Below are 87915 nucleotides of genomic sequence, written 5' to 3'. Positions count from 1 at the left end.
GGCGGGGCCCCGTGGCTGTGCGGCACGTGACCTTGGGCAGCGGCCTGCTGGGGCACACCGGAATCCGGGGTGCCGGGCACGGGAGTCCCGTGGGCCGAGGCGGGCTGCTGAGCGGCGCCGGGCGTGGGCATGCCCTGGTGCATGGGGCCGGGGGCCGGGGTGCCGTGCGGGGGGACCTCGTGGGTCGGGGTGCCCTGCGCGGGAGTGCCGTGGGCAGGCATGCCGGGAGTTTGCGGGCCGTGCCCCTGGGTGCCGGGGTACGGGACTCCGGGCGGGGGCGTGCCGTGCGTGGGGGCGCCGGAGGGCGGGGCGCCGGGTATGGGGGCGCCGTGGCCCTGGGTTCCGTAGACGGGGGTGCCCTGCGCCGGGGTCGCCACGGGGTGCTGCACGGGCGGGGCGGGGGCCCAGGGCCCGGGCTCGCCGTAGGGCGGCGTGCCGTACGGGTCGGGGTCGTGCAGGGGGCGGGGGCGGTCGGTGGGGGCACGGTCGACGGGGGCGGCGTCGGCGAACGCGGCACCAGCGGGGGCAGCGCTGGCGGGAGCAGCAGATGTTGCGTCGGCGGGCGCGGGGGCGCTGGGGGCGGCGTCGGCGGACGCGGCGGCAGCACGGTCGGCGTCGGCGGGCACGGAGGCAGCACGGTCGGCGTCGGCGGGCACGGAGGCAGCACGGTCGGCCACCGCGTCCCGAGAACCCTCACCCGGGGCCACCGCATCCCGAAGCTCCCCGCCAGGGGCCACCCCGTCGCGCGGCTCCCCACCCGGGGCCACCACCCCCCGAGGCGCCCCGCCAGAGATCGCCCCGCCAGAAACCGCCCCGCCAGAGAGCGTCCCGCCGGACGTCCCGGCCAGGGAGTCACGTCCCTCAGGCCCAGTGCCAACGTTCGGCTCGTCCATGCTCTCCCCACAACTGGCCCGCGGCGGACGCCGGTTACGTGCTTGTCGCCGGGTCCGCCGGATCCTCGGCGGGCACGGCCCACCGAGGATTCAACCAGGTATGGCGCACCGACGTGCAGCTCACGTCGGTGAAGGGGGTGGTGGGCCGTCAGTGGAACTGTCTGCCGTACAACGGGTCGGGCCTGGGGGTGGCCTTGGGGGTGGAGTCCACGGTGGAGTCCACGGTGGCGTTCAGGGTGAGGCCCTGGGGGGTGCCGTCGCGGGACTCGTCGGCGACGGCCCGCACCAGCGGGGACATGACGCCCGCCCCGGCCAGGAGCGGGGCCGTGACCTGCGGGGCGTCGGGCCCGTGCCCGGGGCGCAGACGGGCGCCTGCCAGGAGGGGCGCCGCGGCCGTGGTGGGCGCGAGTGCCGGGGACCGCGGCCCCTGGACGGAGAGCGGATTGGCGCCGCGACGCCGCACGGAGTCGGGCACGGCGGTGTTGGCCGTGCTCGGGGAACGCAGGGGCGAGGCGTTGCTGTTGGCCGCGCCGACGCCGCCCGCGCGCTGCTCGCCCGCGGTCAGGGGCGTGCCCATCGTGACCCCGCCGAGCGCTATCGCGGCCAGCGACACCGCCCCGGCCGCGGCGAACGCGAACCGTCGGCCGAGCCAGACGGACCGCTCGGCCTCGGGCCGGCCGACGTCATGGATACGGAAGCCACGCTGCTCACTGGGCAGCACCGCGGCGTGGGCGCCCGACGGGACGTACCCGACGAAGGGCTCGGGTCTTCCCCCGCGGATGCTGAAGACACCGCCCTGGGGCAGACCGGTGGACTCCGACGACCCGGTGGCGAAGCCGTCGTCGACGGGCGTGCGCGGGCCGCCGGACCGGCCGATGTCGTCGATGTCGGTGGCGGGAAGGCTCTGGAGGCGGGCGAGGAAGCTCTCGCTGGGGGGCGGCGCCGCGGTCTGCGCGAAGACGTTCTTGAGGCGGCGCTGCGCGTCGGCCTCGGCCTTGCACTTCGGACAGGTCGCGATATGCGCGAGCACTCGCTCACGCGCGTCATGACCGAGCTCACCGTCGACCAGCGCGGCGAGCCGGTCCCCCAGGTGCTGCTCGGCGAGATGCCGCTCGGCAGGATTGGACCGTGATCCACTCACGCGGTCGCGCCCCCTCCTCCCAGCGCCACGGCTCCGCTCACGGCCAGCGAGCGGCGCTCGGCGCGGGCCTCGGGCGAACGGTGCTGGAGGGCCTTGCGGAGCTGGGAGCGACCGCGGTGGATACGGCTGCGGACCGTACCGAGCTTGACGCCCAGGGTCGCGGCGATCTCCTCGTACGAAAGGCCTTCGATGTCGCACAGGACGACGGCGGCACGGAACTCGGGCGCGAGGGTGTCGAGCGCCTGCTGGACGTCCGCGTCGAAGTGGGTGTCGTTGAACACCTGCTGGGGGGACGGCTCGCGGCTGGGGAGGCGCTCGGCGGCGTCGTCACCCAGGGCGTCGAACCGGATGCGCTGCTTGCGGCGCACCATGTCCAGGAAGAGGTTCGTGGTGATGCGGTGCAGCCAGCCCTCGAACGTGCCGGGCGTGTACGTCGAGAGCGAGCGGAAGACGCGGACGAAGACTTCCTGCGTGAGGTCCTCGGCGTCGTGCTGGTTGCCCGTCAGACGGTAGGCGAGGCGGTAGACGCGGCCGCTGTGCGTGCTGACGATCTCTTCCCAGGTGGGAGGAGTCCACGCCTGCGATTCCGCGTCAGCGGCAAAGGTCGCGGTCTGAGCGGAGTCGGTGGCGCGGGAACGGTCAGCGGTGTCGGTCACGGATTTCGGCTTGCCCGCCAATCCGAGAAAGCGCCTCAGCGGCCTTCTCTGATCTGCGCGCGCAGCCGCACCTCCCCTGTCGGCTCTGGTGGTGTCCAGTGGAGCCCCTACCATAACCACCTCGCCCGTTAGCTCCGGATAAGCGTTTTTACGTGAATTTGGTACTTGGCACTTGCCGTACCCGGCCCGTCGGGTCTGCGTCACGCAAACTCCGCGAGCCGACTTGAGTTCCAGATCCATGTCTATGCCCCCGCTGTCCTCACACCCCTTCTAAACGCACGGTCCCATCTGCGGGTTCCCGGCCCCAACGGATACAGTCACGGCCAGGCAACCACGGGGACAGGAGAGGGCCATTACCGGCAACCGGCAGACGAGCTGGGCGTTCGCCGACGCCTTTGTCGCCGAGGACGAGGCGCTGCGCTGGGCCCGGGACCGGGCGCGGGAAGCCGGGCTGCGCTCGGTGTCCCCCGGCACCGGTGCCGCTCTTGGCATGCTCGCCGCCACCGTGGACGCCAAGGCGGTCGCCGAGATCGGTACGGGCACGGGAGTGTCGGGCATCCACCTGCTGCACGGAATGCGCCCCGACGGCGTCCTGACCACGGTCGATCCGGAGCCGGAGCGTCAGCAGTTCGCCCGCACGGCCTTCCGCGCCGCCGGTTTCGCGGGCAACCGCGCCCGTTTCATCCCCGGCCGCGCCCTCGACGTACTGCCCCGCCTCGCGGACGGCGGCTACGACCTGGTGTTCTGCGACGGCGACCGCACGGAGTGCCTCGACTACCTCGCTGAATCGTTGCGCCTGCTCCGTCCGGGCGGCCTGGTCTGCTTCGAGGGCGTCTTCGCGGACGGCCGCACCGTGGACTCGGGACCGCAGCCCGTGGAGGTGCTGCGGCTGCGTGAGCTGCTGCGGGCCGTCCGCGAGAGCCAGGACCTGGTGCCGTCGCTGCTCCCGGTGGGCGACGGCCTCCTCTGCGCCGTCAAGCGCTAGCCGCCAAGCGCTGGCCTCAGGCGCTGGCCTCAGGCGCTGGCCGTCAGGCGCTGGCCGCCAGCCACCGCCGACCCGGCGATTCAGGCCTTTCACCCCGGCGGAATCCGGACGTTCACGCAGGCCGCAGGGCCCGCGTGAGCCCCTCCCCCGTCAAGCCCACGTATGCCTTCGGCCCCCGTACACAGCGCTGCCCCGGCTCGTCGTACGATGCCGGGGCAGTGCAAAAACACGGTGAACAGTGTGGGCGCTTTCGCGTCAGCCGACAACCTTCTTCAGGGCGTCGCCGAGGGCGTCGGCCTCGTCGGGGGTCAGTTCGACGACAAGTCGACCGCCGCCTTCGAGCGGAACGCGCATGACGATGCCCCGCCCCTCCTTGGTCACCTCGAGCGGGCCGTCGCCCGTCCGCGGCTTCATGGCCGCCATGCTCGTTCCCCTTCCTGAAACCAGCTTGTCGCAGCCGACAACCCAGGTGTCAGCGGCATCGAACACATTGCTTCCAGGTCATTATCCCGCATCGCGGGACCCGATGACCAACATCAGTCGGCATCGCTTGCGCAACGCGCGTCCGCAAAACCACCCAATTCGGCGATGTGACTGCAATACTTCGCCGCCCCACACGCTTCTCCCGCCCCGCGCACTTTGACGCAGGTCACATCGGCGGCGGCGTACCGAGGGCCGATGATCTAGGTCATGCTGGGCCCGAAGCCCACCGGGCAGCGGACCACACCACAGCGGACCACAGGACAGCGGAGGGGACCCACCATGGCCGACACCGTGCTCTACGAGGTGAGCGACGGACTCGCGACGATCACGCTGAACCGCCCCGACGCGATGAACGCGATGAACGTCGAGGCCAAGGTCGCCCTCCGGGAGGCGGCGCGCTCGGCCGCGGCGGACCCCGCCGTGCGCGCGGTGCTGCTCACCGCCACCGGACGCGCCTTCTGCGTCGGCCAGGACCTCAAGGAGCACGTGGGCCTGCTGCAGGAGGACCGCGAGACCGGCTCCGGGCAGACCATGAGCACGGTGCGTGAGCACTACAACCCGATCGTGCGGGCCCTGACCGGCATGCCCAAGCCGGTCGTCGCCGGGGTCAACGGCGTGGCGGCCGGAGCGGGCTTCGGCTTCGCCCTCGCCGCGGACTACCGGATCGTCGCGGACACGGCGTCGTTCAACACGTCCTTCGCGGGCGTCGCGCTGACCGCCGACTCCGGGGTCTCCTGGACCCTCTCGCGCCTCATCGGCCCTGGCCGCGCCGCCGACCTGCTGCTCTTCCCGCGCGGCATCAAGGCGCAGGAGGCGTACGACCTGGGCATCGCCAACCAGGTCGTGCCCGCCGCCGAGCTCGCGGAGACGGCTCTGAAGACGGCCCGCGCGCTGGCCGAGGGCCCGACCCTGGCGTACGCGGCGATCAAGGAGTCGCTCGCGTACGCCGCCGGGCACACCCTGGAGGAGGCACTCGGCAAGGAGGACGAGCTGCAGACCCGGGCGGGCGCCTCCGAGGACCACACGATCGCCGTGAAGGCCTTCCTCGACAAGGCCAAGCCCAAGTACCTCGGCCGCTGAGCGACCCGGGCTCCGAGCACCCCGGGCCCCGAGCGCCCCGGGCCTCAGACTCCGCCCGCCTCGCGGACCACACAGTCCGCGAGGTGGTCGTTCACCAGGCCGCAGGCCTGCATCAGGGCATACGCCGTGGTGGGCCCGACGAAGCGGAGGCCGCGCTTCTTCAGCGCCTTGGACAGGGCCGTCGACCCGTCCGTGACCGCGGGCACGTCCGCGAGGGTCCGCGGCGCCGGGCGCGACGCCCGGTCCGGGGCGAACGACCAGATCAGCTCGTCCAGTTCACCGGCGGGCCAGTCGGCGAGCACGCGCGCGTTGGAGATCGTCGCGTCCACCTTCGCGCGGTTGCGGATGATGCCCGCGTCGGCGAGCAGCCGCTCCCGGTCCGCGTCCCCGAACTCCGCGACCGCGGCGATCTTGAAGCCGGAGAACGCGGCGCGGAAGCCCTCGCGGCGGCGCAGGATCGTGATCCACGACAGGCCCGACTGGAACGCCTCCAGGGACACGCGCTCGAACAGCGCGTCGTCGCCGTGCACCGGGCGGCCCCACTCCTCGTCGTGGTACGCCACGTAGTCCTCCGTGGACAGGCCCCAGGGGCAGCGCAGGCCGCCGTCCGGGCCCGGGATCGCGCCGCCGCTCATCTGCCGTCCTCCGGTCGCTCGTCCGTCGGCTCCGGGGCGCCGGGCCGGTCCTGCCCGCGCTCCGCCGCGTCGTACTTCTTGAAGAGGCCGGGACCGCCGACCGCCGTCGCCTGCGCGCCCGCGAGCGCCGACTCCAGCTCGGCGATGCGGGCGTCCCGCTCCGCCAGCTCGGCGGCGATCCGGTCCAGGCACTCGTCCACGTCCACCATGCGATAGCCGCGAACCGTCATCGGGAAGCGCACCGCCTCCACGTCGGCGCGGCGCAGCGGGCGGTCCGGCGGCAGCGGGTCGGTCAGCCGCTCCGGCGCCGCCTCGGGCAGCGCGCCGCTCTCCCCGCCGCCGAGGACCGCCAGGGTCACCGCGCCCACCACGACGACGAGGGCGACGACCAGGAACAGGAACATGACCATCTCTGCGGTCCCCACGCTCGGATGCCGGCCGCTTCGCGGCCGACACGGAAACTGTCTGGCTCCGATCGTGCCATGCGGCTGTGACAGTTAAGGTCGCAGGCGGCCGGACCGCGAGGCCGGACCGAGGAACAACAAGGAGGCTCACAGGGGATGCTCAAGCTGGGCAGGCGCGAGTTCGACGCGCACGAGCCGGTGATCATGGCGATCGTGAACCGGACCCCGGACTCCTTCTACGACCAGGGGGCCACGTTCCACGACGAACCCGCCCTCGCGCGCGTGGAGCAGGCCGTCGCCGAAGGTGCCGCGATCATCGACATCGGCGGGGTCAAGGCCGGGCCCGGCGAGGAGGTCACCGCCGAGGAGGAGGCGCGCCGGACCGTCGGCTTCGTCGCCGAGGTGCGGCGGCGTTTCCCCGACGTCGTCATCAGCGTCGACACCTGGCGGCACGAGGTCGGCGAGGCCGTCTGCGACGTCGGGGCCGATCTGCTCAACGACGCGTGGGGCGGGGTCGATCCGAAGCTCGCCGAGGTCGCCGCGCGGTACGGGGTGGGGCTCGTCTGCACCCACGCGGGTGGCGCCGAGCCGCGTACGCGGCCCCATCGCGTCGAGTACGACGACGTCGTCGCCGACATCCTCCGCGTGACCGTCGGGCTCGCCGAGCGGGCCGTCGCGCTCGGGGTGCCCCGGGAGTCCGTGCTCATCGATCCCGGGCACGACTTCGGGAAGAACACGCGGCACTCCCTCGAGGCCACGCGGCGGCTCGGGGAACTCGTCGACACGGGGTGGCCCGTGCTCGTCTCCCTCTCCAACAAGGACTTCGTCGGGGAGACGTTGGACACTCCGCTCAAGGAGCGGGTGGTGGGGACGTTGGCCACGACCGCTGTGTCCGCGTGGCTGGGGGCGCAGGTGTATCGCGTCCACGAGGTCGCCGAGACCCGTCAGGTCGTCGACATGGTCGCCACCATCGCCGGGCACCGGCCTCCGGCGGTGGCCCGGAGGGGGCTGGCGTAGGGCCCTGCGGGGCTTTCCCCAGTCCCGCCCTTTCCCGAAACCGGGGCTCCGCCCCGGACCCCGTATCGGCGCTCCGCGCCTCGTCCTCAAACGCCGGACGGGCTAGAAGGGTGTGCGTGCGGCAAAGTCTTAGCCCCTCCGGCGTTTGAGGAGCGGGGTCTGGGGCGGAGCCCCAGTTTCGGGAAAGGGGCGGGTCTGGGGCGCCCCGCGAGGGCACCGCCTCAGCGGCCCACTTCCTTCGTCACCAGCGCCACCGCCTCCTCCACCTCGTTCGTGACGTGGAACAGGAGGAGGTCCTTCTCGGAGGCCTTGCCCTGGGCGACCACGGTGTCGCGGAGCCAGTCGACGAGGCCGCCCCAGTAGGCGGTGCCGAACAGGACGATGGGGAAGCGGGTGACCTTGCGGGTCTGGACGAGGGTGAGGGCCTCGAAGAGTTCGTCGAGGGTGCCGAGCCCGCCGGGCAGGACGACGAACCCCTGGGCGTACTTCACGAACATGGTCTTGCGGACGAAGAAGTAGCGGAAGTTGACGCCGATGTCGACGTGGGGGTTGAGCCCCTGCTCGAAGGGCAGCTCGATGCCGAGGCCGACGGAGATGCCGTCGGCCTCGCGGGCCCCCTTGTTGGCGGCTTCCATGGCGCCGGGCCCGCCCCCGGTGATGACGGCGAAGCCCGCGTCGACGAGCGCCTTGCCGATCCGCACCCCGGCCTCGTACTCGGCGGAGCCCGGCCTGGTCCTGGCGGAGCCGAAGACGCTGATGGCGCTGGGGAGTTCGGCGAGGGCGCCGAAGCCCTCGACGAACTCGGACTGGATGCGCATGACCCGCCAGGGGTCGGTGTGCACCCACTCGGTGTCGCCCTCGGTGTCGAGGAGCCGCTGGTCAGTGGTACCGGGCGTGATCTGATCGCGCCGCCGCACCACCGGCCCCAGGTGCTGCTCCTCCGGCGGACCCTGCGTTTCCGGATTGCCCATGAACATCCCCTTCCACTGCCGGTCGACCCCGGCCCACCCGCACGGCCGCGCTCAACTCACTCGTTGTGCCACTTCAGCGTAGGTCTACGGGCGTTACGCGGGGCGTAACTCCAGAAGTCGGAAGGCCGCGTCAGGGCGCGGGCCCGGGTCAGGTGGTCAGCCAGGCGCGCAGCCGGGCCTCGGCCTGCGGGATCTGGGACGCCTGGACGCGCTCGTCGACCTTGTGGGCGAGGATCGGGTTGCCCGGGCTGTAGTTGACGGCGGGCACGCCGAAGGCGCTGAAGCGGGCGACGTCCGTCCAGCCGTACTTGGGCCGGGCCTCGCCGCCGACCGACTCCATGAAGGCCGCCGCCACGGGGTGCGTGAGGCCGGGCCGGGCGCCCGGGGAGTGGTCGTCGACGATGAACTCGTCGACGCCGCAGTCGGCGAAGTACTCGCGCACGAAGGCCTCGGCCTCTTCGGGGGTGCGGTCGGGCGCGTAGCGGAAGTTGACGACGACGGTGCACTCGTCGGGGATGACGTTGGTGGCGACGCCGCCCTCGATGCGGACCGCGTTGAGGCCCTCGTGGTACTGGAGGCCGTCGACGACGGGCTTGCGCGGCTCGTACGCGGACAGCCTCTCCAGGATCGGGGTGGCGGCGTGGATCGCGTTGGAGCCCATCCACGCGCGCGCGGAGTGCGCCCGCTCGCCCTTCGTCTTCAGGAAGACCCGCAGGGTGCCCTGGCAACCGCCCTCGACCTGCCCGTCGGTGGGCTCGAGGAGGACCGCGAAGTCGCCCGCCAGCCAGTCGGGGTGGGCCTCGGCGACCTTCCCGAGGCCGTTCAGGTGCGCGGCGACCTCTTCGTTGTCGTAGAAGACGAAGGTGAGGTCGCGGTTCGGCTCGGTGACCGTCTGGGCGATGCGCAGCTGGACCGCGACGCCCGCCTTCATGTCGCAGGTGCCGCAGCCCCACAGCATGCCGTCCTCGTCCAGGCGCGAGGGGACGTTGTCCGCGATCGGCACGGTGTCGATGTGGCCCGCGAGGACGACGCGCTCGGCGTGGCCCAGGTGCGTGCGGGCCACCACGTTGTTGCCGAACCGGTCGACCGTCAGGTGCGGCAGCGCGCGCAGCGCGGTCTCGATGGCGTCGGCGAGCGCCTTCTCCTCACCGCTCGGCGACGGGAAGTCGACGAGCGCGGCGGTCAGCGCGGCGGCGTCGAGCGTGAGGTCGAGCGGGGCCGCGCCCGCCGGGGCGGGCGTGGCGGCGGTGTGAGCTGGCGTCCGGTCCATGACTCCGACCCTAACTCTCCGCTCCAGTACCTTGGGGCGCGTGTCCGGAACCGTCGCCTCCGCACGACGCGGCCGCCTCCCCCGCATCGGGACGGCCGTGGCCGTCCTGCTCGCGGTCGTGGCCTATGGGGTGCTGCAGTACGTGTCCGGAGAGCCGGAGCCCCGGTGCGCGGTGGCGTCGGGCGACGGCGACGGAGCCACGTACGAACTGAGCGCGGAGCAGGCCGTGAACGCCTCGACGGTCGCGGCCGTCGGCACCCGGCGCGGGATGCCGGAGCGCGCCGTGACGATCGCCCTCGCGACCGCGCTGCAGGAGTCCGGGCTGCACAACATCCGCCACGGCGACCGCGATTCGCTGGGCCTGTTCCAGCAGCGGCCCTCGCAGGGCTGGGGCACCCGGCGCCAGGTCATGGACCCGGTGTACGCGGCCGGGCGGTTCTACGCCCGTCTGGACGAGGTCCCGGGCTATTCGCGGCTGCCCCTGACGGTGGCCGCGCAGCGCGTCCAGCGCAGCGGCTTCCCGCAGGCGTACGCCAAGCACGAGCCGGACGCCGCCCTGCTCGCCGCCGCGCTCACGGGCCGGGCGCCCGCGGCCCTCACCTGTGAGGGGCGGCCCGGCACGGACCCCGGCGGCCCGGACCGGGTGCGCCGGGCGCTGGTGCGGGACTTCGGGGCGGACGTCCTGCCGAAGGGCGCCCTGTCGAGGGGCGGCGCGGCGGAGGGCGGCGTGGTCCGCGTACCGGTGCCGGACGTGGCGGCGGGGCCGGACGCGGTCGCGCCGGACGGTGGCGCGCCGCGGCGGGGCTGGGAGCTGGCCCACTGGGCGGTGGCCCACGCCTCCGCGCTGCGCATCGAGCGGGTCTCGTACGCGGGCCGTGAGTGGCGGGCAGGGGGTGACGGTTACGGCACGTACACCCCGTCCACCGGGGATTCTGCGGATTCCTCTTCGAATTCCGGGGATTCAGCGGAATCTGTGGATCCTGTGGATTCTGTGGATACCGGGCATGGATGGCGAAAGAAGGAGGCCGGTCCACAGAAGTCCGAAGTGAGCCAAAATACCGGGTCCGACGGTGCCGCGAATGACTCCGGAGCCGAATCCGGCGGCGTCGGCGCGGGCTCCGGGCCCGCCGGTGAGGTCCGAATCGTCACTGGGCAGTAGTGCGGCCGATCACCCGAAGGGGGCACGGTGATCGCCGTGCGGTGACACCTGTGGCGGATGTTCGCGGGACCCTTCGCGCATGTCGCAAAGCCCTTGGGAACAAAGGGCTTTACGAGGTTCGAGCCCTCACACGCGAATGCTGTTTGCCCGATTTTATCCGGACCCGATTATGCGACGCATTGCCAACTCTTTACGTTGGCGCACCGCAACCTTCGGGACCTTCGAGCGGTAGTCACTGCGTCCGAGCGCCGCGGTCCGCACCGCGCCCCGCAGTACGGATCGGCCGGACACCTCAACGTTCTCTCCGTCTGAAGGAGCATCATGTCCCTCCCCCTGACCCGCCGGATCGCCCGTGCCGCGCTGCTCGTTGCGGCAGCGGCACCCGTGGTCGGTGCGGCCGGCTCCGCCAGCGCCGCCGAGCTCCCGGCCGCCCCCGCACTCGGCGGGGTCACCGCCCTGGACGGCGCGAACCTGGGTGACGCCGTCGACGACGCGGCTCAGAACGTCACCGACCTGGCGGGGCAGGCCGGAAGCAAGGCCGTGAAGAAGGCCGTTCCCACCGCGGGCCAGGCCCTCGGCAAGAGCGTGCGGACCACGGCGCCCGCCGCCCAGCAGGTCGGCGGCGACCTCGCCGGATCCACCGGTGACATCGTCGGCGACACCGCGGGCACGGCCACCCAGGGCGGCCTGCCCACCGACGCGCTCGGCAAGGGCGCCCCGACCGGCCAGCTGCCGCTCCCCCAGGGCCTGCCGCTCGGCTGATCCACCCGGGCCCGCGCGGCTGATCCCCAGGTCCGCGCGGCCGACCCGCCCGCGTACGCAGTCCCCCGCCCGCGTACGCCGAAGGGGTGCGGGAAGCACACAGCTTCCCGCACCCCTTCTTCACGTTCTTCGCGCTCTTCGCGCACCCGCGCCCCGGCGGAGCCGGGGCCGAGGTCACCGCAGGCGCGCCACCGCCGCCGCCACCCGCTCGTCCGTCGCCGTCATGGCGACCCGGACGAAGTCGCGCCCGGCCTCGCCGTAGAAGTCGCCGGGGGCCACCAGGATGCCGAGGGAGGCGAGGTGGGCGACCGTGTCCCAGCACGACTCGTCACGGGTGGCCCACAGGTACAGGCTGGCCTCGCTGTGCTCGATGCGGAAGCCGTGGCCGAGGAGGGCGTCGCGCAGGGCCGTGCGGCGGGCGGCGTACCGCTCGCGCTGCTCGTGGACGTGCGCGTCGTCGCCGAGGGCGGCCACCGCCGCCGCCTGCGTCGGGGCGGACGTCATCATCCCGCCGTGCTTGCGGATCTGCAGGAGGTCGCCGAGCACGTCGGCGTCCCCGGCCAGGAACGCCGCCCGGTACCCGGCGAGGTTCGAGCGCTTGGACAGCGAGTGCACCGCGACGAGACCCTCGAAGGAGCCGCCGCACACGTCCGGGTGCAGGACCGACGTCGGCTCCGCCTCCCAGCCCAGTTCCAGGTAGCACTCGTCGCTCGCCACCAGCACTCCGTGCTCGCGCGCCCACGCCACGACGCGCGTCAGCTCGTCCTTTGACAGGACACGGCCGGTCGGGTTCGAGGGCGAGTTGAGCCAGAGCAGCTTCAGGCCCGTCGGGTCCAGTTCCGTCGGGTCGGTGTACGTGACGTACTCCGCGCGAGCCAGGCGCGCGCCGACCTCGTACGTGGGGTAGGCGAGCCGCGGGTAGGCGACCCTGTCCCCAGGGCCGAGGCCGAGCTGGGTCGGGAGCCAGGCCACCAGTTCCTTGGAGCCGACGATCGGGAGCACGTTCTGGTGCGTGACATCGCGTGCGCCGAGGCGGCGGGCGCACCAGCCGGTGATGGCGTCGCGCAGCTCCGCGGTGCCCCACACCGTGGGATAGCCCGGCGAGTCTGCGGCGTCGACGAGCGCCTTCTGGATCAGGTCGGGCACGGGGTCGACCGGGGTGCCCACGGACAGGTCGACGATGCCGTCGGGGTGGGCGTCCGCCGTCGCCTTGTAGGGCTCGAGCTTGTCCCAGGGGAAGTCGGGGAGGCGGTCGCGCAGCGACGCTCCACGGGCGGTGCCGGACGGACGGTCGGTGGCTCCAGACACGGACGGGCTCCAGGGGTGTGTAGTTCGACAAACGCCCCGGTCCCGTACAGCGGAAAGAGCCGTACGGGACCGGGGCGGCGCTCGGGCGGCCGCTTACTGGTTCTGCGGCGGCAGCGCGGCGATGAAGGCGTGGTCGCGCTCGATCAGGCCGAGCTTGCTGGCACCACCGGGCGAGCCGAGGTCGTCGAAGAACTCGACGTTCGCCTTGTAGTAGTCCTGCCACTCTTCAGGAGTGTCGTCTTCGTAGAAGATCGCCTCGACCGGGCAGACCGGTTCGCAGGCTCCACAGTCGACGCATTCGTCCGGGTGGATGTACAAGGACCGCTTGCCCTCGTAAATGCAGTCGACCGGGCACTCCTCGATGCACGCCTTGTCCTTGACGTCGACACAAGGCTGCGCGATGACGTAGGTCACGCTGTCGTTCCTCCTCGATACGGGCGTTGGCGGGCCGTCCTCAGGCTCCGCTCGCCTGGCGCGCGGGAGCGCGGCGTCGTCGATGCCCGCACCTAGTATCTCCGTTCCCGGGCATGATCCGAACAGGAGGGGCGTACAGAGCTGTGGAATTCACCGCAGGCGGACGACTAGAGGTCCGAATTACCCCATCTGACGTGGGCAAACGTGTCTCTGTCCGACGCCTGGTCGAAGGTGGGGCACCGTCACAGGAGTTCACCGACACGGTGGGTGTTCTCACATCGTGGAATGACGGTGTGCTGGTGATCACACGTCGGGACGGGCAAATTGTCCGGATCGCCCAGGAGACGCTGGTCGCGGGCAAGACCGTGCCCGCCGCACCCGCCCGTCGGCGCGGCCCCGCGGCCACCTACGAGGAGCTGGCGCGGGTCGCCGCGCGGGCCTGGCAGCCGGTGGAGAGCGAGCGGCTCGGCGACTGGGAACTGCGGGCCGCGGTGCAGGAGGCACGGACGGCGGCCGGGCGCCGGGTGGGGTTCACGCGGCGCGCCAACTCGGTGCTGCCGCTGGGGGATCCTGGGCGCCCGCTCGACGAGGCGCTCGCCTTCGTGCGGCGCTGGTACGCCGAGAGGGGGCTGCCCGCGTACGTGCAGACCGCGACCGGGGGCGCGGGCACGCAGGAGCTGTTGTGCGCCGAACTCGTCGAGCGGGGCTGGGAGCGGGAGGTGAGCGCCGACATGCGGGTGGGCGCGCTCGCGCCGGTCGGGGACCTCGACGTGGACACCGGGCACGTGGCGCTCTCGCGGTCCGTGGGCGCGGACTGGCTCGGCCGCTACCAGCGGTCCGGGGAGGTCGGGCCACAGGTCCTTCAGGTGCTCGGCAGCGGCCCTTCGGTGTGGTTCGCGACCGTGCCCGGCGACGGGGGGCCGCCCGCGGCGATCGGGCGGTGCGTGGTCGACGGGCGGTGGGCCGGGTTCATGGCGGTCGAGGTGGATCCGGCGCGGCGGCGCGAGGGCCTGGCGACGGCCGTGATGGCGGCCCTCGCGCGCCGGGCGCTGACCGAGGGCGCGTCGGCCGCGTGGCTCCAGGTGGAGGAGGACAACGGCGGCGCGCGGGCGCTGTACGACGGGATGGGCTTCGCCGCCCATCACCACTACCACCACTACCGGGCACCGGAGGGGGAAGGGCCGGGGGAACCGCCCGCGCCGTGACCGTCGGTGCGCGCGCCAGCCGTCCTGAGTGACGGAAACGACCAAGACGCGGTCGGTCCGGGCGACGGAGAGTGCGGACGGCGGGCGCGGGCATGAGCGGTGCGATATGGCCAGTCACCGGTGGGGCCGACGCTTACGGCTAAGGTCCCCCGGGAATTTGCCTCACCGGCAACACGACGGGGGACACCGCACGACCGTTCGACCACAGGTTCCTGGGGCGCCGCCCGACCTCGGCGCCCCGGCGACCGCACCACCGGCAACCGCACCACGGATGAACCCGACCGGAGAATCCCACCGGTGCCAGACAGAAACGACAGAGGCACGGATGCGCGCACAGCCCGCGAAGTCCAGTGAATGGCGGCGCAGGTTCGCCGACGAGGCCAGGTCCGAGCGGCCCGACCTGTCCCTGCTGTGCCTGCTGCTGAGCGGGGAGGCGGACCCCGAGCTGGACGAGGCGGGCATCGACGCGGCCCAGATCGAGCTGGACAAGCTCGCCGGACAGCTGCCCTTTCGTCCCGGCGGGCCACGCGAATGGGCGACGGCGGCCGCCGAACTCCTCGGCGGGCAGCACGGGTTCCACGGCTCCCCGCCGGACTACCACCGCCTCGAGTCGTCCTTGCTCCACCAGGTCCTGCGGCGCAGACGGGGCCTGCCCATCCTGCTCTCCGTCGTCTGGATCGAGGTGGCCCGGCGCGCCGGGGCGCCGGTGTACGGGGTGGCGCTGCCCGGCCATTTCGTGGTCGGCTTCGGCTCCCCCGACGCCTACGGAAAACCGGAGCAGGTGCTCGCCGACCCGTTCAACGGCGGCAGGCTGCTGTCCACCGAGGACGCCGAGCAGTTGGTGGCGCAGGCGTCGGGCGGCAGGCTGAACCCCTCGCTCCTGTCGGCGGCCGACCCCCTGAACATCATGCTGCGCATCCTCAACAACATCCGCGCCTGGGCGGCGGCCCGCTCCGAGCGCTCCCACGTGGCCCTGTGGGCCCTTGAGCTGTCCCTGCTCCTGCCCTCGCACCCGGCCCGCCTGCGCTACGAACGCGCCCATCTGCTCGTCGAGCGCGGCGACTTCCTCGCGGGCGCGCGGGGCCTGGACGAGTACGCCGACGTGGTGGCGTCGATCGAGCCGACGACGGCGGAGCGGGTGCGCCAGGAGGCGCGGGCGGCGCGGGCGAAGCTGAACTGAGGGGCGGGGTGGCCGGGGAGTTCGTGGGCGGTGTCCGCACTCCGCGTCCGTACGTCGTGTCCGCACTCCGCGTCCGTACGCGTTTTGCTTGGCCCGGGCATCGACCGGTAGCGATCGGTCCGGGCGGGCACCACGGACGTATGCACCCCCGACCCGCCCGGACCACACCGTGGCGCCGGGCCTTCGCAGCCGAGGCCAGGGCCGAGCGGCCCGACCTCGCGCGGCTGTGCCTGCTGATCGGCACGGAGGCGGACCCCGCCCTCGACGACCTGGGCATGGCGGCGGCACGGCGGCGCCTGGACCGGCTCGCGGAGCTGCTGCCCGCCGGACCGGGCTGCCCGCGCGCGTGGGCGACCGCCGTCGCCGAACTCCTCGGCGTGCGCTGCGGGTTCCGCGGCCACCCCGGCGACTACCAGCGCCTTGAGTCGTCGCTGCTCCACCAGGTCCTGCGGCGCGGGCGAGGCCTGCCGATCCTGCTCTCGGTCGTCTGGATCGAGGTCGCCCGGCGCGCCGGGGCGCCCGTCCACGGCGTGGCCCTGCCCGGCCACTTCGTCGTCGGCTTCGGCCCGGACGACGCGTACGAGAGATGCGTACTGGCCAATCCCTTCGACGGCGGACGGGTCCTGAGCCCCCTGGACGCGCAGTTGCTGGTCGCCGGGGCCATCGGGGCGCCGCTCGAACCCGCGATGCTGCGGCCCGCCGGTGCGCTGGACATCGTGCGGCGCGTCCTCAACAACATCCACGCCTGGGCCGCGGCCCGCCCCGAGCGCGCCGACGTCGCCCTCTGGGCCGTCGATCTCGCCCTGCTCCTGCCCGCGCACGAGAACCGGCTGCACTACGACCGGGCCCAACTGCTCGTCCGGCTCGGCGACTTCCACGCCGGCGCCGCCGAACTCGACACCTACGCCGACGCCCTCGCCGCCGACGACGAGGAGGCGGCGGACCGGGTGCGCAGACAGGCGAGCGCGGCACGGGCGCGGCTCAACTGAGCGGCTCGGCCGACGGGCTCGGATGACGGGCTCGGCCGCCGACCGGTCAGAGCCAGCCCTTCTCGCGGGCGATGCCGACCGCCTCCGCGCGGTTGCGGGCCGCGAGCTTCTGGATGGCCGTCGAGAGGTAGTTGCGGACCGTGCCCTGGGAGAGGTGCAGGGCGGCGGCCAGCTCGGCGTTCGTGGCGCCGTCGGCCGCGGCGCGCAGGATCTCGCGCTCGCGGTCCGTCAGCGGGTTGGCGCCCTCGGCCAGGGCGGCGGCGGCCAGCGTGGGGTCGATGACGCGTTCCCCCGCGAGGACCCGGCGCACGGCGTCGGCGAGTTGGGCCGCGGGCGCGTCCTTGACCAGGAAGGCGACGGCCCCGGCCTCCATGGCGCTGCGCAGATAGCCGGGCCGCCCGAAGGTGGTGAGCACGACGACCTTCAGGTCCGGCAGGGCCGCCCGCAGCTCCGCCGCCGCCTCGATGCCGGTGCACCCCGGCATCTCGATGTCCAGGAGCGCCACGTCCACGGCGCCTGCCCGGGCGGCGGCGAGGACCTCGTCGCCGCGGGCCGCCTGCGCGACGACCTCGATGTCCGGCTCCAGGCCGAGGAGCGCGGCGAGCGCCTCGCGGACCATCGACTGGTCCTCGGCGAGGAGCACGCGGATGGGGCGGTCGGGGGCGGGGGTGTCGGGGGCGGTGTCGCCACCGGCGGCGGTGTCGCTGTCAGGGGCGGAGTCCCCGGCAGTGGTGCCGCTGCCCGAGGCGGAGTCCCCGGCAGTGGTGCCGCTGCCCGAGGCGGAGTCCCCGGCGGCGGTGCCGCTGCCCGAGGCGGTGTCCCCACCGGAAGCAGTGCCGCTGTCGGGGGCGCTGTCCGGGCGGGCCGCGCCGCCCGCCCCGAGAACCCCGCCGGTCCCCGTGCCACCGCCTGCCCCGGCCGTGCTCTCTGCCCCAATGGCCCCCACAGGCCCCTGCGTGCCGCTCATGCGGACGATCCTAGGGCGGTGGGCTCCGCGCCCTCCGCCGGGCCCGGCGCCAGCGGCACGCGCGCAGCGAGCCGGAACCCGGGCCGGTCGCCGCCGTGCCGCCGCCGTCCGCCGAACGCCGAACCGACACCGGACCCGGCCCTACCCCCGCCCCCGTCCCCGTCCCCGTCCCCGTCCCCCGACGACACGTCAAGCACCCCGCCGACGGCCTCAAGCCGCTCAGTGAGCCCCGTCAGGCCGTTGCCGAGCTTGCCGGGACCGGCGCCGCCGTCCGCGAACCCCACCCCGTCGTCCTCGACCGCGAGCTCCAGGACGGGCCCCGCGAGGGTCTGGCGCCGGGTCAGCGCGACCGCGCAGCGCCGGGCGCCGCTGTGCCGTACGACGTTGGTGACCGCCTCGCGCAGCGCCCAGGCGAGCGCGGCCTCCCGCTCCTCGTCCGGCGCGGCGTCGCCGCCGGGGGCCTCCAGGGGGACGTCGGCGTCGATGCCCGCGGCGGTGAGGGCCGTGCGGGCCCCGGCGAGCTGTCCGGCCAGGGTGAGCCGCCGGTAGCCGGTGACGGCCTCGCGCACGTCCACCAGGGCCTGGCGGCTGACCTGTTCGATGTCGGCCACCTGCTGGGCGGCCTTGTCGGGGTGGTCGGGGAGCATCCGCCCGGCCAGCTCGCTCTTCAGGGTGATCAGGGACAGGGAGTGGCCGAGCAGGTCGTGCAGGTCGCGGGAGAGGCGCAACCGCTCCTCGTTTGCGGCCAGTTGGGCGACCGTGGCGCGGGCCTGGCGCAGTTCGACGGTGGTGCGGATCAGCTGCCGCACGCCCGTCATCGCGAATCCGACGAGGAGCGTCGTCACACCGAGGCCGGGGAAAAGGTCGGCCGCGTCGGTGTCCCGCGTCCCGACCGCCATCATCAGGAGCGTGACCGCCGGGATGGCCCACACCGCCCGCCGCATCGGAAGCACCGCGCCCGCCGCCACCGCCACGTACACGAACAGACCGAGCCAGGCCGTCCCCAAGGCGACGGCGAGGACCACCGCGAGGACGGTGAGGGCCACGAGCGTCACGTACACCACGAGCCACTCCCGGATCCTCGTCGTGTACCGGAAGACCAGCGTGAGGTAGCAGCCGACGAACGCCGTCAGGCCCAGCGAGCCGAGCGCGGTGGCCGTGGCGGCGTGGCCGCCGCCGATCAGGTCCCTCACGGGCGGGGCCAGGAAGACCAGCCAGATGCCGATCCAGGCCAGCTTCACGCGGGCCTGGCGGCGGTCGAGGACGGGCTGCCCGAACGAGTGCATGGGGTGCCGGTCGGGGTCGAGTGGTTCGTTCACGCCTTCAGTGTGTCCTTCCGGTACAGCCAGGCCGCGCCGCCCGCGAACAGCAGGAAGTACGCGAGGAGCAGCACGACGTCCCCGGCGTGCGGAGCGCCGCCCAGCTCGATGGCCCGGCCGAGCGCCGCGTACGCGTGGGTCGGCGTCCAGTCCGCGAGCGTCTGGAGCCAGTGCGGGAACGTGGTGGTCGGCATCCACAGGCCGCCGAGCAGGGACAGGGCGAAGTACAGGATCATCGTGATGGGCCGCACCGCGTCGCCCGTGGCGCTGTAGCCGACGGCCACGCCGAGCGCGGCGAAGCACAGGCTGCCCGCCCAGATCGCACCGGTCAGGGCGAGCCACTGCCAGGCGTCCAGGCGTACGTCCTTGACCGCGGCGGCGGTCACGAACACCACGACGATCGACGGCAGGCTGACCACGGCCGCGCTCGCCGTCTTCGCGAGGACGTAGCCGCGCCCGGGCAGGCTGGTCAGCCTGAGCTGGCGCACCCAGCCGCTCTGCCGCTCCTTGGCGATGCGCTCGCTGTTGCCCATCAGGACGGCGGTGAGCGCGCCGAACGACGCCATCGACACCATCATGAACGCGGGCAGCGCGAGGCCGGTCCCGTCGACCTCGGTGGTGCTGTCGGCGCCGCCCGCGATGATCACGAAGAGCAGTGCCGGGTAGATCACGGAGAAGAACAGGAACTTCTTGTTCCGCAGGGCTCGCCTGACCTCCAGGGTGACCAGGGCCCCCGAGGTGAAGCGCGGGCCGCCCGAGGTGCGGGTGATCGGTGTGGCGTGCGTGGTCATGTGGCTCTCCTGTTCCGGGCCGCGCATGTGGCTTTCCTTCTCCGGGCCGCGCGTGTGGCTCTGCTTCTCCGGGCCACGAATGTGGCTCCGCTTCTCCGGGCCGCTCGTGCGGGCCGCTTCGTCGATCGCGCCGCTCGCGCCGCTCGTTCCGAGCGTTCCGCTCATGCCGACCTCGCCTCCTCCGCCGCCGTGATCGCGACGAAGGCCTGCTCCAGGCCGAGGCCCGCGACCTCCAGGTTGCGCGGGCGGACGCCCAGTCCGTACAGCGCGTACACGGTGGCGTCGGCGTCGGTCGACTGGAGCCGGACCGTGTGGCCCGAGACGTCGAGCGCCGACAGGAACGGCAGCTCCCGCAGCCGCTGTTCGAGGGCCGCCGCCCCGTCCGCGCGCAGCTCGTCCAGGTCGAAGCTGACCTTGCGGGCGCCCGCCCTGGCCTTGATCTCGGCGGCCGTGCCGTCCGCGAGGAGCCGGCCGCGGTGCAGCACCAGGACGCGGTCGGCGATCGCGTCTGCCTCCTCCAGGTAGTGCGTGGCGAACAGGACGGCGCGGCCCTGGTCGGCCTGCTCGCGCATGGTCGCCCAGAAGGCCTGGCGCGCGGTGACGTCCATGCCGGTCGTCGGCTCGTCGAGGACGATCAGGTCGTTGGCCCCGGCGGTGGCGAGGGCGAACCGGACGCGCTGCTCCTGGCCGCCGGAGAGCTTGTTGACCCTGCGGTCGGCGATCTGGGCGATCCCGGCGGCGGCGAGGACGTCCCGCACGCGGTAGGGCCGTGGGTGCAGGTCGCAGGCGAGCCGCACCAGTTCGCCCACGGTGACCTCGTCCATGAGCCCGCCGCTCTGCAGCATCGCGCCGACCCGCCCCGCGGTGATCGCCTCGCGCGGTCCTGTCCCGAACACGCTCACGGTGCCGCTGTCCGGGCGCCGCAGGCCGAGGAGCAGGTCGAGCGTGGACGACTTGCCCGCGCCGTTCGGCCCGAGCAGCGCGACGGTCTCGCCCGGGTACAGGTCGAGGCTGAGCCCGTCCACCGCCACCACGTCGCCGTACGCCTTGGTCACCCGGTCGAAGCTCACGGCGCTCGCGGTGGCCCCCGCGGCCGCGCCCCGGGCCCTGCCCGCCGTTGTCTCTGTCGTCGTCATGTGCACCATCGTTGCTGGTCACAGCGGTGTCCCGGCAGTGTCGTGTGTGACCGGACCGGGATGACAGTTGTCATGTCGTACGGGTGACAGAGCGGCGTGGCGACCAGCCGGGGGGCCGACCGGGCGGGGCGGCCGACCGGCCGGGGGAACACGAACGGGCGGGGCGCCTTCCGGCACCCCGCCCGTTTCGTTTCGGTCCGGCCTCGGCTAGCTCGGGTTCGTCTCGATCACACCGATCCGCTCCGCGGGCGTCTTGCCCCGGAGCGCCTTGCCCATGGCGACGGCGACGTCCGTCGGCTGGACCGGCGTCTTCTTGCCGTTGCCGCGCTGGATCATGATGCCGTCGAACGTGTTGCCGTAGAGCTGCTTGAGCGCCTTGAGGTCGTACGTCTCCGTGAGCCTGCCGCTGCTCGCGGGCTTCGCGCCGAGGATCTGCGGCAGCGACTTGGCCGGGCCGAGCGGGATCGACGCGCTGGTCCCCTTGACGCTGATGGTGACGTTGGCGGACATGGCGGGCTTCGCGAACCGCTTCATGAACGCGTCGACCTCGGCGTCCGAGACCGTGGGCTTGCGGTTGGTGACCGGCACCGCGACCGTGCCCGCGCTGCCCGTCTCGACCTGCTTCTTGTACGCCGCGGCGACCGCCTCGGACGCCTTGGCGGCGTCGATGCCCTTGCCCGCCTTGCCGTAGACGGCGACGGCCTTGCCGGGCACGAACTTGACCGTGCCCTCCTTGGCCGATCCCGAGCCGCCCGCGGCGCGCTCCAGGGCGGCCGTCAGCTTCTCCTCGTCGACGGGCATCTCGGGCTCGACGACGCGCTCGCCGCCGAAGAGGCCGCCGATCACCGACACCGGGTTGTAGTCGCTGCCCGCGGCGGCGCGGACGGTGGCCTGGCTGTCGAGGGTGAGGCCCGCCTGGTCCGGCTTGAGGGTGACCTGGTCGCCGCCCACCGTCAGCTTCAGGGGCTTGTTGACGCGCTCGCCGAGCGCCGCGTCGAGCTTCTTCACGGCCTCGTCGCGGGTGCCGCCGCCGACGTCGACGCCGAGCACGGTGGTGCCCTTCGGCACGTCGGCGTGGTTCATGAGAAGACCGGCGCCGTACGCCCCGCAGCCGAGGACCACGACCACTCCGCCGAGCAGGACCAGCTTGCTGCGGCCCTTTTTCTTCTTCTTGGCCGCGGGCGCCGCCGGAACGTTCGGCTGCACCGGTTCGGGCAGCTTCGGCGGCGTGTGCGGCACCGGCTCGTCGAGGTGCGCGCCGGGCGCGAACGGCGAGTTCTGCGCGGGCGGGACGACGGGGATGCCGCTGTTCAGGGTGTCGCCGGAGACGTTGCCGCCGGGGCCGCCGGGCACGCCCGCACCGGGCGCGCCGGGGACGGGCGGGCGCTGGCCGCCGGAGGCGGGCTTCTGCGGCGTGAGGATGGCGGTGTCGTCGCTGAGGCGGGGGGTGACGGGGGCACCGGGGCCGTTGGGGACACCGGGGTCGCCGGGGGCGCCGGGACCGCCCTGGCCACCAGGTCCGCCCGGACCACCGGGGCCGCCCGGACCGGCGCCCAGGGGGCCGCCGTCGGGGAAGGCGTCCGAGCCCGAGCCGTAGCCCGCGCTGCCGTAGAGGTCGGTGCCGTTCGGATAGCCGCCGAGTTCGGGTCCGGGCCCGGGCGGCAGCATCGGGCCGTCGCCGGTCACCGGTCCCCCGGTCGGCCCGGCCGGATCGTGGCCGGAGGCGCCGTACTCGCCCTCGCCGCCGGAGCCGTACTCGCCCTCGCCGCCGGAGAAGTACGGCAGGTCCCCGCGCTGCGACTCGCCGCCGCGCGGCCCGCCGGAGCCCAGCGGCCCGTTCGCGACGGCGCCGGTCACGTCGTACCCGCCGGTGCCGGAACCGGACGGACCGGACGGACCAGCGCCCGAACCGGAACCGGAACCGGATGCGCCGGAGGAAGGAGTGCCGGAGGACGCCGCCGGACCCGGGGCACCCTTCGGGGCGGCCTTGCGCGGCGCGAACCAGTCGCTGGCCTTCTCGTCGCCGTCCTCGCCGCCCGCGGCTCCCTGCGGCGCGGCCGGGCCCCCGACAGGGGCGGTACCGGCGGCCGGGGAGGCGGCAGCTGCGGAAGCGGAGGGTGCCCCGATGGCGGAGGGACCCGAGAGGCCCGTCGTGCCCGCGCCGCTGAGGGCGCCCGTGCCCGAACCCGCGCCCCCGGCGCCGTCCGCACGCCGGTCGTCCGCGCCTCTGTCACCGTCGGAGTCACCGACGGGCGTGCGCATGACGACCGGGGGGATCGGCCGCGAACCGGGGATGTTGATCCGGATGCGGGTGGTCAGCGTGGTCTCGGTCTTGGGTTCGTCGTTCCGCTCGTTGCCGGCCCCCTGGCCGACACCGTCCGGACCGCCCTCGGGCGCGGCGCCCTGTGCGGGCGAGCCGTACGGCGGCGTGCCCGACGGGTACGCGGCCCCCGTGCGTCCCTGGGGACCGGAGGACGAACTGTCAGTTTCACGACTCAAGGCAGGTTCTCCTGGTTGGCTCCACCGCCCGTTTCGACCACTCGGGCGGCTCGGCGGCGCGCACCACCATACTGGCCGCCGCCCACGGTCATCCCGTGACCGGCGTCAAACCCGTGCGGGACACGGGCTCAAGTGGTACGTCACTTGCCAAGTCGGGCGTCGGACGCGCCCGGTTGCGGTGACTGCCCGAGGGTGGCACACATCACAGCCACCCCCATACCGCCCAACAGGAAGACGTACGAGCCGAGGCCGGCGCCGAACACGAAGTCGCCCTCCGGCCGGGTCGCGGTGAGCAGCATGACGGCGACGAGCCAGCCCGCGGCGGGCGCGATGGCCCCGCCCCGGGTGCCGGTGGCGCGCGAGCCGCCGTAGAAGGCACCGGCGGAACCGGCGAGCGCGAGCAGCAACCCGCCGGGGAACCAACCCTGTTGGGCGAGCGCGCCCGCCACCCCGACGACCGCGCCGAGCAGGAAGAGCCCGGCGTACGCCACCAGGCGCACGGCGTTCAGCGGCTGCGCGAGGAAGCCTCCGGGCGCAGCGGTGGCGGCCGCGTTGCCGCCGCCGCTCGCCTTGGCCGAGGAGGCCGGGCCCCCCGCCTTGGCGGAGGACGAAGGTGACGAAGACGACGACGAGGACGAGGAAGACGAGGACGCCGATGACGAAGATGAGGACGAAGCCCTCGACCGCGCGCTCACTTCGCTCCTCCCGTCGCGCCGAGCCCCGCGAACAGATCCGTCTCGCGTCCGCCGTCCACCGTGCCCGCCTCGCCTCTCACCAGTTCGTAGTACTCGACGTCGAAGATCGGCTGCGCCAGGCCGTTGGACAGGGCGAACAGCGGCTCGTGGACCTCGATCTGGGTCGCGTGGGCGCGCATCGCCGCCGCCTTGGCCGCCGCGAAGGCCCGCCCGTCGACCTCCGTCGTGACGCGCTCGTCGTCGCTCACGCCCGGCACGTCGGCCACCGTGGCCACGGCGGTGAACGGGGACGCGGGCAGCTCGTCCGGGAGCCGTCGGAAGCGGTCCTCGACGGCGGAGCGGGGCGCGCGGTTCCAGTAGACCTTGGTGACGGTGTGCGCCTCGCCGAGGTCGGCGCGGAAGGCGGGCTCGGCCGCGAGGTCCACGGCGCGCATGGCGACGCGGTGGGCCTGGATGTGGTCGGGGTGGCCGTAGCCGCCGTCCGGGTCGTATGTGACGAGGACCTGCGGGCGCAGTTCGCGGATCACCTCGACGAGGTGGGCCGCCGCCTCGTCGACGTCGGCGGACCAGAAGGCGCCGGGGCGGCGGTTCTGCTCGGTGCCCATCATCCCGGAGTCGCGGTAGCGGCCGGCGCCGCCGAGGAAGCGGTGGTCGGCGACGCCGACCTCCTTCATGGCGGCGGCGACCTCACCGACGCGGTGGGCGCCGAGCGTGTCCTCGCGGTCGGCGGCCAGATGGGCGAGCGCGGGCGGGATGACCTCGCCCTCCTCGCCGAGCGTGCACGTCACCACCGTGACTCGGGCGCCCTCGGCCGCGTACTTGGCCATGGTCGCGCCATTGTTGATCGACTCGTCGTCGGGGTGCGCGTGCACGAGCAGCAGGCGCCGGGCGGGCTGTTCCGTCATGGGAACAGCCTACGAGCCCGGAGCGCGCCCACCGCGAGGCCGCGAGCCTCCCGCGCCCGCCCGCCTCTCCCCGCTCCCGCCCTCGGGCCCGCCCGACCCGGTTCGCCCCCTTTGCCCCCTTCATCCCCCTGGGGTGCCGTCAGAACTTGATGTCCTCGATGACCCCCGCGAGGTTCGTCGACAGCTCATCGATGGTCGGCGCGAGCGACGAACTCGCCAGATAGAAACCGAGCAGCGCGCAGACGATCGCGTGGATCGTCTTGAGCCCCTGTTTCCGCACCAGCATGACCACGATGATCGCCAGCAGCAGCACCACCGATACCGAGAGTGCCACGGCGGTTCACCTCCCATTCCCATCACGCGACAACGTTCCGACCGACTGCCCCGAGCCGCCTCGGGACCGCCCCCTGCGTCCGGCCGACAGGACCCAACTCGCCGTGCCAGCAAGGTCATACCCACCAAGCGGTACGGATCATAACTATGTGTCGAGCCACATGAGTCGGAGCACCGCAGCACAAGGGGCGCATGAGCCATAGGCTCGGGGAATGACCATCGAGACCCCGGAAACCGACGGGCCCCAGGACGGTGCCGCGCAGCGGCTTTCCTTCCCGCGCCAGCACGCCCGCACGCAGCGCTTCTCCCTCGGCGCGCCGCGCGCCTTCACCGTGGCTCCCGACGGCTCCCGCGTCGTCTTCGTCCGCTCCGCCTCCGGTACGGACCGGACGGGCGCGCTCTGGGTCCTCGACCTCGCCGACGGCGGCGGCGAGCGGGTCGCCGCCGATCCGCGGGCGCTGCTCGACGGCTCCGCGGAGCGGCTCTCGGCGGCGGAGCGGGCGCGGCGCGAGCGCAGCCGCGAGGGCGGCTCCGGCATCGTCGGGTACGCCACCGACGCGGCCGTGGAGCTCGCCGCCTTCGCCCTGTCGGGCCGCCTCTTCGTCGCGGAGCTGCGCGCGGGCACCGCTCGCGAACTGTCCGCCCCCGCCCCGGTGATCGACCCGCGGCCGTCGCCGGACGGCCGTCACATCGCGTACGTGTCCGGGGGCGCCCTGCGCGTCACGGGCGCCGACGGCGAGGACGACAGGGCGCTCGCGGCACCGGACGCGGTCGAGGCGGACACGGTGACGTACGGGCTCGCGGAGTTCATCGCGGCCGAGGAGATGGACCGCCACCGCGGCTTCTGGTGGTCGCCCGGGTCCGACCGGCTCCTGGTCGCACGGGTCGACGACGCGCCCGTACAGCGCTGGTGGATCGCCGACCCCGCGCACCCGGACCGGGAGCCGACGTCGGTCGCCTATCCGGCGGCGGGCACCGCCAACGCGGACGTGCGGCTCTTCGTGGTCGGCCTGGACGGGGTGCGCACCGAGGTCGCGTGGGACAGGGCCCGCTACCCGTACCTGGCGCGGGTGCACTGGTCGGCGGACGGGGCGCCGCTGCTCCTGGTGCAGGCCCGGGACCAGCGCAGCGCCCTGTATCTCGCGGTCGACCCCGACAACGGCTCCACGCGGATGGTGCACGCCGACGAGGACGCCGACTGGCTCGAACTCTTCCCCGGTTCGCCCTCCTGGTCGCCCAGCGGGCGGCTTGTGCGCATCGCCGACGAGGGCGGCGCGCGCGTCCTCGCCTGGGGCGAGCGGCCGTTGACGGGCCCTCAGCTGCATGTGCGCGCCGTGCTCGACGTGACCGAGGACTCCGCGTTGATCTCGGCGTCCGCGGGTCCGGGCGCCGCCGATCCGGAGATCGGCGAGGTGCACGTCTACCGCGTCAACGAACTCGGCGTGGAGCGGGTCTCGCAGGAGCCCGGGGTGCACTCGGCGGTCCGCGCGGGCGATGTCACCGTGCTGGTTTCGGCCACTCTTGACCGTCCCGGCTCACGGGTGTCCGTGCTGCGCGACGGCAAGCAGGTGGCGACCGTCGCCTCGCACGCCCAGCGCCCGGGGCTCACCCCGCGCGTGACGCTCGTCGAAGGAGGCGCGCGGCGGATTCCGTGCGCCGTGTTGCTCCCCACCGGGTACGACCCGGCGGACGGGCCGCTTCCCGTACTCATGGATCCGTACGGCGGTCCGCACGGGCAGCGTGTGATGAAGGCCCACAACGTCTACCTCACCTCACAGTGGTTCGCCGACCAAGGCTTCGCCGTCGTCGTCGCCGACGGGCGCGGGACGCCGGGGCGGTCGCCCGCCTGGGAGAAGTCCGTCAAGGGAGACCTCACCCGCACTCTCGACGACCAGGTCGAGGCGCTGCACGCGCTCGCCGAGCGCTTTCCCCTCGACCTGGACCGGGTCGCCATGCGCGGCTGGTCCTTCGGCGGCTACCTCTCCGCCATGGCCGTCCTGCGCCGGCCCGACGTCTTCCACGCCGCCGTCGCGGGGGCGCCCGTCACCGATCTCCGTCTCTACGACACCCACTACCAGGAGCGGTACCTCGACGATCCGCGGACCTCTCCCGAGGCCTACCGCAACAGCTCCCTCGTCTCCGACGACGGGCTCGTCGATCCCGGGGAGCCGCATCGGCCGATGCTCATCGTGCACGGGCTCGCCGATGACAACGTGGTCGTGGCGCATGCGCTGCGGTTGTCCTCGGCGCTGCTCGCCGCCGGGCGGCCGCACGAGGTCCTGCCCCTCTCCGGGGTCACCCATATGACCCCCCAGGAACAAGTGGCCGAAAACCTCCTCCTGCTCCAGGTCGACTTCCTGAAGCGCGCCTTGTCCCTCTCCTGACCCCTCCCCGTACGCACGGCGACCGGTCGGGGCGACATGGCGCGCCCCGACCGGTCCAACGGCACCCGCACGGCCGTACCCCCACACCTTGCCCGCCCGATGTCTCCCCCACGGGTCAACGGGGTTGCCCAAATGTTTCCTGCTCCCCGCCCCCCGATCGGCGCTCCGCGCCTCGTCCTCAAACGCCGGACGGGCTGAAGACTTCGCCGAGGCAGGCTGAAGGCGCACCGGGGCGGGCTGAAGGTGCCGGGCTGTTGGGCTGCTGGTGCAAGTTCGGGCGGGTGGGTGGGAGAGAGCCCGTCCGGCGTTTGAGGATGAGCGCGCAGCGCGATCGGCGGCGCCCCCGTCCCACCCGCACGGGACATCCCGCAAGCGCCGCTCACGGCACCACGTGCTTCTCCTCAGCGAAGTGGCAAGCCGAATCATGCGCCGCAGGCCCCTGAACCCCCCGGAACTCCGCCGGAACGGCGAGGGCCGGTACCTCCAGGGCGCACCGCTCCTGCGCCTTCCAGCACCGGGTCCGGAACCGACACCCGGAAGGGGGATTGGCGGGCGACGGCACGTCCCCGCTCAGAATGATCCGCTCGCGGTGCTCCCGGGCGTCGGGGTCGGGCACGGGCACGGCGGACAACAGGGCCTGGGTGTAGGGATGCGTCGGATGTTCGTAGATCTCGGCGTCGGTCCCGGTCTCGACGATCCGCCCGAGGTACATGACCCCGACCCGGTCGGAGATGTGCCGCACGATGGACAGGTCGTGGGCGATGAACACGTACGAGAGACGGAATTCGCTCTGGAGGCGGTCCAGGAGGTTGACGACCTGCGCCTGGACGGAGACGTCGAGCGCGGAGACGGGCTCGTCGGCGACGATGATCTCGGGCCGCAGGGCGAGCCCGCGGGCGATGCCGATGCGCTGCCGCTGACCGCCGGAGAACTGGTGGGGGTAGCGGTTGATGTATTCGGGGTTGAGCCCGACGACGTCGAGGAGTTCCTGGACCTTGGCGCGGCGCGACCCCTTGGGGGCGACTTCGGGGTGGATCTCGTACGGCTCCCCGATGATGTCGCCGACGGTCATGCGCGGGTTGAGGGAGGTGTAGGGGTCCTGGAACACCATCTGGATGTTGCGCCGGACGGCCTTGAGGGCGCGGCCGGACAGCCGGGTGATGTCCTCGCCCTTGTACTGGATCTCCCCGGCGGTGGGCCGCTCCAGGTTGACGAGCATCCTGGCGACGGTGGACTTCCCGCAGCCGGACTCCCCGACGATGCCGAGGGTCTCGCCGCTGCCGAGTTCGAAGTCGACGCCGTCGACCGCCTTGACGGCGCCGACCTGCCGTTTGATGAGAATGCCCTGGGTGAGCGGGTAGTGCTTGACGAGCCCGCGGACCCGGAGGAGCGGCTCGGTCGTGACCGGCTTCTCGGCCACGCCCGCCGTCTTGGCCATGTCAGCCACGGAGGGTCTCCTTCCAGAAGTGGCAGGCGCTGCGCCGCTCCGCGGTGAGTCCCTCGTACGTGACCTGGGCGAGCGGCGGGACGTCGGTGCGGCACACGTCCTGGGCCATCGGGCAGCGCGGGTTGAAGGCGCAGCCGGGCGGGATGTTCATGAGGTTGGGCGGCAGGCCCTTGATGGCGAAGAGGTCCTGGCCCTTCTGGTCGAGGCGCGGGATGGATTCGAGCAGGCCCTTGGTGTACGGGTGCGCGGGGGCCTTGTAGATCTCGTGGACGGGGGCCTTCTCGACGATGCGGCCCGCGTACATGACGGCGATGGTGTCGGCGACGTCGGCGACCACGCCGAGGTCGTGGGTGATCAGGATGAGGCCCATGTTCAGCTCGCGCTGGAGCTCGGCGAGGAGTTCCATGACCTGGGCCTGGACGGTGACGTCGAGGGCGGTCGTGGGCTCGTCGGCGATGATCAGGGAGGGTTCGAGCGCCATCGCCATGGCGATCATGATGCGCTGGCGCATGCCGCCGCTGAACTGGTGCGGGTACTGGGTGACGCGTTCCTTGGCGGCGGGGATACGGACCCGGTCCATGAGTTCGACGGCCTTGGCGCGGGCGTCCTTGCGGGACATCCCCCGGTGCACGACGAACATCTCGCCGAGCTGGTCGCCGACGCTGAGCACGGGGTTCAGGGAGCTGAGGGCGTCCTGGAAGATCATGGCCATGCCCGCGCCGCGGATCTTGCGCCGCTCCTCCTCCTTGAGCTTGAGGAGGTCCTGGCCCTGGAAGAGGATCTCGCCGGCGGCGATGCGTCCGGGCGGGATGTCGAGGATGCCCATGATGGCCTGGGCGGTGACGGACTTGCCGGAGCCCGACTCGCCGAGCACGGCCAGGGTCTCGCCCGCGTCCACGGCGTAGTCGACGCCGTTGACGGCCTTGGCGACGCCGTCGCGGGTCCTGAACTCCACGTGCAGGTCGCGGACTTCGAGCAGCTTGGATGCCGTGTTCGCCATGGGCGGCTACCTCAGCTTCGGGTCGAGGGCGTCGCGCACCGCGTCGCCGAGCATGATGAACGCGAGCACGGTGACCGCGAGGGCGCCCGCGGGCCAGAGCAGCATGTGCGGGGCGTTGCGGATGTACGGGGACGCGGAGGAGATGTCGATGCCCCAGCTCACCGTGGGCGGCTTCAGGCCGACGCCCAGGTAGGACAGGGTGGCCTCCAGGGCGATGTAGGTGCCGAGGGCGATGGTCGCGACGACGATGACCGGGGCGACGGCGTTGGGCGTGATGTGCCGGAGCAGCATCCGCGAGTTGGAGGCGCCGAGGGCGCGGGCGGCCTGGACGTAGTCGTTCTGTTTGGCAGTGATGACGGAGCCGCGGGCGATGCGGGAGATCTGCGGCCAGCCGAGAAGGACCATGAAGCCGATCACGGGCCAGACGGTGTTGCTGGTGACGACGGAGAGCAGCACCAGGCCGCCGAGGACGACGGGGATCGCGAAGAAGATGTCGGTGATGCGGGAGAGGATCGCGTCCCACACGCCGCCGAAGAACCCGGCGAGCCCGCCGAGCACGCTGCCGAGGACCGCGACGCCGAGCGTGGAGCACACGCCGACGGTGACGGAGGCGCGGGCGCCGTACACGGTGCGCGTGTAGACGTCGCAGCCCTGGCCGTTGAAGCCGAAGGGGTGGCCGGGCGATGAGCCCTTCTGGGCGTTGGCGAGGTCGCAGTCCAGCGGGTCGCCGGAGGCGATCACGGAGGGCCACAGCGAGATGAAGACCAGGAAGAGAATGATCAGGCCCGAGAGCAGGAAGACCGGGTTGCGGCGCAGGTCGCGCCAGGCGTCGGACCAGAGGCTGCGGGCGGGCGCGGCGGCTCCGCTGCCGCCGGGACCGCCTTCGGGGCCGCCCGGGGCCAGCGTCGTCGCCTCACTCGCCGCGAGGTCCATCGCGCCGCCCGCGCCGGTCCCTGCGATGGCGCCCTCGGTGGGCTCATGGGGTTCAGGCATAGCGGATCCTCGGGTCGAGTACGGCGTACAAGAGGTCGACGATCAGGTTCGCCAGCAGGAAGACGAGGACGAGGACCGTCACGAAGCCGACGACGGTCTGGGTGCTCTGCCGCAGGATCCCCTGGTAGAGCTGGAAGCCGACGCCGTGGATGTTGAAGATCCGCTCGGTGACGATGGCGCCGCCCATGAGCGCGCCCACGTCCGTGCCGATGAAGGTGACCACCGGGATGAGTGAGTTGCGCAGCAGGTGTCTGGTGATGACGCGCCGCCGCGGCAGGCCCTTGGCCACGGCCGTGCGGACGTAGTCGGCGCGGCGGTTCTCGGCGATGGAGGTCCGGGTGAGGCGGGTGACGTACGCCAGCGAGACGGACGCGAGCACGAGTCCCGGCACGATCAGCTCGTCGACGGTCGCCTCGGTCGACACGGACGGTTTGATGACGCCCCACTGGACGCCGAGCAGCAGTTGGAGCAGCAGACCGGTGACGAACGTGGGGATGGAGATGACCACGAGCGTCAGGAGCAGCACGATCGTGTCGTCGGGCTTGCCGCGGCGCAGTCCGGTGAGGACGCCCAGCGAGATGCCGATGACGATCTCGAAGACGATGGCGACGAGGGTGAGCCGCAGGGTCACGGGGAACGCCGACGACATCAGCTCGGTGACCTTCTGGCCGTTGAAGGCGGTGCCGAAGTCGCCCGTGAAGACGTTGCCCATGTACGTCGCGTATTGCTGCCACACGGGCTTGTCGAGGCCGAACTCCTTCTTCAGCTGGGCGGCCGTGGCGGGGTCGCACTTGCGGTCGCCGCAGAGGCCCGCGATGGGGTCGCCCATCACGTTGACCATCAGGAAGATCAGCAGTGTGGCGCCGAAGAAGACCGGGATCATCTGCAGCAGACGCCGGATCACATAACGACCCATGGGGGCTCACTCCGGAGGTAGCGGGAGGTAGCTGGAGGTGGCCGAGCGGCCGCCCGGCGGCGGGCGCCCGGCGGGTGCCGGGCGGGCCGGACGGCCGCTCCACCGACGTCAGTTGACCTTGATCTCCTCGTACACCGGCACGCTGAACTGGTTCAGCGCGACGTCCGAGACCTTGTCCGAGTAGCCGGCGCTGCCGTTCTGGTACCAGAGCGGGATGGCGGGCATGTCCTTGGCGAGGATCTTCTCGGCGTCCTGGAACTTGGTGACGGCCTTGGCCGCGTCCGTCTCTCCGTTGGCCTCGTTGATGAGCTTGTCGAAGTCCTTGTTGGAGTACTTGCCGTCGTTGGACGAGGCGTCCGTGAAGTAGTTCGGCTCCAGGAAGTTCTGGATCAGCGGGTAGTCCATCTGCCAGCCCGCGCGCCAGGCCCCGTCGAGCTTCTGCTGGGACGCCTGGCTGCGGAAGTCGGCGAAGGTGCCGATGGGGTTGCCGACGCAGGCCCTGTCGTTGCCGAGGGCGCGGTTGATGGAGTTACAGACGGCGTCCACCCACTCCTTGTGCGAGCCGGTGTCCCCGTTGTACGAGATCTTCAGGGTGCCGCCGGGAATGCCGCCCCCGTCCTCGACGAGCTTCTTCGCCTCGGCGGCGTCGTACTCGCACCACTCACCGCACACGCTGTCGCTGTAGCCGCCGTCCTCGCCGAGCACCGGCGAGGTCCAGTCCTTGGCGGGGGTGCGGGTCTTCTGGAAGATCGTGTCGGTGATCTGCTCACGGTTGATGGCCCGGGAGAGCCCCTGCCGGACCTTCTCCGACCCCTCCTTGTCCCACTTCTTGTCGTAGAAGGGGAAGGCGAGCGTCTGGATGATCCCCGCGGGGGTGTTGATGTACCGGTCCCCCAGGTCGCTCTTCACGTTCTTCAGCTGCGAGGCCGGGACGTCGTCGACGAGGTCGAGGTTCCCCGCCATCAGGTCCGTGTAGGCGGTGTTGTTGTCGGTGTAGACCTTGAGGTCGACTCCCCCGTTCTGCGCCTTGTCGTCCCCCTTGTAGTCGTCCCACTTCCTGAGCTCCATCTTGGAGCCCTTCTGGTACGACTTGATGGTGTACGGGCCGTTGCCGACGGGCTTGGACAGCCAGGCCGCGTGGTCGTCGAAGAACGCCTTGGGCAGCGGCGCGAAGGAGGGGTAGCCGAGGGTCTCGGGCCAGGTGGAGAACTTCTGCGTGAGCTTCACGGTGAAGGTCTTGGGGTCGACGACCTTGAGCCCGGACAGGGTCTCGGCGGTCGCGTCCCCCTTCTCCGGATGCACCTTGTCGTACCCCTCGATGTACCCGAAGAAGTAGGCGTTCTTCTGGTTGTTCTTGAGGTGCGCCCCGTAGTTCCAGGCATCGACGAACGACTTGGCGGTGACCTTCTCCCCGTTGCTGAACTTCCACCCGTCCTTGAGCTTCACGGTGAAGTTCTGCGAGTCCTTCGACTCGATGGACTCGGCGATCATGTCCTTGGCCTCGCCGGTCTTCGGGTCGTACCGCTTCAGCCCCCGGAAGACCATGTCCAGGACCTTGCCCCCCTGGACCTCGTTCGTGTTCGCGGGCTCCAGCGGGTTCTGCGGATCCCCCCAGGACGACCCCACCACCCCGGAGCCGTCGCCACCGCCACCGCTGCTCCCACCCCCACAGGCCGTCGCCGCGAGTGCGACGGCCACCGCACCAGCGGCCCACTTGGCGTGCGTGGCTCCACGCATGGAGTGCCTCCTCGATCGCTCTGCGCGCCGACTGTGCGCGCGTTACCGCAAATATCACGGCAGAGCGGACGAACCGCACATTTAGCCCGGCCGTATGAGGGGGAGGCCATCCGGATGCCCCATCCGGCCCCACCGGCGGACCACTCGAATGCCGCACCCCGGAGGCACCGCGGCACCCCTGCCGAATCCGGCCTCGAACACAGTGGTGCCCCCGGCCGAATCCGGCCGGGGGCACCGCTGTCGACGGACGACAGAGCGGATCACGCCGCGTGCACGACGTCCTTCTCCTCCGCGAAGTGGCACGCCGACTCGTGGGCGGCAGGAGTGTCCTGGCCCGCGAAGCGCTCCGGGATCGCGAGGAGCGGGATCTCCTCCGCGCACTTGTCCTGCGCCTTCCAGCAGCGGGTGCGGAAGCGGCAGCCGGACGGCGGGTTCGCCGGGGACGGGACGTCGCCGGTGAGGATGATGCGCTCGCGGCCCTCGCGGGCCTCCGGGTCGGGGACCGGGACGGCCGAGAGGAGCGCCTGCGTGTACGGGTGCGTCGGGTGGTCGTAGATCTGCTCGTCGGAGCCGATCTCCGCCATCTTGCCGAGGTACATCACGCCCACGCGGTCCGAGATGTGCCGGACGATCGACAGGTCGTGCGCGATGAAGAGGTAGGACAGGTTGAACTCGTCCTGGAGCTTCTCCATCAGGTTGATGACCTGGGCCTGGACGGACACGTCCAGGGCCGAGACCGGCTCGTCGCAGATGATGATCTCGGGGTTGAGCGCCAGGCCGCGCGCGATGCCGATGCGCTGGCGCTGACCGCCCGAGAACTGGTGCGGGTAGCGGTTGATGTACTCGGGGTTGAGGCCCACCACGTCCAGGAGCTCCTGGACCTTGCGGCGGCGGTCGCCCTTCGGCGCCACCTCCGGGTGGATCTCGAACGGCTCCCCGATGATGTCGCCGACCGTCATACGGGGGTTCAGCGAGGTGTACGGGTCCTGGAACACCATCTGGATGTTGCGCCGGACGGCCTTGAGCGCCCGGCCCGACAGCTTGGTGATGTCCTGGCCCTTGTAGAAGACCTCGCCGGCCGTGGCCCGCTCCAGGGTCATCAGGAGCTTGGCGACCGTGGACTTGCCACAGCCCGACTCGCCCACGATGCCCAGCGTCTCGCCCTGGTACAGGTCGAACGAGATGCCGTCGACGGCCTTCACCGCACCGATCTGGCGCTTGATCAGGATGCCCTGGGTCAGCGGGAAGTGCTTCACCAGGTTGCGCACCTGGAGGATGGGCTCGCCGCGCTCGGCGGGGGCCTCGATCGCGGCGACCGCCTCCTCCGCCGTCGCGGCGTCGACCGTTTCCACTTCGGAGACGTTCGGCGTCGCGTCCGTCGGCTCGTCCGCCGCGGCGGATTTGGAGAGCTTGTTGGGCTCAGCCATGGATCGTCTCCTTCCAGAAGTGGCACGCGCTGCCGCGGCCCACGAGCTCCGCGCCGTCCCGTTCCGTCACCGGAACGAGCTTCGGGATCTCGGTACGGCAGATGTCCTGCGCCTTCGGGCAGCGCGGGTTGAACGCGCAACCCGACGGGATCTTCAGCAGGTTGGGCGGCAGGCCCTTGATCGCGTAGAGCTCCTGGCCCTTCTGGTCGAGGCGCGGGATCGAGTCGAGCAGACCCCTGGTGTACGGGTGCGCGGGCCGCTTGTACAGCTCGTGCACCGGGGCCGTCTCCACGATCCGGCCCGCGTACATGACGGCGATCTTGTCCGCCACGTCCGCGACCACGCCGAGGTCGTGGGTGATGAGGATCAGGCCCATGTTGTACTCGCGCTGGAGCTCGGCAAGGAGGTCCATGACCTGCGCCTGGACCGTCACGTCGAGAGCCGTGGTCGGCTCGTCGGCGATGATCAGGTCCGGCTCCAGGGCGAGCGCCATCGCGATCATGATGCGCTGGCGCATACCGCCGGAGAACTGGTGCGGGTAGTCGTTCACCCGCTCCTTGGCGGCCGGGATCTTGACCTTGTCCATCAGCTCGACGGCCTTGGCCTTCGCCTGCTTGCGGCTCAGGCCCTCGTGCACCCGGAACATCTCGCCTAGCTGGTAGCCGACGGAGAGCACCGGGTTCAGGGACGAAAGCGCGTCCTGGAAGATCATCGCGATCTTGCGGCCGCGGATCTTCCGGCGCTCCTCGTTGGACATCTTGAGCATGTCCTGGCCCCGGAAGACGATCTCGCCCTGCGGGATCTTTCCGGGCGGCATGTCGAGGATGCCCATGATGGCCTGCGCGGTCACGGACTTGCCGGAGCCGGACTCACCGAGCACGGCGAGCGTCTCGCCCGCGTCCACGCTGTAGTTGACGCCGTTGACGGCCTTGACCACGCCGTCGCGGGTGTGGAACTCGACGTGCAGGTCTTTCACGTCGAGCAGTCGGCCGCTCTTCTCCTCGCCCGAGCGGGGGGCGGGGACGTCGGCGGTTTTCTCTGTGATCGTCACGTACGCCTCCCTCAGCGCAGCTTCGGGTCGAGGGCTTCGCGTACGGCGTCACCCATCATGATGAACGCCAGCACCGTGATGCTCAGCATTCCTGCGGGGAACAGCAGCACGTGCGGGTTGTTCCGGATGAACTGCGTGCCGTCGGAGATGTCGCCGCCCCAGGAGATCGCGCCCCCGCCGAGCCCGAGGCCCAGGTAGGACAGCGTCGACTCGGCGACGATGTACGTACCGAGCGCGATGGTCGCGATGACGATCACCGGAGCGATGGCGTTCGGCAGGATGTGCCGGAACAGGATCCGCTTCGTGCCCGCGCCCAGCGCCCGCGCCGCCACCACGTAGTCCGCGTGCTTGGTCGTGATGACCGCGCCGCGCATCACGCGGGCGATCTGCGTCCAGCCGAGGAACGCCAGCGCGCCCATCACCACCCAGACGGTGCGGTCGGTGAAGCCGTTGAGCACGACCATGGAGCCGAGCAGGAACGGGATGCCGAAGAACACGTCGGTGATGCGGGAGAGCAGGCTGTCCCAGAAGCCGCCGAAGTAACCGGCGAGCATGCCGACCAGGCCGCCGAAGACGGTGACCAGGATGGTCACACCGATGCCGACCATGATGGAGTTCCGGGCGCCGAACAGCACCCGGGCGTAGATGCTGCGCCCGGTCCCGTCGTAGCCGAACCAGTCGGCCTGGAAGAAGTGGCCCAGCTCGGGCTTGCCCAGGAAGTGCTTGGCCTGGTCGCCGGTCTCCGGGTTCGCGTCGGTGAACATGCCCGGGAAGAGCGACACCAGCACGAGCAGCGCGATCAGGAGCGCCGAGATCACGAACAGCGGGTTGCGGCGCAGATCCCGCCAGGCGTCGCCCCAGAGGCTGCGGGGCTTGCCCGGCGCGGGGGTCGCGGAGACCGCGGCTCCGGCCACCACCTCGTCCTGTGCCGCTGCCGCCCCGTCCGTGGTCGAGGTCTTGGTCAGGTCAGGCATAACGGATCCTCGGGTCCAGGACCGCGTAAAGCAGGTCGACGAGCAGGCTGGCGAGGAGGTACACGAGCACCAGGACGGTCACGATGCCGACGATGACCGCGCCCTCACGGCGGGCCAGCGAGGTGAAGAGCAGGTTGCCGACGCCGGTGACGTTGAAGATGCCCTCGGTGATGACCGCGCCGCCCATGAGGGTGCCGATGTCGGTGCCCAGGTAAGTGACCACCGGGATCAGCGAGTTGCGCAGCAGGTGCCGGGTGACGATGCGCTGCTTGGGCAGGCCCTTGGCCACCGCGGTGCGCATGTAGTCGGCCGAGCGGTTCTCCGCGATGGACGTTCTGGTCAGTCGGGCGACGTACGCGAGACCGACCATGCCGAGCACGAGCGCGGGGACCAGCAACTGCCCCATGTCCTCGGAGTCCTGGACCGTGGGCGTGATCCATTGCCACTCGTTGCCCAAGTAGAGCTGGAAGAGCAGGCCGACCACGAAGATCGGCACGGAGATCACGAGCAGCGTGAACAGCGTCACCGTGTTGTCCACGACGCGGCCGCGCCTGATGCCCGCGAACACACCCAGGGTGATGCCGACGACGAGCTCGAACGTCCACGCCATGGCGGCGAGGCGCAGCGAGACCGGGAACGCCTGCGTGATCTCGTCAAGAATGGGTCTGTTGCCCGCGATGGTGTTGCCGAAGTCCCCTTGGAACAGGCCCTTCATGTAGTGCAGATACTGCTCCCACAGCGGCAGGTCCAGGCCGCGGTCGTGCTTGATCTGCGCCACCTGCGCCGGGTCCGGCGGCTTGTCTCCCCACAGCGCCCGTACGGGGTCACCGGGGAGGACGTTGACCATCAGGAAGATCAGCAGGGTTGTCCCGATGAAGACCGGGATCATCTGGAGCAGTCGCCTCGCGACGTAGCGCCCCATGGTGGTGCCTCCGTCCGTTGCGGAGCCGTTCACAAGCGACGCCCGGGATCGCCGGGCGTCGCTTCACGTGAACGGAACTCCGGCGACTGCTACTTCTCGAAGACCTGGACCTCGGAGAGGACCGGGTCACCGGCCTGGTCGAACTCGACGTTCTTCACGTTGTTGGAGTACGCGGAGTTCGTCGTGTTGTACCAGAGCGGGATGCCCGGGAAGCTGTTCTTCAGCTCGGACTCGGCCTGGTTGTACAGGTCGGCCGACTCGTCGATGGTCTTGGCGGCGTCGGCCTTCTTGACCAGCTTGTCGAACTTCGGGTCCGAGAAGCCACCCTTGTTGCCGTCGACACCGGTGCCGTACAGGTCGCCGAGGAAGTTGCCGTTGAACGGGTAGTCGAGCACCCAGCCGGAGCGGTAGATCGACTTGACCTTCTTCTGGTCGCGGATCTCCGTGTCGGCCTGGAAGTCGGTCACCGGGTCACCGACGCACTTGACGCCGGTGTTCTTCTGGATGTCGTTGCACACCGCGGTGACCCAGCCCTTGTGCGGCTGGTCGGCGTTGTACTGGATCGAGATCTTGTTGCCCGGGACGCCGCCGCCGGCCTTGATGGACTCCTTGGCCTTCTTCGGGTCGAACTTGCAGAACTCGCCGCAGGCGCCGGCCTTGTAGCCCTTCACGCCACGGGCGACCCAGCCGGAGGCCGACTTGCGGGTGCCGTAGAACGTGGTCTTGGCGATGGTCTCGCGGTCGATCGCCATCGACAGGCCCTGGATGACCTTGACGTCGATGTCCTTCCACTGCTTCGTGTAGAAGGCCGGGTTGATCGTGTTGATCGCCGAGAAGTCCGCGGTGATCGCGCGGTCACCGAAGTCGTTCTTGTAGTTGGCGAGCTCGCTGTCCGGGATCAGCGGCATGGTGTCGACGTTGTCCGAGCGCAGGTCCTGGTAGGCCGCGTTCGGCGTCGTGTACGCCTTGAAGTTGATGCCGCCGTTCTTGGGCTTGTCCTTGCCCTGGTAGCCGGACCAGGCCGTGACCTGGATCGACTTCTTGTGCTGCCAGCTCTTGAACTTGTACGGGCCGTTGCCGACGGGGGCCTCGCCGTACTTCTTCGGGTCCTTCAGCGCGGCCGCGGGCAGCGGGAAGAAGGGCTTGTAGACCAGCTTGTACGCGTAGTACGGGATGCCGGAGTTCAGCGTGATGGTGAAGGTGGTCTCGTCGACGACCTTCAGGCCGGACATGGTCTTCGCCTTGGCCTTCCCCTTCTCGGGGTGCACCTTGTCGTAGCCCACGATGTCGCGGTACCAGGAGCTGTTCTGCTGACCGTTGGCCGGGTCGGCGGCCCAGTTCCAGGCGTCCACGTACGACTTCGCCGTGACCGGCGTGTTGTCGTGGAACTTCCAGCCCTTCTTGAGCTTGACGGTCCACACCTTGTTCGCCTTGTCGGGCGTGACCGACTCGGCGTTCTCGTAGGTGATGTTGCCCTGCTTGTCGTAGTGGACAAGCCCCGTGAAGAGCGCGTCGATGACGACGCTGCCGTACGCCTCCATGGTGTTGGAGGGCTGCAGGGGGTTCTGCGGCTCACCATTGGCGTAGCTGACGATCCCCTTCGGGTCGACCTTGCCGCTGCTCTTCTTGTCGTCGCCTCCACCACAGGCAGTAGCGGTAAGCGCCACAACGCCGGCTATGGCGACCCACTTGGCGCTCTTGGCACCACGCATGGGGTTCCTCCTCATGAGTCCACTTGTTCACTACAAGAGGGGGTACGCAGAGCAGCGCCGACACCCCTGACGGCGAAGATCGAGTACCCCAGTGTGCTCGTGAGTCGGCGCTCCCCACAGCGCGTGACCCATTGACCCGAGCTATACGCGGTCAACTATTAGCCATGAGGTACGGCCCGACCACACCCTTTTGGTCTCGGTTCAATCACACCTGGCACGTACAACTTCCAAAATCCGGACAAACCGATCCCAGATAGATGGTTGCGAAACGGACGTGTTACACATCTAACGGTCAAGTGGGTCCGCATACCGGACAGATCGTGGACGAAAACCGGTTGCCAGGCGACCGCCGACGGGCCCTCGGGGTCGACGCGCGTCACGCCGCAACCGTATCGCCCGCCGCAACGCGAGAGGCCGGTTTTCCCGCACACGACGTGCGTGGGAAAACCGGCCTCAGCGACCGAAGGGGCGCGGGGAACTGCGCGACCGGCCACGACGGAGTCGCGGACGAAAGACGGCAGGTGACACAGAGCTCAGAGGCTAGGCCACGCCCGCGTGGCTCAGCCGTGCTTGGCGCGCGAAGCCGTGCGGCCGCGCTCCTTCTGGTCCAGGACGACCTTGCGGATGCGCACGGCCTCCGGGGTCACCTCGACGCACTCGTCGTCGCGGCAGAACTCCAGGGACTGCTCCAGGGAGAGCTTGCGCGGCGGGACGATCGCCTCGAAGGAGTCGGCCGAGGAGGAGCGCATGTTGGTGAGCTTCTTCTCCTTGGTGATGTTCACGTCCATGTCGTCGGAGCGCGAGTTCTCGCCGACGATCATGCCCTCGTACACCTCGGTGCCGGGGTCGGTGAACAGCACGCCGCGCTCCTGGAGGTTCGTCATCGCGAACGCGGTGACGGCGCCGGAGCGGTCGGCGACCAGAGAGCCGTTGTTACGGGTCTTCAGCTCGCCGAACCACGGCTCGTGGCCCTCGTGGATGGAGTGCGCGATGCCCGTGCCTCGGGTCTGGGTCAGGAACTCCGTACGGAAGCCGATGAGGCCGCGGGACGGCACGACGAACTCCAGGCGGACCCAGCCGGAGCCGTGGTTCGACATGTTGTCCATGCGGCCCTTGCGGACGCCCATGAGCTGCGTGACCGCGCCCATGTGCTCCTCGGGCACGTCGATGGTCATGCGCTCGACGGGCTCGTACGTCTTGCCCTCGACCTGCTTGGTGACCACCTGCGGCTTGCCGATGGTCATCTCGAAGCCCTCGCGGCGCATCTGCTCGACCAGGATCGCGAGCGCCAGCTCGCCGCGGCCCTGCACCTCCCAGGCGTCGGGGCGCGCGGTGTCCAGGACCCGCAGCGAGACGTTACCGATCAGCTCGCGGTCCAGACGGTCCTTGACCTGGCGGGCGGTCACCTTGCGGTCCTTGACGGCCGCCTTGGCGTCCGCGCCCTTGCCGGTGCCGCCGCGGCCGACCAGCGGCGAGGTGTTCGTACCGATGGTCATGGAGATCGCGGGCTCGTCGACCGTGATCAGCGGCAGCGCGATCGGGTTCTCGGGGTCGGCGAGGGTCTCGCCGATCATGATGTCCGGGATACCGGCGACGGCGCAGATGTCGCCGGGCCCGGCCACCTCCGCGGGCTTGCGGGTGAGCGCCTCGGTCATCATCAGCTCGGTGATGCGGACGTTGGCGATCGAGCCGTCGCGCTTGATCCAGGCCACGGTCTGGCCCTTGCGCAGCTCGCCCTGCTCGACGCGGAGCAGCGCGATGCGGCCGAGGAAGTTGTCGGCGTCCAGGTTGGTGACGTGGGCCTGGAGCGGCGCGGTCTCGTCGTACTCGGGGGCCGGGACGTGCTGGAGCAGCGTGGTGAAGAACGGCTCCAGGTTGGTGCTGTCGGCCGGGACGGTGCCGTCCTCCGGCTTGGTCAGCGAGGCCACGCCGTCACGGCCGCAGGCGTAGACGATGGGGAACTCGATCTGGTCCTCGTCGGCGTCCAGGTCGAGGAAGAGGTCGTACGTCTCGTTCACGACCTCGTCGATGCGCGAGTCCGGACGGTCCGTCTTGTTGATGCAGAGGATGACGGGCAGGCGCTGCATCAGGGCCTTGCGCAGCACGAAGCGGGTCTGCGGCAGCGGACCCTCGGAGGCGTCGACGAGGAGGACGACCGCGTCCACCATCGACAGACCGCGCTCGACCTCGCCGCCGAAGTCGGCGTGGCCGGGGGTGTCGATGATGTTGATCGTGATCGGGTCGCCACCGTCCTTCGGGTGGTACTTGACGGCCGTGTTCTTGGCCAGGATCGTGATGCCCTTCTCACGCTCCAGGTCGTTGCTGTCCATCATGCGGTCGTCGAGGGACTCGGCGGCGTGCGCGGCGAAGGCGCCCGCCTGCTTGAGCATGGCGTCGACGATGGTCGTCTTGCCGTGGTCGACGTGGGCGACGATGGCGACGTTACGAATGTCGTGGCGCGTGGGCATGCGAGGTGCGCTTCTCCCGGGAGGCTTGGACGGCGGCGCGTACGTCCATTTCGTACGCGTGCCCTGCCGGGCAGACGTGCCACGGCCTTACCCCATCCTACGTGGCCTCGCCGGGGGCGGCTTGTCGGGCTCCTGGGCGGCCCCGGAACAGGGGGTTCCGCCAGGTCTCAGTTCTTCTTCGGCTGCTTGCCCGCCTTCGCTCCCGGCTTCAGGAAGCCCATGTCCTGGTACTTCGGGGTCTCGAAGCCGAAGGCTCCCGCGTTGGCGAGGTTCGTGCGGGCCGCCACCAGCTGGGGGCGCTGGTAGAGGGGGACGGATCCCGCCGCCGCCCAGATGCGGGCGTCGGCCTTCTTCACCAGGGAGCGGTTCTCGGACTCGTCCAGCTCGCTCACGGCCTGGTCGAAGAGCTGGTCGATGTGGTCGGTGCCGACGCGGGTGTAGTTCTGCTCGACGTTCAGGGAGCCGTCCGCGGCGGGCACCGGCTTGGCGAAGATCGGGCGGGCGTCGGTCGCGGGGAACGCGGACGCGGGCCAGGAGTACAGCGCCAGGTCGTACTGGCCGGACGCGATGTGGTCCTTGAAGTAGCTGTCGTCGGCGACCTTGGCGATCTCCGTGCGCACCCCGATGCGCTGCAGCATCCGCGAGATCCGGTCGGCGACCCCGCGCAGCGACTCCGAGCCCGCCCCGGAGGGAAGCACGAAGCGCAGCGTGAGCGCCTTGCCGTCCTTGGCCAGCGGGCCCGCGGCGGCGCCCTTGGCGGCCTTGGGGGCGGCGGTGCCCTTGGGGGCGTACGCACCCGGGGCGCCGCCCTGGGCCTGCTTCTTCGCGTGCTGCTTGGCGTGCCCGCCGGGGTCCTTCTTCTGTTCCTTGTCGGCCTCGCGGCGCGCGGTGAGGGCGTCAGCCTGCCGCATCAGGACGGACTGCTGGTAGGCGGCGGCGCGGGCGGGGCTGAGGAGGGCGGAGCGGGGGTCGCCGGGCTTCTGGTCGTCCTCGCCGACGATGTAGGTGCCGTCGTCGGAGTCGGATCCGGAGCCCGAGTCGGAGCCCGAGTCGGAGCCCGATCCGGAGTCGGTGTCGTTCTCGGAGGCCTCCGAGCCCGCGTCGCCCCCGTCGCCGTCCTTCTTCTTGCTCTCCCCGTCCCCCTTCTTCCCCTTGCCCTTCTCCTTGAGCGGGCCGCCGGGGGTCCAGCCCGCGTCGGCGAGGAGGGCGGAGGCCTCCGCCGTGTCCTGGTCGCCGAGGGCGCCGCTGTTGTCGGCGTACGCGTCCTGACCGGCGAGGGCGAGGTGGCTGCCGACGGGCTCGGCGGGCAGGCCGAGGGGCTTCAGAACCGTTTTTGCGAGTTCGTCGCGGTTCAGGGCGCGGGCGACGGCGCGGCGGACGCGGTCGTCGGCGAGGGGGCCCTCGGAGCCGTTGAGGGCGAGCTGGGTGTAGGCGGGTTCGAGGGACTTGCGGACCTCGTAGCCGCGCAGGCCCGACTGTTCCTCGGCGTACCGCTCGACGGCCTCGCGATTCTTCTCGCGGGCCTGCTGCTCGATGTCCGCGGCCTCCTCGTCGGAGCCGTGGGCGCGGGCCCAGGAGCGCAGGGCGGCGGCCGGGGTGAGGGCGGCGCCGGGGCCGTGGGCGAGCGGGCCCCGGGCGCCCTTGTCGCGGGCGGCGAGCGCGATGCGTCCTGCCTCGTCGGCGTCGATCTCGGCGAGGTCGACCTTGCCCTCGGCGAGGGCGGCGGCGCGCTTGTCGCGGGGGACCTCGCGCAGGACCAGCTTGTCGAGCTTGGCGGGGCTGCCCCACCAGCGGGCGCTGCGGCGCAGGGTGAGCTCGCCGTCGGCGCGGTCGACGTCCTTCAGGGCGAAGGGGCCCGCGGTGACCTTGAGCTTGCTGCGGGCTCCGTCGTTGAAGGAGTCCGGGGTGCCCATGACGTCCTTCGGGTACAGCGGGGAGAACAGGGAGCGCCAGTCCGCGTAGGGCTTGTCGAAGGTGACGCGCACCTCCAGGTTGTTGGCGCCGCGCTCGATCTTGCCGATGCGGTCGTAGCCGGCGTTGCGGGCGGTCCAGTACGCGCTGTCCTTGCCGGAGAGTGCGCGCCACTGGGCGGCGAAGTCGTCGGCGCCGATCTCGCGGCCGTCGCTCCACACCGCCTGCTGGTTCAGCTTGTAGAGCACGACCTGCTGGGGCTCGCGCTCGACGACCTTCGCGGACTCCAGGAAGTCGGCGTCGGTCTGAGGTCTGCCGCGGGCGTCCAGGCGGAACATCGACGGGAGCACGGCGCCGGCGACGCGGGTGGTGGCCTCGTCGGCGTCGGACTGGAAGGAGTTGAAGGTCTCGGGGAGGGCGTCGACGGCCCACTTCACCGAGCCGCCGTCGGCGATCTGGTCCCTGGCCGCGGGGGCGATGTCCTGCCCGGCCGTCGGGGCGCTCGACTCCTCGCCCGAGCCGCACCCGGTGAGGGCGGGCAGCGCGAGGACTCCGGCGGCGAGGAACACGGCGGATCGGGCCGTGGCCGCCGGGCGGACCGGTCGCGGCCTGGCGCGGTCGAGGGGCATGACGGGTACCTCCGGGGGTTGCCCGTGCGGGTGCACGTTTGGCGGTATCGCGGGGGAAATATGGAGTTGATCACACGTATGGCATCCACTGAACGGGACGGAGCTCTGGCGGGGGCGCCGACACGTCGGGGTGGCCCCGGTAAGCCACCCGTGCGGCGCAACGCCTGCGGCCGCGGCTGTCTCACCCCTGGCCGGTTCGGCCCGACGCGCCTCCGGCCGTGAGCCGGGGTGACCCCCGATCGCGCTGCGCGCTCGTCCTCAATCGCCGGACGGGCTCACATTTCCCGCCGTGCGCCCCACGGCACTCCGGTCGAGTCAGGGCGGGCGGGTGGGAGAAAGCCCGCCCGGCGCTTGAGGGCGAGCGCGGAGCGCGATCGGCGGCACCCCCGGCCCACGGCCACAGAACGTCCCCCCATGCGCCCCCGGCCGAGATCTAACCCGGAGGGGTCGAATCCGCGCACGCGGGGTTCCCAACACGGGATGTGAGGAGCGACACTCTCAGGCGCATGAGCGTTGCCACCGCACCTGTGAAGTGAGGGCAAGTCATGGCTCTGCACGACGATCTGACGGCCATTCAGCGCTGCGTCGACGACCTGGTCCGCACCGTGGGCAGGGTCGAGCAGCACGCCGACGCGGAACTCGCGGGCGTCGACTTCCGCCGCGTCCGCATGGACACCGACCACCTGCGCGAGAGCGTCGCCCTGCTGCGCGCGGCCGCCGCCTCCGCCTCGGCACCACAAGCCCCGCCCGCGCCCCCGAAGGCCCGCCCCGATCTGGTCACCATCCCGGACACGCCGTACGACCGGTCCCTGTGGACGGACTCGGACGACGAGGGCCTGGGCGCCCGCGACCGCCGCGCGCCCTAGCGGCCCCCGGAACGATCCGCCCGTCGACGAAGGAGTGGAGCCTCGTTGGCCACTGGCACGGAACCCCATCTGAAGAAGGGCACGGGCCCCGGCGGCGTACGGCACGGCACGCGCGCCGCCATCACCGCTGCCCATTTGCGGACGGACCGCTGGTGGCTCCAGCCCGCCGCGACCGCCGCCGGACTGTTCGCCTTCGTCGTGTACTCGACGTGGCGGGCGTTCGCGAACGCCGACTACTACGAGGCGCCCTACGTCTCGCCGTTCTACTCTCCGTGCATCGCGGAGAACTGCGAACCGATGAAGAACGGCCCCAACTGGGAGATCTTCGGCAGCTGGTGGGGCCTCTCCCCCGCGCTGCTCATTCTCGTCTTCCCGCTGGGTTTCCGCCTCACCTGCTACTACTACCGCAAGGCCTACTACCGCGGCTTCTGGGCGTCACCGCCCGCCTGCGCAGTGGCGGAACCGCACGCGAAGTACACGGGTGAGACGCGTTTCCCGCTGATCCTGCAGAACATCCACCGGTACTTCTTCTACGCGGCGGTGCCGGTCGCGGGCATTCTCACGTACGACACCGTCCTCGCCTTCCGCAACGAGGACTACGAGTGGGGGCACATGGGGCTCGGCACCCTCGTGTTCCTGGTGAACATCACGCTCATCTGGGCGTACACGCTCTCCTGCCACTCCTGCCGCCACATCGTCGGCGGCAAGCTCAAACACTTCTCCAAGCATCCGGTGCGCTATCGGATGTGGCGCTGGGTCGGCTGGCTGAACGGCCGTCACATGCTGCTCGCCTGGGCGTCGTTGATCAGCGTCGCACTCGCCGACTTCTACGTGTATCTGATCGCCTCGGGTGCTTTCGATGATCCGACCCTCTTCTAGCAGAGCAAAGGGTGCTTCTGATGTCTCAGGTGGAACGGCAGCAGTGGGACGTCGTGGTCGTGGGTGCCGGTGGCGCCGGGCTGCGGGCTGCCATCGAGGCCCGGGAGCAGGGCGCCCGTACGGCCGTGATCTGCAAGTCCCTGTTCGGCAAGGCCCATACGGTGATGGCCGAGGGCGGCATCGCGGCGTCCATGGGCAATGTGAACTCCGGCGACAACTGGCAGGTGCACTTCCGCGACACCCTGCGCGGGGGCAAGTTCCTCAACCAGTGGCGGATGGCGGAGCTGCACGCCCGTGAGGCGCCCGACCGGGTGTGGGAACTGGAGACGTGGGGCGCGCTCTTCGACCGTACGAAGGACGGCCGGATCTCACAGCGGAACTTCGGCGGGCACGAATATCCGCGGCTCGCGCACGTCGGCGACCGCACGGGCCTCGAACTCATCCGCACGCTCCAGCAGAAGATCGTCGCCCTCCAGCAGGAGGACAAGCGTGAATTCGGCGACTACGAAGCCCGGTTGAAGGTGTTCCAGGAGTGCACGGTCACCCGGGTCATGAAGGACGGCGAACGGGTTTCGGGCGCCTTCTGCTACGAACGCGAGAGCGGGCGCTTCTTCGTCATCGAGGCACCGAGCGTGGTGCTCGCCACCGGCGGCATCGGCAAGTCCTTCAAGGTGACGTCGAATTCGTGGGAGTACACCGGCGACGGGCACGCCCTCGCTCTGCTCGCCGGGGCTCCGCTCCTGAACATGGAATTCGTGCAGTTCCATCCGACGGGAATGGTCTGGCCGCCGTCGGTGAAGGGCATCCTCGTCACCGAGTCCGTGCGCGGCGACGGCGGGGTGCTGCGCAATTCCGAGGGCAAACGCTTCATGTTCGACTACATCCCGGACGTCTTCAAGGAGAAGTACGCGGAGTCGGAGGCGGAGGGCGACCGCTGGTACGACGACCCGGACAACAACCGCCGCCCGCCCGAGCTGCTCCCCCGCGACGAGGTGGCCCGCGCCATCAACTCCGAGGTGAAGGCGGGCCGGGGCTCCCCGCACGGCGGGGTGTTCCTCGACGTGTCGACGCGCATGCCCGCCGAGGTCATCCGGCGCCGACTGCCGTCCATGTACCACCAGTTCAAGGAGCTGGCGGACGTCGACATCACCGCCGAGGCGATGGAGGTCGGGCCGACCTGTCACTACGTGATGGGCGGCATCGCCGTCGAGTCGGACACGGCGGCGGCACGCGGCGTGCCGGGGCTCTTCGCGGCCGGAGAGGTCGCGGGCGGCATGCACGGCTCGAACCGGCTCGGCGGCAACTCGCTCTCCGACCTGCTCGTGTTCGGGCGCCGGGCCGGGCTCCACGCGGCGCGGTACGCGGACGACCTGGCCACCGCCCCCGTCGTGGACGACGCGCAGGTGGACGCGGCGGCCGCCGAGGCCCTGCGCCCGTTCAGCGCCGAGGGCCCCGAGCCGGGCACGACGCCCGAGAACCCGTACACCCTGCACCAGGAGCTCCAGCAGACGATGAACGACCTGGTCGGCATCATCCGCCGCGATGCCGAGATGGCCGAGGCCCTGGAGAAGCTGGCGGAGCTGCGGCGGCGCGCCCGCAGGGCCGGGGTCGAGGGGCACCGCCAGTTCAACCCGGGCTGGCACCTGGCGCTCGACCTGCGCAACATGCTCCTGGTCAGCGAGTGCGTGGCGCGGGCGGCCCTGGAGCGCACGGAGAGCCGCGGCGGGCACACCCGCGAGGACCACCCCGGCATGAACCGCGACTGGCGCCGCGTGAACCTGCTCTGCGCCCTCGCCGACCCGACGGGCGTCCTCGCGGTGAGCGACCCGGAGCGCGGCCAGATCGACCTCACCCGGGTCACGACCGACCCCATCCGCCCCGACCTGCTCGCCCTCTTCGACAAGGAGGAGCTGGTCAAGTACCTCGCCGAAGAGGAGCTCTACGAGTGAGTACGAGGACGACTTCCGGCACGGGTTCCAGCGCGGCCGGGAACGAAGGCGGGGCCGGGGACGGCGACGAGGGCTCGGGGGCGTACGACGCGCGCTTCCGGGTGTGGCGCGGTGACGTCGACGGCGGTGACCTGAAGGACTTCACCGTCCAGGTCAACGACGGCGAGGTGGTCCTCGACATCATCCACCGGCTCCAGGCGACCCAGGCCCCCGACCTCGCCGTGCGGTGGAACTGCAAGGCGGGCAAGTGCGGTTCGTGCTCCGCGGAGATCAACGGCAGGCCGCGGCTCATGTGCATGACCCGCATGTCGGTCTTCGACCGCGACGAGGTCATCACGGTGACGCCGCTGCGCGCCTTCCCCGTGGTGCGGGACCTGGTGACGGACGTGGGCTTCAACTACACCAAGGCCAGGGAGGTCCCGGCGTTCGTACCGCCGAAGGACCTGGGCCCGGGTGAGTACCGCATGATGCAGGAGGACGTGGACCGCTCCCAGGAGTTCCGCAAGTGCATCGAGTGCTTCCTGTGTCAGGACACCTGCCATGTGGTGCGTGACCACGAGGAGAACAAGGCGGCCTTCGCCGGGCCCCGCTTCCTCATGCGCGTCGCCGAGCTCGACATGCACCCCCTGGACGCCGCCGCCGGCAGCGGCCTGGACCGCAAGGCGACCGCCCAGGAGGAGCACGGCCTCGGCTACTGCAACATCACCAAGTGCTGCACGGAGGTGTGCCCCGAGGGCATCCACATCACCGACAACGCGCTGATCCCGCTGAAGGAGCGGGCCGTCGACCGCAAGTACGACCCGCTGGTCTGGCTCGGCAACAAGATCCGGCGGCGGCCGACGACGTAGGGCGCCGGGGCGGCCCGCCCGGCGCCGGAGCGACCGCGGAATCCCAGGTGGGGGTAATCCCCCACCTGGGATTCTGGGGATTGCCTCCATGGTGGCGGGCGTTGGGGGCGACCAGGATGGAGGCATGAACCTCCGCGATCTCCGCTCTTCCCGTTCCCGTTCCCGCAGGGGCGCGCTCGCCCTGGGCCTCGCCGTGGCCACCGTGCTCGCCGCCGGTGCGGCCTCGCCGGTGTCCGCGCAGGGCTCGGGCGACACCCCGGCGGGGCACGGGGTACGGGCCGCGCTGCCCGCGCCCACCGGTCCGCACGCCGTCGGTACGTTCTCGACCCGCCTGGTCGACCGGTCCCGGCACGACCCGTGGGTCACCTCGCAGCCGTACCGGGAGCTGATGGTGAGCGTCTGGTACCCGGCGCGGGCCACCGGCGGGCACCCCGTCGCGCCGTACATGGCGAAGGGCGCCGCCGCGCGCTGGAACGCCGCCGCGCCGCACGGGATCCCCAAGGACGCCGTCGACTGGGCGGGCATGCGGACGCACGCCCGGCAGGGCGCGCCCGTGAAGCGCCCGGCCACGGGCGGCGGGCGGCTGCCCGTGCTCGTGTACAGCGCCGGTGCCAACGACCCCCGCACCTGGGGCACCTCCCTCGTCGAGGAGATGGCGAGCCGCGGCTACGTCGTGGTGACCGTCGACCACACCTACGAGTCCCCGGGCGTCGAGTTCCCCGACGGCTCAGTGAAGACCGACAAGCCCCTGCGGGACGCGCTCGCGCAGACCCCGCCGGAGAAGCTGCCGCGGCTCATGGAGAAGGTGCTCGACTCCCGCGTCGCCGACGACAAGTTCGTGCTCGACCGGCTCGGCTCGCTGCCGCACGGCCTGGGCAGGGCGGTCGACCGGAACCGCGTCGGCATGCTCGGGCACTCCGCGGGCGGGATGGCCGCCGCCGAGACCATGTACGAGGACAAGCGCGTGCGTGCGGGCGTCAACCTGGACGGCACCCTGGAGCACAACTCCGAGCCCCTGGGCACCAACCTCACGCCCGTCGCCCGGCACGGCCTGGACCGGCCGTTCCTGCTGATGGGGCGGGACGGCAGCGACCACACGAGCGAGCCGTCCTGGGGCTCCTTCTGGAAGCACGGCCAGGGCTGGAAGCGGGACCTGAACCTGCGCGGCTCCAAGCACCAGGCGTACACCGACCTGGCCGCGGTCCTGCCGCAGGCCGGGGTGGGGCGCGACGTGATCGGGAAGAACATCGGCACCGTCGACCCCGCGCGCGCCACGGCCGCCCAGCGCGGGTACGTGGTCTCGTTCTTCGACCGCTGGCTCGGCGGGCGCGACGACCACCTCCTCGACGGTCCTTCGGCGCGCTACCCGGAGGTCCGGTTCGTGGAGAAGTAGGCGGGCCGCGGGGCCGGGGGCGTGCGGGGCGGGGCGGCGACGGGGGTGCCGCCCCGCCCCGGTCGCGTGACCCCATGGGCGGCCATACGCTGCCAAATGTGACGCCGTCCCCCCGCGCCCCGTCGCACATGTCCGCGCGGGCGGCGGCCGCCGTGCTGCTGCTCTGGTGCTGGCTCCCGCTGTCGGCGCCCCCGGCGGGCGCCGCGTCCGCCCTGCCCGCCGCGCCGCACGCGCGCGGCGCGCCCGCCGACGACCCGGTCCGCCTCGACCGCGACGGCCAGATCACCGACCGCACCGATGCCCTCGGCGACCGCCGCGCGGCCGTGACCACCGCGCTCGACCGGCTCTACGAGGAGCAGCGGATCCAGCTGTTCGTCGTGTACGTACGCGACTTCTCCGGCCGGTCCGCGCGGGGCTGGGCCGACACCACCGCCGACCGCAACGGCCTCGGCGCCGACGACGTGCTGCTCGCCGTCGCCACCCACGACCGGCAGTACGCCACTTCCGTCGACGCGGCCGCCCGGCTCACCGACGACCAGCTGCGGGACGTCGCCGCCACCGCCGTCGAGCCCGCCCTGCGGCGCCACGACTGGGCGGGCGCCGCGGTCGGGGCGGCGAACGGGTACGCGGCGGTGCTCGACGGGCAGCGGGTGGTGGCGCCGACGATCACGCCGGGCGAGGCCGACCCGGGCGGGGGCGGCGCGGGCGGCGCTGACGACGGGGTGGCGGGCGACCTGGTGCTTCCGGTGGTCGCGGCTTGCGCGGCGGGCGGCTTCGCCCTGGTCGCGTTCCGGCGTCGGCGGCGGCGCCTCACCTCCCGTACGACACCGGGACGGGGCACCGGCGCCGGGCCCGTGCCGCTGCCCGACCTGGACGCCAGGGCCAGGGCCCTGCTCGTCGAGACCGACGACGCGGTGCGCACCAGCACCGAGGAACTCGGCTTCGCCACCGCCCAGTTCGGCGAGGAGGCCGCGCGGCCCTTCACGGCCGCCGTGGCCGCCGCGCGCGACGAGCTGACGGCGGCCTTCCGGCTGCGACAGGAGCTCGACGACGCCTACCCGGAGGACGACGCGACCCGGCGCCGCATGCTCGACGAGATCGTCGCCCGCTGCGCCGAGGCGGGCCGCCGCCTGGACGCCGAGGCCGCGGCCTTCGACCAGCTGCGCGCCCTGGAACGCGCCGCGCCCGCCGCCCTCGACCATGCCGAGACGGTGTTCCAGCAGGTCAGCGCCCGCACCCTGGACACCGAGAGCACCCTCAAAGAGCTGCGCGCCCGCTACGCCCCCGGCGCGAGCGAAGCGGTCATCGGCAATGTCGAACAGGCCAAGGACCGGCTCGTGTTCGCCACCGCCCAGCTCCACCGGGCCCGCACGGCCGTCGAGGGCGCCGACAACGGCACGGCCGCCGTCCACCTGCGCGCGGCCGAGGGCGCCGTCGACCAGGCCGACACGTTCCTCACGGCCGTCGAGCGGCTCGCCGGTGAACTCGACCGGGCGGCGGGCCGGTTGCCGGGCGCCCTGAGCGAGGCGGAGGCCGACCTCGCCGAGGCCCGCGGGCGGCTCACCGGCGGCGGGCCCGACGCCGAGCTGCGCGGGCGCGTGGCCCGGGTCGAGGCCGTCACCGGCGAGGTGCGGCGGGCCCTCGCCGCCGGTCCGTACGACCCGATCGACGCCCTGCGCCGGGTGGAGGAGGCCGACGCAGCTCTTGACGCGGCCCTGGCGGGCGCGCGCGAACGTGAGAGCGCCGACACCCGCGCCCGTTCCCTCCTCGGCCAGGCCCTGCTCACCGCCCGCAGCGCCGTCGCCGTCGCCGCCGACTACGTCACGACGCACCGGGGCGCGGTGGGCAGCACGTCCCGGACGAGACTCGCGGAGGCGCAGCGACACCTGGAGCTGGCAGAGCGGGCGGAGGCGGCGGAGGACGCCCCGGACGGGGCGGGGTCGGGGGCGGCTGAGGCCCTCGCCGAGGCCCGGCGCGCGGACTCCCTGGCCCGCGAGGCCCAGGCGCTCGCCGAGCGGGACGTCCGGGCCTACGGCAATCCGTACGGCGGCGGGGGCGGGGGCAGAGGCGGGACGGGCGGCGCCGTCCTCGGCGGGATCGTCCTCGGGCAGGTCCTCGGCGGGATGGGACGCGGAGGCTTCGGAGGGACGGGCGGGGGCGGCTTCGGCGGGGGCGGGCCCGGGAGCTTCGGCGGGGGCGGGACGCGGGGGCGCAGGGGCGGAGGCGGACGGTTCTGAGACTCGTACGCGGGATTCGTACCCGTACGCACACACAAGGAGAGAGCCCTCATGGCCAAGCAGACCGTCCTCGGGCGCGTGGCGCAGTTGGCAAAGGCCAACGTCAACGCCCTCCTCGATCAGGCCGAGGACCCGCAGAAGATGCTGGACCAGTTGATCCGCGACTACACGGAGAACATCCGGGAGGCCGAGCGGGCCGTGGCGACGACGATCGGCGATCTGCGGCTCCTGGAGGAGGACCACGGTCAGGACGTGGTGGCCGCCGCCGAGTGGGGCGGCAAGGCGCTCGCGGCCAGCAAGAAGGCGGACGTGCTGCGGGCGGACGGGAACGCCGCGGAGGCCGACCGGTTCGACGGCCTGGCCAAGGTGGCCCTCGGCAGGCAGCTGCGGTCCGAGCGGGAGGCGAAGGACGCCGAGCCGTCGATCGCCGCGCAGTCCGACGTGGTCGGCAAGCTCAAGGACGGCCTCGACACGATGAAGATCAAGCTGACGGAACTGCACTCCAAGCGGGACCAGTTGGTGGCCAGGTCCAAGTCGGCCGAGGCGCGGAACCGGATGCTCGACGCGGCGCGGAGCATCGACGCCCTCGATCCGACCAGCGAGCTGAGCCGGTTCGAGGAGAAGGTGCGGCGGGAGGAGGCGCGGGCCCTGGGCGGGGAGGAACTCGCCGCCTCCTCGCTGGACGCGCAGTTCGAGCAGTTGGAGAGCCTGAGCGACACGGCGGAGGTGGAGGCACGGCTCGCCGCGCTGAAGGCGACGACGTGAGGTGGCGGCGTGCGGCGGCGTACGGGGTGCCGCACGCGCGCGGCACCCCCGGGCGGCCCCGGCGGCGCGCTCGGAACAGGCTCGGGCCCGCCACAGGCTCGGGCCCGCTCAGAACAGGCTCATCAGCGCCTCCGCCGCGTCCACGGGCTGCGAGTCCCCGTCCGGCAGCGCCAGTTCGAACCACACCGTCTTGCCGCGCGGTGTCCGGCGTGAGCCCCAGGCCGCGCTCAGCAGGCCGACGAGCTGCAGCCCGCGCCCGCCCTCGTCGGTGTCGCGGGCGCGGCGGCGGCGCGGCTGGACGAGCCCGGCGTCCCACACCTCGCAGACCAGGGTGCGGTCGAGCAGCAGGCGCAGCCGGATCTCGCCCTCGCCGTAGCGCAGGGCGTTGGTGACCAGCTCGCTGACCAGGAGTTCGGCGGTGTCGACTAGCGCTTCGAGGTCCCACTCGCGCAGCCGCTGGCAGGCCAGCTCACGGGCGCGGCCCACGGACTGCGGCTCGCGCGGCAGCGTCCAGTCGCCGACGTGCTCGGCGGGCAGGCCCTGCACCCGCGCCATGAGGAGCGCGATGTCGTCCTCGCCGTGGTGCGTGTCGAGGGTGTTCAGGACGTGGTCGCAGATGTCCTCTAGCGCCTGCGCGGGGTCGGCGAGCGCGCCCACGAAGGCGTTCAGGCCCTCGTCCAGGGGGTGGTCGCGGGACTCGACGAGGCCGTCCGTGTAGAGGGCGAGGAGCGCGCCCTCGGGCAGGTCGACGTCGACCTCCTCGAAGGGTTCGCCGCCGACGCCCAGGGGCATGCCCGGGGGCACGTCGAGCATGAGCGCGGACTCGCCGGGCTCGACGAGGACGGGCGGCAGATGCCCGGCGTTGGCGAAGGTGACGCGGCGGGTGACGGCGTCGTACACCGCGTACACGCAGGTCGCGAGGTAGACCTCGGCGAGGTCGTCCGGGTCGTGGTCGCGGCTGCGGGCCGGGGTGCCGCGGCGGGCGTGCTGCTGGCCCTGGGGGTTGCCGAGGCCGCGGGCGATCTCGTCGAGCGCGGAGAGGACCTCGGCGGGCTCCAGGTCGAGCAGGGCGAGGGTGCGCACGGCGGAGCGCAGTTCGCCCATGGCGACGGCGGCGCGCAGGCCGCGGCCCATGACGTCGCCGACGACCAGGGCGGTCCGGTGGCCCGGCAGTTCGATGACGTCGAACCAGTCGCCGCCGACCTCGGTGGCGGCGTTGCCCGGCAGGTAGCGGCAGGCGATGTCGAGTCCGGCGGCCTCGGGGTCGCCGGGCGGGAGCAGGGACCGTTGCAGTATCAGCGCGCGTTCGTGCTCGCGGCGGTAGAGGCGGGCGTTGTCGATACAGACGGCGGCGCGCGCGGCGAGCTCGACGGCGAGCGCCCGGTCGCGTTCGCCGAAGGGCTCGCTGCCCTTCGTACGGGAGAACTGCGCGAGGCCCACGACGGTGTCGTGCGCGACCATCGGCACGGCGAGCGTGGACTGGATGAGTCCGCTGGTGAGGCGGCGGGCGGGCCCGCAGTCGTCGTCGGCGGCGATCAGGCGCGGGCGGGCCGTGCGCAGGGCCTCCGCACAGGGCGAGTTGAAGGCGAAGCGGTGCACGGAGCCGACGTCGACGGGGCCGGTGCCGTCGGGGAAGGGCGCGTCGGCGACGGCGCTCGCGAAGGCGACGCGGCGCAGTTCGGCGCTGCCCTCGGCGAGGCTCTGGCGGATGTGCACGGCCTCGTCGCCGTCCAGGAGGCCTTGGTAGAGGTCGACGGAGGCGAGGTCGCAGAAGCCGGGGACGCTGACGTCGAGGAGTTCGCGGGCGGTGGTCTCCAGGTCGAGGGAGTTGCCGATGCGGGCGCCCGCTTCGTTGAGGAGGGCGAGGTTGCGGCGGGCGTGGGCGGCCTCGCGGGCGGCGGCGTGCCGGTTGGTGACGTCGTTGCCGAGGCCCGCGACGCCGATGGGGCGGCCCGAACCGCTGTGCACGCGGTAGAGGTTGATCGACCAGTGACGGCGTTCGTTGCTGCCCGGGGTCGGGCCGACGATCTGCATGTCCGTGACGGCCTCGCCGGTCTCCAGGACGCGGCGCATCGCGTCCTGCATACGGTCGGCCTCGTGGCGGGGCAGATAGTCGTGGACCGTGCGGCCGCGGTGGTCGTCGACGGCGCCGCCGAAGACGGCGGCGAACCGGCGGTTGGCGCGCTGCACCCTCAGGTCGGTGCCGAACAGCAGGAAGCCGAAGGGAGATTGGCCGAAAATGGCCTGCGAAGCGGCCAGGTCGGTCTCGATCCAGCGGAGCGCGCGGACGTCGACGACGATACAGACGGCGGAGCGCTCGCCCTCCGGCGTCCGGGCGGGCATCACATAGACCTCGGCGATGCCTTCGAGCGCGGCGGCGGCCTGGGCGGACCCGGCGCCCGGTCCGGTGACCGGAGCGCCCTGTCCGGACTCCGGTGCGCGGGCCTCGGACTCCGGCACCCGGAACGGGACGGACCCGGTCCACTCCCGCCCGTCGAGGATCTCGGCCATCTTGCGCCGTCCCGCGGGGCGCAGCTCGGGCGCGATGAACGCGTCGATGGGGTCCTTGCCGACGGCGTCGCGCGCGGCCACGCCGAACAGCCGCTCGGCGCGGGCGCTCCACTGGTCGACCAGGCCGTCGGGGCCGATCGAGAAGGAGGCCACCTTGATGTAGTCGTAGATGGACCCGGGCGGGCTGCTCTGCCAGATGACGTCGTCCGGCGTGGGGGCCGGGTCGTCGACGCGGGAGGGTACCGCACCGGCGCCGCGGTGACGCGCGTCGGCGCCTCCGGACGTCCCGGCTACGCCACGCGACCCAGTGACGCCTACGGTTCCGGGCGCGCCGGGGACTACGCCACGCGCGGGGCCGTCGACAGCGGGGCCGCCGGCCGCGGCGTGTTCGCCACCGGGGCCGTCGCCCGCGGGTCCTGGCGCGTCCTCGCCCGCGGAGTCGGCCGGTCCACGCCCCGTACCGTCCCCCGCGGTGGCTCGCGTGCCGCCTCCGGCCACGTCCGTCGCACCCGGCACACCGGTCACGACATCCATGGCCCCCGTCGGCGTCGACGAGAGAGGTCCGCCTCCGGCTCCCGGCACCGGCCGTGCGGGCAGGGCCCCGCCCGACCGCGCCACAGGCCGTGTCGAACCCGTCGCCTTCGCTGGTATCTCGCTCACGCGAACCGTCCCCTCCAGCTCACCGCGTCCGGTACCGGTCACCGGATGTGGCTGCCCGCAGTATCCAGCACTACGGTGCCGAGCCACACGCCGTTCACGATCACAGCACGGACTAAACGCTTTTTGGCCCGTGTCCGCCTTGTGCTCGTCCCGTGCACTTGTACGTACCGGCGCCCCCTGTCTTCTATCCGGGCAGCGCCAGCTCGAACCACACCGTCTTCCCCGCCGTGCCCGTACGTCCCGGACGAGTGCCCCAGCGTCGCGAGGAACGGGCGACCAGCTGGATGCCCCGGCCGCCCTCGTCGTCGGGTGCGGCGGCCCGCTCCCTGGGTGGGTCCGGCAGCGGGTCGGACACCTCGACGAGCAGCGTGCCGAGCGGATCGCCCTGCCGCACCAGGCGGACGCCGATGGGTCCGGAGGCATAGCGCAGGGAATTGGTCACCAGCTCGCTGACGAGCAGCACGGTGACATCACCGAGGGCGCCGAGCCCCCACTCGCCGAGCTGCGCGCGGACGACGGCGCGGGCCGTGCGGACGGCGCCCGGGTCCGCGGGAAAGTCCCACTCGGCGCACTCGCCTTCGGTGTCGATCACGCCGATCACTTCCCGGCCCAGCGGCGGACCTATGTCCGGTTTCATGGGGTTAATGGGCACATACCCGATATCCAGGCGGAAGTACCGCGTCCAAGGTGACGTTGTGGCACGAACGGCGTAGAGGGGCGTACGACCTGTCCCGCCATCACCTCGCGCGCCCCTGCGCCCCGACCGCCGCAGGGGTCGGGCGGACGGCTGACCCACTCGGCTCCGGTGGGGTGTTCCGGCAGGTCGGAGGGGGTGACGGAGAGTCCGTCAGACGGGTGTGCCGAGGCGTCGACGGTAGCGCTGCGCGCGAGCGGGCCGCAGGGGAGTCCGGGGTGTCGTCCGTCAGGATTCCGTCAGGGCGTGGATCGCCGGGATGTCGCCGGGGAGCCAGTCCACGGTCCACAGTTCGCCGGGGCCGAGCCACCGCAGTTCGTCGTGGTCCTCGAGCGGCTTCGGCTCCCCCGCGAGCAGCCGGGCCCGCCACACCCGCATCACATAGCCGCGCCCGAGATCGAACTCCCCCGGCACCCGCGCGAGCGGCTCCGCCTCGACCCCCAGCTCCTCGCGCAGCTCCCGCACCAGCGCGTCCTCGCCGCGCTCACCGGGCTCGACCTTCCCCCCGGGCAGCTCCCAGCGCCCGGCGAGTTCCTCGGGCGCGCTGCGCCGGGCGGCGAGCAGCCGTCCGTCGTCGTACAGGGCGGCGCCCACCACCACGATCCGATCGGTCATGCGCGGGAGCTTACGACCTTCACCTCGCGCCGTTCTGGTTCAGCCGCTCCACCCAGTACAGCTGTTCCTTGCCGCGGTCGTCGAGGCTGTCCGCGATCTTCTGCGCCTCGGCCTTGGTCGCGTACCTACCGATTCGGTAGCGGTTGCCGTTGTCGTCCTGACGTATCACGAGCCAGGGCAGTATGACCGTCCCGTCGTTCATGCCGTCCCTCCGCTCCCCGCCCCGGGCGCACCCAACGCCTCGATCAGTAAGGAAACCGCAATCCGCATATGCCCGAGCTTACGCCCGACCTTTACGCAGCGGATACGACTTTGCACAAAGAGATACGCAATCGGCCAGCACTCAGGGGGCGCGTCCGCACGGACGCGCCCCCTGCGACGACCTCCGCCGGGCATGACAAGCCCGAACTCGGCCCCCTTTACGGTGTGTTGACGAAAAGCACGCCCGCGTGCGCCCCGCTCTACGGGGCCCCGGTCGGCACCGTCGACCCGGTCGACCCGGTCGGCACCGTCGGCACCGGCATGAGCACCGGGCCGCTCGCGGGCGACGTGCGGCACACGTCCCCGCACTCGGCGTCGAGGGAGCAGCACAGCGAGCAGATCGGCCCCGACTGGACGGGACAGTCGGCGATGTCGGGAAGTTCGTACGCCGTCTCGCACACCGCGCAGGTGTGGGTGGCCGTGATGTCGGGGACCTCGACGTGCGGTCCGTTCACCGGGTTCGGGCGCGCCAGGTAGTACTTGCCGCGGGTGGCCCAGGCGATCAACGGGCACAGGAGCAGGGCGAGTCCGGCGGCGATGAAGGTCGAGAAGGCCTCGGCGTACCGGCCGAACAGGCCGAAGAACGCCAGGATGGAGACCGTCGAAGCGATCACCATCGCACCGAATCCGGCCGGGTTCACCGCGTACAGATATGCACGTTTGAACTCGATGTACGGCGGACTCCAGCCGAGCCGCTTGTTGATGACGAGGTCGGCCGCGACGGCGACGATCCACGCGATGCCCACGTTGGCGTAGAAGCCGAGGAGCTTGTTGAGGGCCGCGAACATGTTCATCTCCATCAGCGTCAGCGCGATGGCGAGGTTGAGGAAGATGTACCAGACCCGGCCCGGGTGGCGGTGCGTGATGCGGGAGAAGAAGTTCGACCAGGACAGCGAACCGCTGTAGGCGTTGGTCACGTTGATCTTGATCTGCGAGACGATCACGAAGGCCGCGGCGGCGGGAAGCGCGAAGGAGCCGAGCCAGGGGCGCAGCGCCTCGATCTGCGGAGCGATCGGTTCCAGGGCGTGCGTCCTGCCGACCGCCTCCAGGGCCACGAAGGCCAGGAACGCGCCACCGAGCTGCTTGGCGGCGCCGATGACCACCCAGCCGGGACCGGCCGCCAGAACGGCCAGATTCCATCGCCTCTTGTTCGCCTCGGTCTTGGCCGGCATGAAGCGCAAGTAGTCGGCCTGTTCACCGATCTGCGCGATGAGGGAGAGCGCAACGCCGGTGCCGAGCCCGAAGCCGATCCAGGAGAAGCCCTGGCCCGCGCCCTCGGTGCCCTCGAAGGAACCGAAGGCGCCCCAGGCGTCCGGCGCCTCGAAGGCCAGCACCAGGAACGGCAGCACCATGCCGATCAGCCAGATCGGCTGGGTCCAGGCCTGCACCTTGGCGAGCGCGCCCATGCCGCGGAAGACGATCGGGATGACGATCAGCGTCGTCACCAAGTAGCCGACCTCCACCGGGAGTCCGACCGCCTGATGCATGGCCTGGGCCATGATCGAGCCTTCGAGGGCGAAGAAGATGAAGGTGAACGAGGCGTAGATGAGCGACGTGAGGGTGGAGCCGAAGTAGCCGAAGCCCGCGCCGCGCGTGACCAGGTCCATGTCCAGGCCGTACTTCGCGCAGGCCCGGGCGATCGGGACGCCCGTGACGAAGATGATCGTCGCCGCGCACAGGATGGACGCGAGCCCGCTGGTGAAGCCGTACGTGAAGACGATGGACGCGCCGATCGCGAAGTCCGCGAGGTAGGCGATGCCGCCGAGCGCCGTGGACGCGACCATGGTCGGCGACCAGCGGCGGAAGGAGTGCGGGGCGTAGCGCAGCGAGTAGTCCTCGCGGCTCTCGTCGGCGGCGAGCCGGGCGTAGCTGCGCTTCGGCGGTCCTTCGGCCGGGGCGGCGCCGTCCACCGGGGCCGTGTCGTCGCGCGTGACCGTATCCGTCATGAGGGTTCCTGTCTTCCGACCGGACTGCGGGTACGGAGGGGGAAGTTAGGAGCCGTGCGTGACGATCCACCGCCGGGCGCCGTTGCCCGGGCGTTACGGAACCCGGGCGGGCGTTAACTCGTGATCACGCGGGACGGACGGGCCCGTTCGCATTCCGGGCGGCCGGGGTGGCGAGCGGCCCGGGCGGCCGGGCGCGCGGTCACCGCACCGGCAGGTGGTATGCGATGCGATAGCGGTCGGCGGGCACGACGATGTCGGCGGTCTCCACGGGGCGTCCCGAGGCGTAGTACGTCCGCTGGATGGAGAGGACCACGTGGCCGGGGACGCCGCCGAGGGCGAGCAGTTCCTCGGCGAGGCCGGGGCGGGCGCCGACCTCCTCCGCGACGTTGTCCACGATCACATCGATGGCGGCCATGCGGTCCACGACGCCGCAGCCGCCGAGGGGGCCCTCCTCCGGGAGCATCACGGGGGTCCGGCCGGTGACGGCCAGGGGCTCCCAGGACGTGGAGATCATCATCGCCTCGCCCGCGTCCCGGAAGACATAGCGCGTGCACATCACCCGGTCCCCGGGGCGGATCGCGAGGCGCTCGGCGACCGTGTCGGTCGCGTCCGTCTGCTCACTGCGGGACTCCCAGGTCCCGCGGGCGTTCTCGGCGGCCTGCTCCTGACGGAAGGGGGTGGACGTGCCGGGGCCGCGGAAGCCCGTGCGCGCGACGCGGCGCGGGTCGGGGCGCTCGCGCACATAGGTGCCGGAGCCGGAGCGGCCCTCGACCAGACCCTCGGCCATCAACACCTTGCGGGCTTCGAGAGCGACCGTGTCCGACACCCCGTACTCCTCGCGGATTCTGGCTTGCGAGGGGAGCCGGGTGTGCGGGGGCAGCGAACCATCGGTGATCTTCTTACGGAGATCACCCGCGACGCGCAGATAGGCCGGCTGCTCACCGAATGTCACTAGCCACTCCCATCAGGTTGACAGACAGCAACAGCCTGGCAACCGTGGGTTGTTGGCCGCAACCCTAGGCCAAGGAATCACTCGAAGTGATGATTTCCTGACCCGCAGGTCTTTACGCAGGGCCTTTCGGGCGTTATAGCAATCAACTACCCCCTCGGACACGGCGGTTGAGCCACCGGCGCAGACCCGCCGACGCACGGCTCGCACCGGTGGCCGCACCGGCGCACGAGCAGCGGCTCCGCGCGGGGGGGCTCACAACCCCCGACACTAGGTTCATCGGATGCGCGTGACAGAGACGACGGTGCGGGCGGTCAACGAACTCACCTCGCGGTGGGCGCGGGACGTACGGGGTAGCACGGTGTTCTCCGCGGCCGGGGTCTGGCCGCTCCTCGCGTTCCTGGCGGACGGGGCGGGCGGCCCCGCGCGGGCGGAGCTCGGCGAGGCGATCGGCCTGCCGCCGGAGCGGGCGGCACAGGCGGCCCGGGAACTCCTTGCCGCCCTCGACGCCGTCCCCGGTGTCGGCGCCGCCATCGGGCTCTGGACGAAGCGGACCGTGACGCTGCGCGAGCGGTGGGCCGAGGGCCTGCCCCCGGGCGCCCACGGCGTGCTGACCGGGGACGTGAGCCACGACCAGGCCGCGCTCGACGCCTGGACCGCGAAGCACACCGACGGACAGATCGAGCGGATGCCGGCCGTGGTGGGCGAGGACTCCGAGCTGGCCCTCGCGGGCGCCCTCGCCCTGTGCACGACGTGGCTGCGCCCCTTCTCCAAGAGCGGCATGACGCCCGAGAGCGGCCCTTGGCGCGACCTCGACCTGATCGCCCTGCGCCGGACCAGCAGCCTGCCCGACCGCGTGGGCGTCGCCGCCACCCCCGCGGGGGCGATCACCGAACTGCGCGTCCTCGGCGACACCGGCGTCGACGTGCATCTGCTGCTCGGCGAGGAGGGGATGACCCCGGGGCAGGTGCTCGCCGGAGGCGTGGGTGTCCTCGGCCGCGCCTGGCCGCGCGTGCCGGGCACTCACCTGCCGTACGGCGAACCGGGCCCCGGCCTGACCGTCGGCCGGGAGCGCCACGAGCGCCCGCTGCCCCCGCAACTGCACGTCACGACCGTGCCGTTCACCGTCACCGCCGAGCACGACCTGAACGCGCGGAGCGACCTGTTCGGCCTGACCACCGCCATGGACGACGGCTTCGGCCACTTCCCCGGAGTCGCCGTCGAGCCGCTCGCGGTGGGCAGGGCCGCGCAGGCGGCCACCGCGACCTTCGGGGAGCTGGGCTTCCGGGCGGCGGCGGCCACGGCCATCGAGGGGCTCGCCGGCTCGGTTCCCAGGCTGCGCTACTCCGTCACGGAGATCGACGCCACCTTCGACCGGCCCTTCGGGTTCCTGGCCGTGCACCGCCGGACGCGCCTCGTCCTCGCGGCCGGCTGGGTCGGTGACCCGGAGCCGTTCCGCGAGGACGAGGATGAAGAGGTGTGACGGTGAAGCGAGTTGCTGATCGCTCGCTCCCGACGGACGTCAGGAGTGCGGCGCCGGAATCGCCGCCCCTGACAACGTCAGCGGACCGGCGTCAGCGGACCGGCGTCAGCGGACCGGCGTCAGCGGACCGGCGTCAGAACTGCAGGCCCCAGGAGTCGAGGGTGCCGACGTCCTGGGCCGCGTTGTCGCTGACCCGGAGCTTCCAGGTGCCGTTGGCCGTCTCCGAGGAGGCGTTCACGGTGTACGAGGTGTTGATGTCGTCCGAGCTGCCGCCCGCGCCGAAGTCCTTGAGGACGTAGGCGGAGCCGTCGGGGGCGACGAGTTCGACCTTCAGGTCACCGACGTACGTGTGCTTGATGGCGACCGGGACGCTGAGCGCCGAGGGGGCGTTGCCGGCGACACCGGTGACGGTCACCGGCGACTCGACGGTGGAGTTGTCCGTGATCGCGAAGTCCGCGCCGTTCTCGAACTTCGGTCCGGGCGGGTTGGTGCCGCCCGTGCCCACGTACAGGAGGCGGTTGGGCGAGCCGGTGCCGGGGCTGCCGACGACGTTCGGGGTGGCGGCGGTCGTCAGGGCCGTGGAGACCTGCGCCGGGGTGGCCGACGGGTTCTCGGCGACGTACAGGGCCGCGGCGCCCGCGACGTGCGGGGACGCCATCGACGTACCGGAGATCGTGTTGGTCGCCGTGTCGTTGGTGTTCCACGTCGACGTGATGCCGGAGCCGGGGGCGAACAGGTCGAGGACGTTGCCGAAGTTGGAGTAGCTGGCCTTGGCGTCGGTGTTGGTGGTGGCGCCGACGGTGATGGCCTCGGTGACGCGTGCGGGCGAGCGGGTGTTGGCGTTGGTGGTCTCGTTGCCCGCGGCGACGGCGTAGGTGATGCCGGCGGCTATGGAGTTGCGGACGGCGGTGTCGAGCGCGCTGTCGGCCGGGCCGCCGAGGCTCATGTTGGCGACGGCGGGCTTGGTGGCGTTGCGCGTCACCCAGTCGATGCCCGCGACGACCTGCGCGGTGGTGCCGGAGCCCGAGTTGTTGAGCACGCGGACGCCGACGATCTTGGCCTTCTTGGCGACGCCGTGCGCGATGCCGCCGACGGTTCCGGCGACGTGCGTGCCGTGGCCGTGGCCGTCCTGCGCGACGTTGTCGTTGTCGATGGCGTCGAAGCCGTCGACGGCGCGGCCGCCGAAGTCCTGGTGACTCTTGCGGACACCGGTGTCGATGACGTAGACGGTGGCGCCCTCACCGGCCTTGTCCGGGTAGGTGTACTTCTGGTCCAGCGGGAGGTTGCGCTGGTCGATGCGGTCCAGGCCCCACGACGGCGGGTTGGGCTGGGTCGCGGCGACGGTGTACGTGCGGTTCTGCACGACGGAGGCGACGGCCGGGTCGGCGGCGAACTTCTTCGCCTCGGCCTCGGAGGCCTGCACCTCGTAGCCGTTCAGGACCTTCTTGTACGTCCGCTCGATCTCGGCACCGTGCTTCTTCGCGAGCGCCTTGCCGGCGGGCGAGTCCGCCTTGGGGGCGTCCGCGTCGAGGGTCACGATGTAGCTGTTCGCGATCGAGCCGGGGGCGTCCGCGTACTGGATCCGGCCTTCCGCTGCCTTCGGCTGCGCGCTCGCGGGGAGCGCGGCGACGACACCGAGGGCGACGGCGGTGGCGGCGGTCAGGGCGAGGGTTCCCGTACCGGCCAGTCTTCGGCGGGGGTGACGCATCACTGCCATCTGAGGGGTCCTCCTCAATCGGTGGTGCGCTGGTGGGGGATGCGACAAGGGCATGACAATGTTTGGCCGACATGTGCACGCCGAGTTGATCAATGTTCAACTCTCTGTCGCCGTCGAAAGATTGGCGGATCCATAGGAAACCCACAAGGGCGGTGTTCGGACGTAACACGACTGCCACGCACCGGCCATGACATGGCATCAATAATCCGTGCATTCCCCCCGTAACGGCGGAGTGGCACGTGGGGCGGGGTGACGCTGCCGGACTGCGGCTTCCACGAGGCGGAGGGGGCGGGGGCGCGGTGTTGGCGGGATTTCAGCCACCATCGATTTCCCGGGGGCGGGGCGGGCGGGGCGGGCGGGGGTGACGCAGGGGGCGACCGGGCCGCGCCGCCCCACCCGTCCCGTCGCCGCTACGTGATCGACGTGTCGCCCTGCTGCTCCAGGAGCTTGCGGAGCAGCCCGGCGGCGGCGTCGATCTCCTCGGGGTCGAGGTCGCCGAGGAAGCGGGCGTAACGGCTCAGATGGGCGTCCATCAGGACGTCCGTGAGCTGCTTGCCGTGCTCGGTGAGCCTGATCCGGACGGTACGGCGGTCGGCGCCGTCCCTGACCCGCTCGACCAGGCCCTTGGCCTCCATCTTGTCGATCCGGTTGGTGATCGCGCCCGAGGTCACCATGGCCGCCTTGAGGAAGGCGCCCGCGGTCAGGGCGTACGGCGGCCCGGACCGGCGGAGCGTCGTCAGGACGTCGAACTCGCCCCACTCCACGCCGTGCTTGGCGCAGAACGCCTTGGCCTCGCGGTCCAGGACGCGGTTCACCCGCTGGATCCGCGCGATCAGCTGCACCGGCCAGAGGTCGTCCCCCAGGTCGGGCCGCTCCTTCTGCCACTGCCCGACGATCGCGTCCACGGCGTCGCTCATGCCGACCACTCCTCTGCCTAGTCACTGCTCGTCGCCCGTCGAACGACCCCTCAACGAGCATCTTCTCAACGAGCGTCTTCTCAACAAGAACCTTCTCAATGTTAAGACACTTGACGCTGAAAGAACCCACATGCTTTTATCTCAACGTTGAAACTTTCAGTCTTGAGAAGACGAACGCAGAGACAACCGAGGAGTCCCACCATGTCCGAGCTCGCCCTCGCCCCCGCCGCCCAGGACCTGCTCTTCCGCGAGGCCCGCACGGCCAACACCTTCACCGACGAGCCCGTCACCGAAGAGCAGGTCCAGGCCATCTACGACCTGGTCAAGTACGGCCCCACCGCCTTCAACCAGTCCCCCCTGCGCGTCGTGCTCGTCCGCACCCCCGAGGGCCGCGAGCGCCTGGTCAAGCACATGGACGAGGGCAACCGGGCCAAGACCGCGACGGCCCCGCTGGTCGCGGTCCTCGCCACGGACCACGAGTTCCACGAGGAGCTGCCCCGCCTGGTGCCGCACTCGCCGGGAGTCGGCGCCGCCTACTTCTCCGAGCGCCCCGTCCGCGAACAGTCCGCCCTCCTCAACGGCACGCTCCAGGCCGCGTACTTCATCGTCGGCGTCCGCGCGGCGGGCCTCGCCGCGGGCCCCATGACGGGCTACGACGCCGCCGGCCTCCGCGCGGAGTTCCTGGACGACGACCACGAACCGCTGATGGTGGTCAACATCGGCCGCCCCGGGGAGGACGCGTGGTTCCCGCGGTCGCCGCGGCTGGCGTACGAGGACGTCGTGACGACGGTCTGAGCGCGGGGTGGGCGCCGCCTGCCCTTCTCCCACGAATCCGCTGGGCCCGCCAGCCCGCCAGCCCGCCAGCCCGCCAGCCGCCAGCCGCCAGCCGCCAGCCGCCAGCCGCCAGCCGCCAGCCGCTAACCATCAACCCACCATCGCCAGTTCCGCTCCAGGGGGTCCCCGTGTCCAGCACCACCGCGTCCACCACAGCACCAGCCACCGCGTCCACCGCCACCGCCACGGCACCCGCACCCGCGGCCACACCCCCGGCGACGGCCACGGCCACCACCCCCCGCCAAGTCCCCGTCTTCTGGCTGGCGTTGCTGGCCGCCCCCGTGGCCGCCGGAGCCAACGCCCCCGTCCTGATCCTGCCGGACATGGCGCGCTCCCTCGGTGTCGCGACCGCCACGGCGACCTGGATGGTGACGGTGTTCGCCTGGGCGATGGCGGCGGGCACCCCGCTGCTCGCGGCACTGCTGCGCCGCCGCGGCCTCAAGCCCCTGCTGCGCCTGAGTACGGCCCTCGTGGTCGGCGGCACCGCCCTGGTGGCGGTCGCGCCCTGGCTGCCCGTCGCCCTCGCGGGCCGGGTCGGACAGTCACTCGGCGGGGCGGGCCTGGTCGCGGCGGCGATGAACCTGGCGGGCAACGCGCGCCGGATGGGCGTGATCAGCTCCGGCTTCGGTGTCATGGGGGCGGCGGGACCGCTCCTGGGGGCGACGCTCACGGACGCGGTGTCGTGGCGGCTCGCGTTCGCGGTGTCGGCGATCGCGCTGCTCGCGGTACCGGCGGTGTCGCGCTACGCCCGAAGCACGCCGCCGTCCGGTGAGGGCCGCTTCGACGCACGCGGAGCGGCGCTGCTCATCGCCCTGGCGACGTCCCTGATCCTGCTGCCGACGACCCCGCTCCCGGCCCTGGCGGCCGCCCTGCTCACCGCCGTGCTCCTGGCCCTGCACATCCGCCGCCGCCCGGAGGGCTTCGTACCCGCAGCCCTTCTCCGCTCCCCCCTCTTCCTCGTCTCCGCGGCCCTGGGCGTCACCCTCTCCACCACGTACTTCACGCTCCTGTTCACCGTGCCGAGCCTGCTCCAGGACCGGGCGGGCTGGTCGAAGGGCGCGATCGGAACGGGCCAGCTGGTGACCCTCCTGACCGCATCGGCACTGTCCTGGCTGCTCGCGGCGAGCTCGGCCCGCCTGGGCCGAACGGCGGTCCGCACGATCCTCGTCACCGTCGGGGCGACGGCGGTGGCCACGGCGGCCTTCTCCAGCTCGGGCCCCCTGCTCCTCCTGGCGGCGGGCGCCGCGGCCTTCACCGCGACCGGCGCCAACGCCACCCTCTCGGTGCACGCGGCCTCCGCCACCACCCCCACCCAACGCCCCACGGCAATAGGCCTCTTCGCCCTCAGCTACCAACTGGGCGGCGCCTTCGGCCCGGGCATCACGACCCTCCTGATCCTCAGCTGACGCCCCTGCCCCCAGACACACGACGGCCCCCGCCCTCAAAGGACGGGGGCCGAACCCATGGCAGCGGCTACACGTTGAACCGGAACTCCACCACATCCCCGTCCTGCATCACATACTCCTTGCCCTCCATGCGCGCCTTGCCCGCCGAGCGGGCGTCGGCCACCGAGCCGGTTTCGACCAGGTCGGCGAAGGAGATGACCTCGGCCTTGATGAAGCCCTTCTGGAAGTCGGTGTGGATGACACCGGCCGCTTCGGGGGCTGTCGCGCCCTGCTTGATGGTCCAGGCGCGGGACTCCTTGGGGCCTGCCGTGAGGTAGGTCTGGAGGCCGAGGGTGCGGAAGCCGACGTGGGCGAGGGTGGCGAGGCCGGGCTCTTCCTGGCCGACGGACTGGAGGAGTTCGAGGGCCTCCTCGTCGTCCAGCTCGGCGAGGTCCGCCTCCAGCTTGGCGTTGAGGAAGATCGCCTCGGCCGGGGCGACCAGGGCGCGCTGCTCGGCCTTGAAGTCGTCGTCGGTCAGCTCGTCCTCGTCGACGTTGAAGACGTAGAGGAAGGGCTTGGTGGTGAGGAGGTGCAGGTCGTGGAGGAGTTCCTCGTTGCCCGAGCCCTGGACGATGCCCGCGGAGAAGAGGGTGTCGCCCTTCTCCAGGATCTCCTTGGCCGCCTCGACCGCCGCCACCTTCGGGGCGATGTCCTTCTTGATGCGCGACTCCTTCTGGAGGCGCGGCAGGACCTTCTCGATCGTCTGGAGGTCCGCGAGGATCAGCTCGGTGTTGATCGTCTCGATGTCGTCCTTGGGCGAGACCTTGCCGTCGACGTGCACGACGTTCTCGTCCTTGAAGGCACGGATGACCTGGCAGATCGCATCCGACTCGCGGATGTTCGCGAGGAACTTGTTGCCCAGGCCCTCGCCCTCGCTCGCGCCGCGCACGATGCCCGCGATGTCCACGAAGTCGACGGTGGCGGGGAGGATCTTCTGGGAGTTGAAGATCTCGGCGAGCTTCGTCAGGCGGGGGTCGGGGACGCCGACGACGCCCACGTTCGGCTCGATCGTCGCGAACGGGTAGTTGGCCGCAAGGACGTCGTTCTTGGTCAGGGCGTTGAACAGGGTCGACTTGCCGACATTGGGCAGACCGACGATTCCGATCGTGAGCGACACGTTGCGACTTCCCGTACGTGAGGACTGGGTGGGGTGACAGGGGCTGGCTCGCTGCCCGGGAGGGGCAGCGGCGCTGCGCGCTGTCCTCGTCGTCCGGGGCGATCCACCAGTCTACGGCGTGTCGCGCCCCGCCCCCGTACCCGCCCGAAGGCGCCGTCAGGCCCCGCCCCGGACCCGCCGTCGGCCCCGCCCCGCGGCCCCCGCACCCCCGCCGCACGGCCCCCGCACCCCCACCCCGTACCGCCGCCCTGTCGAACGCTCGGCCAAGGTCGGCCAAAACGCGTGTCCCAATACGGTATGACCACCCGGGCCGACCTAGGTTGGACCGGTGGAGCAACACAGGACCCGTCCCCCGGGCGCAAGGCCGCGCCGCACCGCGCCGCTGCCCGAACAAGGCAGCCCCGCGGAGCCCCCCGTCCCCCGTACCCCGCCGGGCCCCCGCAGGCCCGCCTCGCCGATCGTCCGCGTCCTGCGCAGAACGCCGGTGTACCGCAAGGTCAGCCGGATGCCGCTATACCGGGCGCTGCGCCGCATGCCCAACCCCCGGCTGACCGGGCTCGGCAGCGGGCTCTTCGCCGCGGCCGTGATGTTCGTCCTCGCGTGCCTGCTCCGACTGCTCTTCGGCGGCTCGCTCGTCGCGTACGGCGTGCTCTTCCTGCCCGTGAGCGCCCTCACCGCGCTGTGGGTGCGGCCCGCCGACCTGGTGACCGCGCCCGTCGCGGTGCCGATCGCGTTCGCGGCCGGGGTGCTGCCGATCTCCGGCGGCACCGATGGCTTCGGCGGTCAGTTCATGGGGCTGCTGACGTCGCTCGCGCTGCACGCGGGCTGGCTGTACGGCGGGACGCTGGTCGCCGGTGTCATCGTGACCGTACGCAAGGTCAAGCTCATGAACCGGCGGCGCCAGCAGCGGCAGTGGCAGCAGCGCCAGCGACGGGGCGGGCAGCTGCGGCCGCCGGGCGGTCCGGCGCAGCGGCGCGTGCCCGCCTCCTAGGCCTCCTAGGAGGTCAGCCCGCGGGCCCCGCGGGCCGCACCCCCTGGCCGTCCGCCCGTGCCGCCATCGCCGCGCCCACGATGCCCGCGTTGTTCTGCAGCTCCGCCGGGACGATCTCGGCCTGGATGCCCTCGATCAGGGGCAGGAACTTGTGGGCCTTGCGGCTCACGCCGCCGCCGATGATGAACAGCTCGGGCGAGAACAGCATCTCGACGTGCGCCAGATACTTCTGGACGCGGTGCGCCCAGTGCTCCCAGGTCAGGTCCTCGTCCTCGCGGGCCTTGGAGGAGGCCTTCTTCTCCGCGTCGTGGCCGTGCAGCTCCAGGTGGCCCAGCTCGGTGTTCGGCACGAGGTGGCCGCCGGTGAAGACGGCACTGCCGATGCCCGTGCCGAGGGTGAGCATGATGACCGTGCCGGTACGGCCTCGGCCCGCGCCGAAGTGCATCTCGGCCACGCCCGCCGCGTCCGCGTCGTTCAGGACGGTCACCGGGGCGCCGCCGACGCGCTCGGAGATCAGGCCGCTGATGTCCGTGCCGATCCAGCTCTTGTCGACGTTCGCCGCCGTGCGCGCCGTGCCGCCCGTGATCACGCCCGGGAACGTGGCACCGACCGGGCCGGTCCAGCCGAAGTGCTCGACGACCTCGGCCACGCACTCGACCACGCCCTCGGGCGTGGCCGGGTTCGGCGTCAGCACCTTGTGCCGCTCCTGGGCCAGGTCCCCGCGCTCCAGGTCGACGGGTGCTCCCTTGATCCCGGATCCGCCGATGTCCACTCCGAAGATCTGCATGGGCCCCACGTTACGACGCCGGACCGACAGCCACGCCCCGGTTGGACCGGCTGGACGGATCCGCCGTGCGGATCGGCCGGACCGGCCCGGCGCCGCGCGGGCTACTTCTTCGCGGACAGCTCCGCCGCCTCCGCGCGCAGGTCGCGGCGCAGTTCCTTGGGCAGCGAGAAGGTGATCGACTCGTTGGCCGTCTTCACCGTCTCCACGTCCGCGTACCCCCGCTCGGCCAGCCACTCCAGGACGCCGTCCACCAGGACGTCCGGGACGGACGCGCCCGAGGTCAGGCCGACCGTGGTGACGCCCTCCAGCCAGGCCTCGTCGATCTCCCCGGCGTTGTCCACCAGGTGCGAGGCGGGCACGCCCGCCTCCAGGGCGACCTCGACCATGCGGATGGAGTTCGAGGAGTTCTTGGAGCCGACGACGATGACGAGGTCGGCGTCCTCCGCGAGCTTCTTCACCGCGGTCTGGCGGTTCTGCGTGGCGTAGCAGATGTCGTCGCTCGGCGGCGAGAGGAGGTTCGGGAACTTGCCCTTCAGGGCGTCGACCGTCTCCATCGTCTCGTCCACGGAGAGCGTGGTCTGGGAGAGCCAGACGACCTTGTCCGGGTCGCGCACCTCGACGTTGGCGACGTCCTCGGGGCCGTCGACGAGCGTGATGTGGTCGGGGGCCTCACCGGAGGTGCCGATGACCTCCTCGTGCCCCTCGTGGCCGATCAGGAGGATGTCGAAGTCCTCCTTGGCGAACCGCACCGCTTCCTTGTGGACCTTGGTCACCAGCGGGCAGGTCGCGTCGATCGTGGCGAGGCTGCGCTCGGCGGCCTCCGTGTGGACGGTCGGCGCCACGCCGTGCGCGGAGAACATCACGATGGAGCCCTCCGGCACCTCCTCCACCTGGTCGACGAAGATGGCGCCCTTCTTCTCCAGGGTCTGCACGACGTACTTGTTGTGGACGATCTCGTGGCGGACGTAGATCGGGGCCCCGTACTGCTCCAGGGCCTTCTCGACGGCGATCACGGCACGGTCCACACCCGCGCAGTAGCCACGGGGAGCGGCGAGCAGGACACGGCGGGAGCCAGGCGTTGCAGTCATGCAGACCATCGTAAGGCCGCGTACGACAGGTCAAAGATCGCCTCAGTGGGGAGACTGGGAGCCACTGCGTGACCAGCGGAGGCACCCGGAGGCTCGATGTCCGCCCATACGACGAATGCGCCCCTGCCGCCCGACGGGGAAGGGCCCTCGGCCAAAGGCGACGGCCTGAGACGGAGCCTGGGCTTCCGGGACCTGGTCGTCTACGGCCTGCTGTTCATCGCCCCGATGGCCCCGGTCGGCGTCTTCGGGACGCTGGACGCGAAGTCGCACGGCGCGGTGGCGCTGGTGTACGTCATCGCGACGATCGCCATGGCGTTCACCGCCTTCAGCTACGCCCAGATGGTGAAGGTGGTCCCCCAGGCGGGTTCCGTGTTCGCCTACGCGCGCGTGGGTCTCGGCAACGGCCCCGGGTTCGTCGCGGGCTGGATGGCGATGCTGGACTACCTGCTCATCCCGGCCGTCGCGTACCTCTTCTCCGGGATCGCCATGCACGAGCTGGTGCCGTCGGTGTCCCGGTGGGTGTGGACGACGATCGCGGTGCTCCTGACGACGGCCCTGAACCTGTGGGGCGTGCGGCCCGCGGCGCGGGTCGGGTTCGCGGTGCTCGCGCTGGAGATCGTGGTCCTGCTGGTGTTCGTGGTGTCGGCGGTCGTGGTGCTCGCGCGGGACGGGGCGGAGCGGGGGTGGCTCTCGCCGCTGACGGGTGACGGTACGCAGGGGGCGTTCGCGTTGTCGGCGGTGGTCGGGGCCGTGTCCGTGGCCGTCCTGTCCTACCTCGGCTTCGACGCGATCGCCTCGTTCGCGGAGGAGGTGACGGGCGGCTCGGCGAAGGTGGCGCGGGCCGTGCTGTTCTGCCTGGCTCTCACGGGTGTGCTGTTCGTCCTCCAGACGTATCTGGTGGCGCTGCTGTCCCCGGTCTCGTCGGCCGACCTCGCCGCCAACCCCGGCAACCAGGGGTCCGCCTTCTACTCCGCCGTGGACTCGGCCGTCGGGGACTGGCTGCACGACCTGGTGGCCGTCAGCAAGGCGATCGGCGCGGCGTTCGCGGCGCTGGCCGGGCAGGCGGCCGCGGGGCGGCTGCTGTTCGCGATGGCGCGGGACCGGCGGTTGCCGCGGCTGCTCTCGCGGACGGAGTCGGGCACCCCTCGGGTCGCGCTGCTGTGCGCCGCCGCCGTCACCCTCGTGGCCGCCGTGTGGGCGTCCCGCCGGGACGACGGCATGGACCACCTGGTGTCCGTCGTGGACATCGGGGCGCTGACGGCCTTCTTCCTGCTGCACGCGAGCGTGGTCGGCTGGTTCGCGGTGCGGCGGCGGGGCGGGGAGGTCAGTTGGTGGCGGCATGTGCTGGTGCCCGTGCTCGGCGCCGCGATCGTGGTCGCCGTCATCGTGGAGGCGTCGGGGTCGGCGCAGGTGGTGGGGGCGATCTGGTTGGGGGTGGGGTTGGTGGTGCTGGCTGCTCAGGGGGTGCGGCGGGGCGAGCCCAAGGTGCCGTGAAGCCCTGTGGGCGGCTGGGCCGCCCGCAGGGCGGGGGCGGTGTCAGTGAGGGCCGATACGCTCGGCGTATGGGTCTCAATACGTCTGCCGACGCGCCGCTTCCCGTCGGGGAGGTGTCCCGGCTCATCGGGGGCTGGATCGACCGGCTCGGGGCGATCTGGGTCGAGGGGCAGATCACTCAGCTGTCGCGGCGCCCGGGGGCGGGCGTGGTGTTCATGACGCTGCGTGACCCCTCGCACGACATCTCCGTGAGCGTCACGTGCTACCGCCAGGTGTTCGACGCGGTCGCGGACGTCGTCTCGGAGGGCGCCCGCGTCGTGGTGCACGCCAAGCCGGAGTGGTACGCGCCGCGGGGCCAGCTGTCCCTGCGGGCGGCGGAGATCAAGCCGGTCGGCGTCGGGGAGCTGCTCGCCCGCCTGGAGCAGCTGAAGAAGTCCCTCGCCGCCGAGGGCCTGTTCGCGCCGGACCGCAAGAAGCCGCTGCCGTTCCTGCCGCAGCTCATCGGCCTGGTCTGCGGCCGCGCGTCGGCCGCCGAGCGGGACGTCCTCGAGAACGCCAGGCACCGCTGGCCGGCGGTCCGCTTCGAGGTGCGCAACGTCCCGGTGCAGGGCGTGCACGCCGTCCCCCAGGTGGTGCAGGCGGTGAAGGAGCTGGACGCGCTCGACGAGGTCGACGTGATCGTCGTCGCGCGCGGCGGCGGCAGCGTGGAGGACCTGCTGCCGTTCTCCGACGAGCAGCTGGTGCGCACGGTGGCCTCGTGCCGTACGCCCGTGGTGTCCGCGATCGGCCACGAACCCGACACCCCCCTCCTCGACTACGTGGCGGACCTGCGCGCCTCGACCCCCACGGACGCGGCGAAGAAGGTCGTGCCGGACGTCGGCGAGGAGTACGAGCGCGTGGCGTTCCTGCGGGACCGCGCGCGCCGCAGCGTCGAGGCGTTCCTCGACCGCGAGGAGCGCGGCCTCGCGCACGCCCTGGCCCGCCCCTGCATGGAGCACCCGCACCGCATGGTCGAGGACCGCGAGGAGCAGATCACGGCGTACGTGGACCGGGCGCGCCGCACGCTCGGCCACCTCCTGGACCGCGCGGAGTCGGAGCTGACCCACACGCACGCGCGCGTGGTGGCCCTCTCCCCCGCCGCCACCCTCCAGCGGGGGTACGCGGTGCTGCAGAAGAAGCAGGACGGCGCAGTGGTCCGCGCGGCGGACGAGGTGACGCCCGGCGAGGAACTGCGGGCACGGGTCGCCGAGGGCGAATTCACCGTACGAGTCGACATTTAGGGTGGGCGCATGACCAGCAAGACGGACACCGAGGCCGCGGCGCTCGGCTACGAGCAGGCCCGGGACGAGCTGATCGAGGTGGTGCGCCGCCTGGAGGCCGGGGGCACGACCCTGGAGGAGTCGCTCGCCCTGTGGGAGCGCGGCGAGGAGCTGGCCGCCGCCTGCCGCCGCTGGCTGGACGGGGCCCGCGCCCGGCTCGACGCGGCGCTGGCCGCCCCGGACGCCGAGGGCGACGAGGGCACCGAAGGCACCGCGGACGCCGAGGACGCGTAAGACACCCCTGCACCTGTGAAGCGGATCACCACGCCCCGGTTTTAGTTGAACATTGAACCTCGCTGTCGTACTGTCGATCTCACCGGCAGGCACCGAGGCACCCCCCAAGTGCCCGAGGACCGCCGCCGGAGCCCTCAGCACCGCATCGAGAAGGTTGTAAAGATGTCCCTCGTTCTTGACCCCGCCGCCCAGGACCTGCTCTTCCGCGAGGCCCGCACCGCGAACACCTTCACCGACGAGCCCGTCACCGAAGAGCAGATCCAGGCCATCTACGACCTGGTCAAGTACGGCCCCACCGCCTTCAACCAGTCCCCCCTGCGGGTGACCCTGGTCCGCTCCCCCGAGGCCCGCGAGCGCCTGGTCGGACACATGGCCGAGGGCAACCGCCCGAAGACCGCCACGGCGCCGCTCGTCGCGATCCTGTCCGCGGACAACGAGTTCCACGAGGAGCTCCCGGCCCTGTTCCCGCACTTCCCGCAGGCCAAGGACGCGTTCTTCTCCGAGCGCCCCGTCCGTGAGCAGGCCGCGGGTCTGAACGCCGCGCTGCAGGCCGCGTACTTCATCGTCGGCATCCGCGCCGCCGGCCTCGCCGCCGGACCGATGACCGGCTTCGACTTCGCGGGCGTGCAGAAGGAGTTCCTGGACGACGACCACACCCCGCTGATGGTCGTCAACATCGGCAAGCCGGGCGACGACGCCTGGTTCCCGCGCTCCCCGCGCCTGGCGTACGAGGACGTCATCACGACCGTCTGAGTCCCGGCAGCACAGCAGGACCAGCAGTACGCGAGAGGCCCCCGGCAACCGCCGGGGGCCTCTCGTCGTACCGCTCGTCGTACCGGGAACCGCTACGCGCTGGTCTCGACCGGCGTCCGCTTCATCTCCAGGGACTCCGCCATCGCCGTCAGCTGACCGAACGAGGCCGTCCCCGCGACGACCGTCGTGGCGCCCTTGTCCTGGAGGACGAGCGCGTCATAGCGGGTGCCCTTGTAGCGGTGCCACGTCTTGCCCGCGATCTCCTGGGTCCGCTCGGTCTTGTGCGCCTGCTGCGTGGCCTTCTCGATGAACTCGGACGGCTTGGCCGTGGACTGCTTGACCGCCACGTACTCCCCGGCCGGGTCGAGGAAGCCCAGGTGCCAGCTGTCGTGGTCGGCGCCGTTGTAGCGCACCGAGGTCGGCTTCCACGACTTGGGAAGACCCTGGGGCGCCGCCACCGGGTAGGCCGCGGCCCGCCGGGCGGTCAGGAGCTCGACGCTGTAGTCGACCCGCTTGACCGGGTCCTTGGACTCGTCGTGCGGGATGAAGACGTAGATCACTGCCACGACCATGCCGATGACGGCCATCGAGAGCAGCATGTTCCGCACGGTCTGCTTGCCATTTCTGCCTGCCACGCCCCCAATCGTCGCAGGTCCCCACGGCACACCGACCCGCACCCCCTCCGGCGCTCACGTGTGGGGCCCTCTGCTCATTCTTTCGACCTGCGGATAGAGTCAAGGGCATATCCCTCATCCGGCCGCCCACCCGTCTCCCACCACCGCCCTTCCAAGGACGCCCTGCGGGCGCAGTTTCTATCGCATCAGAAAGGTGCGCCTCGATGACCGAGCATCATTCGCTGCCGTCCGAACTCGTGGTCTCCCCGGAGGCTCCCGACCGCAACCTCGCCCTGGAGCTCGTCCGGGTCACCGAAGCCGCCGCCATGGCCGCGGGCCGCTGGGTCGGCCGCGGCGACAAGAACGGCGCGGACGGTGCCGCCGTCAGGGCCATGCGGACCCTCGTCCACACCGTCTCGATGAACGGCGTCGTCGTCATCGGGGAGGGCGAGAAGGACGAGGCGCCGATGCTCTTCAACGGCGAGCGCATCGGTGACGGCACCGGCGCCGAGGTCGACATCGCCGTCGACCCGATCGACGGCACCACGCTGACCGCCAAGGGCATGCCGAACGCCATCGCCGTGCTCGCCGCCGCCGACCGCGGCACCATGTTCGACCCGTCCGCCGTCTTCTACATGGACAAGCTGGTCACCGGCCCCGAGGCCGCCGACTACGTGGACATCAACGCGCCCGCCGCGGTCAACATCCGCCGCGTCGCCAAGGCCAAGAAGTCCTCGCCCGAGGACGTCACGGTGATGATCCTGGACCGGCCCCGGCACGAGGGCATCGTCAAGGAGATCCGCGAGACCGGCGCCCGCATCAAGTTCATCTCGGACGGTGACGTGGCCGGTTCGGTCATGGCGGTCCGCGAGGGCACCGGCGTCGACCTGCTCATGGGCGTCGGCGGCACCCCCGAGGGCATCATCAGCGCCTGCGCGATCAAGTGCCTGGGCGGTGTCATCCAGGGCAAGCTGTGGCCCAAGGACGACGCGGAGAAGCAGCGCGCGATCGACGCCGGGCACGACCTGGACCGCACGCTCTCCACGAACGACCTGGTCAGCGGCGACAACGTGTTCTTCGTCGCGACCGGCATCACCGACGGCGAGCTGCTCCGCGGTGTGCGCTACCGCGCCGAGAACGCCTCGACGTCCTCGCTCGTGATGCGCTCCAAGTCCGGCACCATCCGGAAGATCGACTCCGACCACCGGCTCTCGAAGCTGCGCGCGTACAGCGCCATCGACTTCGACCGCGCCAAGTAGGCGCGCTCCGCCGGACCGCGGCACACGACAGCTCCGCGGCAGAGCACAGCGCCGCGGCAGACGACGACTCCGCGGCGTACGACGACGGGGGCGCTCCGTGCGGGGAGCGCCCCCGTCGTCGTACGAAGATGAGGCCTCGTGCGCGCCGCCTCGTCGGACCCGAAGTGCGCCGCGGGCCTCAGCCGGCGGCCGCGATGGTGCCCGCGGTGCGGGTGGCCTTCTGGAGCTCCAGGTCGCGGCGGCGGCGCCGGGCGAGGACCACGCGGCGCTCGGCGGCGGTGAGGCCGCCCCAGACGCCGTACGGCTCGGGCTGGAGCAGGGCGTGCTCCCGGCACTCCACCATCACGGGACAGCGGGCGCAGACGCGCTTCGCGGCCTCCTCGCGGGAGAGCCGGGCGGCGGTGGGCTCCTTGGACGGGGCGAAGAACAGTCCGGCCTCGTCCCGGCGGCACACGGCGTCGGAGTGCCATGGGTTGTCCTGGTCCCGCTCGCGCACTGGCACCCCGCCCCAAGCGCTCGACTGCGCTCGTGCCGGGGAGGCCCCCTCCGCCGGTACGGCGACCTGCAGGGACTGATGCGTCGGTTGCAGCACGGTCTACTCCTGACGACGGCTTCGCGAGCGAGAGACGATGCCCGAAGCTCTACCCGCTGTGTGCGGGCCTATGCACTGTGTCCCGGTGTACGGAAGCTCCGGTTCCTGCCAGACGGCGCGGGTGGCCGGAACGTGTCGTCGTCGAGCGGACGCGAGCGCGGTGCGGCGGCGTCCGGCGCGCTCAGCCCTCCAGTCGCTTGCGCAGATATCCGCGCAGGTCACGGATGAGCTTGCCGCGCTTGGGGCGGGCCTTGATGTCGCCGAAGACGGCGAAGCCCTCGACGAAGACGACCGGTGCGTCCTTCTCCTCGGCGTCCAGGGTGTCCACTTCGACGGTGCCGAAGACGCCCGTGCCTCGGCCGCGCAGCGAGATGTTCTCCGGGACGCGGATCTTCACGTCGCCGAACAGCGCGAACCCCTTGATCACGACCTGCCGGTGCTCGAAGACGGCCTCGCTGAGGTCGATCACGACGTCGCTGAACACGGCGTACGCGTGCGTGCGGCGGCCGACGCGCCAGCGGCCCTTGCGGACGGCGTCGCCGAAGACCGCGTGCAGGGTCTCGTCGGCGGACTCGGGGACCTCGCCGGGCGAGGGCCGGGCGGGCGCCTTCTCGAACGAGGGGCCCTTGTCGCCGAGGGCGGGCAGGTCCTCGACGAAGGGCTCGAGCTCGGCGACGGTCTTCGCGTGGTAGACCCCGTCGATCCGCTCGCCGTGCTCCTCCGGGTCGATCCGGCCCGTCGCGAGCGCCTCGGCGAGGATGTCGGCGGCACGGTCTCGGTCGGCGTCCGAAGCGCGCAGCCGCGCGGGCGCCTTGGCGGCAGGGGTCTGGGAACGCTTCTCTAGGTCCACGCCGTCAGCGTACCCAAACGCGATAGATCGCGACTAGCCCCCGCCAGGGGCGGCCCGGTCGCACGCGGGGCGCGGTGACCGGCGTGCGCGTCCGGCGGGCCCGGCCGCCGCCGTCAAGTGAGCCTTACCTCACCAGACCGGCGCCCTCGGGGCGCTCTACGCTGGTCGGGCGCCACCAATGGAGGTCGCGCCGCTGTCTGCCGAGTGAGGAATTGGGCGTCATGCCAGAGTTTGCGTACTCCGATCTGCTCCCGCTGGGAGAGGACACCACCCCGTACCGGCTGGTGACCTCCGAGGGTGTGTCCACCTTCGAGGCCGACGGGCGCACGTTCCTCAAGGTCGAGCCGGAGGCGCTGCGCAAGCTCGCCGCCGAGGCGATCCACGACATCCAGCACTATCTGCGCCCGGCCCACCTGGCGCAGCTGCGGCGCATCGTGGACGACCCGGAGGCCTCGGGCAACGACAAGTTCGTCGCCCTCGACCTGCTGAAGAACGCGAACATCGCGGCGGCCGGCGTGCTCCCCATGTGCCAGGACACCGGCACGGCCATCGTCATGGGCAAGCGCGGCCAGAACGTCCTCACCGAGGGCGGCGACGAACAAGCCCTGTCGCGCGGCATCTACGACGCGTACACGAAGCTGAACCTGCGCTACTCGCAGATGGCCCCGCTGACCATGTGGGACGAGAAGAACACCGGCTCCAACCTGCCGGCGCAGATCGAGCTGTACGCGACCGACGGCGGCGCCTACAAGTTCCTCTTCATGGCCAAGGGCGGCGGCAGCGCCAACAAGTCGTTCCTCTACCAGGAGACCAAGGCGGTCCTGAACGAGGCCTCCATGATGAAGTTCCTGGAGGAGAAGATCCGTTCGCTGGGCACGGCGGCCTGCCCGCCGTACCACCTGGCGATCGTCGTCGGCGGCACGTCCGCCGAGTTCGCCCTGAAGACCGCGAAGTACGCCTCCGCGCACTACCTGGACGAACTGCCCGCCGAGGGCTCCCCGACGGGCCACGGCTTCCGCGACAAGGAGCTGGAGGAGAAGGTCTTCGAGCTCACCCAGAAGATCGGTATCGGCGCGCAGTTCGGCGGCAAGTACTTCTGCCACGACGTGCGCGTGGTGCGCCTGCCCCGGCACGGCGCCTCGCTGCCCGTCGCCATCGCCGTGTCCTGCTCGGCCGACCGCCAGGCCACCGCGAAGATCACCGCCGAGGGCGTCTTCCTTGAGCAGCTGGAGACCGACCCGGCGCGGTTCCTTCCGGACACGACGGACGAGCACCTGGGCGACGACGAGAACGTCGTGAAGATCGACCTCAACCAGCCGATGGACGACATCCTCGCCGAGCTGACCAAGCACCCGGTGAAGACCCGCCTCTCCCTGACCGGCCCGCTCGTCGTCGCCCGCGACATCGCGCACGCCAAGATCAAGGAGCGGCTCGACGCGGGCGAGGAGATGCCGCAGTACCTGAAGGACCACCCGGTGTACTACGCGGGTCCGGCCAAGACCCCCGAGGGTTACGCCTCCGGTTCCTTCGGGCCGACCACGGCCGGGCGCATGGACTCCTACGTGGAGCAGTTCCAGGCGGCCGGCGGCTCCAAGGTGATGCTGGCCAAGGGCAACCGGTCCAAGCAGGTCACGGACGCGTGCGGTGCGCACGGCGGCTTCTACCTGGGCTCGATCGGGGGGCCTGCGGCGCGGCTCGCGCAGGACTGCATCAAGAAGGTCGAGGTCGTCGAGTACGAGGAGCTCGGCATGGAGGCCGTCTGGAAGATCGAGGTCGAGGACTTCCCGGCGTTCGTCGTCGTCGACGACAAGGGCAACGACTTCTTCCAGAACCCGGCTCCGGAGCCGACGTTCACGTCCATTCCGGTGCGGGGGCCCGGGCTGGCCTAGTGGGTGCGGGCGGCGGGGGGGGATGGATTTCGCCCCCGCCGCCCCTACCCGTCCCGTACGGGGGCTTCGCCCCCTGGCCCCCCTGTTGGCGCTTCGCGCCTCGTCCTCAAGCGCCGGACGGGCTGAATCGGCTAGGCGAACCGTTGGTTCGGCGTGCCTGTGCACTTCTGGAGGCGCAGGGGGTCCTTGGCGCCCGCGAGGGTCAGGCAGAGCCCGGTCGCCGCGGTGGGCCGCAGGGTGCCGCCCTCGCTCACGAACTTCTGGTTGGCGCCGCCGTGGCAGTTCCACAGGGTGACGGCGGTGCCTTCCTTGTACGCGCTGTCGGGCACGTCCAGGCAGCGGTCCTGGGTCAGTCCGGTGTGCAGGGAGCGCTGCGCGGAGTCGTACCACCAGGTCTGGTTGCGGTTGCCGGTGCAGTCCCAGCCCTGGACCTTGGTGCCGTTGCGGCTGCTCGATGCATCCACGTCGACGCAGGTCTTCGTGGCCTGGTTCGTCAGGGGCTTGTACGCGTCGTCCCAGGCGCCCTCGTACAGCTTCGCGCCGCCCGTGGACGCCGGGTCGGCGCAGCTGCCCTCGCGCCAGCCGGAGTTGTGGAGCTGGGTGAGGCAGGAGGCGAAGGCGCCGTGGCCGCGGGCGTTGGGGTGGAAGGACTGGCGCACCGAGTTGGAGTCCGGCGGGAACGGGTTGGTCAGGTCCACGTACAGGCCCCGCGCCCAGGTGTCCTCCATGCAGACCTCGTGGCCGTGGAAGAGCCGGGAGTTGTCGAGGTAGAGCGCGCCGGAGTTCTTCGCGGCCCTGCGCATGCCGCGTTCGAAGGCGGGCACGGCCTCGTTGCGGCCCCACTCGGTGTCGGAGTCGTACCCGAGCCCCCCGCAGGCCAGCTTGCCGGGGAACTGCGGGTTGTCGCGGAAGTCGGGGCCGATCGGGCTCGGGTAGCCCATGACGACGAGCTTGTAGTCGTCGCCCGCGTAGCCCGCCCGGTCCATGACGGTGCGCAGGTCGCGCACGGACTGCTCGACCTTGGGCACGAGCGCGTCGACGCGGGCCTGCCAGCCGTCCTTGTACTTGGGCGCGCACGGGCCCTGGAGGGTGAGGTAGCGGGTCACGCAGTCGGTCATGACGGGGGCGAACTGGAGGTCGTCGTTGGCGCCGACGACGAGCAGGATCGTCTTGATCCGGGTGTTGCGGGCCTTGATGGCGAGGTTGTCGCTCTGCACCAGCTCGTCCGCGTACTGCTTCTGACCGCCGATCCTGATGTTGACGGTCTGCGCGCCCGAGCAGGCCACGTTGTACGTGACGTCCGCGGGGATGCCGGTGCGGTGGATGGCGGCGTCCGGCGAGCGGTGGCACCAGTTGTCGGGGCCGTTGGTGCCCGGCTCGTACGTCCCGACGCCCTCGCCGCTGATCTCGCTGTCGCCGAGGGAGATCAGGCCGGTCTTGCGGTCGGCGAGCGGGCGCTCGGCGGGATCGCCGTACAGCTTGGTGGCCTCGGCGGCCCGGATCTTCTCCAGCTCCGGCGACAGGGGCGTCGCCGTGGGGGCGGGCCCCTTGGGGTCCGCCGCCTGAGCCGGGACGGCCGTCGCGGCCCCGCCGATCAGGACCGTGACGGCGGCGGCCGCCGTGAGTGTGCCGCGCAGTCGGCTCGCGCCGACTCTTCCGACGCGTTGAACGCGCTTCATTGCGCCTCCCCGGTTTCGTGTTACCCACGGTTTTTACTGGTGGGTAGGGGGCTTGGGAATACTCCGAACAAGACAAGTGCTCAACTTTTTGAGGCAGTTGCGTACCCGGAAGCACGGAAGGACCAGCGGACATGAGCGGCGGCGACAGCGGCGAGCAGGGCCGAGACAACGGCGTTGACCAGGGCGGATACCGCGTCGAACATGACTCCATGGGCGAGGTGCGGGTCCCGGCCGACGCCAAGTGGCGGGCCCAGACCCAGCGCGCCGTGGAGAACTTCCCGATCTCCGGCCAGCGCCTGGAGCGCGCCCACATCGCGGCCCTCGCCGAGATCAAGGCGGCCGCCGCGAAGGTCAACGCCGAGCTGGGCGTGCTCGACGAGGACATCGCCGGGGCCGTCGTGTCGGCCGCCCGCGAGGTCGCCGACGGGCGCTGGGACGCGCACTTCCCCGTCGACGTCTTCCAGACCGGCTCCGGCACCTCGTCCAACATGAACACCAACGAGGTCATCGCCACCCTCGCCACCGAGCGGCTCGGCCGGGACGTCCACCCCAACGACCACGTCAACGCCTCGCAGTCCTCCAACGACGTCTTCCCCTCCTCCCTCCACATCGCGGCCACCGCCGCCGTCACCGGCGATCTGATCCCCGCCCTCGACCACCTCGCCGACGCCCTGTCGCGCAAGGCCGAGGAGTTCGCGGACGTCGTCAAGTCCGGGCGTACGCATCTCATGGACGCCACGCCCGTCACCCTCGGGCAGGAGTTCGGGGGGTACGCGGCGCAGGTGCGGTACGGGGTCGAGCGGCTGCGGGCCTCGCTGCCGCGGCTCGCCGAACTCCCGCTCGGCGGGACCGCCGTGGGCACCGGCATCAACACCCCGCCCGGGTTCTCCGCCGCCGTCATCGCCGAGGTCGCCCGCGCCACCGGCCTTCCGCTCACCGAGGCGCGCGATCACTTCGAGGCGCAGGGTGCGCGCGACGGGGTCGTCGAGACCTCCGGGCAGTTGCGGACCATCGCCGTCGGGCTCACCAAGATCTCCAACGACCTGCGCTGGATGGCCTCCGGGCCGCGGACCGGGCTCGCCGAGATCAGCCTGCCCGATCTGCAGCCCGGGTCCTCGATCATGCCCGGCAAGGTGAATCCGGTCATTCCGGAGGCCGTCCTCATGGTCGCCGCGCAGGTCACCGGCAACGACACCACCGTCGCCGTCGCCGGGGCCTCCGGGAACTTCGAGCTCAACGTCATGCTGCCCGTCATCGCCAAGAACGTCCTGGAGTCGGTGCGGCTGCTCGCCAACGCGGCGCGGCTGCTCGCCGACCGGACCGTCGACGGGATCGTCGCCCACCGCGAGCGGGCCCGTGAGTACGCCGAGTCCTCGCCCTCCGTCGTCACCCCGCTCAACAAGTACATCGGGTACGAGGAGGCGGCGAAGGTCGCCAAGCGGGCGCTGGCCGAGCGGCGGACGATTCGTGAGGTGGTCCTCGACGCCGGTTACGTCGACCGGGGCGACCTCACGCTCGCCCAGCTGGACGAGGCGCTGAACGTGCTGCGGATGACGCGGCCGTAGGCCTTCGCGGGGGCGCCCCAGTCCCGCCCCTTCCCCGAAACTGGGGCTCCGCCCCAGACCCCGCTCCTCAAACGCCGGAGGGGCTGGATGGTTTCAGCCCGTCCGGCGATTGAGGACGAGGCGCGAAGCGCCGATAGCGGGGGTCCAGGGGGCGGCAGCCCCCGGTTTCGGAGAAGGGGCGGGACTGGGGCGCACCCGCGAGGCCCCCCACCCGCAGCCCCTAATATCTGTTCATGACAGACGACGACGGCGGAGTGGGCGCGGTGAAGGTGGCTCGGTGGGAGCCGGGGGCGCAGATTCTGTGGCGGTATCGGGAGAACGCCGGTGACGGGTTCCACATTTGTCGGCCCGTCACCGTCGTGCGGGACGAGGAGGACCTGCTGGCCGTCTGGATGGCACCGGGCACGGAGTGCGTGAAGCCGGTGCTTGAGGACGGGACTCCGGTGCATCGGGAGCCGTTGGCCACGCGGTACACGAAGCCGCGTACGACCCGCAGGGACCACTGGTTCGGGACGGGCGTGCTGAAACTGGCACGGCCGGGCGAGCCGTGGTCGGTGTGGCTGTTCTGGGAGCCGGGCTGGCGGTTCAAGAACTGGTACGTGAATCTGGAGGAGCCCAGGACCCGCTGGCGGGACGGCGTGGACTCCGAGGACCACTTCCTGGACATCTCCGTACACCCGGACGGAAGTTGGCGCTGGCACGACGAGGACGAGTTCGCCCAGGCCCAGCGGGCGGGCCTGATGACGGCACGGAAGGCGGCGGCGGTGCGGGAGGCGGGTCACGCGGCCGTGGACGTCATCCGCGCCTGGGGACCTCCTTTCGGGGACGACTGGCCGAGCTGGCGCCCGGACCCGTCGTGGCGGATTCCCGCCCTCCCTCAGGACTGGGACCGCACGCCCGCGCACGTGTCCTCATGAGACCCTTGATGCGCCCCCGTGGTTCAAACGTAGGATCGTCCTCCGCAAGGGCGCACAGCTGCAACTCCTCGTGCCCCCGCAGCGACTGACAGGATGTCATCAAGGAGCGGCTGAACGTGAGCGAGGCATACCGCGCGCCTGGCGGCCACGACCGCACGGGCCAGGCCGAGGCGTTCGACGCCATCGGCTCGGCCTACGATGTCGCGTTCCCGCACAAGGAGGGCCAACTCACGGCGGGCCGCCGCCTCGCCGAGGAACTCCCCGCGGGCTCCCGGATCCTGGATGTGGGCTGCGGCACGGGCCTGCCGACGGCACGCCAGCTCGTCGAGGCGGGCCACTCGGTGCTCGGCGTCGACCTGTCGGCGGGCATGCTGGACCTGGCCCGGGTGAACGTACCGCCGCCGATGGCCGAGTTCCGACGGGTGGATCTGGCGGATCTGCGTCCCTCGGGCGAAGGGCCGGGCGCTGTGGGGCAGTTCGACGGAATTGCCTGTTTCTTCGCGCTGTTGATGCTGCCCCGGAAGGAGATACCGTCTGCTCTTCGACTGCTGCGGTCCCTGCTCAGGCCCGGCGGTCTGCTGGGACTGTCCATGGTCGAGGCCGACCTTGACGACGCGACAATTCCGTTCCTGGGGCACACAATCCGGGTATCCGGTTACCTGCGGGACGAACTGCGGCAGGTCGTGCGGGACGCCGGCTTCGACATCGCCCACGAGGAGTCGTACTCGTACGCCCCGGCGAGGATCGACGTACCACCCGAGCACCAGTTATTCCTGCACTGCCGACGCGGCTGAGCAACGCTTGGACGGCGCGCGCGGCGCGCAGCCCCGGACGGACGGATTCGAAACGCGTGACGGAGCACCTCAGCCCCTACGAGGGCCGCAAGGCACCAGTTGCCCGGCCAACCGCCCCCGCGGATCCCCGCGGGGCGCTGCTGCGTGCCCCGGAGACGGAAACGTTCGGCTCCGGTGGCGTGAACGCCCTGCCCGCACAGGCGCGCACGGGTGAACAGGACGCGGGCACGGGCAACGAACACGCCCAGTCGTCCACGCCCGCCACGGAAGGACCGGGCAGCCACCGCCCGCGCCCGGCCCCCGAAGGCGTGCCGAGCCAGCCCCACCCCGGCCCCGACGCGGCCAGACCGGGCACCGAGGTCCCGGCGGCCCTCCCCGGCGCGGGTGACGCGCCGGGCGCCCCCGGTGGCGCCGAGCGCCGCTCGGGCCGCCCCCGCCCGCCGGGTCCGGCGGCGATGCGGCGCGACGGGGACCGGCTGCGGTTCGTGGGCGCCGCCACCCGGCGCATCGCCCGCGGCATCGACCTGGACGAGATCGTGATGGGCCTGTGCCGGGCCACGGTGCCGACGTTCTCGGACGCGATCCTCGTCTATCTGCGCGACCCGCTGCCGGTGGGCGACGAACGCCCCGCGGGTCCGCTCCTGCTCCGCCTCCGCCGCACCGACCGCATCCCGGAGGACCAGGACACCGACGGCGGCACGCTGCCCGCCCTCCAGGTCCAGTCCGACCTGTCGTCGGCCGCCGAGCTGTGCGAGGTGCGGGTGGGCAGTGCGCTCGCCGAGGTCCTGCGCGGGGTGCGGCCGGTGTTCGCGGACGCCGCGACGGCGTTCGGGGCGCTGCCCGAGCTGCTCGGCGAGGGGCGTTCGGTGCCCGGCGGACAGCGCGCGATCCTGGCGCCGCTGCGGGGGCGGCGTCGGGTCATCGGGGCCGCGGTCTTCCTGCGCCGCCCCGACCGGCACCCGTTCGAGGCCGACGACCTCCTGGTCGCCGCCCAGCTCGCCACGCACAGCGCGCTCGGCATCGACAAGGCCGTCCTGTACGGCCGGGAGGCGTACATCGCCGACGAGCTGCAGCGCACGATGCTCCCCGAGACCCTGCCGCGCGCCACCGGCGTGCGCCTGGCCTCGCGCTACCTCCCGGCCGCCGAGACCGCCCGCGTCGGCGGCGACTGGTACGACGCGATCCCGCTGCCCGGCAGCCGCGTCGCCCTGGTCGTCGGTGACGTCATGGGGCACTCCATGACGTCCGCGGCGATCATGGGCCAGCTGCGCACCACCGCGCAGACCCTCGCCGGTCTCGACCTGCCGCCCCAGGAGGTCCTGCACCACCTCGACGAGCAGGCCCAGCGCCTCGGCTCCGACCGCATGGCGACCTGCCTGTACGCGGTGTACGACCCGGTCTCGCACCGCATCACCATCGCCAACGCGGGCCACCCGCCGCCCGTCCTGCTGCATCTGGGCGGCCGCGCGGAGGTCCTGCGGGTGCCGCCGGGGGCACCCATCGGTGTGGGCGGCGTCGACTTCGAGGCCGTCGAGCTGGACGCGCCCGCGGGCGCCACGCTGCTCCTGTACACGGACGGGCTCGTGGAGTCCCGCCTGCGCGACGTGTGGACGGGCATAGAGCAGCTGCGCGAGCGGCTCGCCGCCACCGCCCAGCTCACCGGGCCCGACCACCCGCCGCCCCTCGAGGCCCTGTGCGACGAGGTCCTCGACATGCTCGGCCCCGGCGACCGCGACGACGACATCGCGCTGCTCGCCGCCCGCTTCGACGGGATCGCGCCGAGCGACGTGGCGTACTGGTTCCTGGAACCGGAGGACGCGACGCCGTCGCGCGCCCGCAGGCTGGCCCGCAGCGCCCTGGAGCGCTGGGGCCTGACCGAGCTGAACGACGCCGTGGAGCTGCTCGTCAGCGAGGTCGTCACGAACGCCGTGCGGTACGCCACCCGGCCGATCACCCTGCGTCTCCTTCGCACCGACGTGCTGCGCTGCGAGGTCGGCGACGACGTCCCGCAGCTCCCACGGCTGCGCCAGGCCCGCGCGACGGACGAGGGCGGACGCGGCCTCTATCTGGTCAACAGGCTGGCGCGGCGCTGGGGTGCCACGCGCCTGAGCACGGGGAAGGTGGTCTGGTTCGAGCTGAACCAGAGCGGCTGACCGGCGACGGCATGTGCGAAGGCGCCCGGAACCTCATCGGTTACGGGCGCCTTCGCACACCAGCGTACGCGGCCCCCTCCTGT

Annotated in this window: 74 protein-coding genes and 1 pseudogene; 30 read left to right on the top strand and 45 right to left on the bottom strand. The window is 71.8% G+C overall.

The features are described from left to right. The 3 genes and pseudogenes from ACFVHO_RS20180 to sigE all read right to left on the bottom strand — a co-directional run. Window positions 1–677: pseudogene (locus tag ACFVHO_RS20180) on the bottom strand (protease); the annotation flags it as partial. A gap of 364 nt (window positions 678–1041) precedes the next feature. Next, a complete protein-coding gene (locus ACFVHO_RS20175) occupies window positions 1042–2034 on the bottom strand; it encodes an anti-sigma factor family protein (RefSeq protein WP_385716149.1) in 993 nt (330 codons plus the stop codon). Beyond that, on the bottom strand, window positions 2031–2804 hold the full coding sequence (gene sigE, locus ACFVHO_RS20170) for an RNA polymerase sigma factor SigE (protein WP_385716145.1): 774 nt from the start codon (window positions 2802–2804) through the stop codon (window positions 2031–2033). The genes ACFVHO_RS20175 and sigE overlap by 4 nt, the downstream gene beginning before the upstream one ends. A 172-nt stretch (window positions 2805–2976) precedes the next feature. Between sigE and ACFVHO_RS20165 the strand changes: the two genes are divergently transcribed. After that, entirely contained in the window at window positions 2977–3675 is a 699-nt protein-coding gene (locus ACFVHO_RS20165; RefSeq protein WP_380857996.1) for an O-methyltransferase, read from the top strand. Between the two features lie 255 nt (window positions 3676–3930). Here the strand turns inward: ACFVHO_RS20165 and ACFVHO_RS20160 are convergent, their stop codons facing one another. Further along, complete coding sequence (locus ACFVHO_RS20160) at window positions 3931–4098, bottom strand: DUF3117 domain-containing protein (protein WP_003966491.1); 168 nt, start codon at window positions 4096–4098, stop codon at window positions 3931–3933. A 339-nt stretch (window positions 4099–4437) separates the two neighbouring features. Between ACFVHO_RS20160 and ACFVHO_RS20155 the strand changes: the two genes are divergently transcribed. Beyond that, the gene (locus tag ACFVHO_RS20155; RefSeq protein ID WP_385716142.1) at window positions 4438–5238 is read left to right on the top strand and encodes an enoyl-CoA hydratase/isomerase family protein; all 801 of its coding nucleotides are present in this window, start codon (window positions 4438–4440) and stop codon (window positions 5236–5238) included. A 44-nt stretch (window positions 5239–5282) separates the two neighbouring features. On the opposite strand, the gene ACFVHO_RS20150 is transcribed toward ACFVHO_RS20155, so the two are convergent. Both ACFVHO_RS20150 and ACFVHO_RS20145 read right to left on the bottom strand, forming a co-directional pair. Further along, on the bottom strand, window positions 5283–5873 hold the full coding sequence (locus ACFVHO_RS20150) for a DNA-3-methyladenine glycosylase I (protein WP_385716139.1): 591 nt from the start codon (window positions 5871–5873) through the stop codon (window positions 5283–5285). Next, entirely contained in the window at window positions 5870–6283 is a 414-nt protein-coding gene (locus ACFVHO_RS20145) for a DivIVA domain-containing protein (RefSeq protein WP_385716299.1), read from the bottom strand. Before ACFVHO_RS20145 ends, ACFVHO_RS20150 begins: the two co-directional genes overlap by 4 nt. 150 nt (window positions 6284–6433) lie before the next feature. Here ACFVHO_RS20145 and folP point away from each other — a divergent pair, with 150 nt between their 5' ends. After that, window positions 6434–7294: a dihydropteroate synthase gene (gene folP / locus ACFVHO_RS20140; RefSeq protein WP_385716136.1), complete on the top strand. Its 861-nt coding sequence runs from the start codon at window positions 6434–6436 to the stop codon at window positions 7292–7294. 221 nt (window positions 7295–7515) lie between these two features. Here folP and ACFVHO_RS20135 read toward each other — a convergent pair whose 3' ends face one another. Together ACFVHO_RS20135 and dapE are read right to left on the bottom strand one after the other, a co-directional pair. After that, window positions 7516–8265 carry a TIGR00730 family Rossman fold protein gene (locus tag ACFVHO_RS20135; RefSeq protein ID WP_385716133.1) on the bottom strand — a complete coding sequence of 250 codons (750 nt, stop codon included), beginning with the start codon at window positions 8263–8265 and terminating at the stop codon, window positions 7516–7518. A gap of 148 nt (window positions 8266–8413) precedes the next feature. After that, a complete protein-coding gene (gene dapE / locus ACFVHO_RS20130; protein ID WP_385716130.1) occupies window positions 8414–9535 on the bottom strand; it encodes a succinyl-diaminopimelate desuccinylase in 1122 nt (373 codons plus the stop codon). Here dapE and ACFVHO_RS20125 point away from each other — a divergent pair. Further along, entirely contained in the window at window positions 9534–10694 is a 1161-nt protein-coding gene (locus tag ACFVHO_RS20125) for a heavy metal transporter (RefSeq protein ID WP_385716127.1), read from the top strand. The genes dapE and ACFVHO_RS20125 overlap by 2 nt on opposite strands. Window positions 10695–11015: 321 nt before the next feature. Beyond that, a complete protein-coding gene (locus ACFVHO_RS20120) occupies window positions 11016–11456 on the top strand; it encodes an ATP-binding protein (protein ID WP_385716125.1) in 441 nt (146 codons plus the stop codon). 174 nt (window positions 11457–11630) lie between these two features. On the opposite strand, the gene ACFVHO_RS20115 is transcribed toward ACFVHO_RS20120, so the two are convergent. Both ACFVHO_RS20115 and fdxA read right to left on the bottom strand, forming a co-directional pair. Continuing rightward, the gene (locus tag ACFVHO_RS20115) at window positions 11631–12764 is read right to left on the bottom strand and encodes a bifunctional succinyldiaminopimelate transaminase/glutamate-prephenate aminotransferase (RefSeq protein ID WP_385716122.1); all 1134 of its coding nucleotides are present in this window, start codon (window positions 12762–12764) and stop codon (window positions 11631–11633) included. Window positions 12765–12857: 93 nt separating this feature from the next. Then, a complete protein-coding gene (gene fdxA / locus ACFVHO_RS20110; protein ID WP_030359762.1) occupies window positions 12858–13178 on the bottom strand; it encodes a ferredoxin in 321 nt (106 codons plus the stop codon). A gap of 143 nt (window positions 13179–13321) precedes the next feature. Here fdxA and ACFVHO_RS20105 point away from each other — a divergent pair, with 143 nt between their 5' ends. From ACFVHO_RS20105 to ACFVHO_RS20095, 3 genes are all read left to right on the top strand, one after another. Next, a complete protein-coding gene (locus tag ACFVHO_RS20105) occupies window positions 13322–14383 on the top strand; it encodes a GNAT family N-acetyltransferase (protein WP_385716120.1) in 1062 nt (353 codons plus the stop codon). 325 nt (window positions 14384–14708) lie between these two features. Next, window positions 14709–15563: a transglutaminase-like domain-containing protein gene (locus ACFVHO_RS20100; protein ID WP_385716117.1), complete on the top strand. Its 855-nt coding sequence runs from the start codon at window positions 14709–14711 to the stop codon at window positions 15561–15563. A 140-nt stretch (window positions 15564–15703) separates the two neighbouring features. Next, window positions 15704–16552 carry a tetratricopeptide repeat protein gene (locus ACFVHO_RS20095; protein WP_385716114.1) on the top strand — a complete coding sequence of 283 codons (849 nt, stop codon included), beginning with the start codon at window positions 15704–15706 and terminating at the stop codon, window positions 16550–16552. Window positions 16553–16598: 46 nt separating this feature from the next. On the opposite strand, the gene ACFVHO_RS20090 is transcribed toward ACFVHO_RS20095, so the two are convergent. The 8 genes from ACFVHO_RS20090 to ACFVHO_RS20055 form a co-directional block, all read right to left on the bottom strand. Then, window positions 16599–17201, bottom strand: coding sequence for a response regulator (locus ACFVHO_RS20090; RefSeq protein WP_385716296.1), 603 nt, complete (start codon window positions 17199–17201; stop codon window positions 16599–16601). A gap of 314 nt (window positions 17202–17515) precedes the next feature. After that, on the bottom strand, window positions 17516–18805 hold the full coding sequence (locus ACFVHO_RS20085; protein ID WP_385716293.1) for a sensor histidine kinase: 1290 nt from the start codon (window positions 18803–18805) through the stop codon (window positions 17516–17518). A 29-nt stretch (window positions 18806–18834) separates the two neighbouring features. Continuing rightward, window positions 18835–19629 carry an ABC transporter permease gene (locus ACFVHO_RS20080; RefSeq protein WP_385716290.1) on the bottom strand — a complete coding sequence of 265 codons (795 nt, stop codon included), beginning with the start codon at window positions 19627–19629 and terminating at the stop codon, window positions 18835–18837. A gap of 161 nt (window positions 19630–19790) precedes the next feature. Continuing rightward, entirely contained in the window at window positions 19791–20765 is a 975-nt protein-coding gene (locus ACFVHO_RS20075; protein ID WP_385716113.1) for an ABC transporter ATP-binding protein, read from the bottom strand. Window positions 20766–20972: 207 nt separating this feature from the next. Continuing rightward, on the bottom strand, window positions 20973–23264 hold the full coding sequence (locus ACFVHO_RS20070; protein ID WP_385716110.1) for a hypothetical protein: 2292 nt from the start codon (window positions 23262–23264) through the stop codon (window positions 20973–20975). 140 nt (window positions 23265–23404) lie between these two features. Continuing rightward, the gene (locus tag ACFVHO_RS20065; RefSeq protein WP_341949662.1) at window positions 23405–23773 is read right to left on the bottom strand and encodes a DUF6113 family protein; all 369 of its coding nucleotides are present in this window, start codon (window positions 23771–23773) and stop codon (window positions 23405–23407) included. A gap of 182 nt (window positions 23774–23955) precedes the next feature. Then, window positions 23956–24864, bottom strand: a complete 909-nt coding sequence (gene mshB, locus ACFVHO_RS20060; protein WP_385716107.1) for an N-acetyl-1-D-myo-inositol-2-amino-2-deoxy-alpha-D-glucopyranoside deacetylase — start codon at window positions 24862–24864, stop codon at window positions 23956–23958. 139 nt (window positions 24865–25003) lie between these two features. Continuing rightward, a complete protein-coding gene (locus ACFVHO_RS20055; RefSeq protein ID WP_030359751.1) occupies window positions 25004–25198 on the bottom strand; it encodes a hypothetical protein in 195 nt (64 codons plus the stop codon). A gap of 211 nt (window positions 25199–25409) precedes the next feature. Here ACFVHO_RS20055 and ACFVHO_RS20050 point away from each other — a divergent pair, with 211 nt between their 5' ends. After that, window positions 25410–27581, top strand: coding sequence for a prolyl oligopeptidase family serine peptidase (locus tag ACFVHO_RS20050; protein ID WP_385716104.1), 2172 nt, complete (start codon window positions 25410–25412; stop codon window positions 27579–27581). A 379-nt stretch (window positions 27582–27960) separates the two neighbouring features. On the opposite strand, the gene ACFVHO_RS20045 is transcribed toward ACFVHO_RS20050, so the two are convergent. From ACFVHO_RS20045 to ACFVHO_RS19990, 12 genes are all read right to left on the bottom strand, one after another. Continuing rightward, window positions 27961–29019, bottom strand: coding sequence for an ABC transporter ATP-binding protein (locus ACFVHO_RS20045; protein WP_385716287.1), 1059 nt, complete (start codon window positions 29017–29019; stop codon window positions 27961–27963). 1 nt (window position 29020) lies between these two features. Continuing rightward, window positions 29021–30028 (bottom strand): ABC transporter ATP-binding protein, encoded by a 1008-nt coding sequence (locus ACFVHO_RS20040; protein WP_385716102.1) that lies wholly within the window; start codon window positions 30026–30028, stop codon window positions 29021–29023. A 6-nt stretch (window positions 30029–30034) separates the two neighbouring features. Next, window positions 30035–31021: an ABC transporter permease gene (locus tag ACFVHO_RS20035; protein WP_385716099.1), complete on the bottom strand. Its 987-nt coding sequence runs from the start codon at window positions 31019–31021 to the stop codon at window positions 30035–30037. Then, window positions 31014–31937: an ABC transporter permease gene (locus ACFVHO_RS20030; protein ID WP_385716096.1), complete on the bottom strand. Its 924-nt coding sequence runs from the start codon at window positions 31935–31937 to the stop codon at window positions 31014–31016. Before ACFVHO_RS20030 ends, ACFVHO_RS20035 begins: the two co-directional genes overlap by 8 nt. Window positions 31938–32045: 108 nt before the next feature. Beyond that, complete coding sequence (locus tag ACFVHO_RS20025; RefSeq protein ID WP_385716093.1) at window positions 32046–33674, bottom strand: ABC transporter substrate-binding protein; 1629 nt, start codon at window positions 33672–33674, stop codon at window positions 32046–32048. Window positions 33675–33934: 260 nt separating this feature from the next. Next, window positions 33935–35101: an ABC transporter ATP-binding protein gene (locus ACFVHO_RS20020; protein ID WP_385716090.1), complete on the bottom strand. Its 1167-nt coding sequence runs from the start codon at window positions 35099–35101 to the stop codon at window positions 33935–33937. After that, window positions 35094–36152, bottom strand: a complete 1059-nt coding sequence (locus ACFVHO_RS20015) for an ABC transporter ATP-binding protein (RefSeq protein WP_385716087.1) — start codon at window positions 36150–36152, stop codon at window positions 35094–35096. Before ACFVHO_RS20015 ends, ACFVHO_RS20020 begins: the two co-directional genes overlap by 8 nt. Before the next feature lie 11 nt (window positions 36153–36163). Continuing rightward, window positions 36164–37126 carry an ABC transporter permease gene (locus ACFVHO_RS20010; protein WP_385716084.1) on the bottom strand — a complete coding sequence of 321 codons (963 nt, stop codon included), beginning with the start codon at window positions 37124–37126 and terminating at the stop codon, window positions 36164–36166. Then, window positions 37119–38048, bottom strand: coding sequence for an ABC transporter permease (locus ACFVHO_RS20005; RefSeq protein ID WP_385716081.1), 930 nt, complete (start codon window positions 38046–38048; stop codon window positions 37119–37121). The genes ACFVHO_RS20010 and ACFVHO_RS20005 overlap by 8 nt, the downstream gene beginning before the upstream one ends. A gap of 89 nt (window positions 38049–38137) precedes the next feature. Further along, window positions 38138–39760 (bottom strand): ABC transporter substrate-binding protein, encoded by a 1623-nt coding sequence (locus ACFVHO_RS20000; protein WP_385716078.1) that lies wholly within the window; start codon window positions 39758–39760, stop codon window positions 38138–38140. Window positions 39761–40320: 560 nt separating this feature from the next. Beyond that, a complete protein-coding gene (gene typA / locus ACFVHO_RS19995) occupies window positions 40321–42228 on the bottom strand; it encodes a translational GTPase TypA (protein ID WP_385716075.1) in 1908 nt (635 codons plus the stop codon). A gap of 167 nt (window positions 42229–42395) precedes the next feature. Then, window positions 42396–44768 carry an ABC transporter family substrate-binding protein gene (locus ACFVHO_RS19990; protein ID WP_385716074.1) on the bottom strand — a complete coding sequence of 791 codons (2373 nt, stop codon included), beginning with the start codon at window positions 44766–44768 and terminating at the stop codon, window positions 42396–42398. A gap of 545 nt (window positions 44769–45313) precedes the next feature. On the opposite strand from ACFVHO_RS19990, the gene ACFVHO_RS19985 reads away from it, so the two are divergent. The 7 genes from ACFVHO_RS19985 to ACFVHO_RS19955 all read left to right on the top strand — a co-directional run bounded on the left by ACFVHO_RS19985 (window position 45314) and on the right by ACFVHO_RS19955 (window position 53705). Continuing rightward, window positions 45314–45634, top strand: a complete 321-nt coding sequence (locus ACFVHO_RS19985; RefSeq protein WP_385716071.1) for a hypothetical protein — start codon at window positions 45314–45316, stop codon at window positions 45632–45634. Window positions 45635–45679: 45 nt separating this feature from the next. Continuing rightward, complete coding sequence (locus tag ACFVHO_RS19980) at window positions 45680–46513, top strand: hypothetical protein (protein ID WP_385716068.1); 834 nt, start codon at window positions 45680–45682, stop codon at window positions 46511–46513. 20 nt (window positions 46514–46533) lie between these two features. Continuing rightward, window positions 46534–48462, top strand: a complete 1929-nt coding sequence (locus ACFVHO_RS19975) for a fumarate reductase/succinate dehydrogenase flavoprotein subunit (RefSeq protein WP_385716065.1) — start codon at window positions 46534–46536, stop codon at window positions 48460–48462. After that, window positions 48459–49310 (top strand): succinate dehydrogenase/fumarate reductase iron-sulfur subunit, encoded by an 852-nt coding sequence (locus ACFVHO_RS19970; protein WP_385716062.1) that lies wholly within the window; start codon window positions 48459–48461, stop codon window positions 49308–49310. The genes ACFVHO_RS19975 and ACFVHO_RS19970 overlap by 4 nt, the downstream gene beginning before the upstream one ends. A 124-nt stretch (window positions 49311–49434) precedes the next feature. Continuing rightward, window positions 49435–50703: an alpha/beta hydrolase family protein gene (locus tag ACFVHO_RS19965; RefSeq protein WP_385716059.1), complete on the top strand. Its 1269-nt coding sequence runs from the start codon at window positions 49435–49437 to the stop codon at window positions 50701–50703. Between the two features lie 128 nt (window positions 50704–50831). Next, the gene (locus ACFVHO_RS19960) at window positions 50832–52940 is read left to right on the top strand and encodes a TPM domain-containing protein (RefSeq protein WP_385716284.1); all 2109 of its coding nucleotides are present in this window, start codon (window positions 50832–50834) and stop codon (window positions 52938–52940) included. A gap of 51 nt (window positions 52941–52991) precedes the next feature. Continuing rightward, the gene (locus tag ACFVHO_RS19955; protein ID WP_385716056.1) at window positions 52992–53705 is read left to right on the top strand and encodes a PspA/IM30 family protein; all 714 of its coding nucleotides are present in this window, start codon (window positions 52992–52994) and stop codon (window positions 53703–53705) included. A 108-nt stretch (window positions 53706–53813) separates the two neighbouring features. Here the strand turns inward: ACFVHO_RS19955 and ACFVHO_RS19950 are convergent, their stop codons facing one another. From ACFVHO_RS19950 to ACFVHO_RS19925, 6 genes are all read right to left on the bottom strand, one after another. Beyond that, window positions 53814–56918: a SpoIIE family protein phosphatase gene (locus ACFVHO_RS19950; protein WP_385716053.1), complete on the bottom strand. Its 3105-nt coding sequence runs from the start codon at window positions 56916–56918 to the stop codon at window positions 53814–53816. Window positions 56919–57060: 142 nt separating this feature from the next. Further along, a complete protein-coding gene (locus tag ACFVHO_RS19945; RefSeq protein WP_385716052.1) occupies window positions 57061–57513 on the bottom strand; it encodes an ATP-binding protein in 453 nt (150 codons plus the stop codon). 285 nt (window positions 57514–57798) lie between these two features. Next, window positions 57799–58185, bottom strand: coding sequence for a (deoxy)nucleoside triphosphate pyrophosphohydrolase (locus tag ACFVHO_RS19940; RefSeq protein ID WP_385716049.1), 387 nt, complete (start codon window positions 58183–58185; stop codon window positions 57799–57801). A 19-nt stretch (window positions 58186–58204) separates the two neighbouring features. Beyond that, window positions 58205–58387 carry an SPOR domain-containing protein gene (locus ACFVHO_RS19935; RefSeq protein ID WP_385716046.1) on the bottom strand — a complete coding sequence of 61 codons (183 nt, stop codon included), beginning with the start codon at window positions 58385–58387 and terminating at the stop codon, window positions 58205–58207. Between the two features lie 259 nt (window positions 58388–58646). Beyond that, window positions 58647–60392, bottom strand: a complete 1746-nt coding sequence (locus tag ACFVHO_RS19930; protein ID WP_385716043.1) for a purine-cytosine permease family protein — start codon at window positions 60390–60392, stop codon at window positions 58647–58649. A gap of 199 nt (window positions 60393–60591) precedes the next feature. Next, window positions 60592–61344 carry a GntR family transcriptional regulator gene (locus tag ACFVHO_RS19925; RefSeq protein WP_385716040.1) on the bottom strand — a complete coding sequence of 251 codons (753 nt, stop codon included), beginning with the start codon at window positions 61342–61344 and terminating at the stop codon, window positions 60592–60594. Between the two features lie 280 nt (window positions 61345–61624). Between ACFVHO_RS19925 and ACFVHO_RS19920 the strand changes: the two genes are divergently transcribed. Beyond that, on the top strand, window positions 61625–62824 hold the full coding sequence (locus tag ACFVHO_RS19920; RefSeq protein ID WP_385716037.1) for a serpin family protein: 1200 nt from the start codon (window positions 61625–61627) through the stop codon (window positions 62822–62824). A 133-nt stretch (window positions 62825–62957) separates the two neighbouring features. On the opposite strand, the gene ACFVHO_RS19915 is transcribed toward ACFVHO_RS19920, so the two are convergent. Together ACFVHO_RS19915 and ACFVHO_RS19910 are read right to left on the bottom strand one after the other, a co-directional pair. Further along, window positions 62958–64541: a S8 family serine peptidase gene (locus ACFVHO_RS19915; RefSeq protein WP_385716035.1), complete on the bottom strand. Its 1584-nt coding sequence runs from the start codon at window positions 64539–64541 to the stop codon at window positions 62958–62960. A gap of 410 nt (window positions 64542–64951) precedes the next feature. Further along, window positions 64952–65458 carry a MarR family winged helix-turn-helix transcriptional regulator gene (locus tag ACFVHO_RS19910; protein WP_385716032.1) on the bottom strand — a complete coding sequence of 169 codons (507 nt, stop codon included), beginning with the start codon at window positions 65456–65458 and terminating at the stop codon, window positions 64952–64954. Between the two features lie 201 nt (window positions 65459–65659). Between ACFVHO_RS19910 and ACFVHO_RS19905 the strand changes: the two genes are divergently transcribed. Together ACFVHO_RS19905 and ACFVHO_RS19900 are read left to right on the top strand one after the other, a co-directional pair. After that, on the top strand, window positions 65660–66253 hold the full coding sequence (locus tag ACFVHO_RS19905; protein ID WP_385716029.1) for a malonic semialdehyde reductase: 594 nt from the start codon (window positions 65660–65662) through the stop codon (window positions 66251–66253). Between the two features lie 167 nt (window positions 66254–66420). Then, window positions 66421–67698 (top strand): MFS transporter, encoded by a 1278-nt coding sequence (locus ACFVHO_RS19900; protein WP_385716026.1) that lies wholly within the window; start codon window positions 66421–66423, stop codon window positions 67696–67698. A 67-nt stretch (window positions 67699–67765) separates the two neighbouring features. On the opposite strand, the gene ychF is transcribed toward ACFVHO_RS19900, so the two are convergent. Further along, on the bottom strand, window positions 67766–68854 hold the full coding sequence (gene ychF / locus ACFVHO_RS19895; protein ID WP_385716024.1) for a redox-regulated ATPase YchF: 1089 nt from the start codon (window positions 68852–68854) through the stop codon (window positions 67766–67768). A 505-nt stretch (window positions 68855–69359) separates the two neighbouring features. On the opposite strand from ychF, the gene ACFVHO_RS19890 reads away from it, so the two are divergent. Next, the gene (locus ACFVHO_RS19890; protein ID WP_385716021.1) at window positions 69360–69845 is read left to right on the top strand and encodes a DUF6542 domain-containing protein; all 486 of its coding nucleotides are present in this window, start codon (window positions 69360–69362) and stop codon (window positions 69843–69845) included. A 13-nt stretch (window positions 69846–69858) separates the two neighbouring features. Here ACFVHO_RS19890 and ppgK read toward each other — a convergent pair whose 3' ends face one another. Both ppgK and ACFVHO_RS19880 read right to left on the bottom strand, forming a co-directional pair. Then, on the bottom strand, window positions 69859–70632 hold the full coding sequence (ppgK, locus tag ACFVHO_RS19885; RefSeq protein ID WP_385716018.1) for a polyphosphate--glucose phosphotransferase: 774 nt from the start codon (window positions 70630–70632) through the stop codon (window positions 69859–69861). 101 nt (window positions 70633–70733) lie between these two features. Then, a complete protein-coding gene (locus tag ACFVHO_RS19880; protein ID WP_385716015.1) occupies window positions 70734–71720 on the bottom strand; it encodes a 4-hydroxy-3-methylbut-2-enyl diphosphate reductase in 987 nt (328 codons plus the stop codon). Between the two features lie 96 nt (window positions 71721–71816). Between ACFVHO_RS19880 and ACFVHO_RS19875 the strand changes: the two genes are divergently transcribed. The 4 genes from ACFVHO_RS19875 to ACFVHO_RS19860 all read left to right on the top strand — a co-directional run bounded on the left by ACFVHO_RS19875 (window position 71817) and on the right by ACFVHO_RS19860 (window position 75520). Next, a complete protein-coding gene (locus ACFVHO_RS19875; protein WP_385716012.1) occupies window positions 71817–73214 on the top strand; it encodes an APC family permease in 1398 nt (465 codons plus the stop codon). 68 nt (window positions 73215–73282) lie between these two features. Continuing rightward, window positions 73283–74494, top strand: coding sequence for an exodeoxyribonuclease VII large subunit (gene xseA / locus ACFVHO_RS19870; protein WP_385716008.1), 1212 nt, complete (start codon window positions 73283–73285; stop codon window positions 74492–74494). Window positions 74495–74503: 9 nt separating this feature from the next. Continuing rightward, a complete protein-coding gene (locus tag ACFVHO_RS19865) occupies window positions 74504–74767 on the top strand; it encodes an exodeoxyribonuclease VII small subunit (protein ID WP_385716005.1) in 264 nt (87 codons plus the stop codon). Between the two features lie 162 nt (window positions 74768–74929). After that, window positions 74930–75520: a malonic semialdehyde reductase gene (locus ACFVHO_RS19860; protein ID WP_385716002.1), complete on the top strand. Its 591-nt coding sequence runs from the start codon at window positions 74930–74932 to the stop codon at window positions 75518–75520. Between the two features lie 92 nt (window positions 75521–75612). Here ACFVHO_RS19860 and ACFVHO_RS19855 read toward each other — a convergent pair whose 3' ends face one another. Beyond that, the gene (locus tag ACFVHO_RS19855) at window positions 75613–76155 is read right to left on the bottom strand and encodes a DUF4245 domain-containing protein (protein ID WP_385715999.1); all 543 of its coding nucleotides are present in this window, start codon (window positions 76153–76155) and stop codon (window positions 75613–75615) included. A 203-nt stretch (window positions 76156–76358) separates the two neighbouring features. Between ACFVHO_RS19855 and glpX the strand changes: the two genes are divergently transcribed. Continuing rightward, window positions 76359–77393, top strand: a complete 1035-nt coding sequence (gene glpX, locus ACFVHO_RS19850) for a class II fructose-bisphosphatase (RefSeq protein ID WP_385715997.1) — start codon at window positions 76359–76361, stop codon at window positions 77391–77393. 178 nt (window positions 77394–77571) lie between these two features. On the opposite strand, the gene ACFVHO_RS19845 is transcribed toward glpX, so the two are convergent. Together ACFVHO_RS19845 and ACFVHO_RS19840 are read right to left on the bottom strand one after the other, a co-directional pair. Beyond that, a complete protein-coding gene (locus tag ACFVHO_RS19845; protein WP_385715994.1) occupies window positions 77572–77985 on the bottom strand; it encodes a WhiB family transcriptional regulator in 414 nt (137 codons plus the stop codon). Between the two features lie 181 nt (window positions 77986–78166). Continuing rightward, window positions 78167–78835 (bottom strand): DUF1707 domain-containing protein, encoded by a 669-nt coding sequence (locus tag ACFVHO_RS19840; RefSeq protein WP_385715991.1) that lies wholly within the window; start codon window positions 78833–78835, stop codon window positions 78167–78169. 221 nt (window positions 78836–79056) lie between these two features. Between ACFVHO_RS19840 and ACFVHO_RS19835 the strand changes: the two genes are divergently transcribed. Continuing rightward, window positions 79057–80724, top strand: coding sequence for a fumarate hydratase (locus tag ACFVHO_RS19835; RefSeq protein ID WP_385715988.1), 1668 nt, complete (start codon window positions 79057–79059; stop codon window positions 80722–80724). Window positions 80725–80855: 131 nt separating this feature from the next. Here the strand turns inward: ACFVHO_RS19835 and ACFVHO_RS19830 are convergent, their stop codons facing one another. Further along, window positions 80856–82403: a ricin-type beta-trefoil lectin domain protein gene (locus tag ACFVHO_RS19830; RefSeq protein ID WP_385715985.1), complete on the bottom strand. Its 1548-nt coding sequence runs from the start codon at window positions 82401–82403 to the stop codon at window positions 80856–80858. Between the two features lie 131 nt (window positions 82404–82534). On the opposite strand from ACFVHO_RS19830, the gene ACFVHO_RS19825 reads away from it, so the two are divergent. From ACFVHO_RS19825 to ACFVHO_RS19810, 4 genes are all read left to right on the top strand, one after another. Further along, the gene (locus ACFVHO_RS19825; RefSeq protein ID WP_385715982.1) at window positions 82535–83968 is read left to right on the top strand and encodes a class II fumarate hydratase; all 1434 of its coding nucleotides are present in this window, start codon (window positions 82535–82537) and stop codon (window positions 83966–83968) included. Between the two features lie 233 nt (window positions 83969–84201). Then, window positions 84202–84885, top strand: a complete 684-nt coding sequence (locus ACFVHO_RS19820) for a DUF402 domain-containing protein (RefSeq protein WP_385715979.1) — start codon at window positions 84202–84204, stop codon at window positions 84883–84885. 116 nt (window positions 84886–85001) lie between these two features. After that, window positions 85002–85679, top strand: a complete 678-nt coding sequence (locus ACFVHO_RS19815; protein ID WP_385715976.1) for a class I SAM-dependent methyltransferase — start codon at window positions 85002–85004, stop codon at window positions 85677–85679. Window positions 85680–85735: 56 nt separating this feature from the next. Beyond that, window positions 85736–87832 carry a SpoIIE family protein phosphatase gene (locus ACFVHO_RS19810; protein ID WP_385715973.1) on the top strand — a complete coding sequence of 699 codons (2097 nt, stop codon included), beginning with the start codon at window positions 85736–85738 and terminating at the stop codon, window positions 87830–87832. The last annotated feature ends 83 nt before the right edge of the window (window positions 87833–87915 follow it).

The sequence above is a fragment of the Streptomyces sp. NPDC127108 genome (assembly GCF_042677545.1).
In the GTDB taxonomy this organism is placed as follows: domain Bacteria; phylum Actinomycetota; class Actinomycetes; order Streptomycetales; family Streptomycetaceae; genus Streptomyces.
Note: the sequence above shows the minus strand (reverse complement) of the source record. Positions and strands in the feature narration are given on the sequence as shown.

Excerpts from the sequence above, each read along its gene's own strand:
- ACFVHO_RS20040 (WP_385716102.1), bottom strand. The coding sequence starts at position 30,028 with ATGGCGAACACGGCATCCAAGCTGCTCGAAGTCCGCGACCTGCACGTG.
- ACFVHO_RS19910 (WP_385716032.1), bottom strand. The coding sequence starts at position 65,458 with ATGAGCGACGCCGTGGACGCGATCGTCGGGCAGTGGCAGAAGGAGCGG.
- ACFVHO_RS20145 (WP_385716299.1), bottom strand. The coding sequence starts at position 6,283 with ATGGTCATGTTCCTGTTCCTGGTCGTCGCCCTCGTCGTCGTGGTGGGC.
- ACFVHO_RS19960 (WP_385716284.1), top strand. The coding sequence starts at position 50,832 with ATGTCCGCGCGGGCGGCGGCCGCCGTGCTGCTGCTCTGGTGCTGGCTC.
- folP (WP_385716136.1), top strand. The coding sequence starts at position 6,434 with ATGCTCAAGCTGGGCAGGCGCGAGTTCGACGCGCACGAGCCGGTGATC.
- ACFVHO_RS19880 (WP_385716015.1), bottom strand. The coding sequence starts at position 71,720 with ATGACTGCAACGCCTGGCTCCCGCCGTGTCCTGCTCGCCGCTCCCCGT.
- ACFVHO_RS20100 (WP_385716117.1), top strand. The coding sequence starts at position 14,709 with ATGCGCGCACAGCCCGCGAAGTCCAGTGAATGGCGGCGCAGGTTCGCC.
- ACFVHO_RS20045 (WP_385716287.1), bottom strand. The coding sequence starts at position 29,019 with ATGGCCAAGACGGCGGGCGTGGCCGAGAAGCCGGTCACGACCGAGCCG.
- mshB (WP_385716107.1), bottom strand. The coding sequence starts at position 24,864 with ATGACGGAACAGCCCGCCCGGCGCCTGCTGCTCGTGCACGCGCACCCC.
- ACFVHO_RS19830 (WP_385715985.1), bottom strand. The coding sequence starts at position 82,403 with ATGAAGCGCGTTCAACGCGTCGGAAGAGTCGGCGCGAGCCGACTGCGC.
- ACFVHO_RS19825 (WP_385715982.1), top strand. The coding sequence starts at position 82,535 with ATGAGCGGCGGCGACAGCGGCGAGCAGGGCCGAGACAACGGCGTTGAC.
- ACFVHO_RS20010 (WP_385716084.1), bottom strand. The coding sequence starts at position 37,126 with ATGCCTGACCTGACCAAGACCTCGACCACGGACGGGGCGGCAGCGGCA.
- ACFVHO_RS20160 (WP_003966491.1), bottom strand. The coding sequence starts at position 4,098 with ATGGCGGCCATGAAGCCGCGGACGGGCGACGGCCCGCTCGAGGTGACC.
- ACFVHO_RS20025 (WP_385716093.1), bottom strand. The coding sequence starts at position 33,674 with ATGCGTGGAGCCACGCACGCCAAGTGGGCCGCTGGTGCGGTGGCCGTC.
- ACFVHO_RS20035 (WP_385716099.1), bottom strand. The coding sequence starts at position 31,021 with ATGCCTGAACCCCATGAGCCCACCGAGGGCGCCATCGCAGGGACCGGC.
- ACFVHO_RS20080 (WP_385716290.1), bottom strand. The coding sequence starts at position 19,629 with ATGACCACGCACGCCACACCGATCACCCGCACCTCGGGCGGCCCGCGC.
- ACFVHO_RS20155 (WP_385716142.1), top strand. The coding sequence starts at position 4,438 with ATGGCCGACACCGTGCTCTACGAGGTGAGCGACGGACTCGCGACGATC.
- ACFVHO_RS19860 (WP_385716002.1), top strand. The coding sequence starts at position 74,930 with ATGTCCCTCGTTCTTGACCCCGCCGCCCAGGACCTGCTCTTCCGCGAG.
- ACFVHO_RS19945 (WP_385716052.1), bottom strand. The coding sequence starts at position 57,513 with ATGAAACCGGACATAGGTCCGCCGCTGGGCCGGGAAGTGATCGGCGTG.
- ACFVHO_RS19875 (WP_385716012.1), top strand. The coding sequence starts at position 71,817 with ATGTCCGCCCATACGACGAATGCGCCCCTGCCGCCCGACGGGGAAGGG.
- ACFVHO_RS19890 (WP_385716021.1), top strand. The coding sequence starts at position 69,360 with ATGCCGCTATACCGGGCGCTGCGCCGCATGCCCAACCCCCGGCTGACC.
- ACFVHO_RS20135 (WP_385716133.1), bottom strand. The coding sequence starts at position 8,265 with ATGGGCAATCCGGAAACGCAGGGTCCGCCGGAGGAGCAGCACCTGGGG.
- ACFVHO_RS20020 (WP_385716090.1), bottom strand. The coding sequence starts at position 35,101 with ATGGCTGAGCCCAACAAGCTCTCCAAATCCGCCGCGGCGGACGAGCCG.
- ACFVHO_RS20150 (WP_385716139.1), bottom strand. The coding sequence starts at position 5,873 with ATGAGCGGCGGCGCGATCCCGGGCCCGGACGGCGGCCTGCGCTGCCCC.
- glpX (WP_385715997.1), top strand. The coding sequence starts at position 76,359 with ATGACCGAGCATCATTCGCTGCCGTCCGAACTCGTGGTCTCCCCGGAG.
- ACFVHO_RS20050 (WP_385716104.1), top strand. The coding sequence starts at position 25,410 with ATGACCATCGAGACCCCGGAAACCGACGGGCCCCAGGACGGTGCCGCG.
- ACFVHO_RS19920 (WP_385716037.1), top strand. The coding sequence starts at position 61,625 with ATGCGCGTGACAGAGACGACGGTGCGGGCGGTCAACGAACTCACCTCG.
- typA (WP_385716075.1), bottom strand. The coding sequence starts at position 42,228 with ATGCCCACGCGCCACGACATTCGTAACGTCGCCATCGTCGCCCACGTC.
- ACFVHO_RS19975 (WP_385716065.1), top strand. The coding sequence starts at position 46,534 with ATGTCTCAGGTGGAACGGCAGCAGTGGGACGTCGTGGTCGTGGGTGCC.
- ACFVHO_RS19935 (WP_385716046.1), bottom strand. The coding sequence starts at position 58,387 with ATGAACGACGGGACGGTCATACTGCCCTGGCTCGTGATACGTCAGGAC.
- ACFVHO_RS19820 (WP_385715979.1), top strand. The coding sequence starts at position 84,202 with ATGACAGACGACGACGGCGGAGTGGGCGCGGTGAAGGTGGCTCGGTGG.
- ACFVHO_RS20000 (WP_385716078.1), bottom strand. The coding sequence starts at position 39,760 with ATGCGTGGTGCCAAGAGCGCCAAGTGGGTCGCCATAGCCGGCGTTGTG.
- ACFVHO_RS20095 (WP_385716114.1), top strand. The coding sequence starts at position 15,704 with ATGCACCCCCGACCCGCCCGGACCACACCGTGGCGCCGGGCCTTCGCA.
- ACFVHO_RS19930 (WP_385716043.1), bottom strand. The coding sequence starts at position 60,392 with ATGACGGATACGGTCACGCGCGACGACACGGCCCCGGTGGACGGCGCC.
- ACFVHO_RS20005 (WP_385716081.1), bottom strand. The coding sequence starts at position 38,048 with ATGGGGCGCTACGTCGCGAGGCGACTGCTCCAGATGATCCCGGTCTTC.
- ACFVHO_RS20120 (WP_385716125.1), top strand. The coding sequence starts at position 11,016 with ATGTCCCTCCCCCTGACCCGCCGGATCGCCCGTGCCGCGCTGCTCGTT.
- ACFVHO_RS19915 (WP_385716035.1), bottom strand. The coding sequence starts at position 64,541 with ATGGCAGTGATGCGTCACCCCCGCCGAAGACTGGCCGGTACGGGAACC.
- ACFVHO_RS19985 (WP_385716071.1), top strand. The coding sequence starts at position 45,314 with ATGGCTCTGCACGACGATCTGACGGCCATTCAGCGCTGCGTCGACGAC.
- ACFVHO_RS19955 (WP_385716056.1), top strand. The coding sequence starts at position 52,992 with ATGGCCAAGCAGACCGTCCTCGGGCGCGTGGCGCAGTTGGCAAAGGCC.
- ACFVHO_RS20030 (WP_385716096.1), bottom strand. The coding sequence starts at position 31,937 with ATGGGTCGTTATGTGATCCGGCGTCTGCTGCAGATGATCCCGGTCTTC.
- ACFVHO_RS19835 (WP_385715988.1), top strand. The coding sequence starts at position 79,057 with ATGCCAGAGTTTGCGTACTCCGATCTGCTCCCGCTGGGAGAGGACACC.
- xseA (WP_385716008.1), top strand. The coding sequence starts at position 73,283 with ATGGGTCTCAATACGTCTGCCGACGCGCCGCTTCCCGTCGGGGAGGTG.
- sigE (WP_385716145.1), bottom strand. The coding sequence starts at position 2,804 with ATGGTAGGGGCTCCACTGGACACCACCAGAGCCGACAGGGGAGGTGCG.
- ACFVHO_RS19965 (WP_385716059.1), top strand. The coding sequence starts at position 49,435 with ATGAACCTCCGCGATCTCCGCTCTTCCCGTTCCCGTTCCCGCAGGGGC.
- ACFVHO_RS20085 (WP_385716293.1), bottom strand. The coding sequence starts at position 18,805 with ATGCACTCGTTCGGGCAGCCCGTCCTCGACCGCCGCCAGGCCCGCGTG.
- ACFVHO_RS19990 (WP_385716074.1), bottom strand. The coding sequence starts at position 44,768 with ATGCCCCTCGACCGCGCCAGGCCGCGACCGGTCCGCCCGGCGGCCACG.
- ACFVHO_RS19940 (WP_385716049.1), bottom strand. The coding sequence starts at position 58,185 with ATGACCGATCGGATCGTGGTGGTGGGCGCCGCCCTGTACGACGACGGA.
- ACFVHO_RS20075 (WP_385716113.1), bottom strand. The coding sequence starts at position 20,765 with ATGACGACGACAGAGACAACGGCGGGCAGGGCCCGGGGCGCGGCCGCG.
- ACFVHO_RS20125 (WP_385716127.1), top strand. The coding sequence starts at position 9,534 with ATGACTCCGACCCTAACTCTCCGCTCCAGTACCTTGGGGCGCGTGTCC.
- ppgK (WP_385716018.1), bottom strand. The coding sequence starts at position 70,632 with ATGCAGATCTTCGGAGTGGACATCGGCGGATCCGGGATCAAGGGAGCA.
- ACFVHO_RS19865 (WP_385716005.1), top strand. The coding sequence starts at position 74,504 with ATGACCAGCAAGACGGACACCGAGGCCGCGGCGCTCGGCTACGAGCAG.
- dapE (WP_385716130.1), bottom strand. The coding sequence starts at position 9,535 with ATGGACCGGACGCCAGCTCACACCGCCGCCACGCCCGCCCCGGCGGGC.
- ACFVHO_RS19905 (WP_385716029.1), top strand. The coding sequence starts at position 65,660 with ATGTCCGAGCTCGCCCTCGCCCCCGCCGCCCAGGACCTGCTCTTCCGC.